Source organism: Acinetobacter ursingii DSM 16037 = CIP 107286, assembly GCF_000368825.1.
GTDB classification, from domain to species: Bacteria; Pseudomonadota; Gammaproteobacteria; order Pseudomonadales; family Moraxellaceae; genus Acinetobacter; species Acinetobacter ursingii.
This window is the reverse complement of the sequence record NZ_KB849717.1, coordinates 1,264,614-1,379,956: the sequence shown is the minus strand read 5'-3', so window position 1 is coordinate 1,379,956 and position 115,343 is coordinate 1,264,614. Positions and strand designations below refer to the sequence as shown.

General features: G+C 41.9%; 96 protein-coding genes, 5 tRNA genes and 1 riboswitch (2 of these 102 cut by a window edge). Of the genes, 59 read left to right on the top strand and 42 right to left on the bottom strand.

The window, feature by feature from the left end:
- Positions 1-811, top strand: partial view of a cation diffusion facilitator family transporter gene (locus tag F944_RS13965; RefSeq protein WP_004991787.1) — the 3' portion only. The gene continues 131 nt to the left of window position 1, outside the view; the window shows 811 of its 942 coding nt (coding positions 132-942); its start codon lies beyond the left edge, outside the window; its stop codon occupies positions 809-811.
- A gap of 33 nt (positions 812-844) precedes the next feature.
- Here the strand turns inward: F944_RS13965 and F944_RS13960 are convergent, their stop codons facing one another.
- From F944_RS13960 to F944_RS13940, 5 genes are all read right to left on the bottom strand, one after another.
- On the bottom strand, positions 845-1,183 hold the full coding sequence (locus F944_RS13960) for a zinc-ribbon domain-containing protein (protein WP_004991784.1): 339 nt from the start codon (positions 1,181-1,183) through the stop codon (positions 845-847).
- Positions 1,184-1,280: 97 nt separating this feature from the next.
- A tRNA-Glu gene (locus F944_RS13955) sits at positions 1,281-1,356 on the bottom strand.
- A gap of 25 nt (positions 1,357-1,381) precedes the next feature.
- Positions 1,382-1,457, bottom strand: a tRNA-Ala gene (locus tag F944_RS13950).
- 57 nt (positions 1,458-1,514) lie between these two features.
- Positions 1,515-3,023, bottom strand: a complete 1,509-nt coding sequence (gltX, locus tag F944_RS13945; RefSeq protein WP_010588592.1) for a glutamate--tRNA ligase — start codon at positions 3,021-3,023, stop codon at positions 1,515-1,517.
- 124 nt (positions 3,024-3,147) lie between these two features.
- Positions 3,148-3,441 carry a hypothetical protein gene (locus F944_RS13940; RefSeq protein ID WP_004991781.1) on the bottom strand — a complete coding sequence of 98 codons (294 nt, stop codon included), beginning with the start codon at positions 3,439-3,441 and terminating at the stop codon, positions 3,148-3,150.
- A gap of 380 nt (positions 3,442-3,821) precedes the next feature.
- Here F944_RS13940 and F944_RS13935 point away from each other — a divergent pair, with 380 nt between their 5' ends.
- From F944_RS13935 to F944_RS13900, 8 genes are all read left to right on the top strand, one after another.
- The gene (locus F944_RS13935) at positions 3,822-4,826 is read left to right on the top strand and encodes a sulfate ABC transporter substrate-binding protein (RefSeq protein ID WP_004991779.1); all 1,005 of its coding nucleotides are present in this window, start codon (positions 3,822-3,824) and stop codon (positions 4,824-4,826) included.
- Positions 4,827-5,163: 337 nt separating this feature from the next.
- On the top strand, positions 5,164-6,075 hold the full coding sequence (gene rsmH / locus F944_RS13930) for a 16S rRNA (cytosine(1402)-N(4))-methyltransferase RsmH (protein ID WP_004991777.1): 912 nt from the start codon (positions 5,164-5,166) through the stop codon (positions 6,073-6,075).
- 11 nt (positions 6,076-6,086) lie between these two features.
- Entirely contained in the window at positions 6,087-6,419 is a 333-nt protein-coding gene (gene ftsL / locus F944_RS13925; protein WP_004991776.1) for a cell division protein FtsL, read from the top strand.
- Positions 6,420-6,429: 10 nt separating this feature from the next.
- Positions 6,430-8,256, top strand: a complete 1,827-nt coding sequence (ftsI, locus tag F944_RS13920) for a penicillin-binding protein PBP3 (RefSeq protein WP_004991774.1) — start codon at positions 6,430-6,432, stop codon at positions 8,254-8,256.
- An 11-nt stretch (positions 8,257-8,267) separates the two neighbouring features.
- Entirely contained in the window at positions 8,268-9,767 is a 1,500-nt protein-coding gene (locus tag F944_RS13915) for a UDP-N-acetylmuramoyl-L-alanyl-D-glutamate--2,6-diaminopimelate ligase (RefSeq protein ID WP_004991771.1), read from the top strand.
- 11 nt (positions 9,768-9,778) lie between these two features.
- Complete coding sequence (locus F944_RS13910; RefSeq protein ID WP_004991770.1) at positions 9,779-11,185, top strand: UDP-N-acetylmuramoyl-tripeptide--D-alanyl-D-alanine ligase; 1,407 nt, start codon at positions 9,779-9,781, stop codon at positions 11,183-11,185.
- Positions 11,186-12,304, top strand: a complete 1,119-nt coding sequence (gene mraY, locus F944_RS13905; RefSeq protein ID WP_004991766.1) for a phospho-N-acetylmuramoyl-pentapeptide-transferase — start codon at positions 11,186-11,188, stop codon at positions 12,302-12,304. It abuts the gene before it with no gap.
- Positions 12,305-12,358: 54 nt separating this feature from the next.
- Positions 12,359-13,162: a putative RNA methyltransferase gene (locus tag F944_RS13900; protein WP_004991763.1), complete on the top strand. Its 804-nt coding sequence runs from the start codon at positions 12,359-12,361 to the stop codon at positions 13,160-13,162.
- 48 nt (positions 13,163-13,210) lie between these two features.
- Here the strand turns inward: F944_RS13900 and ponA are convergent, their stop codons facing one another.
- Positions 13,211-15,775: a penicillin-binding protein PBP1a gene (ponA, locus tag F944_RS13895; RefSeq protein ID WP_004991760.1), complete on the bottom strand. Its 2,565-nt coding sequence runs from the start codon at positions 15,773-15,775 to the stop codon at positions 13,211-13,213.
- Positions 15,776-15,938: 163 nt separating this feature from the next.
- Here ponA and F944_RS13890 point away from each other — a divergent pair, with 163 nt between their 5' ends.
- From F944_RS13890 to F944_RS13845, 10 genes are all read left to right on the top strand, one after another.
- Positions 15,939-16,997 carry a pilus assembly protein PilM gene (locus F944_RS13890; protein ID WP_004991759.1) on the top strand — a complete coding sequence of 353 codons (1,059 nt, stop codon included), beginning with the start codon at positions 15,939-15,941 and terminating at the stop codon, positions 16,995-16,997.
- Complete coding sequence (locus F944_RS13885; RefSeq protein ID WP_004991757.1) at positions 16,997-17,635, top strand: PilN domain-containing protein; 639 nt, start codon at positions 16,997-16,999, stop codon at positions 17,633-17,635. Before F944_RS13890 ends, F944_RS13885 begins: the two co-directional genes overlap by 1 nt.
- The gene (locus F944_RS13880; protein ID WP_004991755.1) at positions 17,632-18,345 is read left to right on the top strand and encodes a type IV pilus inner membrane component PilO; all 714 of its coding nucleotides are present in this window, start codon (positions 17,632-17,634) and stop codon (positions 18,343-18,345) included. The genes F944_RS13885 and F944_RS13880 overlap by 4 nt, the downstream gene beginning before the upstream one ends.
- Positions 18,345-18,869, top strand: a complete 525-nt coding sequence (locus F944_RS13875; protein WP_004991753.1) for a pilus assembly protein PilP — start codon at positions 18,345-18,347, stop codon at positions 18,867-18,869. The genes F944_RS13880 and F944_RS13875 overlap by 1 nt, the downstream gene beginning before the upstream one ends.
- Before the next feature lie 62 nt (positions 18,870-18,931).
- A complete protein-coding gene (pilQ, locus tag F944_RS13870) occupies positions 18,932-21,064 on the top strand; it encodes a type IV pilus secretin PilQ (protein ID WP_010588590.1) in 2,133 nt (710 codons plus the stop codon).
- 36 nt (positions 21,065-21,100) lie between these two features.
- Entirely contained in the window at positions 21,101-21,643 is a 543-nt protein-coding gene (gene aroK, locus F944_RS13865) for a shikimate kinase AroK (RefSeq protein WP_004991750.1), read from the top strand.
- A gap of 32 nt (positions 21,644-21,675) precedes the next feature.
- Positions 21,676-22,758 carry a 3-dehydroquinate synthase gene (aroB, locus tag F944_RS13860; RefSeq protein ID WP_004991748.1) on the top strand — a complete coding sequence of 361 codons (1,083 nt, stop codon included), beginning with the start codon at positions 21,676-21,678 and terminating at the stop codon, positions 22,756-22,758.
- A 13-nt stretch (positions 22,759-22,771) separates the two neighbouring features.
- Positions 22,772-23,632 carry a hypothetical protein gene (locus F944_RS13855; RefSeq protein WP_004991747.1) on the top strand — a complete coding sequence of 287 codons (861 nt, stop codon included), beginning with the start codon at positions 22,772-22,774 and terminating at the stop codon, positions 23,630-23,632.
- Positions 23,633-24,074: 442 nt separating this feature from the next.
- Positions 24,075-28,556: a glutamate synthase large subunit gene (gltB, locus tag F944_RS13850; RefSeq protein WP_004991746.1), complete on the top strand. Its 4,482-nt coding sequence runs from the start codon at positions 24,075-24,077 to the stop codon at positions 28,554-28,556.
- Positions 28,557-28,625: 69 nt separating this feature from the next.
- Positions 28,626-30,047 carry an FAD-dependent oxidoreductase gene (locus F944_RS13845; protein ID WP_004991745.1) on the top strand — a complete coding sequence of 474 codons (1,422 nt, stop codon included), beginning with the start codon at positions 28,626-28,628 and terminating at the stop codon, positions 30,045-30,047.
- A 48-nt stretch (positions 30,048-30,095) separates the two neighbouring features.
- Here the strand turns inward: F944_RS13845 and F944_RS13840 are convergent, their stop codons facing one another.
- Entirely contained in the window at positions 30,096-30,290 is a 195-nt protein-coding gene (locus tag F944_RS13840; RefSeq protein WP_244489477.1) for a LysR substrate-binding domain-containing protein, read from the bottom strand.
- 1 nt (position 30,291) lies between these two features.
- Here F944_RS13840 and F944_RS13835 point away from each other — a divergent pair, with 1 nt between their 5' ends.
- The 9 genes from F944_RS13835 to F944_RS13795 all read left to right on the top strand — a co-directional run bounded on the left by F944_RS13835 (position 30,292) and on the right by F944_RS13795 (position 39,020).
- Positions 30,292-30,630 (top strand): SDR family oxidoreductase, encoded by a 339-nt coding sequence (locus tag F944_RS13835; RefSeq protein WP_080633053.1) that lies wholly within the window; start codon positions 30,292-30,294, stop codon positions 30,628-30,630.
- 172 nt (positions 30,631-30,802) lie between these two features.
- The gene (locus tag F944_RS13830; protein ID WP_004991739.1) at positions 30,803-31,693 is read left to right on the top strand and encodes a metal-dependent hydrolase; all 891 of its coding nucleotides are present in this window, start codon (positions 30,803-30,805) and stop codon (positions 31,691-31,693) included.
- A 148-nt stretch (positions 31,694-31,841) separates the two neighbouring features.
- Entirely contained in the window at positions 31,842-32,432 is a 591-nt protein-coding gene (locus F944_RS13825) for a LemA family protein (protein WP_004991738.1), read from the top strand.
- Positions 32,433-32,458: 26 nt separating this feature from the next.
- On the top strand, positions 32,459-33,553 hold the full coding sequence (locus tag F944_RS13820) for a TPM domain-containing protein (RefSeq protein ID WP_004991735.1): 1,095 nt from the start codon (positions 32,459-32,461) through the stop codon (positions 33,551-33,553).
- Positions 33,547-34,107 (top strand): TPM domain-containing protein, encoded by a 561-nt coding sequence (locus F944_RS13815; RefSeq protein ID WP_004991733.1) that lies wholly within the window; start codon positions 33,547-33,549, stop codon positions 34,105-34,107. Before F944_RS13820 ends, F944_RS13815 begins: the two co-directional genes overlap by 7 nt.
- A 205-nt stretch (positions 34,108-34,312) precedes the next feature.
- Positions 34,313-34,822 carry a pilin gene (locus F944_RS13810; protein ID WP_004991732.1) on the top strand — a complete coding sequence of 170 codons (510 nt, stop codon included), beginning with the start codon at positions 34,313-34,315 and terminating at the stop codon, positions 34,820-34,822.
- A gap of 56 nt (positions 34,823-34,878) precedes the next feature.
- Positions 34,879-36,537: a PglL family O-oligosaccharyltransferase gene (locus tag F944_RS13805; protein WP_004991730.1), complete on the top strand. Its 1,659-nt coding sequence runs from the start codon at positions 34,879-34,881 to the stop codon at positions 36,535-36,537.
- On the top strand, positions 36,534-37,280 hold the full coding sequence (gene tfpZ, locus F944_RS13800) for a TfpX/TfpZ family type IV pilin accessory protein (protein ID WP_004991728.1): 747 nt from the start codon (positions 36,534-36,536) through the stop codon (positions 37,278-37,280). Before F944_RS13805 ends, tfpZ begins: the two co-directional genes overlap by 4 nt.
- 75 nt (positions 37,281-37,355) lie before the next feature.
- Positions 37,356-39,020: a PglL family O-oligosaccharyltransferase gene (locus F944_RS13795; protein ID WP_004991726.1), complete on the top strand. Its 1,665-nt coding sequence runs from the start codon at positions 37,356-37,358 to the stop codon at positions 39,018-39,020.
- 115 nt (positions 39,021-39,135) lie between these two features.
- On the opposite strand, the gene F944_RS13790 is transcribed toward F944_RS13795, so the two are convergent.
- Complete coding sequence (locus F944_RS13790) at positions 39,136-39,861, bottom strand: YidX family protein (protein ID WP_004991723.1); 726 nt, start codon at positions 39,859-39,861, stop codon at positions 39,136-39,138.
- A 252-nt stretch (positions 39,862-40,113) separates the two neighbouring features.
- Between F944_RS13790 and F944_RS13785 the strand changes: the two genes are divergently transcribed.
- Complete coding sequence (locus F944_RS13785) at positions 40,114-40,623, top strand: hypothetical protein (RefSeq protein WP_004991720.1); 510 nt, start codon at positions 40,114-40,116, stop codon at positions 40,621-40,623.
- A 62-nt stretch (positions 40,624-40,685) separates the two neighbouring features.
- On the opposite strand, the gene fadA is transcribed toward F944_RS13785, so the two are convergent.
- Together fadA and fadB are read right to left on the bottom strand one after the other, a co-directional pair.
- Complete coding sequence (gene fadA, locus F944_RS13780; RefSeq protein WP_004991718.1) at positions 40,686-41,858, bottom strand: acetyl-CoA C-acyltransferase FadA; 1,173 nt, start codon at positions 41,856-41,858, stop codon at positions 40,686-40,688.
- 12 nt (positions 41,859-41,870) lie between these two features.
- Entirely contained in the window at positions 41,871-44,024 is a 2,154-nt protein-coding gene (fadB, locus tag F944_RS13775) for a fatty acid oxidation complex subunit alpha FadB (protein ID WP_004991716.1), read from the bottom strand.
- A gap of 494 nt (positions 44,025-44,518) precedes the next feature.
- Between fadB and lpxO the strand changes: the two genes are divergently transcribed.
- From lpxO to F944_RS13740, 7 genes are all read left to right on the top strand, one after another.
- Positions 44,519-45,463, top strand: a complete 945-nt coding sequence (gene lpxO / locus F944_RS13770; protein WP_004991713.1) for a lipid A hydroxylase LpxO — start codon at positions 44,519-44,521, stop codon at positions 45,461-45,463.
- 173 nt (positions 45,464-45,636) lie between these two features.
- Complete coding sequence (locus F944_RS13765) at positions 45,637-46,056, top strand: PH domain-containing protein (RefSeq protein ID WP_004991711.1); 420 nt, start codon at positions 45,637-45,639, stop codon at positions 46,054-46,056.
- Positions 46,057-46,178: 122 nt separating this feature from the next.
- A complete protein-coding gene (uvrC, locus tag F944_RS13760; RefSeq protein ID WP_010588586.1) occupies positions 46,179-47,978 on the top strand; it encodes an excinuclease ABC subunit UvrC in 1,800 nt (599 codons plus the stop codon).
- Positions 47,979-48,113: 135 nt separating this feature from the next.
- The gene (locus tag F944_RS13755) at positions 48,114-48,908 is read left to right on the top strand and encodes a thioesterase family protein (RefSeq protein WP_004991707.1); all 795 of its coding nucleotides are present in this window, start codon (positions 48,114-48,116) and stop codon (positions 48,906-48,908) included.
- Between the two features lie 110 nt (positions 48,909-49,018).
- Positions 49,019-49,606 carry a CDP-diacylglycerol--glycerol-3-phosphate 3-phosphatidyltransferase gene (gene pgsA, locus F944_RS13750; protein ID WP_010588585.1) on the top strand — a complete coding sequence of 196 codons (588 nt, stop codon included), beginning with the start codon at positions 49,019-49,021 and terminating at the stop codon, positions 49,604-49,606.
- A gap of 119 nt (positions 49,607-49,725) precedes the next feature.
- On the top strand, positions 49,726-50,586 hold the full coding sequence (locus tag F944_RS13745; protein WP_004991702.1) for a bifunctional transcriptional activator/DNA repair enzyme AdaA: 861 nt from the start codon (positions 49,726-49,728) through the stop codon (positions 50,584-50,586).
- A complete protein-coding gene (locus tag F944_RS13740) occupies positions 50,583-51,191 on the top strand; it encodes an alpha-ketoglutarate-dependent dioxygenase AlkB family protein (RefSeq protein WP_004991699.1) in 609 nt (202 codons plus the stop codon). Before F944_RS13745 ends, F944_RS13740 begins: the two co-directional genes overlap by 4 nt.
- A gap of 18 nt (positions 51,192-51,209) precedes the next feature.
- On the opposite strand, the gene F944_RS13735 is transcribed toward F944_RS13740, so the two are convergent.
- Together F944_RS13735 and F944_RS13730 are read right to left on the bottom strand one after the other, a co-directional pair.
- Positions 51,210-53,003, bottom strand: coding sequence for an ABC transporter ATP-binding protein (locus F944_RS13735; RefSeq protein ID WP_004991697.1), 1,794 nt, complete (start codon positions 53,001-53,003; stop codon positions 51,210-51,212).
- Positions 53,004-53,274: 271 nt separating this feature from the next.
- Positions 53,275-54,069, bottom strand: a complete 795-nt coding sequence (locus F944_RS13730) for an IclR family transcriptional regulator (RefSeq protein WP_004991694.1) — start codon at positions 54,067-54,069, stop codon at positions 53,275-53,277.
- 513 nt (positions 54,070-54,582) lie between these two features.
- Here F944_RS13730 and F944_RS13725 point away from each other — a divergent pair.
- The 3 genes from F944_RS13725 to F944_RS13715 all read left to right on the top strand — a co-directional run bounded on the left by F944_RS13725 (position 54,583) and on the right by F944_RS13715 (position 57,963).
- Positions 54,583-56,673, top strand: a complete 2,091-nt coding sequence (locus tag F944_RS13725) for an FUSC family protein (protein WP_004991692.1) — start codon at positions 54,583-54,585, stop codon at positions 56,671-56,673.
- Positions 56,666-56,872 (top strand): DUF1656 domain-containing protein, encoded by a 207-nt coding sequence (locus tag F944_RS13720; protein WP_004991690.1) that lies wholly within the window; start codon positions 56,666-56,668, stop codon positions 56,870-56,872. Before F944_RS13725 ends, F944_RS13720 begins: the two co-directional genes overlap by 8 nt.
- A 92-nt stretch (positions 56,873-56,964) precedes the next feature.
- Positions 56,965-57,963, top strand: a complete 999-nt coding sequence (locus tag F944_RS13715) for an HlyD family secretion protein (protein WP_004991688.1) — start codon at positions 56,965-56,967, stop codon at positions 57,961-57,963.
- A 57-nt stretch (positions 57,964-58,020) separates the two neighbouring features.
- Here F944_RS13715 and ruvX read toward each other — a convergent pair whose 3' ends face one another.
- The 3 genes from ruvX to recN all read right to left on the bottom strand — a co-directional run bounded on the left by ruvX (position 58,021) and on the right by recN (position 60,827).
- Positions 58,021-58,464: a Holliday junction resolvase RuvX gene (gene ruvX / locus F944_RS13710; RefSeq protein WP_004991687.1), complete on the bottom strand. Its 444-nt coding sequence runs from the start codon at positions 58,462-58,464 to the stop codon at positions 58,021-58,023.
- On the bottom strand, positions 58,457-59,011 hold the full coding sequence (locus tag F944_RS13705) for a YqgE/AlgH family protein (protein ID WP_004991685.1): 555 nt from the start codon (positions 59,009-59,011) through the stop codon (positions 58,457-58,459). Before F944_RS13705 ends, ruvX begins: the two co-directional genes overlap by 8 nt.
- Before the next feature lie 154 nt (positions 59,012-59,165).
- The gene (recN, locus tag F944_RS13700) at positions 59,166-60,827 is read right to left on the bottom strand and encodes a DNA repair protein RecN (RefSeq protein WP_004991683.1); all 1,662 of its coding nucleotides are present in this window, start codon (positions 60,825-60,827) and stop codon (positions 59,166-59,168) included.
- A gap of 507 nt (positions 60,828-61,334) precedes the next feature.
- On the opposite strand from recN, the gene ppnP reads away from it, so the two are divergent.
- The 3 genes from ppnP to F944_RS13685 all read left to right on the top strand — a co-directional run bounded on the left by ppnP (position 61,335) and on the right by F944_RS13685 (position 63,494).
- On the top strand, positions 61,335-61,661 hold the full coding sequence (gene ppnP / locus F944_RS13695) for a pyrimidine/purine nucleoside phosphorylase (protein ID WP_004991681.1): 327 nt from the start codon (positions 61,335-61,337) through the stop codon (positions 61,659-61,661).
- A 119-nt stretch (positions 61,662-61,780) separates the two neighbouring features.
- Positions 61,781-62,530 carry a 23S rRNA (guanosine(2251)-2'-O)-methyltransferase RlmB gene (rlmB, locus tag F944_RS13690; RefSeq protein WP_004991679.1) on the top strand — a complete coding sequence of 250 codons (750 nt, stop codon included), beginning with the start codon at positions 61,781-61,783 and terminating at the stop codon, positions 62,528-62,530.
- Positions 62,531-62,570: 40 nt separating this feature from the next.
- Positions 62,571-63,494: a DMT family transporter gene (locus tag F944_RS13685; RefSeq protein ID WP_004991678.1), complete on the top strand. Its 924-nt coding sequence runs from the start codon at positions 62,571-62,573 to the stop codon at positions 63,492-63,494.
- On the opposite strand, the gene coaE is transcribed toward F944_RS13685, so the two are convergent.
- Genes coaE through pilB form a run of 4 tightly spaced genes read right to left on the bottom strand, consistent with a single transcriptional unit; the run spans position 63,476 to position 67,910 of the window.
- Positions 63,476-64,069, bottom strand: coding sequence for a dephospho-CoA kinase (coaE, locus tag F944_RS13680; RefSeq protein ID WP_004991677.1), 594 nt, complete (start codon positions 64,067-64,069; stop codon positions 63,476-63,478). The two genes, F944_RS13685 and coaE, sit on opposite strands and share 19 nt — an antisense overlap.
- 2 nt (positions 64,070-64,071) lie before the next feature.
- The gene (locus F944_RS17395) at positions 64,072-64,932 is read right to left on the bottom strand and encodes a prepilin peptidase (protein WP_004991676.1); all 861 of its coding nucleotides are present in this window, start codon (positions 64,930-64,932) and stop codon (positions 64,072-64,074) included.
- The gene (locus tag F944_RS13670; RefSeq protein WP_004991675.1) at positions 64,932-66,158 is read right to left on the bottom strand and encodes a type II secretion system F family protein; all 1,227 of its coding nucleotides are present in this window, start codon (positions 66,156-66,158) and stop codon (positions 64,932-64,934) included. The genes F944_RS17395 and F944_RS13670 overlap by 1 nt, the downstream gene beginning before the upstream one ends.
- A 30-nt stretch (positions 66,159-66,188) precedes the next feature.
- Complete coding sequence (gene pilB, locus F944_RS13665; protein ID WP_004991672.1) at positions 66,189-67,910, bottom strand: type IV-A pilus assembly ATPase PilB; 1,722 nt, start codon at positions 67,908-67,910, stop codon at positions 66,189-66,191.
- Between the two features lie 350 nt (positions 67,911-68,260).
- Here pilB and tpiA point away from each other — a divergent pair, with 350 nt between their 5' ends.
- The 9 genes from tpiA (at position 68,261) to F944_RS13620 (ending at position 75,259) form a co-directional block, all read left to right on the top strand.
- Positions 68,261-69,058: a triose-phosphate isomerase gene (tpiA, locus tag F944_RS13660; RefSeq protein WP_004991671.1), complete on the top strand. Its 798-nt coding sequence runs from the start codon at positions 68,261-68,263 to the stop codon at positions 69,056-69,058.
- 9 nt (positions 69,059-69,067) lie between these two features.
- On the top strand, positions 69,068-69,397 hold the full coding sequence (secG, locus tag F944_RS13655) for a preprotein translocase subunit SecG (protein WP_004991669.1): 330 nt from the start codon (positions 69,068-69,070) through the stop codon (positions 69,395-69,397).
- Positions 69,398-69,453: 56 nt separating this feature from the next.
- Positions 69,454-69,538: transfer RNA gene (locus tag F944_RS13650), tRNA-Leu, on the top strand.
- A gap of 40 nt (positions 69,539-69,578) precedes the next feature.
- Positions 69,579-69,655 (top strand) — tRNA-Met (locus tag F944_RS13645).
- A gap of 131 nt (positions 69,656-69,786) precedes the next feature.
- A tRNA-Met gene (locus tag F944_RS13640) sits at positions 69,787-69,863 on the top strand.
- Positions 69,864-70,082: 219 nt separating this feature from the next.
- Positions 70,083-70,607 (top strand): ribosome maturation factor RimP, encoded by a 525-nt coding sequence (gene rimP / locus F944_RS13635; protein WP_004991666.1) that lies wholly within the window; start codon positions 70,083-70,085, stop codon positions 70,605-70,607.
- 35 nt (positions 70,608-70,642) lie between these two features.
- On the top strand, positions 70,643-72,127 hold the full coding sequence (nusA, locus tag F944_RS13630; RefSeq protein ID WP_004991663.1) for a transcription termination factor NusA: 1,485 nt from the start codon (positions 70,643-70,645) through the stop codon (positions 72,125-72,127).
- 10 nt (positions 72,128-72,137) lie between these two features.
- Entirely contained in the window at positions 72,138-74,852 is a 2,715-nt protein-coding gene (infB, locus tag F944_RS13625) for a translation initiation factor IF-2 (RefSeq protein WP_004991660.1), read from the top strand.
- Positions 74,852-75,259: a ribosome-binding factor A gene (locus F944_RS13620; RefSeq protein ID WP_004991652.1), complete on the top strand. Its 408-nt coding sequence runs from the start codon at positions 74,852-74,854 to the stop codon at positions 75,257-75,259. The genes infB and F944_RS13620 overlap by 1 nt, the downstream gene beginning before the upstream one ends.
- Positions 75,260-75,313: 54 nt before the next feature.
- Here the strand turns inward: F944_RS13620 and F944_RS13615 are convergent, their stop codons facing one another.
- The 14 genes from F944_RS13615 to F944_RS13550 form a co-directional block, all read right to left on the bottom strand.
- A complete protein-coding gene (locus tag F944_RS13615) occupies positions 75,314-75,724 on the bottom strand; it encodes a Na+/H+ antiporter subunit G (protein WP_004991649.1) in 411 nt (136 codons plus the stop codon).
- Positions 75,725-75,734: 10 nt separating this feature from the next.
- The gene (locus F944_RS13610) at positions 75,735-76,010 is read right to left on the bottom strand and encodes a monovalent cation/H+ antiporter subunit F (RefSeq protein ID WP_004991646.1); all 276 of its coding nucleotides are present in this window, start codon (positions 76,008-76,010) and stop codon (positions 75,735-75,737) included.
- Positions 76,007-76,537 carry a Na+/H+ antiporter subunit E gene (locus tag F944_RS13605; protein ID WP_004991643.1) on the bottom strand — a complete coding sequence of 177 codons (531 nt, stop codon included), beginning with the start codon at positions 76,535-76,537 and terminating at the stop codon, positions 76,007-76,009. Before F944_RS13605 ends, F944_RS13610 begins: the two co-directional genes overlap by 4 nt.
- A gap of 3 nt (positions 76,538-76,540) precedes the next feature.
- Complete coding sequence (locus F944_RS13600) at positions 76,541-78,349, bottom strand: monovalent cation/H+ antiporter subunit D (protein ID WP_004991642.1); 1,809 nt, start codon at positions 78,347-78,349, stop codon at positions 76,541-76,543.
- Complete coding sequence (locus F944_RS13595; protein ID WP_004991641.1) at positions 78,349-78,717, bottom strand: Na+/H+ antiporter subunit C; 369 nt, start codon at positions 78,715-78,717, stop codon at positions 78,349-78,351. Before F944_RS13595 ends, F944_RS13600 begins: the two co-directional genes overlap by 1 nt.
- A complete protein-coding gene (locus F944_RS13590; RefSeq protein ID WP_004991638.1) occupies positions 78,714-81,563 on the bottom strand; it encodes a monovalent cation/H+ antiporter subunit A in 2,850 nt (949 codons plus the stop codon). Before F944_RS13590 ends, F944_RS13595 begins: the two co-directional genes overlap by 4 nt.
- A gap of 325 nt (positions 81,564-81,888) precedes the next feature.
- On the bottom strand, positions 81,889-83,259 hold the full coding sequence (locus F944_RS13585; protein WP_004991637.1) for an AAA family ATPase: 1,371 nt from the start codon (positions 83,257-83,259) through the stop codon (positions 81,889-81,891).
- A 28-nt stretch (positions 83,260-83,287) separates the two neighbouring features.
- Positions 83,288-84,793: a UvrD-helicase domain-containing protein gene (locus F944_RS13580; RefSeq protein WP_004991625.1), complete on the bottom strand. Its 1,506-nt coding sequence runs from the start codon at positions 84,791-84,793 to the stop codon at positions 83,288-83,290.
- Positions 84,794-84,802: 9 nt separating this feature from the next.
- Positions 84,803-85,576 (bottom strand): bifunctional phosphoribosyl-AMP cyclohydrolase/phosphoribosyl-ATP diphosphatase HisIE, encoded by a 774-nt coding sequence (gene hisIE, locus F944_RS13575; RefSeq protein WP_004991624.1) that lies wholly within the window; start codon positions 85,574-85,576, stop codon positions 84,803-84,805.
- A gap of 143 nt (positions 85,577-85,719) precedes the next feature.
- On the bottom strand, positions 85,720-87,009 hold the full coding sequence (locus F944_RS13570) for an FAD-dependent oxidoreductase (protein ID WP_004991621.1): 1,290 nt from the start codon (positions 87,007-87,009) through the stop codon (positions 85,720-85,722).
- A 65-nt stretch (positions 87,010-87,074) separates the two neighbouring features.
- Complete coding sequence (locus F944_RS13565; protein ID WP_004991614.1) at positions 87,075-88,694, bottom strand: ABC1 kinase family protein; 1,620 nt, start codon at positions 88,692-88,694, stop codon at positions 87,075-87,077.
- A 13-nt stretch (positions 88,695-88,707) separates the two neighbouring features.
- Complete coding sequence (locus F944_RS13560; protein WP_004991611.1) at positions 88,708-89,376, bottom strand: ubiquinone biosynthesis accessory factor UbiJ; 669 nt, start codon at positions 89,374-89,376, stop codon at positions 88,708-88,710.
- A gap of 12 nt (positions 89,377-89,388) precedes the next feature.
- Entirely contained in the window at positions 89,389-90,333 is a 945-nt protein-coding gene (gene ubiE / locus F944_RS13555; protein ID WP_004991609.1) for a bifunctional demethylmenaquinone methyltransferase/2-methoxy-6-polyprenyl-1,4-benzoquinol methylase UbiE, read from the bottom strand.
- A gap of 171 nt (positions 90,334-90,504) precedes the next feature.
- Entirely contained in the window at positions 90,505-91,209 is a 705-nt protein-coding gene (locus F944_RS13550; protein ID WP_004991607.1) for a DUF8198 family protein, read from the bottom strand.
- A gap of 203 nt (positions 91,210-91,412) precedes the next feature.
- Between F944_RS13550 and pap the strand changes: the two genes are divergently transcribed.
- On the top strand, positions 91,413-92,831 hold the full coding sequence (gene pap, locus F944_RS13545; protein WP_004991605.1) for a polyphosphate:AMP phosphotransferase: 1,419 nt from the start codon (positions 91,413-91,415) through the stop codon (positions 92,829-92,831).
- Positions 92,832-92,897: 66 nt separating this feature from the next.
- Here pap and tcuC read toward each other — a convergent pair whose 3' ends face one another.
- Entirely contained in the window at positions 92,898-94,214 is a 1,317-nt protein-coding gene (gene tcuC, locus F944_RS13540) for an MFS transporter (RefSeq protein ID WP_004991604.1), read from the bottom strand.
- 188 nt (positions 94,215-94,402) lie between these two features.
- On the bottom strand, positions 94,403-94,912 hold the full coding sequence (locus tag F944_RS13535; protein ID WP_004991603.1) for a hypothetical protein: 510 nt from the start codon (positions 94,910-94,912) through the stop codon (positions 94,403-94,405).
- A gap of 169 nt (positions 94,913-95,081) precedes the next feature.
- Here F944_RS13535 and F944_RS13530 point away from each other — a divergent pair, with 169 nt between their 5' ends.
- The 3 genes from F944_RS13530 to recD all read left to right on the top strand — a co-directional run bounded on the left by F944_RS13530 (position 95,082) and on the right by recD (position 104,315).
- Complete coding sequence (locus F944_RS13530; RefSeq protein ID WP_004991601.1) at positions 95,082-98,729, top strand: exodeoxyribonuclease V subunit gamma; 3,648 nt, start codon at positions 95,082-95,084, stop codon at positions 98,727-98,729.
- A 6-nt stretch (positions 98,730-98,735) separates the two neighbouring features.
- Positions 98,736-102,419: a UvrD-helicase domain-containing protein gene (locus F944_RS13525; protein ID WP_026039855.1), complete on the top strand. Its 3,684-nt coding sequence runs from the start codon at positions 98,736-98,738 to the stop codon at positions 102,417-102,419.
- Positions 102,420-102,554: 135 nt separating this feature from the next.
- Positions 102,555-104,315 carry an exodeoxyribonuclease V subunit alpha gene (recD, locus tag F944_RS13520; protein WP_004991595.1) on the top strand — a complete coding sequence of 587 codons (1,761 nt, stop codon included), beginning with the start codon at positions 102,555-102,557 and terminating at the stop codon, positions 104,313-104,315.
- 581 nt (positions 104,316-104,896) lie between these two features.
- On the opposite strand, the gene F944_RS13515 is transcribed toward recD, so the two are convergent.
- Positions 104,897-106,204, bottom strand: a complete 1,308-nt coding sequence (locus F944_RS13515; RefSeq protein ID WP_010588583.1) for an EstA family serine hydrolase — start codon at positions 106,202-106,204, stop codon at positions 104,897-104,899.
- A 271-nt stretch (positions 106,205-106,475) separates the two neighbouring features.
- Between F944_RS13515 and rpsO the strand changes: the two genes are divergently transcribed.
- Complete coding sequence (gene rpsO, locus F944_RS13510) at positions 106,476-106,745, top strand: 30S ribosomal protein S15 (protein WP_004991585.1); 270 nt, start codon at positions 106,476-106,478, stop codon at positions 106,743-106,745.
- Positions 106,746-107,028: 283 nt separating this feature from the next.
- On the top strand, positions 107,029-109,116 hold the full coding sequence (gene pnp, locus F944_RS13505; protein WP_171063297.1) for a polyribonucleotide nucleotidyltransferase: 2,088 nt from the start codon (positions 107,029-107,031) through the stop codon (positions 109,114-109,116).
- A 65-nt stretch (positions 109,117-109,181) separates the two neighbouring features.
- On the opposite strand, the gene F944_RS13500 is transcribed toward pnp, so the two are convergent.
- Complete coding sequence (locus F944_RS13500) at positions 109,182-109,397, bottom strand: HP1242/YdcH family protein (RefSeq protein WP_004991581.1); 216 nt, start codon at positions 109,395-109,397, stop codon at positions 109,182-109,184.
- 343 nt (positions 109,398-109,740) lie between these two features.
- Between F944_RS13500 and F944_RS13495 the strand changes: the two genes are divergently transcribed.
- Together F944_RS13495 and crcB are read left to right on the top strand one after the other, a co-directional pair.
- Positions 109,741-110,964 carry a magnesium transporter CorA family protein gene (locus tag F944_RS13495; RefSeq protein WP_004991577.1) on the top strand — a complete coding sequence of 408 codons (1,224 nt, stop codon included), beginning with the start codon at positions 109,741-109,743 and terminating at the stop codon, positions 110,962-110,964.
- Positions 110,965-111,013: 49 nt separating this feature from the next.
- Positions 111,014-111,082: riboswitch (Fluoride riboswitch) on the top strand.
- Between the two features lie 70 nt (positions 111,083-111,152).
- Positions 111,153-111,533, top strand: a complete 381-nt coding sequence (gene crcB, locus F944_RS13490) for a fluoride efflux transporter CrcB (RefSeq protein ID WP_004991574.1) — start codon at positions 111,153-111,155, stop codon at positions 111,531-111,533.
- Positions 111,534-111,543: 10 nt separating this feature from the next.
- Here crcB and F944_RS13485 read toward each other — a convergent pair whose 3' ends face one another.
- The 5 genes from F944_RS13485 to F944_RS13465 all read right to left on the bottom strand — a co-directional run.
- On the bottom strand, positions 111,544-112,065 hold the full coding sequence (locus F944_RS13485; RefSeq protein ID WP_004991572.1) for a ClbS/DfsB family four-helix bundle protein: 522 nt from the start codon (positions 112,063-112,065) through the stop codon (positions 111,544-111,546).
- Positions 112,066-112,158: 93 nt separating this feature from the next.
- Entirely contained in the window at positions 112,159-112,488 is a 330-nt protein-coding gene (locus F944_RS13480) for a chaperone modulator CbpM (RefSeq protein WP_004991571.1), read from the bottom strand.
- 11 nt (positions 112,489-112,499) lie between these two features.
- Entirely contained in the window at positions 112,500-113,444 is a 945-nt protein-coding gene (locus F944_RS13475; RefSeq protein WP_004991567.1) for a DnaJ C-terminal domain-containing protein, read from the bottom strand.
- Positions 113,445-113,614: 170 nt separating this feature from the next.
- The gene (gene hslO / locus F944_RS13470; protein ID WP_004991565.1) at positions 113,615-114,490 is read right to left on the bottom strand and encodes an Hsp33 family molecular chaperone HslO; all 876 of its coding nucleotides are present in this window, start codon (positions 114,488-114,490) and stop codon (positions 113,615-113,617) included.
- 50 nt (positions 114,491-114,540) lie between these two features.
- On the bottom strand, positions 114,541-115,343 hold the final stretch of the coding sequence (locus F944_RS13465) for a monovalent cation:proton antiporter-2 (CPA2) family protein (RefSeq protein ID WP_004991563.1). The gene runs 1,051 nt beyond the window's last position; 803 of the gene's 1,854 nt are visible here — the last part of the coding sequence; its start codon lies beyond the right edge, outside the window — the gene reads right to left on this strand; the stop codon is at positions 114,541-114,543.

The following is a 115,343-nucleotide window of genomic DNA, read 5'->3' as shown; positions in this document are numbered from 1 at the left end:
AAGTTTGGCATTGTTGTCTGATGCGGCACATATGTTTACCGATGCTGCTGCGCTCGCTATTGCTCTGGCTGCCATCAAAGTGGCTAAACGTCCTGCCGATGATAAACGTACTTTTGGTTATCAACGTTTTGAAATTTTAGCGGCATTGTTCAATGCTTCCATGTTGTTTGTGGTCGCAGTTTATATTTTATTTGAAGCTTATCAGCGCTTTACCCATCCGCCTGAAATCCAGAGCGTTGGCATGATGATTGTTGCCGTGATTGGACTCATCATTAACCTGATTTCCATGAAAATTTTGGTATCCAGTGCGCAAGATAGCTTAAATGTCAAAGGCGCTTATCTGGAAGTATTAAGTGATGCGTTAGGGTCTGTTGGGGTAATCATTGGGGCGGTTATTATTTATTTTACCCAGTGGTATTGGGTCGATACGATTATTGCCGTTTTAATCGGATTTTGGGTGCTGCCAAGAACATGGATACTCCTGAAACAAAGTATCAATATTTTGCTAGAAGGCGTGCCTGAGGAAATTGATATTGAAAAGTTGCGTCAAGATTTATTAGCCTTGGACGGTGTAGAAAGTATTCACCAACTGAAAGTTTGGGCAATTACATCCAAAAATGTACATCTTACGGTACATCTATTTGCACCACACGCAGATCGGAATCAACTCTATCGAAATGCTTATGAAATGCTGTCACATCAGCATGGCATTTCTGAAATTACCCTGCAAATTGAAGAAGATGAATGTGTTGTACATGAGCATGAACACGATACAATACATGATCATGAAACCCAAAGCCATTCACATTGAAATGGCTTTTAATTTCGATCAGTCAAAAAGCAGTTAAATTTGCCATTCGTGATGACATTCACGGCATTTCCAATTCTTTTGGGATTGCATGAATGCCTGCATCGTCAATTTAAAGTTAGGCAGATCACGCCAGAACATTAGACCTGCACCTGCCGCGATCACAAAAACCACCACAGTTGCAATTTGTAGTTTTGGTCCTGCACCATGACCAAAAATCCACATGCCAATACTCATCAGGACCAGAAATAAGAGAATAAAAATAGCAGGCAGCAAGATCACCAAACTTTTCGGAATCACTGGACGAGCAGATGTTCCACCTTGCCCGACAGGCATAATTTTAACACTTTGACATTTTGGGCAACGGTACTGCATAAATGCTCCAGAATTTTATTTTCTCTATTTTAACCAAGCGTAGCTCAAATAAAAACAATAAAAAAGCCGCTGTCTGTGCAGCGGCTTTTTAGAAATTTGGCGTCCCTACGGGGATTCGAACCCCGGTTACCGCCGTGAAAGGGCGATGTCCTAGGCCTCTAGACGATAGGGACTTATGAGGCAACACATTCTAAGATTTGGTGGAGCCAAGCGGGATCGAACCGCTGACCTCTACAATGCCATTGTAGCGCTCTACCAACTGAGCTATGACCCCAGTCTGTGTGAGCGCCATATTAGGGCTATTGTTTGAATGCGTCAATAAAAAAATCAATTAAGCTTCATCAACTGCATCATTTTTCGGCAATTTTAGCGATTCATTGAGTTTTTCCCATACTTTTAGCTCTTTTTTACTCGGTGCACCCACAATTTCGAGCGCACGGCGCAAACGAGCAAAGGTTAAATCAGGGCCAATCGTGACCATCGACTGCATCACAGGTGTAGAACTGGTTGAACCTGCAATCGCAATAAAGAACGCAGGCATAAAGTCACGCAGTTTAATCTCCATTTGATTGGCTAAATCCATCAAAGTCTGGCTCACTGTCTCATTGTTCCACGTGAATTGGCTTTCCAGTCGCCAAATTGCAAACTGTAGGCTTTGGCGAACTTGCTCTTGTGACAGTTTTTTGCTTTCAAACATCTCTGCGGTAATATTGGGCATATGATTGAAATAAAAACCAGCCCAATTGACCGCTTCAGACAACAAATGAATTCGTGGTTGAATGGCCGCCGCAATATCTTCCAATGTGTTGCGATCATTTTTCCATGTCAGTAACCGATCAAGCAGTTGTCCGGGTGTCAGGGCTTTAATCCATTGACCATTGAGCCAGTTGAGTTTTTCTACATCAAAAATTGGCCCGCCCAAAGATACACGTTGAATATCAAAATGCTCGATCATTTCGTCTAAAGTAAACACTTCGCGCTCGTCTGGCATTGACCAACCCATACGACCTAAATAATTCAGCAAGGCTTCTGGCAATACACCAATATCTCGATAATAGTTAATCGAGGTCGGGTTTTTGCGTTTGGATAATTTTGATTTGTCAGGATTACGCAACAGTGGCATATGACACAGCACTGGCATTTCCCAACCAAAATATTGATAAAGCAATTGATGTTTCGGTGCAGATGGTAGCCATTCTTCACCACGTAACACGTGGGTAATTTCCATCAAATGATCATCGACCACATTCGCAAGGTGATAAGTGGGTAAGCCATCCGTTTTCAACAGGACTTGCATGTCTACTTGCGCCCAAGGAATTTCAACCTCACCACGTAATAAGTCATTAAAACGACAAATCCCTTCTTCGGGCACTTTCATTCGAATGACGTGCGGTTCTCCCGCAGCCAAACGCTGTTCAACTTCTTGTTTTGAAAGTTTTAAACCGCGTCCATCATATTTCGGTGTTTCACCACGCGCCATTTGTTCAGCACGCATTTGATCCAGCTCTTCAGCAGTTGCAAAGCAATAAAATGCATGACCTTTTTCAATCAGATCCAACGCATATTGCTTATAAATCCCCATGCGTTCTGATTGACGATAGGGTGCATGTGGACCGCCAATATCTGGACCTTCCGCCCAATTAAGACCTAACCAGCGTAGCGAATCCAAAATCATTTTTTCTGATTCAGGCGTAGAGCGAAGCTGATCGGTATCTTCAATACGAAGAATAAATTCACCACCATGTTGTTTGGCAAAACATAGATTAAACAAGGCAATGTAAGCGGTTCCAACATGCGGGAAACCAGTAGGAGATGGAGCAATACGCGTACGGACTTTCATCATTTAAAAATAAAATCAAAAAAGGAATTGGACTTAGTATAACGGAAAAAGCCTAGCGTCTTGACCATTATTTGAGTCAAAAATCGCGAGGCTTTTTGTGAAATTTAATCAGCTATAACAAAAATTAAGAATTATGCGGCTGAAAAAAAGACTGAACAAAACGAGAAAAACGCTGATGTTGAGTCGCAAAAAAGTTTTGGCTGGGTGCAACACGAATGGTGTTCAACATTTTAATTTCATCATCTGTCGTTGGTAATGACGAGAGATTACGTTTTTGTTGATCCAGTGCCTTTTCAATCAATGAATTTTTTTCATTCGGCTTGATTTGAGTGTCTTTAATGACGGCAGCAGTACTGAACTGGGAAAAAAGTCCCAAACTTAAACTTAAACCAAGTACTTTAATTAACTGCATTTTCATGCAAACATCCCCCAGCATGCATCTATTTTTATTGCTGAACTGCAAGTCTACAACAAATGTAAACTAAAATAATTACGATTCGGCTATAAATATATAATAAAAATGCGACCTATGTCACAATTTTTACAAAAGTATAAAAATATCAATCAAGATATCCCTTTAAGGATACTTAATGCTACAACTATCTTGTAACAAACAAATATGAATAAAGTATGAAAAATTTTAAGCAAAGTCATTTTGCCTAAAATAAAGTGTATCAAATTATATATTTTCTAGTTTAGCATATAATGCGATATATTTCTGAAAATATTGTATAAGTATTTGATTGTAAAAAATTTATATTAAAATATAGTAAATAAAAACAAATTTAAGAGATGACAATGAATAAGATTTTATCCACAGTATTACTGGCATGGTTGGGGACAAGTGCAAGTGTGGTTTATGCAGCCACTTCTTTTTTGAATGTGTCTTATGATCCAACACGCGAGTTTTATCAGGAATACAATAAAAGTTTTGGTGAATATTGGAAAAAGCGTACAGGACAAGATGTCGACTTTAAACAATCACATGGCGGATCAGGTAAACAGGCGCGTGCGGTGATTGATGGTTTACAAGCTGATGTGGTGACGCTAGCACTGGCCAATGATATTGATGAAATTGCCAATGTGGGTTTGATCAAGAAAAATTGGCAGAAAGAGTTTCCTCATAATTCAGCCCCGTATACTTCGACCATCGTTTTTCTGGTTCGCAAGGGCAATCCTAAGCAAATTAAAGACTGGAATGATCTGACCAAACCGGGTGTAGAAATTATTACGCCAAATCCAAAAACAGGTGGAGCACCACGTTGGATTTATTTGGCTGCATGGGGCTATGCCTTAAAGCAGCCGGGTGGCAATGATGCCAAGGCCCGTGAGCTCGTCAAAAAGCTTTATCATAATGTGAAGGTGTTAGACTCAGGTGCGCGAGGTTCCCTGACGACCTTTGCAGAACGTGGCATTGGCGATGTGTTACTGTCTTGGGAAAATGAAGCCTTACTGGCAACTCAGCAGGGTTCAGGTAAGGAGCAGTATGAGATTATTTATCCTTCTATTTCTATTTTGGCAGAGCCTTCTGTGGCGATTGTCGATAAGACCGTCGATAAAGATGGCAATCGTAATTTAGCCAAAGGTTATTTGAATTATTTATATTCTCCACTGGGGCAGGATTTGGCAGCGAAATATAATTTTAGACCACGCGATGCCAAAGCCGCAGCCAAATACGCGGGCAAGTTCCCAAAAATTAAATTGTTTACCATTGGGGATGTATTTGGCGGTTGGGCTAAAGCGCAGAAAACCCATTTTGTAAATGGCGCGATTTATGACCAAATTTCGGCAGAAAAACCTTAAGATTGGATATATAACAGACTTGCTTCATCATTATTTAAACTCGCTTTATTTTTCTTCCATAGAGAAAATAAAAGGGACTCATGAATGAATTCTAAACAACCGATCTGAGCATTCAGGCTGAGATTGGTTTTTGTGTGAAAAAAATAATTTAAAACACATTTTAAAGCGGGTGGGGGGAGTAAAAAAGCACATTTAGGCTTGATTTGTCTGCAATATTCTCCAAAAAACGGTTTTGCCCATGAAAAATAAGAATTCCCAACAAAAAGTCGTTTGGAGCTTTGCCAAAACAAGGTAATAATGTGCAGTTAAATTTTTAGCTTTTTATGATCTTGCCCTTATGTCACATATTTCCGTTTTACTTCATGAAACTGTCGATGCCTTACTGGCTGAACGTGATACGGGAATTTATGTAGATGGCACTTTTGGTCGCGGTGGTCATACGCGGGCTTTACTGGAAAAATTAGATGCCAATGCACGTGTTTATGCGTTTGATAAAGATCCACAAGCCTTGTCTGTTGCACATGAGTTAGCACAGCGTGATTCCCGCTTTCAAATTATTCATGCCAGTTTTGCTGATCTGCAAACTGAGTTGAATCGTATTGGGATTACTCAGGTGGATGGGATCATGGCCGATCTGGGCGTATCTTCACCGCAGTTGGATCAGGCTGAGCGCGGTTTTAGTTTTATGCAAGATGGCCCGCTCGATATGCGTATGGATAATTCGCAGGGACAAACCGCTGCAGAATGGTTGCTGGACATTAAAGAAGAAGACTTGGCCAATATTATTTATCAATATGGTGAAGAGCGCTATAGTCGTCGTTTGGCCAAAGTGATTAAACAGGCAGGGTACATCGAAACCACAGGTCAATTGGCTGAATTGGTCAAAACGGCTCATCCTAAATGGGAAAAACATAAGCATCCCGCGACTCGAACTTTTCAGGCGATTCGAATTGCTATAAATAAAGAGCTGGAAGATATTGAAATCTTTTTGCCTCAAGCGGTAGAGTTGTTAAAACCACAGGGTCGTCTAGCCGTGATCAGTTTTCATTCCTTAGAAGATCGTTTGATTAAACAGTTTATTCAAAAAGAATCAACGCTTGCGGAAGATACGGGCTGGGGTTTACCCCAAAAGCAGGTGGATACACGACGTTTAAAGAAAATTGCACGACTACGTGCCAGTGAAGAAGAAGTAAAATCCAATCCGCGTTCGCGTAGTGCGTGGCTGAGGGTTGCCGAACGATTAGTATGAAAAGGCAAATCATGGAAACAGAAGAACAGTTCCCGTCCGCGCGTAAAACGACTTTTAGAAAGGTTGTGACCTACGCAGTTTTGATCAGTCTGGTGTTTATTAGTGCCATGATGGTGGTGTTTCAGGTGTTTGAATACCGACATGATTATCGTGATTTGAGTACTTATATGCGTGAAAAAGATGATCTAAATGCAGAATGGGGGCGTTTACTGATTGAGCAGCAAACTTTTGGCGCGACCGCACAAATTGGAACCCGTGCAGTTACCCAATTGCGGATGTTTTCTCCTCCTGCTGCACAAACTGTTGTAATTTCATTACCTATGACTCCAGAGCAAAAAAAGTAAGGCATGCTGTATGGTAGATAAGCGCATTAAGCAAACACGAAAAAAACAGCAGTCCATTACTGAAAAGCCCACCCTTGCTTTTGATATGTGGCGTTTTTATTTACTTTGGTTCACGGTATTCCTGTGTTTTGTGGTTTTGGTGACGCGGGCATTCTATGTTCAGGTAGTGAATAAAGACTTTTTACAAAATAAAGCCAATGCCAATATTTTGCGTACTGAACAGTTAAAAGCGATGCGCGGCGTGATTAGCGATCGGCATGGTGTACCTTTGGCGATTAGTACCCCGATTATGAATGTGGTGATTGATCCGCGTGATTATTTTGAAGCTAAAAAACAATATGAAGAGATTTCGGAAAAAATTAAAAAAGAACCCGAAAATGCACGTCGTTTAAGACGAGAACTGCCTGATAAGAATCTAAATCTGGATGAATTAGCAGATATTGTGGGTATGGATCGAGCCAGTTTAAAGAAAATGATGAATGACCGTCCTCGTTCACGTTATCTGGTGTTGAAAAAAGAAGTTCCGCCACAGCAGACAGATATCATTTCAAAGCGTAATTTTGAGGGTGTTTATACTGAAAAAAACTATAAGCGCTACTATCCACAGCCTCAGCCCAATGCACAGATTATTGGCCTGACCAATAATGATGGCAAAGGGATTGAAGGGCTGGAAATGCAGCTCAATAAACAACTCTCGGGAATTGACGGTGAACAGAAAATCATTCGTGATAAACACGGCAATCGTCTCAAAATTTCAGAAGTGATTAAAGAAGTTCAGCCGGGTGAAAACGTTACCTTAAGTATCGACTCACGCTTACAATATATTATGTATCGTGAACTCACCGCTGCGGGTGTAGCAAACAATGCGCGCTCTGCGTCTGCAATTGCAGTCGATGTGAAAACGGGTGAAATTTTGGCGATGAGCAGTTGGCCATCGTATAACCCAAATGACAAAAAGGGTCTGTCCAATAAAGATGCCATGCGTAACCGTGGTGCAATTGATATGTTCGAACCAGGTTCTACCATGAAGCCGTTTACTGTTTCAGCGGCGCTAGAAACAGGACAATACACCCCAAATACCATCGTCAATACTTCGCCGGGTTCGATGAAACTGGGTTGGCATACCATTCGGGATACGCATAACTACGGTGCATTAACCGTGAGTGGCGTAATTATTAAATCTTCGAACGTGGGTTCTGCCAAAATTGCCTTGTCTTTACCAAAAGATACCTTACCGACCTTCTTTCGTCGTGTTGGATTTGGACAACGTTCAGCAGTCAAATTCCCGGGCGAAAGTAGTGGTCTATTATTACCTGCTAACCGTCTAAATCCGTCACAATTGGGGACGATGGCCTATGGTTATGGTTTAAATGCCACCATTTTGCAGGTAGCACAAGGTTATGCCATGCTTGCCAATCACGGCCTGAAAATGCCTTTGAGCTTGCATAAGTTAGATGAAGTCCCTAAAGGCGAGCAGGTATTGTCGCCTAAAATAGCCGATGAAGTATTATTGATGCTTGAGCAGGTCACCATGCCGGGTGGTACGGCACGTCAAGCCAATATTCCAGGGTATCGTGTCGGTGGTAAAACAGGAACGGCGCATAAACTACGCGCAGATGGTAAGGGTTATTCTAACAATGAATATCGGGCTTTATTTGCAGGGGTTGCGCCAGTCAGTGATCCGCGTCTGGCGATTATTGTTGTGGTGGAAAATCCACAAGGTCGTTATTACGGTGGTCTGGTGGCTGCGCCTGTATTCGCCAAGATTATGCAGGAATCCTTGCGGCTGATGAATGTTCCACTAGATAAACCACTCGATACCCCAACCATTCAGTAATCAGGTGAATTATGTCGATTTCTTTTCAAGATATTTATACCAAAGCACTGGATATTGAATGGCTAAAACAGCCATTTTCTGGATTTAATTTAGATAGCCGCAAAGTTCAGACGGGGCAAATTTTTATTGCACTGACGAGTTATTCTCAACCTGAGAAAACCCTGAGCTTTGCGCAAAAAGCACTTGAATCTGGCGCTTTGGGAATTATTAGTGAGCAGCCTCTGGGGCTTGCCAATGAATGGGTGTGTCCAGATGTGCGTTTGCAAATGGGTCGATGGCAGCGTGATTATCTGCAAAAAACCGATCCAGTAAAACCTGCGCGTATCCTTGCTGTGACGGGCACCAATGGTAAAACGACTATTTCACGTTTGATGGCAGAGTTAATCAGCCTGCAACAACAGCGTTGTGCGGTGTTTGGTACGACGGGGAATGGTATTTTGCCGCATTTAAATCCATCGACACATACCACGCTGGATGCTTTGCAACTGCAAACCTTGTTGCATGATTATGCCAAACAGGGCGCGACTTTCGCTTCACTCGAAGCCAGCTCGCATGGCCTTGAACAAGGGCGTTTAAATGGTTGCGACATTGAAATAGCCGTGTATTCAAACTTAAGTCGTGATCATCTGGATTATCATGGAACGCTTCAAGCCTACGCTGAAGCGAAATCTAGATTATTTGCATTTGAACAACTCAAAGTCGCGGTGATTAATTTAGATGATGATTACGCAGATTTAATGCTCAAGGTGGCAAAAAACAATCCATCTCAACCTAAAATTTATACGTATTCCCTGCAAAATCAAAGCTCAGATTATCTGGTGCAGGCGGTCAATTATCAGTTGCATGGTGCAGAGATTCAATTGCGCAGTCCGCGTGGTATTTTCCAGATTCAAAGTCCGTTTTTGGGACAGTTTAATGTGGAAAATCTGATTGCGAGTCTGATTGCGGTTGAAGCTGCGGGATTCGATCTGGCTGAATTGATTGAAACCGTACCTAAGCTTCAAGGTGCGCCGGGACGGATGCAAGTGATTCGCGATGGTGAGCGTTTATTTGTGGTGGATTATGCACATACCCCTGATGCATTAACTCAGGTATTAACTACCTTAAAGCGACATACTCGGCATCAGCTTTGGGCGGTCTTTGGTTGTGGCGGAGACCGTGATCGGGGCAAACGACCATTGATGACGCAAGCAGCATTGGAAGGGGCGGATCCTGTGGTGTTGACTTCTGATAATCCTCGAACCGAAGATCCGAATCAAATCTTTGCAGATATGCGTGAAGCCGTAGATTTTAGCTTACATCATGTCTTTGAAATTCGAGATCGCCGTGAAGCGATTAAATTTGCCGTGAATGAAGCCAAAAATGGCGATATTGTGGTCATTGCGGGCAAGGGACATGAAAATTATCAAGAAATTGATGGGGTGCGACACTGGTTTGATGATGTCGTAGAGGTTCAGGCTGCAATCGATGCGCAGGCGCATTCAGTGCATAGCGCATATCCAGCACAATAGGTTTAAGTTTTATGCATACATCGACGACCAGTACGGTAGAGTTGACTCCATGGACGGCTGAACAGTTGCAACAGGCAACGCATGGTTATTGGTATCAAGATAAGCCGCCTACACAATCCATCAAACGGATTTTAACCGATTCGCGTCATGCCGAATCGGGCGATGCCTTTTTAGCATTGAAAGGTGAGCGCTTTGATGCACATGATTTTGTTGCACAAGTGGCTCAACATGGTTGTCAGGTGGTGATTGTTGAGCGTCCTCTAGATGTTGATATTGCTCAGCTTGTGGTGCCAGATACACGTCTGGCGCTCGGTCATTTAGGTGCTTATCGTCGTGCCCAATATCCAGATTTAAAAGTCATTGCATTGACTGGAAGTAGCGGCAAAACCACGACCAAAGAAATGTTGGGCAGTATTTTCGGACTACTTGCACCGACTTTAGTCACTCGCGGTAATCTCAATAATGATTTGGGTGTGCCGATGATGTTGCTTGAGCTCAAACCTGAACATCAATATGCCGTGATGGAGCTAGGTGCGAGCCATCAGGGTGAAATTGATTATACCTCTGGTCTGGTGCAGCCACAGGTGGCAGGGATTCTGAATATCGGGACTGCGCATCTGGGCGAATTTGGTGGACGTGAAGGCATTTGCCGTGCGAAATCGGAAATTTATGTGCATATTGCGCCAGAGGGTAGCTCGATTATCCCTGCAAATGATGATTTTACTGCGAAAATTCGTCAGGCTGTACAAACTGCGCAGCAACTTTCTTTTGGAGAAGGTGGTGATGTTTTTGCAACTGATATTAAACTTAATGCACAATCCAGTCAGTTTACATTACATACACCGCAAGGTCTCGCACAGATTCATCTGCCTTTTGCAGGTCTGCATAATGTAGAGAATGCGACTGCGGCGGCGGCATTTGCACTTGCCATTGGGGTTCAACTGGATGATATTGTGAAGGGGCTAGAACAGGCCAAAGGTGCAAAAGGTCGTCTGAACTTTATTCAGCGTAAGCAATATCTCTTTATTGATGATACCTATAATGCAAATCCCACCTCTATGCGCGCTGCGGCTGAAGTGTTAAGTCAGCAGATTGGCTTTAAAGTCATGGTCATGGGCGATATTGGTGAGTTAGGTGATGCAAGTGTGCAAGAGCATCATGATTTGGGACGTGATCTGGTCGATTACCCTTTGGATCTAATTGTCGCCGTGGGTGAGTTTGCTCAAGCGGCTTTACAAGGGGCTTCACACAGTGTTCATGCCTCAAAATTAAAAGCATTTGCAACGCAAGCAGACGCGCTGATTTTTTTAACGAATTTAATTCAACAACATCAACCCGAGTCAATGAGTTTCCTGTTTAAGGGCTCTCGTTATACCCACATGGAAACGTTGATGGCAGATTTGATGGAGAAACTCTAAATGCTGTTATGGCTATTTGAACATCTTGCGGGCTATAACAGTTCGTTTCAGGTGGTTCGATATTTAACCCTGCGTTCTTTACTCAGTATATTGACGGCACTGGCGATTGGCTGGTTACTTGGCCCTGTGATGATCCGTAAATTACAGGCACTCAAATATGGTCAGGCGGTGAGTTCTTACGCACCTGAAAACCATGCCAAAAAAATGGGTACACCAACCATGGGAGGCGTACTGATCCTCTTATCGATTGGGATCAGTACTTTGCTTTGGGCGGATTTATCCAATCCTTATGTCTGGATTGTGCTTGGAGTCATGGTGGTCTTTGGTGCCGTGGGCTGGGCGGATGATTGGATTAAAATCCGTTATAAGGACAATGCTGGTTTGCCGGCACGTAAAAAGTTTTTCTGGACATCGCTGGCTTCACTTGGAGCAGGGATTGCATTGTATGTGATCGCGATTCATCAGCCGAATCCGATTCATACTGCGAACATGCTGGATTTGTTGATTCCATTTTTCAAAAATCTATCAATTCCATTATCCGCAGTACCTTTAGGCATTGCGTTTATTATTTTCACCTACCTTGTGATTAACGGTGCATCTAATGCAGTCAATCTAACCGACGGTCTGGATGGTTTGGCGATTATGCCGATTGTGATGGTTGCCGCAGGTTTGGGGGTGTTTGCTTATCTGGCGGGTGATATCCGTTTTGCCAACTATTTGCATATTCCTTATGTCAAATACACTTCTGAACTGGTGGTAATTTGTTCCGCAATGGTCGGCGCGGGCTTAGCTTTTTTATGGTACAACGCACATCCTGCTCAAATCTTCATGGGTGATGTCGGTGCATTGGCACTCGGTGCAATGCTGGGTACGATTGCAGTCATGGTACGTCAGGAAATCGTGTTTGCGATTATGGGTGGCGTATTTGTGATGGAAGCGATTTCTGTCTTCCTGCAAATTGGGTCATTACGCATGCGTAATAAACGCGTGTTTTTGATGGCGCCGTTGCATCACCATTATGAAAAACAGGGTTGGAAAGAAACACAGGTGGTGATTCGCTTCTGGATTATCACCATTATGCTGGTGGTTTTAGGTCTAATGACTTTAAAATTACGTTAAGCTGAAAAACTCAAAAAGCCAGCAAAGCTGGCTTTTTTTATATGAGAGAAAATCATGAGTGTGTTGATGTGTCCAGTGTGTCGTCAGGCTTTAAATTTGATCGGGCGCACATGGCGATGTGAGCAAGGGCATAGTTATGATCTGGCCAAACAAGGTTATGTAAATTTACATGTGGTTCAACACAAACACAGTAAAACACCCGGAGATACACCTGAGTCTGTATTGGCACGTCGTCTTTTTCTATCCGAAGGTTTTTACCAGCCTTTACGGGATGCAGTCGTGGTTCAATTGCAGCAACTGCAATTGCATACATTATTGGACATTGGCTGCGGCGAAGGCTATTACACGTCTGCAATGCAGCAACAAGTTCAGCAATGTATTGGGCTAGATATTGCAAAAACGGCAGTTCAACATGCGGCCAAGCTTAACGCTCAAGTGACTTGGGTGGTGGGGACAGGCGCAACCTTACCTGTACTTGATCAAAGTATTGATATTTGTACCAGCTTATTTAGCCCGATTCCGAAAGATGAAATTTTAAGAGCCTTAAAACCAAAAGGTTATTTATTGGTGGTGACGCCTGCGCCTGAGCATTTATATGCGTTGCGTGAAGCGCTATTTGATGAAGTAAAACCCCATCAGCCCAATAAGTTTGTTGAGCAATTACAGTCCGATTTTGAGTTGGTCTTGCAACAACATGTCGAGAGCCAGTTTGATTTGGATCAGGATCAGTTGAAAAATCTGATTGCAATGACACCCTATGCCTATAAAGCCAAGCCTGAAAAAAGACAGCAATTGGAACAGCAAACCCAGTTTGAACTTACAGCGCATTTTCAAATGTATCTTTTCCAAAAGAAATAAAGCCATCTTGAAAGATGGCTTTAAGACAAGTCTAACGGATGAGTAAATTTAGGTCACCTGATTGATTAAGCCCTCAAGTGCATCACGTTTAGCAGGCTCAGCATGTTTAGGTTGATTTTGATTGAGCGATGGTGGTGTCTGTTCTGAAGGAATCAGAATTTCTTCACCTGGTAAGTCAGCAAAGTCATTATCCGATGTTCGAGCAGGCGCTGCTGGGGCAGGCACATAAAGTGGACGTGCGAGCGGTGGTGAAGTGCGATCTGTACGGCTTTTACTGCTATTTTCCTGAAGACTTGGCTGTTCGCGGGAAATTGGCGCTTTAGCATTTTTATCCAATTGAACCCACGAAGAGGCAGTTCCCTGTAAGGATTTATCCATAAAGTTAATCCAGATTGGCAGTGCTGCGATACCCCCATATTCGCGTCGTCCCAGTGTGGTTGGACGGTCAAATCCGACCCATGCGATAGAAACCAGTTTGCTATTGAAACCTGCAAACCAAGCATCTTTGGCGTCATTGGTCGTACCCGTTTTACCACCTAAATCATCCCGTCCTATTTTCAGTGCTGCACGTCCTGTACCATGTTGGATTACATCGCGCAAAATATTGGCCATATCATAGGCCGAGCTGGATTTTAAAATCCGTTGCGCCTGACGATAATCACTAGAATGACTTGTTGCTTGGGTTTGTGATGCTGTGTTTGTTGCTTCGGTCTGCATACTTTGATTAGTGACTTCAATCACTTCATCATCAGGAGTTTGCGCTTTTTGCTCATCATCCGTAACGGTGTTTTCAGTCTCATTAATGCACGAAATACACGCGTATTCAGGTTTGGCCTCAAAAATTACTTTACCGTAAGCATCTTCGATACGGCTAATAAAATAAGGCTGTACCCGATAACCGCCATTGGCAAAGGTGGCATAACCCGTCGCCATTTGTACAGGAAGTACCTGTGGCGTTCCAAGGGCAATCGTAAAGTTACGTGGAATCTGATTTTCCTGTAAACCGAAGTCCATGAGTAATTGACGCGCACGCTCAACGCCAACACTTTGTAGTAAGCGTACAGAAACCGTATTTCGTGATAAATATAAGGCACGACGTAACGGGATCATGCCTAAATAACGGCCATCGGAGTTTCGAGGTGACCAGCGACCAATCGTAATCGGACTATCATTGACCATCGTATAAGGCGTCATGCCACGTTCTAAAGCCAGTGCATATATAAATGGCTTGATGGTTGAACCAGGTTGACGCCAACCTTGTAACGCACGATTGAACTTGGATTGATAGAAGTTGTAGCCACCGACAATCGCTTCAATCGCACCATCATTTGGGTTTAAAGCAATCAATTGACCTTGTACATTTGGAATCTGTACCAGTGCCCAAGAGGTTTTTTCGGCATTTGGACGTAAACGAACAATATCTTTGACTTTGACAATTTGTGATGCATTACTTGGCGCACCCCCGACACTATTGGCATTTCGATAAGGACGTGCCCAAGACATACCTGACCAAGGAACAGTGATCGTTGATCCATCCTGCATTAAGGCTTCAAAAGTCGAGTTATTGACTTTAGTCACTTGCGCAGGATAGGTATTGGCATAAGCCATAAATGAATTTAAAGGTTTATCGTGTGCTTCAGCACCACGCCAACCATGACGACGATCATAGGCTTCCAGACCATCCTGAACTGCCTGTTCGGCATAAGCCTGGCGTTTGCTATCAATCGTAGTATAAACTTTGTAGCCTGAATCGATTGCTTGTTCACCAAATTTTTCGACCAGTTCAGAACGCACCATTTCACCAACATAAGGAAAACGATTAGCAATTCCACGGTCTGGCATATCAAGTTTAATGGGTTCAGCAACCGCAGTTTGGTACTGGGTCTGAGTGATATAACCTAGTTGTAGCATACGACCCAAAATCCAGTTACGACGTTCTAAAGCTCGTTCAGGATTCGCAACAGGATTGAAACGTGACGGTGCTTTAGGTAAACCTGCTAGCATGGCCATTTCTGCGATACTGAGCTGATCTAAAGTTTTGTTGTAGTAAATTTTGGCTGCGGCGGCAATGCCGTAGGCATTTTTACCTAAAAAGATTTTATTGACATACAACGTCAAAATTTCTTCTTTGCTCAGGTTTTGTTCGATTTTACGTGCTAGAAAGATTTCGGTAAGTTTGCGTTTTAAAGTACGTTCTGGGCTTAAATAATAATTTTTGGCCACCTGCATGGTAATCGTAGAACCACCTGTCTGCACATCAGAACCTGTAATGGTTTCACTGACTGCACGACCTAAACCTTTAAAGCTGATGCCACTATGCTCAAAAAAAGAAGAATCTTCTGCTGCAAGAAAGGCATGAATAAAAGTAGGTGGAATTTGATCGTATTCTACGGGCACAGAAAGTTTGCCGCCATATTCTGAGATTAGCTCATTATCAGCCGTATAAACTTGTAATGGTTTTAGTAAAGGCGCTTTTTTTAAAGAGCTCATTTCAGGTAGGGATGGCGCAATATAGAGATACATGCCATAAAAACCCATTGGAACTGAGACTAAAATAATGATAAGTACCAAAAAAAATGGATGAACATGACCTGAACTGGATAGCTTTTTCATAACAAGTAAGTTTTAATAAGAGCTAATAGCAAACGAATTGATGGTCAGTATATCCTTTAGACATGCGGATTGTTAGATGCCTTATTGTATCCGTATAAAATTAGAGACCGAGATCAGCTTGTTGTTTTGTTTGGGGATAAAAAAATAATAGGATAATGCTATCGTGCGCATGTTATATCGTAAACCAAATAAGGGGTTAGTAGGGGTCGATATTAGTTCGACTTCTGTTAAGTTATTAGAACTCTCTGTAAAAAACGGTCGCTACTGGGTAGAAAGCTATGCCTTGATACCCTTACAAGAAAATAGCGTGGTTGAGAAGAACATTCTCAATCCGGAAGCAGTCGGGGATGCGTTGGAGCGAGTGATTAACTTGGCCAATCCTCAATCGACCAATGCCGCTATTGCGATTCCGACTTCCATGGTGATTCATAAGATCATCGAAATGGATGCGGATATGACGGATGATGAGCGTGAAGTTCAAATCCGTATGGATGCAGAGCAATATATTCCCTTTCCACTGGACGAAGTTAGTCTGGATTTTGAAGTGCTGCCTGATCGTTTGGCAAATCCTACACGAGTCAATGTTTTATTGGTTGCAACCCGTACCGAAAACGTTGAAACACGTGTAGAAGTGCTTGAGCTTGCAGGTTTAACACCGAAAGTTGCTGATGTCGAAAGTTACGCAATGGAACGGGCTTTCGGGGTATTTGCTGATACTTTACCGATGGGTGTTAATACCGTCGGTATTTTAGATATCGGACATACCATGACCACACTTTCGGTCATGCAAAATGGCAAGATTATTTATACCCGCGAACAGGTTTTCGGTGGAAAGCAACTGACGCAGGACGTTCAGACACGTTACGGTTTATCTTTTGAAGAAGCAGGTCGTGCTAAAAAAGAACGCTCATTACCTGATGATTTTGATACTGAAGTGCTGGAACCTTTCTTAGAAGCGTTGGTTCAGCAGGCTGCACGATCTTTACAATTTTTCTTTTCTTCCTCACAGTTTAATGAAATTGACCATATTTTATTGGCTGGTGGTAATGCCAACATCCCTGGTTTGCCAAAACTTCTACAACAAAAATTAGGTTATCGCGTTACCACTGCTAATCCGTTTTTACAAATGGGTTTTTCTCCTCAGGTAGATATCAAAAAAATTGAAAATGATGCCTCTTCTTTAATGGTGGCATGTGGTCTGGCATTGAGGAGTTTTGATTAATGGCAAAGATTAACTTACTCCCTTGGCGTGATGAGCTAAGAGAGCAGCGCAAGAAACAATTTATTGCATTTAGTGCTGCCGTTGCAGTACTTGGGGTAGTTGCTGTGGTCTTAGCTTGGTTGTTTTATGATCATAAGCTTAATGATCAAGAACAAGCCAATCAATTGGTTGTCAGTACTAACCAGAATCTGGATACGCAGTTGAAATCACTGGATGGCTTACAAGAGCGCCGAAATGCGATTGTAGAGCGTATGAAGCTGATTCAAGGTTTGGAAGGTCAACGTCCAGTAACCGTTCGCTTGATTGATGAATTGGTGCGGGTGACACCCAGTAATATGTATCTGACCAAATTCAGTCGTACAGGCGATAAATTTACCATTGAAGGCAAAGCGGAAAGTCCAAATACTGTTGCAGAGTTATTGCGTAACTTAGAGGCTTCACCGTGGTATCGTAATGCCTTTATGAACTCCTTCTTGGCAGCAGATGATAAAAAAGATCAGAATCAAAGCTCTGTGGTGCCGCGTGTCGAAGAAAGCTATGGCACTTTCGTTGTGACCACAGATTTGGGTGAAATTGGGGCATCAGTTACAGAAGATAATAACGATCAATCAGGTTCAAATACGGGGGCAGCACAATGAGTCGTGATGAATTCAATGAACTAGATCCTGAAGTTGCTGCACCAAAGAAAAAGAAATTGACCTTAGATAAATTTCTTCAGCAGTTTAATACGCTGGATATGAATAACTACGGGGGATGGCCACTCTCAGTTAAGATTACCTGCTGGATTTTTATTTTCTTCGCCGTCTGTGCTTTGGGCTATTTTTTAGCCATTAAGCCTAAACTGGATGCGATCTCAACAGCTCAGGCACAAGAGCAGAATTTGCTCAACGAGTTTCGTGAAAAGGATTCAAAATTACGTAACTTGCAGCAATATCAGGTTCAGTTGCAGGAAATGGAATCGAATTTTAACCAGCAATTGGCGCAACTTCCAAAAGAAACAGAAATTCCAAGTCTGGTTGAAGATATCAATATGACAGGGGTAAATTCTGGACTTAAATTTAAAAATATCCGTCTTGAAAATGAAGTTAGACAAGAGTTCTTTATTGAACAGCCGATCTCGATTGATGCGACTGGGGATTATCATGCCTTTGGTGCATTTGTAAGCGCAATTGCGGCATTGCCTCGTATTGTAACTTTGCATGATTTTGTGATTGAAGGTAAACAGGTTAAAGAAAAAGCAGATATTCCTGAAATTAGTTATTCCGTGAAAGCAAAAACCTATCGATATATAGGTGCGGATGATCAGGCGAGTGGTGCTTCTGCTCCAGTTGCAGCGGGGGCAAAATAATGAAAAAACATAGTATTTTCATGGCAATCGTATGTTGTGGTTTGGTTGGTTGTGATTCACGTATTGACGCTGTAAATGAACAAATGGCAGCCATTCGTAATCAGCCACCTTTGCCGATTGAGCCAGCACCTGTTTTCACGCCTGTGCCGAGTTTTACCTATTCAGCCATGCAGTTGAAAAGCCCATTTTTACCTAGCTCTTTGGCAGCTGAACTCAAAATTATGGCAGGTAAACGGGTTTATCCGAACTTTAATCGTCAGCCGCAACCACTTGAAAGCTACGCACTCGAATCTTTAAATATGAAAGGCAGTATGCGTAGCCAAAATGGAAAGATTCTTGCATTAATTCAGACGCCTGATGGGCAAGTTGAGCGGGTTCAGGTTGGAAGCTATATGGGAATGAATCAAGGGCGAATTGTCGGAATCAGTCCGACACAAATTGATTTGGTTGAAATTGTACCAGATGGTCGAGATGGTTATGTTGAGCGTCCGCGTACCTTGGTTCTGATTGGGCCTGAGCCTTAAGTATGAAAGGAATAACAATGAAAAAGGGTTTAAAAAAAATTCTGATTGGGGATGGTGAGTCAATGAATCATACAGTTCGACAGTTTTCAATGGGTGCGGTTGCATTTGCAATCATGCAAGTGGCTAGTGCGCAGGTCAGTATTACCAATATTGTGCCCATGAATATCGCAGGACAGGGGACAGAAATCCGTGTGATGTTCAATGGTTTGCCACCGCAACCACAAGCATATCAAATGGAACAGCCATCCAGACTGATTTTGGATTTTGATAAGGCTCAGCTGGGTCTTAAACAAAATACTATTGCTGTCGCGACCAATGAAGCCAGCAGTGTCGATGTAGTATCTGATGCGAAGCGTTCACGTTTAACCGTAAATTTAAAAGATGCTGGAGCATTTACTACACGTGTTGAAGGCAATACTTTTATTTTAAAGATTAATAGTGCCCAACAAGTAATGACTCCTGCCGCTGTTGCTATGCCAGCGGCAACGAATATTCAGCAAGGGGTTTCTAATATTGGTTTTCAGCGCGGCTCGCAGGGCGAAGGTCAAGTGGTTATCGATTTGCTTGGCAGTAATACGCCTGTCGATGTACAGCAACAAGGCAGTAAAATTGTTGTACGCATGCTTGGCAATAAAATTCCGACCAATTTAGCGCGACGTTTAAATGTCAATGATTTTGCTACGCCAGTTGCGAGTGTGGATGCCTATAATGAAGGCGGCAATGGGGTAATCGTGGTGCAATCTGCTGGTAGCTATGAATATATGGCATATCAGGCAGAAAATAAGCTGACTTTAAGCCTTAAACGTCCAGTGGATCGTAATCAGTTAGGCGCACGTTCTACGCCAAATTATAGTGGTAAAAAAATCTCTCTAGATTTCCAGGATATTGAAGTGCGTCGTGTACTTCAGTTATTGGCAGATTTTACTGATATCAACATGGTGACGGCAGATTCAGTACAGGGCAATATTACTCTACGCTTAAAGGATGTGCCGTGGGATCAGGCGTTAGATATTATTTTAAAAACTAAAAATCTGGATAAACGCCGTAGCGGTAATGTGATCTGGATCGCGCCAGTTACTGAATTAACCAAAGCTGAAGAAGAAGAAGCCAAAGCGATTGCGCAAAGTGTCAAACTTGCGCCTTTACAAACTGAGTATATTCAACTCAGTTATGCGAAAGCCGCCGATATTGAAAAATTGATGACTCAAGGTAAAAACAGCTCAAGTTCAGGTTCATCAAATTCAGGTGGTTCAGAGCCGTTAGGTGATAGTGTTGGTAGTTTGCTGAGTCCAAGAGGAACTGTGTCGATTGATCCACGAACCAATACTTTAATCATTAATGATACTGCACAGAAAATTGATCAGATTCGTAAAATGATTGATTTATTGGATGTGCGTGTTAAGCAGGTGATGGTGGAGGCGCGGATTGTGCGAGCAAGCACTTCATTTACCAAAGAAATGGGGGTGAAGTGGGGTGTTCTTTCACAGGGGATTACCAAAAATAATGATTTGTTGGTCGGTGGTAGTGAAACTACTTTATGGAATCTGCGTGATCCTGATGACGATGGTAAATACACCATCGAACGCCCAGATAACCTGAATGTAGATTTAGGTGTCACTTCAGCGGGTGCGAGTAAAATTGCCTTTGGCTTAATTAGTTTGTCTGACTTTATGCTGGATTTGGAATTATCTGCATTACAAGCAGATGGTTATGGTGAAGTGATTTCAACACCAAAAGTCATGACTGCTGATAAACAAACCGCCAAAGTTGCAACGGGTCAGGAAGTGCCTTATCAGTCCACCACAAACTCTGCTTCGGGTTCAACGGCAACCACTTCATTTAAAGAAGCTTTACTCAGCCTTGAAGTCACACCAAGTATTACACCTGATGGTAAAATCCAGATGCTGTTGGATATTTCCAAAGATTCGATCGCTGGAGAAGCGCCGAATGGTGAGTTGATTCTAAATAAAAACACGATTAATACCAATGTGTTGGTCGATAATGGTGAAACGGTGATTCTGGGTGGGGTATTTGAACAGACTACAACCAATCAACAGACGAAAGTGCCGTTCTTGGGAGACTTACCTTGGGTGGGACGTTTATTTAGAAAAGACTCTAAAAAGGACGATAAACAAGAGTTGTTGATCTTCGTTACCCCGAGAATTGTTAATGACACTCAGGTGAGAAATCAGTAATATAAGTTTAATTCAAGTTATGCAATAGGTGACTCCTTGCTAGGCAAAGAGTTTAGAGCTCTGCCAAATATCTATTTGGTGGGGCCAATGGGAGCAGGAAAAACAACAGTAGGACGGCACTTGGCTGAGCTTTTGGGGCGCGAGTTTCTGGATAGTGATCATGAAATTGAGCGTAAAACTGGAGCCAGTATTCCGTGGATATTTGAAAAAGAAGGTGAGATTGGTTTTCGCTCGAGAGAAAAAACAGTCATTAATGAGTTAACCCAGCGTAGACAATTGGTTGTGGCTACAGGTGGTGGTGCGGTGACTCAAGCCGAAAACCGCGCTTATTTGAAAAACCGCGGTATTGTGATCTATCTTTATACGCCTGTAGAATTACAATTACAGCGTACCTATCGGGATAAAAATCGACCATTATTGCAGGTTGAAAACCCAGAGCAAAAACTCAAAGATCTACTTCAAATTCGTGATCCTCTGTATCGTGAAGTTGCACATTATGTGATAGAAACACATCAAGGGGCTGCACGAGAATTGGCACAGCATATTTTACGTGTGATTTTGGCAGCAGAATCTCACTAGGCTATTTATTTTATTATTGGCATTAAAGTTTCATGCAAACACTTCATGTAGAACTCGGTGATCGTCGTTATCCTATTTTTATTGGTAGTCAGTTAGATCCAAAAACATTGTTAGCACCTTATATCAAAGGTCAGCAAGTGATGATCGTGACCAATACCACATTGGAACAACTGTATTTGTCCCATTATGTTCATGATTTAGAATCTTTGGGTAAAAAAGTGGCGACCTGTGTGCTGCCTGATGGTGAAAAATATAAAAATCTTGAAAATTTAAACCTGATTTTCGATGCATTGTTAGAAGCGGGCTTCAATCGTGATTGTACTGTCTTGGCATTGGGAGGCGGCGTGATTGGCGATATGGCAGGTTTTGCATCAGCCTGTTTCCAGCGAGGTGTTTATTTTATTCAGGTGCCAACTACTTTGCTTTCTCAAGTAGATTCTAGCGTCGGTGGAAAGACAGGGATTAATCATCCCTTAGGCAAAAATATGATTGGCGCATTTAAGCAGCCTGAAGTAGTTATGGCGGATATGGCACAGTTGCGTACTTTGCCAGCACGTGAGTTGTCTGCTGGGCTGGCCGAGGTGATTAAATATGCATTGCTGGGTGATCTTGAGTTTTTAGCTTGGTTAGAACAGCATATGGATGGCTTACTTGCAGGTGATGAAAGTCTATTGGCCCAAGCGGTTTATCGTTCTTGTGCGCATAAGGCTAGAATTGTGGCGAACGATGAAAAAGAGCAGGGTGAGCGCGCGCTTTTAAATCTGGGACATACGTTTGGTCACGCGATTGAATCTTATTTGGGTTATGGTAAATGGCTACATGGTGAAGCTGTAGCAACGGGAATGGTCATGGCGGCTGATTTGTCACAGCGCATGGGTTGGATTTCCGCTGAAGATTTACAGCGTACAAAAAATATCATTCAACGTGCAAAATTGCCGATATCATGTCCGAAAATTCCATTGGATGAGTTTTTGTCTTATATGGCACACGACAAAAAAGTTCTGAATGGACAGTTGAGATTGGTGTTGTTACAACAACTGGGTCAGGCTGTCATTACCAAAGAATTTGATGTTGAGAAAATGAAACAGGTTATTTTGGAAAATCAGGCAGAGTGAGATTGGGTGTAATATGACGGTATCACGTACGCTGTGGCAGAATATTCAGCACTATAGTTGGCTAGTGCTTGGTCTGCTGTGCTTATTGCTGGCGCTGATCTTTTGGGCGATCACCAGTTCAGATAAAGTGGTACAAGTCGAAAAACAAGATATTGTTGAAACACAGTCTCAGATTCAGCCACAGAAAGTGACCGCGACGACCAATTTGGGGACTTTGTCTGATGAAGTCAGACCCTTAGATTTAACTATGCGTGTAATTACCGCAGGAAATCATGAGGCAGAGTTTCGTGGTACCAAGTTTATGCAGGAAAATCAGCGGAACTGGACCATTGAGTTATTTCGTTCGTCTAATGAAAATATTATTAAAAACTATTTAAAGAGTCAGTCTGACCGTAAAAATTTCATTTACTTTCGTTTAAGTGGGGAAAATCAGGAAGAACAATACGTTCTAGCCTATGGGGTATTTAATCGGGAAGCCGATGCAACGCATCAATTATCGCAATTAAATCTGAAATTCCCTGCTTCAGTACACCCGAAGGCAGTGTCTTTGGCTAATTATTTACCGTTGATTAATGATTTAGGCTCTGAAGAAATTAAGGGCAGCGCAGGGCAACTTTATAGCGTTAATCTAAGAAACGCACCGATACCTGTCGCCCCTGTATCACCAACTCCCTCCGTTGAGTCTGCACCTGCTGCTCCAACGACCTCAACAACAGTCACTCAGCGTGATCAAGACGGGAATGTGGTCGGTGTGCAGCGCCAATCAAATAATGTTTCTTCTCTAAATCCAAGTAGTACTGCACCTAATACCCCTAATGTGGAAAATCGTCCTTCGCGGAACAATGAACGCGAAATAAGTGATCCATTTAATTAATACATGCACAAAAATAGTGCATGTATTAATCTCAAATATTATTTTGCACAATGTTGGTTCAAAATTTAAGTTTATTTTAAGGCGTTACAAAAATACAAAATTAATTATCTTTTATAATTAAATCACTTAGTTATTTCTAATTGGTATTGGCATTATTTTTGCATTATCGATGCGCTAATTGATCACTTTGTCCCTATTTTGGAGCTTAATCTTTTAATTAGTATGCGAAATCGTCGTTTTAAACTGCTATAAAACAGTGCGAAATAACTCAAAACGTTTTTGCCAAGAAAGTTGCTGTCTGCTTGCCACAAAGGGCGTATAGTCAGATAGTAATGCAAAAATGGATTGTAAAACATTTAGCTTTACGTGAGTAATAGACAACGTCGCGAAGTAAATTGATCGTTTTATGCTCGAAAGAGCCATGTTGAAAGAAGGGTACGCTATGCACTTGCCATCGCCTCATACTGTAGCTCCCGCTCAAGGTTTATATCAACCAGATGAGTTTAAAGATAACTGCGGTTTTGGTTTGATTGCCCAGATGAAGGGCCAACCAAGTCACCACCTTGTTCAAACCGCAATTCACAGTTTAAGTTGCATGACGCATCGTGGTGGTATTGCCGCTGATGGTAAAACAGGGGATGGGTGCGGTCTATTACTGGCTATGCCAAAAGCTTTTTTCCGTGATGAAGCGAAAAAGCTTAGTGATATCACGTTGAGTGAGATTTTCGCTGCGGGTACGGTTTTTCTTAATGTAGATCCTGCATTGGCACAGCACGCAAAAAATACCCTGAACAAGGAAATTGAATCAGAAGGCTTAAAAGTTTTGGCTTGGCGTGTTGTCCCAACCAATAACGATGTATTGGGTGAAATTGCACTCCAGTCTTTACCTGTCTTTGAACAAATTATTGTAAACTGTCCAATGGGCGTGACTGAGGTTGAATTCAACCGTAAGTTATTCTTGGCGCGTCGCCGTGCTGAACAAAAATTACAAAACGATAGCTCATTCTACGTAACGACTTTGTCTTCAAATGTGATCAGCTATAAAGGTTTGATGATGCCAGCAGCAATTGCTGACTTTTATACAGATCTAGCGGATGAACGTCTGACTTCACATATCGTGGTGTTCCATCAACGTTTCTCAACCAATACATTACCGCGTTGGCCGTTAGCGCAGCCGTTTCGTTATTTGGCGCACAATGGTGAAATCAACACCATTACCGCTAACCGTAACTGGGCATTAGCGCGGACACCGAAATTTGAAAACCCATTATTACCAGGTTTAACTGAGCTTAATCCAATTGTAAACCGTACTGGATCAGACTCTTCAAGCTTAGACAATATGCTTGAAATTCTGGTTGGCGGTGGCATGGATTTATTCCGTGGCTTACGTATGCTGGTTCCACCTGCATGGCAAAATGTTGAAACTCTAGATGCAGACTTACGTGCCTTTTATGAGTTTAACTCTAAACACATGGAAGCATGGGATGGACCTGCGGGTCTGGTGATCCAAGATGGTCGTCATGCGATTTGTATGCTGGATCGTAATGGTTTACGTCCTGCGCGCTGGGTGATTACCAAAAATGATTATATTACCCTTGCTTCTGAAATTGGGGTGTGGGACTACCAACCTGAAGATGTTGTATCTAAAGGTCGTGTCGGCCCAGGTCAAATTTTGGTAGTCGATACCTTTACAGGTAAATTACTCGACACCAATGATGTCAGCACACATCTGAAAAAAATGCGTCCATATCGTGAGTGGTTGCGTGAACACGCGTTGCGCTTACAGGCAGACCCTGAGCTTGAAGAAAAACTATCTGAGCAGGGATTGGCTGGCGATGAGCTAAAGACGGCTCAGAAAATGTTTATGGTGACGTTTGAAGAACGTGACCAGATGCTACGTCCGATTGCTGAAAGTGGTCAGGAAGCAGTAGGCTCAATGGGTGATGATACGCCAATGGCGGTTTTATCACGTCAGGTTCGCCATGTTTCTGATTATTTCCGTCAACAATTTGCACAGGTGACCAATCCTCCGATCGATCCATTACGTGAATCGATTGTGATGTCACTTGAAACCTGTTTAGGTCGTGAACAGAATGTCTTCGAGCAAGGGCCAGAACATGCAGATCGCTTGATTATCTCAAGCCCTGTACTTTCAAATTCGAAAATGCATCAATTACGCAATTTAAACCGCGCAGGTTATGAGATTGCAGAAATTGATCTGAATTATCGTGAAGAAGAAGGCTTACAAGCTGCGGTCAATCGTATTTGTGAGGAATCTGCACAGGCAGTTCGTGATGGTCAAACGTTATTGATCCTTTCTGATAAAAATTTGCGTCAGGGGTATCTACCTGCAAATGCGGCTTTAGCAACAGGTGCAGTACACCATTATTTGATTCAGACGGGTTTGCGTACCGATGCCAACATTATTGTTGAAACGGGTGTTGCACGTGATGCGCATCAATTTGCAGTCTTGCTCGGTTTTGGTGCAACGGCAGTTTATCCATACCTTGCTTATGATGTGATCAATGATTTAATCGCAAAAGGTGAGTTACTTGGTGATCCAGTACATGCCCAAGCCAACTTCCGCAAAGGTATTGATAAAGGTCTATTGAAAGTTCTCTCTAAAATGGGGATTTCAACAGTCGCGTCTTATCGTGGTGGACAGCTTTTTGAAGCAGTGGGTTTATCATCAGAAGTGGTGGATAAATGCTTCCTCGGTGTACCAAGCCGTATTCAGGGTGCAACTTTTGTTGATCTTGAAAATGATCAGAAAAAACTAGCCGATTTAGCGTGGAAAACACGTAAGCCAATTGATCAGGGTGGTTTGCTGAAGTTTGTATTCGGTAAGGAATACCATGCCTTTAACCCAGATGTGATCAATGCATTACACAAAGCGGTACGTTCTGGTAATTACGCTGACTTTAAAGAATATGCGGAACTGGTCAATAGCCGCCCAATCGCGACGATCCGTGATTTATTCAAGCTCAAAACCACGAATTCAATTCCTGTTGAGCAAGTTGAATCGGTTGAGGCAATTTTGCCACGATTTGACTCAGCGGGGATGTCATTAGGGGCATTGTCACCAGAAGCGCATGAAGCGATTGCGATTGCCATGAACACCATTGGCGGTCGTTCGAATTCAGGTGAGGGTGGTGAAGATCCTGCGCGTTATGGCACGATTCGTAACTCGAAAATTAAACAGATCGCATCGGGTCGTTTTGGGGTAACTCCTGCTTATCTGACTTCTGCGGAAGTCCTACAGATCAAAGTCGCTCAAGGCGCAAAACCGGGTGAAGGTGGTCAGCTTCCGGGTGGTAAAGTCAATAGCTTAATTGCACGTTTACGTTATTCTGTTCCGGGCGTTACCTTGATTTCTCCGCCGCCACATCATGATATTTATTCGATTGAAGATTTGTCACAATTGATTTTTGACTTGAAGCAAGTCAATCCTCAGGCGATGGTTTCAGTCAAGCTAGTCTCTGAACCGGGTGTAGGTACGATTGCCGCAGGTGTTGCCAAAGCGTATGCCGACTTCATTACCATTTCTGGTTATGACGGTGGTACAGCGGCTTCTCCACTTTCATCCATTCATCATGCGGGTTCACCGTGGGAGCTTGGTCTGTCTGAAGCGCATCAAGCCCTGCGTGTAAATGACCTACGTGGTAAAGTTCGTGTACAAACAGATGGTGGTTTAAAAACTGGTCTGGATGTCGTAAAAGCCGCGATTTTGGGTGCTGAAAGCTTTGGTTTTGGTTCTACGCCTATGATCGCATTAGGCTGTAAATACTTGCGTATTTGCCACCTGAATAACTGTGCGACGGGTGTTGCAACACAACAAGACAAACTCCGTCAGGATCACTATATTGGTGAACCTGAAATGCTCATCAATTTCTTCCATTTCATTGCTGAAGAAACCCGTGAGTGGTTGGCTGCATTAGGTGTTGCTTCCCTGAAAGACTTGATTGGTCGTGTGGATTTACTTGAAGTATTGCCGGGTGAAACTGATAAACATGCACATCTTGATTTAACACCATTGTTGCAGTCACATCCTGCGGCACAAGGCAAGGCACAATACTGTGAAGTTCAGGGTAATGAGCCATTTGATAAAGGCTTGCTGGCTGAACGTATGGTAGAAGAAATGCTTCCTGCCATTGAAGCGGGTACAGGTGGTGAGTTTAATTTTGAAGTTGGTAACTGTGATCGTTCAATTGGCGCACGTGTTTCTGGTGAGATTGCGCGTCGTTATGGCAATCTGGACATGGAATCACATCCAGTCATTATGAACTTAAAAGGTACAGCAGGTCAGTCACTGGGTGTATGGAATGCGGGTGGTTTGCATATCAAACTTGAAGGTGATGCCAACGATTACGTTGGTAAAGGTATGGCAGGCGGTCGAGTGTCGATCTTCCCACCAAAAGGTTCACCATTCCAGACCCAACATACTGCGATTATTGGTAATACCTGTATGTACGGTGCAACAGGCGGTAAGTTATTTGCAGCAGGTACGGCGGGTGAGCGTTTTGCAGTACGTAACTCTGGCGCGTTTGCCGTGATTGAAGGTGCAGGCGACCACTGTTGTGAATATATGACAGGCGGGATTGTGACTGTGCTCGGTAAAGTCGGTCATAACTTCGGTGCGGGTATGACAGGTGGTTTTGCTTATGTACTCGATCTGGATAATGACTTTGTCGATTATTACAACCATGAGTTGATTGACCTGACTCGTATCTCGACTGAGTCGATGGAAGAGCATCAACAATTCCTGCTTCGTATTCTGGATGAACACATTAAAGAAACAGGTAGTGCTTGGGCGTATAAGATCCGCAATGAGTTCGATTTTTACAGTCGGAAGTTCTGGCTTGTAAAACCAAAAGCTGCTAATTTGCTCACGCTTTTGAAAGCAACTCAAGCTGATCCTCAATAATTCCACTACTGCATATACATAGGCAGGTGCAGGTAACAGCGAACTCTGCACCTACCCACGGAGAGAGACATGGCAGAACGCCTCAATAATGACTTTCAGTTTCTGGATGTAGCACGCCAAGATCCAGAGAAAAAAGATATTACTGTCCGCAAAGCAGAATTTGTGGAAATTTATAAGCCTTTTACTGCTGATGTTGCAGCGAATCAGACACATCGTTGTCTGGCTTGTGGTAACCCGTATTGTGAATGGAAATGCCCAGTGCATAACTACATTCCAAACTGGTTAAAACTGATTGCTGAGGGTCAGATTTTCCAAGCGGCAGAACTTTGCCATCAAACTAATACCTTGCCAGAAGTCTGTGGTCGTGTTTGCCCACAAGACCGTTTATGTGAAGGGGCATGTACCCTGAATGACGGTTTTGGTGCAGTGACGATTGGTAATGCTGAAAAATATATCAATGATACTGCTTTTGCACTGGGCTGGCGTCCAGATATGTCGCATGTCAAATGGACAGATAAAAAAGTGGCGATTATTGGTGCTGGCCCTGCGGGTCTAGGTTGTGCTGATATTCTAGCGCGTAATGGCGTAAAACCAGTCATTTTTGACAAACGTCCTGAAATTGGGGGCTTGCTCACATTCGGTATTCCAGAATTTAAAATGGAAAAAGACGTCATGAAACGCCGCCGTGAAATCTTCACGGGTATGGGGATGGAATTCCGTTTAAATACTGAAATTGGTACAGATATCACGATTGAACAACTGCTACAAAAATATGACGCAGTGTTTATGGGAATGGGAACCTATACCTATATGAAAGGTGGTTTCCCCGGTGAAGATCTGGACGGTGTCTACGATGCACTGGATTTCCTGATTGCAAATGTCAATCGCTGTCAGGGTTGGGAAAAAGATGCTGGTGAATTCATCAGTGTCGAAGGTAAAAAAGTGATTGTGCTGGGCGGTGGTGATACCGCGATGGACTGTAACCGTACTTCGATTCGTCAGGGTGCTGAACAGGTGACCTGTGCCTATCGTCGTGATGAAGCCAACATGCCGGGTTCGCGTCGTGAAGTGAATAATGCGCGTGAAGAAGGGGTGAACTTCCTATTTAACCGTCAACCGATCGAAGTTGTTGGTGAAAATGGCAAAGTGACTGGCGTTAAAGTTGTGACCACTCAATTGGGCGAGCCTGATAGTCGTGGTCGACGTAGTCCTGAGCCAATTCCGGGTTCTGAAGAAGTTTTGGCAGCCGATGCAGTTTTACTGGCATTTGGTTTCCGCCCAAGCCCAGCAGACTGGTTCACTGGTGCGAACATCGGCTTAGATGGTTCAGGTCGTGTGGTTGCACCTGAACAACAACAATATAAATTCCAGACCTCTAACCCGAAAATTTTTGCGGGTGGTGATATGGTGCGTGGCTCTGATCTGGTTGTAACTGCAATCTGGGAAGGTCGTCAGGCAGCAGAAGGCATTTTGGATTATCTTGATGTTTAAAATCTAGAGATTCAAAAGCAATATGAAGCCCGCAGTGATGCGGGCTTTTTATACTGTGCCAAAAGGTAAAAGTTGAAGAAAATGATCGAGTAAAATAGACGAGCTACGTTTATTCCAAATACAGTGTGTTTCAGAAAGAATGTCATTATTTTCAATTTCAACAAATTGCACATGATCCTTTTTTAACGACTGCATTGATTTAGGCACGAGCGCAATCCCTAAACCTAACTCTACGAACTCCACGATGGTGAGCCAGTTCCGAACCTCATGCATAGCCTATGCTTCCAGTAAAGCTGCTTTGATTGGGCTGACTCGGGTTGCAGCTTTGGAATTGGGTGCTTATGGTATTACTGTAAATGCGATTGGGCCTGATCCTATTGAAACAGAGCTGTTTAAGCAAGCCAATCCAAAGGGTGCTCCAGAAACGGAACAGATTTTAAAGAATGTGCCAGTACAACGTTTCGGACAGCCTGAAGATATTGCTCATGCTTGTGATTTTTTTCTCAGTGAAAAATCAGGATTTATTACGGGGCAAATTTTATATGTCTGTGGGGGCATGACCGTAGGCCTAAATCCGATTTAAATTACTTAAATATAGTTCATTTAAAACGGAACGATAAAGTGCTTTCAAATAGAATCAAACGGATTTATTGGTCAAAATGAGCACTTTGGCAAATGGCTGAGTTTTTATGCAATATACAAATATATAGAAATTTCTAATACTGATTTCTTCGTTGTATTGTTGAGGAATTCCCATGAGCTTAGCTCAAGTGACGAAACAAAAATCATATCTTAATCGTCCGAAAGCGCTTGGTATTACCGTACGTCGTCTACAATTTCACCCTGAAAAAATTAAACGACATTACTTTGCCAATTCACCTGTCATGTCACATATGCTCACGGCCTTGTCTTCGACCTTTCCGATTGGCGAACAATTTTTTGTACATAGTGTGCGTAATGTTCGGGATAAAGTAACTGATCCAACATTGCAGGCGCAGATTGCGGCTTTTATTGGGCAAGAAGCCATGCACTCCAAAGCGCATAGTGAATTTAATGATGCATGGCGACGTGATCACTATAATCTGGATCGTTTTCAGGCATGGTTAGCGCGAAAAAATATTCATGTCCACAGCTTACATCCTAAAATTCAGTTGGCTATTACCTGTGCCTTTGAACATTTTACCGCATTATTAGGCGGCTATATTTTGCGTCACCCTGAAGTGCTGAGTACGCTTGATGAAGATGCGATCAAACTTTGGGTCTGGCATGCGATTGAAGAAATCGAACATCGCGCAGTCGCTTTTGAGGTGTATCAGGCAGTGTACGGCGATGACCGTGTTCGTCGTTTGTTGATGCGTAGCGTCACGACAGGCTTTGCGAGCCTAACGCTGTATTCAACTACGCGTTTATTTTGGCAAGATAAATGGCGTAGTTTACCTAAAATTGGAGGCAATCTATTTGGCTTGTATTTGTTAGCTAAGATGCTCATTCAATTATTACCTGAATATTTGTCCTATTACAAAGCGGACTTTCATCCAGCGGAACAGGACTATAGTCAGATTGTGAAATACTGGAAAGATAAAATGGCAACTGAATATCACATGCAAAGCTTTCAGGAAGAAGTCGTGCCAAAGCTCTATAGTTAAATTAATTGACTACAAAGGTAAGTTTCATAAAAACGGATGTAATGTCCGTTTTTTGATGATGTAAAGAAAAGAAACAAACATCACTTTCAATCCTCGCTAAAATGCATTTATGTAAAAAAATTCCAAGAAATACTAAGAGGATATCATCATGAATCTTTTAAAAAAGACTGCGGTTGCAACTTTACTTGCGAGTACTTTGGCTTTTTCAGGCTGTGGTTATAACACTTTACAGGCTAAAGATGAGGCGGTGACTGCTTCATGGTCAGAAGTGCAAAACCAATATCAACGCCGTTCAGACTTGGTGCCCAATCTGGTCAATGTGGTCAAAGGTTATGCAACGCATGAAGAAAAAGTATTAACTGAGGTCACTCAGGCACGCTCTAATGTTGCAGGGCTAAAAGTTGATCAAAGCGTACTTGAAAATCCAGAACTATTTAAAAAATATCAGGAAGCGCAAAGCCAATTAACGGGTTCATTATCACGCTTGATCGCAGTATCAGAAAATTATCCTGACCTCAAAGCCAATGAGCAATTCCGCGATTTACAGGTACAGCTTGAAGGCACAGAAAACCGGATTGCAGTGGCACGTAATCGTTATATCACCACCGTTCAGGATTACAACACTTATGTGCGTCAGTTCCCACAAGTCATGACTGCCAAAGTGATTGGTATGCATGAAAAACCAAACTTTAGCGCAGAAGCTGGCGCAGAAAAGGCACCAACGGTTTCGTTTAACTAAACCTGATTAGATAAATAGGTGCTGTGATGGTCAAAACTGCCATGTTGGAGATGCAAAATCGCTGCAAAAAAGCGGTTTTGATGCTGCTGTGTTGTTGTGGATTTTTACTCTCGACCACGGTCTGGAGCGAAGTCGCCACTGCACAGGATTCGGATGATGCTGATACCATCATTGCAGGCAAGATCATTCAACAGCAACAAAACCCCCAGCAACAAAAGTCAGCAGCATCCACACCGCAAAGCTCGACTACGGTTAGACAACCTGAAATTGCTAATGATATGGCGGATGGTGAATCGATTCGAGGTTTGCCAAGTATGAATGAGCCTGTGATTGATCAGGCAAACTTGCTCACGGCAGAACAAAAACAGGCGATTTCACAGCAAATATTAAAACTTTATCAGGACAATAAAGCGCAAATCGGCATTGTCATTGTTCCGACTACGGGGCAGGAAGATATTTTTGATTATGCCATGCGAGTCGGAGAAAAATGGCAATTAGGTTCAGCCAAGCGTGATAATGGCTTGCTGATGGCGATTGCGGTCAATGATCGACGTATCCAGATTTTGACAGGATATGGTCTGGAAGGCGTCATCCCAGATATTGTCGCCAGTCGGATTATTCGCAATCAAATGACACCGTACTTTCAGCAAGGACAATACGCACAAGGCATACAAGCAGGTTTAAATGAAATTGAACGAGTGCTGAATCTTGATCCTGAAATTGCTCAACAGGCTGCGGCTGACTTAAAAGAACGTCAGGCGCAGGCCATGCATGAACAAGAAGCACGTTCACATATGCTGGTCTATTCTCTGATCATTATCGTCGTTGGGGTATTTGCATCATTTATAGTAGGAAATCGTGTGAGTGCTGCAACTGCCGGTGTGGCGGGTATCGTGGCTGGACTGGTCAGTGGTGTCGGGTTGATTACCAGTATATTGGCGGGTTTTGGGATTTTCTTTTTATTGATTACTTCACTAGCACAATTGATCTTGCAAATCTTTGCTTCTGGCGGAGGTGGTCGTGGAGGCGGAGGTTACGGCGGTGGAGGCTTTGGTGGAGGAGGCGGTTATAGTGGCGGCGGTGGTAGCTTTGGTGGCGGGGGAGCGTCAGGATCATGGTAACGAAAACAGATACAACACAAATCATCACTCAGCCGAAATTGGATGAAAAAGCACAACCGAGTTTAAAGCGTTGGTTGAAACATGCATTTTATTTTTCAGCCAGTAAACGCTTGTTTTCAAAACAGGATCAACTCGAGATAACAAATGCCGTTAAACAGGCAGAACATGGTCATATTGGTGAGATACAGGTGGTGATTGAAGGGCATATTCCTTGTTCTCAGGCTTATTATCAAAATACCCGTCGTCGTGCTGAACAGCTTTTTGCTGAATTAGGCGTTTGGGATACCGAATACAATAGTGGGATATTGTTGTATCTCAATTTGTGTGAACGGCAGGTCGAAATCGTAATTGATCGAGGTATTTGTGCATTGACGCATGAAACTGAATGGCAAGCGATTTGTCAGCATATCGTGACTGAACTTAAAGCAAAAAAATACCGACAAGCGGTGGTCACGGGTGTATTGGAAATTGGAGAAATTTTAGATCAATTTTATGATAAACAGATCACAGATAAAGATGATGAGCTGGATAATTCACCAATTATTTTAAATTAACGAGGAATCTCTGAATTGCTTTAAAGTGACACTATTTGTCACTTTTTTCTTATTTGGATACTTAAAAAAACATAAGCAAAAAAAACTTTTTATAAACTACTGTTTTTTATTTTGAAATGATTATAATCAGAGTTGGCATATTTTATGCTCATATAAATTAGCTTACAAAGCTTTATAAAAAAATACACAATTCGTGGAGAATGTTATGAACGCACAAAAAGGTTTTACCTTAATTGAATTGATGATCGTTGTCGCGATCATTGGTATTTTGGCAGCGGTTGCACTACCTGCTTATCAGGATTATACAGCACGTGCAAAAGTATCAGAAGTTGTTTTGGCTGCTTCAACTTGTCGTACCGCAGTTTCTGAAGCTTCACAAACTGGTTTTGCTGCTACACCTACAGCTAATAATACCTTTGGATGTGGTGAAGGGGGTAGTTCAGCATCCCCTCTTTCTCAATATGTAGAATCAATTACAACAACTAAAGATGGCGTTATTACAGTTAAAGCCCGTCAAATTAGCCAACTTGGCAGTAATGTGAATGTTGATTTTATTCCTTGGACAGTAGCAACAATTCCTGCAAGTGGTACAACTGGTCAAGCCGTTGCAGCAGATTTTAACCGTGCATCTCTTAATGTAATCAAAGCTTGGCAGTGTAAAAGTGGTAGAAGCAATGGTATTGAAGCTAAATATTTACCAGCATCTTGCCGTTAATTCGTCATATTAAAAAAAGGGCTTTAGCCCTTTTTTTTTGAGAAATTTATGTACAAATGAAATTGATATCTTTAGTAGCTACATTTTTTTTAGCTTTAGCTTGGTTATTGCCAAACCACTACAGACCGTGGCTGGCAGCGTATCAGGATGGATGTATATTTTTAGCTTTAATTATTTTAGCTATCTGGTTACTAAATAATAAATGTATTGGCATTCCAAAATTTTCTTTTTTTTTAATTTTTATTGCTTTTATTCCGATTTTACAAAATGTATTTGGATTTATTTCTTTTTCTGGTGATTCAATTATAAGTTCCTTTTATATTTTTGGTTTTTTTATTGCTTTTATAGTTGCATATCATTTACTTAGTAAATCAAAAAGAAATAATGTATTTAAATGGTTATATTGGGTAGTTTTGATCGTAAGTATTATTTCAGTGTGGATACAATTACGTCAATGGCTTTTATTTGAAGGAAATATTTGGACTGTTGATTTACCACCAAATGGTCGTCCCTTTGCAAATTTTGGTCAACCCAATAATTGTGCGACCTTTCTGTGTATGGGACTAATGGCATGCTTATATCTATATGAAAAAAAATATATTCATCGCTTTTGTGGAGTATTGCTTGCGAGTTTTATTCTATTTGGAATTACGCTTACTCAATCTCGTACAGCATGGGTGTTTGCACTGGCTTTTTTAATTTGGTGGTTTTGGAAATCCCGATATTTTCAGACGCGATTGTCTAAATATTCAGTGTTTTATTTTGTCGGTATATTTATCTTTTTTATTTTGATTACTCCTTATGTTTCCGATTATTTAGGGGTTACCAATACAACAGATGCGCTTACACGAGCAAGTTCAGGTTATTTAAGAATTCCAATGTGGCATCAAATGTTATTGGCGATCAAAGAGCAGCCGTTATTGGGTTATGGTTGGAACCAAGTTGGTGTTGCTCAACTTTCGGTTTATCTAGATTATCCAACGACAGAGTGGACTGAGCATAGTCACAATATCCTTTTGGATTTGCTCATCTGGAATGGTATTCCATTGGGACTTGTAATTATTGGATTTTTTACATGGTGGTTGTATCGTTTAAGTCAATTGGCAATATCAATTGAGCCTTTTATTGCGCTTTCAATGGTTGGAGCGGTATTGGTACATGCCATGCTTGAATATCCATTAGATTATGCTTTCTTTCTATTGCCTGTAGGCTTTTTATTGGGCTTGGTACAAGCTCAAGATAAAACCATAAAAGTAATTGAAATTCCAAGAACAGTGGTAGCAAGTTTGTGGACTATTTTCGTTGTTCTCTATATTTGGATATTTGTTGAATATCAAATGATTGAGAAAGATGTGCAATTGGTAAGATTTGAGGCATTCAATATAGGAACATTACATGCTGAACAGGCTGCTCCAGATGTGATTTTACTGACGCAATTAAGAGAGCAAATAAGATTTATTCGTACTCAACCTAAAGAAAATATGTCCCCTGAGCAGTTGGATTGGATGAGAAAAGTAGCTTATCGTTATTCAACTTCAGCCGCTTTGTATCGTTATGCACAGGCTTTAGCACTTAATCATCAACCTGAACTTGCAAGAAAACATCTATTAATTTTAGAAAAACTGCACGGTCAAAAGTATTCTTTTGAGTCGTTATATCAAGTTAATCAATCTTTGGCCTTTGAATGGCAAAATAAAACTGGATCTAAACCATGAACGATCGTTTATCTAAGAGACAAAAGTTCTTTTTGGGGCATTTAGGCTTATCTTTGTCATTAGCTGTCATTATTTTAATGTGGGTATTTTTCTGTTGGTATCCTTCACCATTGGCTAAAGCGGTGGGCGTGACTCACATCTTTTTAATGATGCTGGCAATTGATGTAATTGTGGGACCAGTTCTTGGTTTTATTGTTTATAAAGAAGGGAAAAAGACCCTTAAATTTGATTTAAGTGTCATTATTTTGATTCAACTTTCTGCACTTTGTTATGGAGTTTATAGCATTGGTCAAGGTCGCCCTGCGTGGTTGGTATATAATGTTGATCGTTTTGAACTAGTCCGTAATAATGAAATTATTGACCAGAATATTCAGCACGCTAAACCAGAATATCAGCATCCTTCATGGTTTAAACCGCAATATGTAGCGACTACATTTGCTCAAGACATTAAAACACGCAATGATGATATGTTTGCAGATGTGTTGGGTGGAATTTCTTTAGCGCAAAAACCTGAGCGTTATGTGGCTCTTAGCGAAGTAAAACAACAGATACAACAACGTGCCCAAAGTTTAAATGAACTAAATCAATTTAACGCTAAACAGGATACAGATAAAATCTTAAATCAATATCCTGAAGCAGATAGTTGGGTTCCACTAAAAGCTACCACAGTCGATATGGTCGTTTTAATGAATAAAGAAAAAGGCCAAGTGGTTAAAATTGTCGATTTAAGGCCATGGAAGTAAGAGAGGATTTTCCTCTCATCATCCATCAGAAAAATCCGTGTATAATCCCCACACTCTATTTTTCGCACTATACCTATGCGCGCTTTTTTCCTATTTTTAGCGTCTATCCTCATTAGCCTTGCATGGCTATCTCCTGATCATGCTTTTCCGTGGCTGACATTTTCCAGTGAAATACTGAGTTTTGCAGCAGTGCTTAGTCTGTTGGCAGGACTGTGTGATCAAAATCTACGAGTTCCTAAAATTCAGTGGATGGCTTTACCTATTGTCATTATTCCACTGCTTCAATGGATGTGTGGACTGGTTCTGGATCTAAGTAGTGCTTTGCTATTTAGCTTTTATTTACTGGCTTTCTGGTTTGTTACGATTACAAGTTATAACCTTGCTATACAAAATGATCGAAAAAAGCTTTTTATTCGTATTTGCTATGTTTTACTTATCACCAGTACTATTTCCAGTGTGATAGCGGTATTGCAATGGCTTAATTTGGATCAACATCTTTATGGAGTCATGGAGCTTCGAGCAGGCAATCGACCATTTGCCAATTTTGCCCAGCCGAACAATATGTCAACCTTTCTGGTCATGGGGCTGATGGCATGCTTGTATTTATTTGAACAACAAAAACTCAAAAAATTATTATTAATTTTAGCTTCAGTACTGATTTTATTTGCAATAGCTTTAAGTCAATCACGTACCGCTTGGGTGGTCTGCTTATTCTTTATGGCTTATTGGACATATCAAGCTTATAAACATCCAGTTCGTTTGCGTATCCCTTATATGCTGCTTTGGGTTATTACCTTTGCAGTCATGATTGCAATTCTACCCATCATAAATAATTTTATTAGTGCATTAGGTGCAACACAAATCGTAGAAACCGCATCTGTTGCAGAACGAGCAACTTCAGGCTATTTACGCTTTGATATCTGGACACAAATGTTACTAGCAATTCAACAGCATCCTTTGAGTGGTTATGGCTGGGGTCAAACCAGTCTGGCACAGCTTACTATTTTTAATCTGCATCCATCGCATGAATGGGTGACCAGTGGACATAATATTTTGCTGGATATTATCGTCTGGAATGGTTTGCCGCTTGGTCTATTGATCATTGGTTATATGGCATGTTGGATTTTATGGCTGAATCACAAAGCAAAAAGTCTGGAGTCAGTCGTTGCACTACTTATGGTCGGGGCAATTTTAGTTCATGCTTTGCTTGAGTTTCCGTTGCGTTATGCCTATTTTTTATTCCCTTTGGGCTTCTTACTTGGCTTTGTACAATCACAAGCTCCTGAGCTTAGAGCATCAATTTTATCCAAGTATGTAGTGAGGGGTGTTGTTGTTATCGGTAGTATTTTAATGTTGCTGATTTGGCGCGATTATACGGTGTATAAACTCAATAATGGCTTGGCTTTTCGTGGCGAACAGCCTACACAAACCGTGTGGGGAAGTACCGATATTTATCTACTAACGCAATTTAAAGATCGTATGCTTTGGCTGCAAATGAATCCGACGACACAACTAAGTGAGGATGAACTAACTCAACTCGGTCAAATGGTGAAAAATCGGGCATCACCTTATAACTTGCATAAATATGCACAGCTATTATTAGCGAATGGTAAGGCGCACGAAGCAGGTCAATATTTATATTACTTAAATATGTTGCATCATGAAAGTTATACGCTTCAGGACTTAAGTGCGGAAAATGCCGCTTCAGCCATTTATGGTGAAGATGAGAAAAAGCGCTAAAAATAAGATCCAGTTCACTTAAATATCGTGAGGGCGCTGGATCTTATCAATTTATCAGCAAGAAAAATCATCAGATGCTATGACCAACCTTATTTTAATTTTTTGGAATGAAAATCTAAGGCTGATAGCTAATTCCCATGATTTGTGCTGGTAAAACCAGAGCATCTATGGCTAAAGTAAATGGCACGAGGGGAAGTCGTGTTAATTTTTCTTGAGTAGATAGTGTAACTTTCTCTCTTTTGTCTTGATAATATTGAATCCTAACTTTATACGGTTTGGATAAGGGTTTTAAAGAATCTAAATTTTCTACGATAGGGTAGAGATTTCCTTCCAGTTTAATCTGAAAAATATAATGCTGATTTTGTTCTGTTGATTCCCTGCAATCACAGGGCAAAATACCGTATTGTTTGAATAAAAGTGTTTCTCTTTGGTTTAAACTGCCTGTTGATGGCGTATAAGAAAATTTTAAATATCCTGTGAAGTGATGGCTGTCTTTATCAGGTGAAACAAAGTTTAAATCTTGGCGAAGCTGAATATCATCTGGGTTAAGTTGGCTAATTAAATTGAAAAAATCTGAGCCACCTTTATTAAGCACATAACTATATTGTTTTCCTGCAATGACAATCGCATCTTTGGGTTCATTGACTAAAAATGTTGTTGGCTTACCAAAAGCCACCACTTCATCTTCAACCAACGTTTTCCATCGGTCTCCGTACTCATATTTTGTAAAAAGATCGTGTGTGTTTCCACCGATGGTCTGATTCGACGTACAGCCTGAAAGTAAAAACAAAGATGAAACTACAGTGAATAAGGAGATTATTTTTAAATTTTTCATCAGCATTTTGAATGGGTTAAATTGGTCTTTAAAATAGCATAGCATCCATAAGAAAGGTTATTGAATTGATTATTTGGACGTTAATCAATGGTTTTTATCTTGCTCTTATTTCAAAGCTAGATGTAATTTGAATATTTAAACTTTATGACCATTTATCTAAGTCCTACTGAATAAAAATCTGTTTTGTTGTAGCCTATTAGTATCGCTTATATTTTATTCATCATGTTTTATTGTGATGTGGCATCTCGGGAGCATGTTATGAATCTGGTTAAATATCTGGCGGTCATAAGTTTCATGATGATAAACGTGCCAACTGTGCAAGCTGAAGATGTTGCACTATTGCCCAGTATTCATGCGATGGCGGAATCTGAATTGCGAGAAGAAGCTGGTATTGTTCCATTTCAGGAAGATAAAGCAGTACGTCAGGCGCTTAGACATCATATTGATAAAATTCAAAATGATATACAGAATCCCAAAGTTAATCAGAACCCTTATATCGCAATTGATTATCAACCTACAACTTCACCTGATATGAGTCAACTTTCCCCATTTTTGCAGCAGTATCTTTTATCGATTACCTCAGGATTACAATCATCTGACCCGACCAGTGGCATATTTAATATGCTTGCGCCTTTAAATATCAACCGAAATAATGTCGATGCATTTCGTGATGGTACGATCAAAGTGAATGTAGAGGACATATTAAGACTCCAGCAACAAATTAGAGATGGATTAAATCCTCCGCAAAACCCTTGGTTTCCGCGTTAAAAATTTGATCCTATTAATAAAAAATCCCCGCATTTAGCGGGGATTTTTTATCTCAATGTCGATTAAACACGTTCGATAATGGTCGCGATACCTTGACCTAAACCGATACACATGGTCGCAAGACCAATTTGCGTATCTTGTTGTTCCATCACGTTCAACAATGTGGTGGTAATACGTGCGCCTGAACAGCCCAATGGGTGACCCAATGCAATCGCACCACCATTCAAGTTAATGATGTCTTGTTTATCATAAACGCCTAAGCCTTTCATGACTGATAAGCCTTGAGCAGCGAATGCTTCGTTTAACTCGATGGTTTGGATGTCTGCCATGGTTAAACCAGCACGTTTAAGTGCTTTTTGCGTTGCTGGCACTGGACCATAACCCATGATCGCAGCATCACAACCTGCAATCGCCATTGAACGAATCACGGCACGTGGTTTTAAACCAAATGCTTGAGCGCGTTCAGCAGACATCAATAACATTGCAGAAGCACCATCAGACAGAGCAGAAGACGTTGCTGCTGTCACTGAACCACCTTTAGGATCAAACACTGGTTTCAATGCTTGGAATGCTTCAAGGTTAGCATCAGGACGAATCACTTCGTCGATGTCACACAGGATTTTGAAACCATTAGCATCATGACCTTCAACACCTACGATTTCGTTTTTGAAACGACCTTCTTGTGTTGCAGCCCAAGCACGGCGGTGAGATTCAACACCGAATTTGTCCTGTTCTTCACGGCTAATGCCATTCATACGACCTAACATTTCAGCTGTTAAGCCCATCATGTTAGAGGCTTTGGCATAGTGTTTAGAGGCTTCTGGGTTAAGGTCGATGCCGTGCATCATCCCAACGTGGCCCATGTGTTCAACACCACCGATGATGAAAACATCACCTTGGTTGGTTGCAATTTGTGCAGCAGCCGTGTGGATGGCCTGCATAGAAGAACCGCAAAGACGGTTAACGGTTTGACCGCCCGCAGTCTTTGGAATGTCAGCCAATAAACCAATATTACGAGCAATATTCATCCCTTGCTCTAAAGTCTGGTTGACACAGCCCCAGATGACATCTTCAACTTCATTGGTATCAAACTGGTTACGAGCAACCAGTGCACGTACTAATTCAGCAGATAAACTGTCGGCACGTACATTGCGGAACATACCGTTACGTGATTTGCCCATGGCAGAACGAACGCCATCAACAATCACAACGTCACGTGGATTTAAAGTAGCCATTCACGTCGCTCCTTAACCGTAGAATTTTTTGTTGTTAGCAGCCATGTCACGCAACATTTGTGGCGCTTCATAAGCCTTACCTAAGTGTGCATATTTGTCGCAAAGCGCAACATATTCAGCGACACCAGTCTGATCGATATAACGGCATGGGCCGCCACGGAATGGAGGGAAACCTACACCCATGATCATCGCCATATCCGCTTCTGATGCTGTTGCTACGATATTGTCTTCTAAGCAACGAACGGTTTCGTTACAGAAAGTCAGCATCATGCGGTCAATGATTTCTTGGTTATCAAACTCGCGTTTTTCACCAGTAATGAAAGGGGCAATGATTTCGTAAGCTGTTGGATCAACAGTTTTCGCTTTCTTGCCTTTCTTATCGAGCACGTATTTGTAGAAACCAACGTCATTCTTTTGACCTAGGCGTTTTGCTTCGTACATCGCTTCGATCGAACCTTTGTAGTCTGGCTTCATACGGTCTGGGAAACCTTCAGCCATGACTTCTGCGCCATGTACACCTGTATCGATACCAACAACATCGATTAAGTATGCAGGACCCATTGGCCAGCCAAATTTCTCCATGACTTTATCGATTTGCTGGAAGTCAGCACCATCTTTAAGCAATAGATCAAATGCACCAAAGTAAGGGAACAACACACGGTTTACAAGGAAGCCTGGGCAGTCATTGACCACGATAGGTGTTTTACCCATTTTCTGAGCCAGTACCACAGTAGTAGCAACTGCTTCTTCAGAGGTTTGTTCACCACGAATCACTTCAACCAATGGCATCATGTGAACTGGGTTAAAGAAGTGCATACCCACAAAGTTTTCAGGACGTTTAAGCGCTTTGGCTAAACGTGTGATTGAAATCGTTGAGGTATTCGAGGCAATAATGGTGTTATCACGGACTTTAGACTCTGTATCCGCCAAAACTGCTTCTTTGACTTTTGGATTTTCAGTCACCGCTTCGATCACGATATCGACTTCTTTAAACTCGTCATAGCTTAAAGTTGGACGGATACGCGCTAAAGTTTCACCCATTTTTGCAGGAGTAAGCTTTTTGCGTTCTACTTGTTTGGTGAGTAAGCCATTGGCCTCTTTCATACCGAGTGCAAGTTGAGCATTACCAATATCTTTCATGATAATCGGTGTGCCTTTGCTTGCCGCTTGATAGGCAATACCACCGCCCATGATCCCAGCGCCAAGAACCGCAGCCTGATTGACTGGGTGAGCACCTTTCTCATGTTGTTTAGAGGCTTTTTTTACGATCTGATCATTTAAGAATAGACCGATTAGTGCTTCAGCTTGTGGGGTGATCGCCGCTTTTGCAAAACCTTGCGCTTCTGCTTTTAGTGCGTCATCACGACCTAAGCTTGCGCCTGCTTGTAAGGAATCAAGCATCAGTTTAGGGGCAGGGTATTGTGCAGGATTCGCTTTCGCCAAAACTGCGCCCTTCGCCGTATTAAAGGCCATCATTTGTTCAAGTGGATTTAACTTGATTGGATCAAGTTTTTCCTGACGTTTTGCTTTCCAGTCTAAACGACCCGCAAGTGCTTGTTTTACCAAGTCAATTGCCGCTTCTTGTAGCTTGTCAGCCGCAACCACAGCATCTACCGCGCCATCTTTGAGTGCAGCAGCAGGCTTTTTCGGAGCAGCCATCGCCATCCATTCAACCGCATTGTCGATACCAATCACGCGGCTTAAACGTACTGTACCGCCAAAGCCAGGGAAAATACCGAGCTTGATTTCTGGTAAACCGACTTGCGCTTGTTCTGACATCACGCGATAGTCACAGACCAGACACATTTCAAAACCACCGCCCAATGCCATACCATTAATGGCAGCGACTTTAGGGATGTTTAAATCTTCAAAACTGCTAAAAATTTCATGTACAGGCAATGACCATTCAACAATGGCTTGTTCACCTTGCGCAAAATTTTGTCCAAACTCAGTAATATCTGCACCAACGATAAATGTTGATTTTGCAGAAGTGACGATTAAGCCTTTGATTTCAGCATTGGCTTTAACCGCAGCAATTGCCGCCTGAAAATCTTCAATGGTTGCACGGTTAAATTTGTTGACTGACTCACCTTGTAAGTCAAAGCGGAATTCTGCAATTCCGTCCGAAAGCATTTGGACGGTAATGGCATTGCCAGCGTGGATCATGCCTGATCTCCTTTATTTTGGAGGACTTCTACGTTGATGTGATGAAGCGTGTATGCATTTTCTGCACACAATTATGCTCCGCTAATCTTACGATAACTATATCCAAAAACAGCATAACAAGTTGTATCAAGCCGTGACGCAAGGGTCATCTATTTTTGTTACCTGTTATTGCGCGTTTTTGTAAATAACGTTCCATAAGCATAGCCTGAGATAATGAACTTCCTGTTTCAATTCAAGTTTTTTTAATCAAACCTGTATTTTTATAATGGATTCAGTGTCAAAAAAGTAGCCCTATTTTTGTAACCATTCTGTCAAAAAAGTCAATCAAGTGAATTATTTAATTGCCAATTTCTGGGATAAGCTAGACTAAATTGACAAAAAATAGCTTTTTTGTCATTGCTTTTGTTAAAATCTCTCGCCGTTAGCCACTGATCAGTGGCCGATCTTGTGAGTATGATTGCTCTGAGTTTTCTATCCTTTGAAAGAGTAGCGATATGATTAAATGGATCATATTAGCGATTTTTGTGATTTCAGCTTTATATATCCAAAATCGCGGAAAAGTACGACATTCGTTTTATCGTCAATTTTTTGATCATTCTACGATATTGGCACCGATTAATTTTTTGATGTACATCTTTTCAAAAGTGCCGAATCAACCTTATATCGATACGCAGCATTTTAAAGATTTGAAAGTGTTGGATGAAAACTGGGAAATGATCCGTGATGAGGCAAAAGCCTTATATGCACAGGGTGGAATCAAGGCATCAAGTACTTATAATGACTTGGGGTTCAATTCATTTTTTAAGACAGGCTGGAAACGCTTTTATTTAAAATGGTATGACTCTGCGCATCCCTCAGCAGCTGAGTTATGTCCGAAAACAACGGCTTTATTAAAAACTTTACCCACGATTAAAGCGGCCATGTTTACTGAACTTGCGCCACATAGTCGTCTGGTACGTCATCGTGACCCGTATGCAGGTTCATTACGCTATCATTTGGGTTTGATCACGCCGAATGATGATCGTTGCTTTATTGATGTTGATGGACAAATTTATTCATGGCGTGACGGTGAAAGTGTGGTGTTTGATGAAACCTATATTCACTATGCCGAAAACGGAACCGATGAAAACCGTATTATTTTCTTTGCCGATGTTGAACGTCCGCTGAAAACTCGTTTAATGGAAAAGTTTAATCACTGGTTTGGTAAAAATGTCATGACGGCGGCCAGCTCGCCGAATGAAACAGGCGACCAAACGGGAGGCTTAAATAAAGCTTTTGGTTATGTCTATCAAATTCGTTTAAAAGCCAAAGCTTTAAAAGCAAAAAACCGAAAACTATACTATTTCCTGAAATGGTTTTTGATGCTTGGTATTTTCTTCCTGATTTTTATTCGCCCTTATATGCCGCAGATCATTGAGTTCTTTCAAAAGATACTGTGAGATAAGCGCCCTTAAGGGCGTTTTTTTATATTTGTCATCGATTTTGTCTTGGATGGTGGTTTTGGCCATTTGCAACACTTTGCCCTTACACGAGGTTCATGAGAAGATAAGCCCAGATTTATATATCGCATAAAATTTTAAAGATTGATTTGTTATTTATTGGGGAGTTTCGCATGCAGACCTTTCGTTCAAAAAAAGACTGGTGGATTTTGGGTTTTATCATTGCCGCAACAGGAATTTTATTGCAAATGCTTTGGAGCATGCAGCTTCGCGGAACTCTGCAAGAATATCCTGAACATGGCATTGTATATGCATTGGTGATACTTATTATGTGGTGGCCTGTGGTAAATACTCGTTATATCGTGACTCAGGATCATGTGATTATTCATAGTATGTTTTTAAAATGGATCATTTCACGAAGTGAAATCCATAGCATGACGCCAACCAATAATCCAGTATCTGCACCAGCTTTATCACTGGATCGAATCAAGATTGATTATCAGAAAGATGGGAAAAACAAATCTGTATTGATTTCACCAAAAAATAAGCAGAAATTTATCGAAGCCTTAACGTTGGATCGTTCTCATCATTAAACTGTAAGTCTCTTTTTCTTGGTGAAAATGTTGCTCTAACAGCAAACAATCATATAAATGCTTGAAAAGAGAATGTTTGAGCACAACATACACTGATGTAGCCAAAGGAAAGCCAAGACATAGTGAATTCAATCGCGCGCCCACATATTGAAAAAATTCTTGCTCACATGACCCAATTACCCGGCGTTTATAAAATGCTGGGGAAGGATGGTGAGCTGCTCTATGTGGGCAAAGCCAAGAATTTAAAAAATCGGGTGTCGAGTTATTTTGTCAAAACTATTGAACATCCGAAAACTCAGGCCTTGGTGGCGCGGATCTATAATATTGAAACACTGGTCACTCGTTCAGAAACTGAAGCCTTACTACTCGAACAAAACCTGATCAAGCTGCATCGCCCGCCCTACAATATTATGCTGCGCGATGATAAATCCTATGTGTACATTTTTGTCTCGGCAGATAAACCTTATCCACGTATTGCCAGTGGACGCGGTAAAGGCAAGCATCAAGTCGGCAAATTTTTTGGACCGTATCCGAGTGCCTATAATGCTCGGGATACTTTATTGGTGCTGCAAAAGCTATTTAATGTGCGTCAGTGTGAAAATAGCTTTTTTTCACAACGTAAACGCCCCTGCCTGCAATATCAGATCAAACGCTGTACTGCGCCTTGTGTCGGTTTGATTTCTCCACAGGAGTATAAGGAAGATGTGGATAACTCCATTCGTTTTCTACAGGGTGATACCCGCGAGCTCAATCAGGAATTGATTGCGAAAATGGAACAAGCGGCAGAACAGCTTGAATTTGAAAAAGCAGTCTTTTATCGTGATCGTCTGGCGTTGCTACGTGAAGTTCAGGCACAGCAAGCGGTATTTAAAGTGAAAGGTGAGGCCGATATTCTGGCGATTGCCCATCAAGCGGGTGTGACGTGTGTGCAAATCATGCATGTCCGTAATGGCCGCATGTTAGGGGGTAAAAGTTACTTTCCAGATATGCTTAGTGATGATCTGGGACAAATGCTGAGTGACTTTATGGCTAACTTTTATTTTCAGGTCGCCGATGAAGTTCCGAGTGAGTTAATCATTAATGTCGCATTGCCTGATACTAAAGAGTTGGAACAGGCGCTCCATACCGAATTTGAGAAGAAAGTACAGATTAAACATAAGGTACGTGAAACCCGTGCCGAGTGGTTAGAATTGGCGCAGATGAATGTGCAGCATGCCATTAAAGGGCAACTCAGTAATCATCTGGAACTGAATGAGCGTTTTCACCAATTGGAACAAGTGGTGGGACGACCGATTGACCGGATTGAATGCTTTGACATCAGCCATACCATGGGTGAAGCACCCATTGCATCGTGTGTGGTCTTTGATCAGGGCGGCGCACGTAAGCGTGATTATCGTCAGTTTGCGATTCAGGATATCACGGGCGGTGACGATTACGCAGCCATGCGCCAAGCCTTAACACGCCGATATAAAAAGCATTTATTGCCAGATTTACTCTTGATTGATGGGGGTAAAGGACAACTGCATATGGCGATGGAGGTGATGCAGGATTTACAACTGGATGCCTTTATGGTGGGCGTATCTAAAGGGGAAGGGCGTAAACCCGGACTTGAAACTTTACATTTTACTGATGGCACCAAAATTCAATTACCTGAAGATCATAAAGCATTGCATTTGATTCAACAGGTGCGGGACGAAGCACATCGTTTTGCGATTACCAAACATCGCGCTAAACGTGATAAACGCCGTGCAGGTTCAGTATTAGAAGCGATTCCTGGGCTTGGACCCAAACGTCGCCGTGATTTATTGACACACTTCGGTGGGATTCAGGGCGTACTCAAAGCCTCGGAAAAAGAGCTGACTTTGGTTCCGGGGCTTGGTCCAGCAATGGCGCGAACCATTTATAAAATTTTGCATGAATAATTTTCGATTACTTTTTAGCACTGACGATGCTGTTTAAGAGTGACCAAAATGCTCAATGACTTATGCGTCAATGATCATTTACATCTATAAAAAAGCATCACACTATGTGAAAGATCAATAAACTGGAAAAATAATATGTCACTTACACGGTTATTTCGTGAAATTGAACAACAGGAATGGATTGATTTACCAGAGGGTTGGTTACAGGGTCGCACGATTTTTGGCGGTCTGGCCGCAGGCGTTTTGATGCATAAAGCATTGTGCACCATTGGGGATGAAAGCAAGCGTTTATTGAGCTGTAGTATTACTTTTGTCGGGCCAGTACAAGCGGGGAAAGCACGTATAACCGCCGAAATTTTGCGTCAGGGCAAGTCGGTCACTACACTTGAAGTACGCCTATGGCAGGAAAATGCAGTGCAAAGTATTTTGATCGCAAGTTTTGGTACAGATCGTGATTCGAGTATTCATGTACGTCAGGAACCTATGATCCCTGCTTATCCACTCGCGGATCAGTTAGCACCTTTACCTTTTGCTAAAATGATGCCTGAGTGTTATCAACATTTTGACCTGCGGTGGGCCGAAGGGAAATTTCCAATGATGGGAAGTCCAAGTCCAGATTTTGGCGGATGGGCAAGGTTTTCACCTGAAGAGCAAGCCAATCGTAAAATGACACTGGCAGATTTTGTCACATTGACTGATATCTGGCCACCCGGTGTTTTGAGTATGTTTAAGACACTTGCACCAGCAAGTTCACTGACTTGGCACATCACGTTTATTCATTCTTTAAAAGAGCAATTACACGACTGGTTTAAATATAAAGTGGTGACTGAATATGCTGAGCATGGATATGCGACAGAACATGCTTATGTCTGGAATGAACAAGATCAATTACTGGCGATTTGCCGTCAGACGGTTACTGTATTTGCCTAGTCGACACTGTTGGGTATTTCGTATAAAGTTGGGCGTAGAAAATATTTTGCCTTATCTGAAATGTTGCATCGCCTTGTGGCGGCAATGAGGGGACTAAACTGGCGATGTCTATGACAACAGGACGCATCCTGAATATCCCGAACATTTTAACACTTGCACGTATCGCATTGATTCCAGTTTTTTTATTGATTGCTTATTGGCCCCCTGCGATTGGGATCAATGAACATGAGGGGAGCTTTTTTAGGCATCTTATTTTGACTGCAATCTTTGTGCTCGCTGCAATTACCGACTGGTTTGATGGTTATCTGGCTCGTGCACTCAATCAAAGCTCTGCTTTTGGACGTTTTTTAGATCCCGTTGCAGATAAATTGATGGTGGCAGCAGCCTTGATTGTACTGGTGCAATGGCAACCTACGATCGCAATGGCCTTTGCTGCGATTGTGATTATTTCCCGTGAAATTACCGTGTCTGCTTTGCGTGAGTGGATGGCTGAATTAGGGGCAAGAACCAACGTTGCAGTTTCAACCGTAGGTAAATATAAAACTGCCTTTCAAATGATTGCGATTAGTGTATTTTTACTCAATTGGCAGCCGCTTGAATTACTGGCTTATGCATTGTTATATACAGCGGTGATTTTAACCTTATGGTCGATGTTTATTTATTTAAAGGCAGCTTGGCCGTATCTGAAACAGCCTTAAGCATTTAAAGCCTTTCTGATGAAAGGCTTTTTTAACGAAACATCTAATGTCGTGCAAGAATCGGGTCGTCAGGGTCTATGCTTTGATTTACAGTAAAACTGAATACAGGAGTGTTGATGATGAAAAACGTATCCTCCAGCCAGTTTACTGTGATGGCAAGCATGATTGAATATGCCTATCAGCATTTTGATGACCAACCTAATCTGGAACAAATGGCTGCAAGGGTGGGTTTAAGCCCGAGCTATGCACAGCGCCAGTTTCAGGAATGGGTTGGCATTAGCCCAAAAAAATTTGTGCAATACTTGAGTCTGCAACGCGCCAAAGCCTTGTTGCAACAGCGCCATAGTATTTTGGAAACTGCACTGGAAACTGGGCTGTCAGGTACTGGACGTTTGCATGATTTATTTGTACACATTGAAGGGATGACACCCGGAGAATATAAACAACAAGGGCAATCTCTACGGATTATTTATTCGATAGAAGCGACGCCGTTTGGTGAGATTTTCATTGCAAGTACAAATAAAGCCATTTGTTCAATTCAGTTTTTATCAGATGCATTGACTGATTTGATAGCACTTGATGAATTGCAGCAGCGCTTTGCGTTGGCTGAGTTTCAACAGCAATCCACTGAACTTCATCAGCAGGTTAGTGCATGGTTTCAGCACGATTTTAAGTCTAATTTGCAGCAAAAAATTCCACTACGTTTGCAGGGGACGCCTTTTCAGCTCAAAGTTTGGGAAGCACTGTTAAAGATTCCAGAAGGCCAGTTGAGCAGTTATCAACAGATTGCGGAGCAAATTGGTCATCCCAAAGCGTTTCGTGCAGTGGCTAGTGCCGTCGCGCAAAATCCAATCGCGTATTTAATCCCATGCCATCGTGTAATTCGATCTACAGGTGTGATTGGTGAATATCATTGGACTCATGCACGTAAACTGGCACTGCTGTCATGGGAAATGGTAAAACAGGAGCAAGCGGTATGACGCTGGATTTGTTTGCCCCTGATCCACAAACCAATGTGCTGCCTTATGAGGGGGAGGTGCAGGATTATGGTCTGTTCCTCAACCTTGAACAGGCTGAATTTTATTTTCATTATTTGCTTGAACATTTGCCATGGCGGCATGATGAAGCCAAACTTTATGGAAAACATTTTATTACCCCGCGTAAAGTTGCATGGTATGGCGATGCACATTATCGCTATGCTTATTCAGGGGTAATGCGTGATTCCTTGCCGTGGGATGAGCAGTTATTTTTACTCAAGCAGAGTATTGAGCAATTGCTTGGCGAGCAGTTTAATTCCTGTCTGGCTAATTTATACGAAGAAGGGACACAAGGAATGGCGTGGCATAGTGACGGTGATATGTCTTTGGCCGAGCAAACCACGATCGCCTCTTTGAGTTTAGGCGCCACTCGAAAGTTTTGTTTTCGGCATATCAGTACCAAAGAAAAAATTGAAATGCTGCTGCAATCGGGTCAGCTCATTGTCATGCGGGGTGTCACTCAACAGCACTGGCAGCATGCGATTATGAAGTCACAGAAAATTTTGCAGCCCCGTATCAATTTAACTTTTAGACAGTTTTTGCTTTAAATCATTGTACGAGACGTTTTAACTATGGGTTTCTTCATCTTCTAGTGTTTTGGCAATTTTGTCGATATTTAAACTTTTCGCCATCGCATCAAAAATGTCTTTATACGCTCCCGTCTGTAAATACAACTGTTCGTGTTCACCATGTTCCACAATTTCACCATCCTGCATCACATAGATATAATCGGCATCGATAATTTGCGACAAGCTATGGGAAATCATAATCACAGTACGACCTTGTTTAATTTCATCTAAGCTATGCTTGATTTGCTCGGTGGCAATCGCATCTAGACTCGCCGTGGGTTCATCCAGAAAAATAATCGGTGGGTCTTTTAGAAACATCCGTGCCAGTGCGATACGTTGTTGTTGTCCACCTGAAAGCATCAGTGCATCCGTATCATAACCTTGTGCCAAATGACTGATTTGTTCATGAATAGATGCTTTTTTTGCCGCAACAATCACTTCATCCAGACTGGCATCCATTTTGCCATAGCGGATATTGTCCAGAATGGAACCCTGAAAAATATGATTTTTTTGCAGTACTAAACCAATATGATCACGTAAATAGTGCGTATCGATCTGATTGAGATTGACTCCATCCAGTAAAATTTCGCCTGATTCGGGTTGATAAAATTTATCGAGTAAACTAATTAACGTAGATTTTCCCGCTCCTGATAGTCCGACTAAGGCCGTAATTTTATTTGGCTGTATCACCATATTGATATTTTTTAATGCCTGATGTCCATTTTCATAACTAAAATTGACCTGTTTAAGTTCAAATTGTCCGTGAATGATCGGCTTGAGATGACCGCTATCTTCAATTTCGTCATCGGCATTTAAAATTTGAAAGAAACTTTCTGAATAAATCATGGCATCATTCACTTCATCATAAATGCGATGTAGCGAACGAATCGGGGCAGAAACATTATTGAACAACAAAATATGGTACATGATCATTCCAATACTCATTTGTCCTGCCAGAACAAAATAAGAAGTCAGGATAATAATCAGCACAATGCCAATCTGTTCAAGAAAAGTTTTGACGCCATCAAATATAAAACTGGTCTGACGGGTATGCATTTGATTGTCAGTCAGATCGCGCTGTAGCTTAAGTTGTTTTTCGGCTTCTATTTCTTCACGATTAAACGATTTAATCACGGTAATTGACTGGATAATGCCTAAAATACCCTGACTCTTTTTTTCACGACCATCACGTAAACGACGTCGCCATCCCCCCAGTTTTTGTGCCTGCTTAAAGGTCAACCAGAAATAAATCGGGACAATCATTAATGCGACTAGGCCAATCCAGAAATTGGCGTAGAACATCAGCCCTAAAGCAATAATCGCACTGGTAAATAGTGGTAAAATATCAATAAAGAAAATTTGTACCAGACGCGTCAGCGAGCCAATACCCCGATCGATACGGGTTTGTAATTTACCCGCCTGATTTTTTTCCTGATTAAAAAAAGTCAGGCGATACGTCAGAAACTTCTCAATAATGCCTTGAGCCAAATCCTGTGAAACATAAATACGCAGTTTTTCACCGTAATATTTTTGTCCAAATTGAACTAAGGCATTGAGGATTTCTTTCCCCAGTAAGATCGCTGAAATCGTGGCTAAAATCATCCAGCCTTCATTGAGTCCTTTTCCTGCTTCGACCAGTGCATTAATCCGATCAACTGCATATTGCAGAGTGAGCGCATTGACCTGTGCGGTCAGTGCGCCAATCAACGTTAAAATGAGCGTGGCGATGACCAATAGCCGATAAGGTCGTACAAAAGGGCGTAGTTGTTGAAAAAGATGCCAGAAATTCATGTGGTGTTTATTGTTGTATAGCTTAGAGTCAATCTACATTAGCTTCAGTCTAAAAAGCAAAAATAAGATGTTCAAGAGGGTGTTATGTAACAAGAAAAAAGCTCATGAGATCAACATGAGCTTTTTACTCTGAGGAGGAGTGTCTTCGGATGAAAACGACTTAATTTCATGGAAAATTAAGCTTTAATGAAGAACAATTTCATTATATGAGAATTTGATTGAAATTTCAAACATCGCTGCTATGAAAAATAAATGAAATTTTCATATCGTGTTAAATCGAGCTATTGGTTGGGTTCCGTTCATTTTGTGAAAGCGTCAGAAACTTATGTTCAATTTGAGCAGCATTGCTTTTTAAAATTTCAATCAATTTCTCGATATGAATAAATTCAAAACGATTTTTTGAGGCCACAATGGTGAGTGCCAAAGGCGACTCTTTATTGGTGGACAGTTTAATCGGCACAGATAAACCTGAAACATTAGGATCAAGTTCGCCGTGAGATAAATAAAACCCTTGTTTTTTTATTTTTTTCATACGGGCCAGAAAACTGTCTTCATCCTGCGCAAACCCAACCTCAGTCAACTGTGTTGCAAAACGTTGATAATAATCCTGAATTTGACGTTTTGGGAGCTGGGCAATAATCACTTTAGGTGACGAACCCATATACACAGGTCGTGGACAGCCGCGCCCATAGGACAGCAAGTCTGTATTGCGAAACACTTCATGATGCAAATCAATACAATAATCACGATTGAGATGGGTTAACAAACAACATAATTCAGTACGTTCTGCAATATCCTTCATAAACGGACTGCTGATTTGCACCAGTGGGTCAGTGGTGCGCGAGATATAGTCCAAGACTGCAATTTTTGAACCGAGGGTGTAATCACCTGATGTACCGCTGATGCGCTGTAGAATATCGGCAGAAACCAGTTCTTTTAAATAACGATAGCTGGTCGGTTTGGACAGACCTAGCTCATCGCAAATATGATCGACATTAATCACAGGCCGTGATACCGAAAATAAATCCAGAACCGTTAAAATTTTGCCAAAGCTTGAAAGCGCCATGATTACCTACTTTGCTAAAGAACCATCAGAAACACGTGCGGAATTATCTGTTATAACAAATTGCGACACACCTTGCAGTCTAAATTAGTCAGCGTTAATTAATAATTAATTGATCTCATCAAAAAACAACGCTGAACCAAGCTTAAAATACAATTAATTATCATAATAAGATATTTTGTTGACTATTTTTTGTTTTTTTGCCAAAATTATCCAAATAAAATATCCAATGAAGAAGTTTTCATCAAGTCAAATGCACGCTGTGAAATTTTTTCATCCATCTGTGGTTCATCCTTAACCAATGTTTTGACTGCCTTTTACAACAACAGGTAAAAGCTGTAGTTCTAAACGCTTGTTGAGCGATAATCTGATTATAAAATGATCTTTCTGAACTGAGTGTAAACCAACGTTTACAGCAGATTGTGGCTGTTGTGCGATTGAAAAAAAGCATGACATCGATGGATTATGCGTATAGATCAAGCACTCACTAGGGAATACTGGTTTTGAGATCAATTCATGTTATTTAAACAGATACTGGCGTTTAGACCATCGCGCATGGATTTGATTTTTGCGGTCAAAACCTTTATCGCGATGATGCTTGCTTTGTATACCGCATTTGTACTGGATTTAACTTATCCCATGTGGGCAGCAGGTACGGTGATTATCATTGCCCAGCCTTATGCAGGCATGGTCTCATCCAAAGCCTTGTATCGTCTTACTGGAACCATTCTGGGTGGTATTCTGGCGATTTTCTTTACCCCGCGTCTAATTGATATGCCCATCCTGTTTACCTGTATTTTGTCGATATGGGTAGGCGTATGTTTATATATTTCCTTGCTGGATCGTACCCCGCGAAGTTATGTATTTATGTTGGCGGGTTATACCACGGTCATGATTGCCTGTAGCTCAATTTATAATATTGATAGCCATAGTGTGTTTGATATGGCCTTAAGTCGGGTACTGGAAATTTCTATTGCGGTGATCTGTAGTGCGGTCGTTTCTGCGACCATTTTCCCTGCACACTTGGGTGCACAACTTCAGCAACGTGTTCAGAAAACGCTGGATGATACGCGTGATGTCTTTGCCAGTATTTTAACCGATCAACAGCACAGCCAGAGTTATACTCAACTTTTGGGGCATATTGCCCGCGATACGACCGATATTCATGGCCTTGCGGTGCATCTAGCCTATGAAAGTGGCGAATTGCATGGTATGACCAAGCCGATACAGGAGTTATTGCATCAACTGACTATGGTGGTTGCCAACTTGGTTTCAATGTCAGAACGTATTTTTCAATTGGATCAAATTGATCAACATTATCGTTTAGGCTTAGAGCAACTGCATCATGATGTGGTCAGTTTCTTACGTGCGCAGACCGATATCCATGAATCTGAATTGAATCAATTGCCGCCAGAGTTTGAATCCGATTTTGAACATTTATTGGTACTTAGCCAGCCACAACAAGAAATTATGCTGGATGCCTTAAAAATGGATATCCGTCATTTTATTCAAAATGTGATGGCGGTGAAGTTACTTTGGCAACTGATCAATAAAGGTGAAAAACGTATTCCAGATACGATTGCCACCATTACCACACAATATCCGAGTCTGCATCGTGATCATGGTATTGCAGTGCGTAGTTCGATTGCTGCTGCCGTTGCAACAGCAACGTCTTTTTTACTCTGGATTTATACGGGGTGGCATGCGGGGTATATGATGGCGCAATTAACTGCGGTCAGTGCCTGTATTTTGTCTACAATGGATAATCCGATTCCAGCATTAAAGACGTTTATTCGTGGTTCGGTTTACGCGGCAATCCTGACCATCATTTATGCGTTTACCATCATGCCGCAAGTTCACGCATTTTGGCAGTTAGCGGTGGTCTTGGCTCCGTTGGTGATTTATCTGGCCAGTATGTTTCCTACACCGATGTTGATGATGTTGGCATTGCCGATGCTGATTAACTTTATTATGAGTTTGAATTTGCAAAACCGCTATGCGATGGATGCGGTTATCTTGATGGATACCGCAATGGCGGGCGTGGTTGGGCCGATTATTTCTATTTTGGCGATTTATTTTATTCGTGCTATGTCGCCTGAAACCAGTGCTCGTCGTATTTTGAGTTTACATTATCGCGCCTTAAAGGAAGCGTTGTATATTCCCTATGGTTCAGCGTTTCGCATTCATTTACGCAGTATGCTGGATCGGATCGGGGTGTTAAATACCAAGCTGGTTCAGTCTGATGAGTTAAAGCATGCCATGAATCTGGCACTGATTGAAACCAGTGCGGTGGTTAATCTCAGCCGGATTGCCGAGTTAAGCCAAAATAGTAAAACTTTGCCCGAGCTAAAACAGGCATTAAAGCATTTACAACAGTTTTTGGAAGCCAGTTTTCGTGATCAGGAAAAGCATATTGCGTTGAATACGGTTTTAAAAGATAAAGTATTGGCGCAAATGGACTATATTGAAACACTGGTGCTCAATGAACCAGATATTGAAGTGAAACATCGGATTCAAATGAGTATGAATAATATTCGTAGTAGCATTTTCCATGTACAAAAAAATGACGAAGACCATCAAGCGTTAGATGGAGCTGTACATGGGTGAGTTCAATCTGTATGGCGTTTATGTGCCGACATTGCTGATTCAGGCGATTTTGGCCTATTTATTCTTCAAGCTCGTGACTTTGGTGAGCAATCGATGGATTGCTGCGGGATGGATTGGATTTCCAGGCATTTTTAATTTAAGTCTATATGTGTTGATGTTGATGCTCGTACACTGGATGTTTCTGGCGATTCAGACCTAAGATCTCAACCGTATCTAAAATCAATGTACGCTCTATGACGTGATTCACATCAGTTTTAACGAAAGTTTAAGGCGAAATTTAAGGTAAGCAACATGAATTCTTTTGATGCACGGAAAATTGTCCGTCCGTTGGTCACACTGGTGATCGCAATACTCGCGATTTTTGTGATTGTTCATTTGTGGAATTACTATAACTCCGCACCGTGGACACGTGATGGGCGAGTTCGTGGTGATGTGATTCAGGTTTCGTCTGATGTGTCGGGTTTGGTGACCGAGGTGTTGGTGCAAGATAACCAGACCGTCAAAAAAGGACAGCCCTTATTTCGAATTGATATCGCACGTCAGCAACTCGATGTCGAACAGGCACGTTCTGATCTGGCCAAAGCCAAAGCGGGGCTGGCTCAAGCAGAAGCCAATGCGATTGCAGCCAAAGCCAATCTGGAAAAATCTCGTGCCAATACGCAGTTAGCTGAAAAAAATGCAGAACGTTATTCAAACCTGATGGATGGTGCGATTTCCAAGCAGGAACAAGATCAAATGTATGCGACACGTGATCAATCCAAAGCTGAAGATGCGCAAATGACCGCCTCGATTGAACAGGCACAGGCGACCATTAAACAGCAACATGCGCTAATCGAAGTGTCTCAAAGTGCGCTCAATCTGGCATTGCTGAATTTAAAACGTTCAGAGGTGGTTGCGCCTGCGGATGGTACATTGTCCAACTTCAGCTTGCGTGTTGGTAATTATGTCAAAATTGGTGATGCAGTTGCGGCACTGGTCGATCGTGAGCAGCTTTATGTGGTGGGTTACTTTGAGGAAACCAAACTCAATCACATTCATGTGGGAGATAAAGCCACGATTCAATTGATGGGTGATTCACAAAAAATCCGTGGGCATGTACAAGGGATTGCCAGCGGGATTGAAGACCGCGAACGTTCAAGTAGTTCAACTTTACTCGCCAATGTGAATCCGACTTTTACTTGGGTACGTTTAGCGCAGCGTGTACCCGTTAAGATTGTGTTAGATGAAACACCGAAAAATGCGTTGGCATTTGTAGCGGGTCGTACAGCAACAGTGCGGATCGAAAATTAAAGTCTACATAAAAATATCGTTGACTTGAAAAATGGCTGATGTTGATCAGCCATTTTTTTAGGGTTGAATCCCTTGAGGATGATGATACCAACTCTGAATCAAAAGAGCTGCGGCTAAGCTATCTGCTGAAAGACGCTTACCACGTCCCTGATCATGATAAGCATCTAATTCATCACGTGCTTCACGTGTGGTTAGACGTTCATCCACCATCCAAGTTTCAATATTAGTTTGATGACGTAAGCGCCGTGCAAATTTGCGTGCTCGAGTCGAAAGTTCGGATTCAGAGTCATCCATATTTAATGGTAAGCCGACCAGAAATAGGTTCGGCTGCCATTCTTTGACAATCTTGAGCAATTGATTCCAGTCAGGAATTCCATCTTTCATGGGAAACAAGGCTAATGGATTGGCACTTTCGATCGTAGATTGCCCCACAGCCATTCCCATCTTTTGCGTACCAAAGTCAAAGGCCATAATCATTTGCATGCTTAGCATTTCAGGCATGACCAATCTCGGAAGAAAGCCATGTGCGGTCAACACCTAGCTTTTTATAGGCAGCGTCCCAACGCGCGTCATAAGGCAAATTAAAGATTAAATCCATATCGGAATCACACACGAGCCAGTCTCCCCGTGAAATTTCATCTTCGAGCTGGTTTTTACTCCAACTGGCATAGCCCAGTGCGATCTGGTAACGACCGACACCTTCGTTATGTGCAATCGCATCCAAAATATCTTTACTGGTCGTAATACACAGGTTTTCACCGACCGCAATTGAGGAATGCCACGTTGGCTGTCCAGTATGTAACACAAATCCAGCTTCTGGGCGTAACGGCCCGCCCTGTAATACTTCATGAGGTTGCACATGGTCAGCATCAATATCCAGATCATTGAGTAATTCTTTGACTTGAATCCCAGACGGACGATTGATAATTAAACCCTGTGCGCCTTCTTCATCGTGACGTGCTAAATAAATTACGGTATTCGCAAAAAAATCATCGGCCATTTCTGGAGGAGCAATCAGACAACGGTGTGTCAAATATTGTTTGGTCACCTAAGCGGTTCTCCTTAAAACGTGGTCGCTTTTGTATTGATATAGGATGTTCTTATCAACATACAAGAGTAAATGGATTTCGCCAATCATTTTTCAGTGATTTATTGCAGAAAAATAATTGGCGATCAAGACAGGAAACTGGCTTTGAAAGGATTTAACTGTGTTGGAATTTGAGCTGGCGTAATTGTTTGGCATGTTGCAGGGTCGTCTCATTAATTTCAACCCCGCCTGACATTCGGGCAAGCTCAAGCACCCGTTGAGGTTCATCAAGCTCAATAATGGTACTGCTGGCCGGATCAGTCTGCTGTTTTTTGACCAGTAAATGTTGATCAGACTGCGCCGCAACCTGAGGCTGATGGGTAATACACAGCAATTGCACGTGCTGCGCTAAATCTGCCAGTAAGCGACCCACGACTTCGGCTGTACCGCCACTGATCCCGACATCAATTTCATCAAACACCAGCGTTTCTGCTTCGGTTTTTTCAGCGTTCATCACCTGCATGACCAGCGCGATACGCGATAATTCACCACCCGAAGCAACGCGAGCCAAAGGCTGTGGAGGCATCCCCTTATTCGCAGTAAATAAAAGCTGAATAAAACTTAGACCTTCAGCATTCGGTTGTTCTAAAGGTTCAAACTTAAACTCAAAATGCGCTTCAGGCAGCACCAGTGGTTTAACTTGTTCCGTCAGTTGTTTGGCCAATGGAATGGCGGCGTCGCGACGAATTTGATCCAGATGTTGGGCTTTTTCTAAAAAGTCCTGATGTGCAATTTCGACTTGTTCGGCTAGGGTTTCTGGATCTTCAAGCTGATGCAGCTTTTCTAGCTCAAGTTGCCAGTGTTCATATTCCTGTTTAAGTTCTTCAGGCTGAATACGATATTTGCGAGCCAGTCGATGGAAAACTTCCAGATGCGTATTTAACTCCTCCATTCGTTCAGGATCAAAACTTTGACGATCCATAAATTGACGTAGATTGGCGGTTGCATCGTCCAACTCACTTTGTGCATTGACGATCGAATTATAAATCTCAGAAAGCTGCTCGCTACGACCCGAATGCGTTTCAATGCGTCTTAAAATAGACGCCAGTTCCTGATTAATACTTGGTTCAGCTTCATCTAGCGCATTTAAACTATACGCACAGTCCTGCATGATATGTTCATGATGACTGAGTCGATCGAACTCCTGTTCAATTTCTTGATAATCCGTTTGAACAATCTCTTCGATTTCTTCTAGTTGTAGTTGCAGTGTTTGAATGAGCTGCTGACGAGTTGCCTGAGCATCTAGTGCTGATTGATGTTGGCGAATTGTGGCTTGCCAATTTTGATAAGCCTCTTTGACCTCTTGTGCAGGCTGATAAAAATTACGATAACGATCTAGCCAATGCTTAGGGTAGGGTGGTTCAAGCAACTGTTGCTGGCTATGTTGGCTATATAACTGTACCAGCAAACGGCCAATTTCTTTGAGTTCGGATAAGCTGCTTGGACGACCATTAATCCATGCTTTACTGCGACCTGTGGCAAAAATGACACGGCGCAAGTGAATTTCACCCGTATCCTCATCCATCTCATGTTCTTTGAGCCACTGCGATTCTGGACTTTGTGGTTGATAGCTAAAGCTTGCTGTAATATCGGCTTTTTCCGCGCCATAACGCACATAGTTGGTATCTGTACGTTCGCCTAAGCAGGCAGACAGTGCGTCGAGTAGCAAGGATTTACCCGCACCAGTTTCACCTGTTAAGACATTAAATCCCTGTTCAATATCGAGTACAAGATGATCAGCAAGTGCAAAGTTAATCAGAGTTAAATGAGTCAGCATACACGCGTCCAGAGCGTCAGTCTTTTTTGTTTAAGATAGAGAAGTTTTATCGTTGCCACAAGCTATGAACTGAATAAAAGCCATCAGTAAATCTTATGCTTGATGCAGTGTAGCAAGATTTAGACTGAATAGAAATGCCGTGGAAATTCAGTTCATATATGACAAAATTGTCATGAGAATGTCTTGTTTTCAAAGTAAAATAATCAAAACAAATTTAGATGTCAGCTTTATTAGACCGCTTGCATAAATTCTTTATTTTTCTCTCTATATGATGCAAAAATAGAAAGGATTTAAACAAGTATGAAAGAAGTCTATTGAATGATGAACAGAACACAATAAGCAACTGACTTCATGTATGGATATAGAATAAATAAAAAAATGAGACAGGTATAAAATTTGCTTGGATAGCAGACTGTAGATAAAAGAGATTGATTAGTTATTTGCCCAGAATTAAACTACGTCAGTCATCACCCCTAATACAAATGCGGCGAAATTGGAGAGTTACGCATGAGTTCAGCTCAGTTTGATCATGTAACGGTAGTAAAAAAATCAAATGTTTATTTTGGCGGTTTGTGCATTAGCCATACGGTTCAATTTGAAGATGGAACAAAAAAGACACTTGGCGTAATTTTACCAAGTGAACAGGCGTTGACCTTTGAAACTCATGTGCCTGAACGTATGGAAATTATTTCGGGTGAATGCCGTGTTAAAATTGCTGACAGTACAGAAAGCGAATTATTTCGTGCAGGGCAGTCATTTTATGTCCCAGGCAATAGCTTATTTAAAATTGAGACAGATGATGTGCTCGATTACGTTTGCCATTTAGAAGGTTAACCTGTTTGCCTGAAAATCGGTTAAACTAGCCGCATAGATGAGTAAATCAAGAAATCCTGTGAAGTTGGCTTTACGGGATTTTTATTTTGAGTTAAATAAAGTTGAGATAGAGGTCAGGCATGGCAAAACCAGAATATTATTATGGCGTACATTCGGTTGAGTCATTGCTTGAACTTGAACCTGAGCGTGTTTTGACGTTATTTACCTTAAAAGGGCGGGATGACCAACGCTTACAGAAGATTCTGGAGCTAGCTGAGCCTTTTGGGATTAGTGTGCAAAAAGCCAGTCGTGACAGTTTAGAAAAATTGGCAGGCATGCCGTTTCATCAAGGCGTGGTGGCAGCCGTCCGTCCACATCCCACCTTAAATGAAAAAGATCTGGATCAGCTCTTACAAGCTACGCCTGATGCATTACTTTTAGCATTAGATCAAGTCACAGATCCACATAATTTGGGTGCCTGTATTCGTACTGCCGCAGCGATGGGGGTGCAGGCGGTTATTGTTCCTCGTGATCGTTCCGCAGGTTTGACACCTACTGCGCGTAAAGTTGCAGCAGGTGGTGCAGAAAAGGTCAAATTTATTCAGGTGACCAATCTGGCACGAACATTAGCGCACGTCAAAGAACAGTTTTTCCTGCGCGTCATTGGGACTATGCTGGATGAAAAAGCGCTGCCGATCCAGAAGTGTGATTTAACAGGGGGAGTGGTGATTGTGATGGGTGCTGAAGATACAGGACTGCGTCCAATTACTCAGTCACAATGTGATCAAACCGTTTATATTCCAATGAGCGGCAACCTGCAAAGTTTAAATGTGAGTGTCGCAACAGGTATGGCACTCTATGAAGCAAGTCGCCAACGTCATCCTGCATAAAATCATTTTAAGCTGATCCGATGTTTTAAAGAAGAACGCCATGTCTCCGCGATCCCAAGGCTATGTTTTTATTGCCATTACGATGTGCATCTGGGGCGGTTTTACTATTTTTTCCCGTTTAAATGCACACTGGCATATCAGTGCATGGGATATTACCGCACTGCGTTTTGCCATTGCATTTGTAATTTTAATGCCGATTTTAATTTATAAAAAAGATTTGGCTTTTTTATGCACCAAACAGTCGGTGATTTTGGCTTTAATCGGTGGAGTGGGTTATTGCCTTACGGCTTATAGTGCCTTTCTTTACGCCCCTGCGGCGCATGCAGCAATCTTTTTAAATGGTTGCATTCCTTTGTGTACTGCGCTTGCAGCTTATTTACTATTCAAACAACCTTTTGATCGGCACACATGGTGGAGTGTCGGGATTATGTTAGCTGCAATTGCACTGATGAGCTATTTGATGTCACGGGATCAACAGTCTCATTTTGGTCTAGGCGATATTTTATTTGTGATGAGTGCAATCTGGTGGGGTATTTTTACTGTTTTATTGAAACAGTGGAAGCTTTCTGCATGGCATTCGATGGCGAGCGTCGCGATTTGGTCAGCCATTATTTATTTACCGATTTACCTACTATTTCTTCCTAAACATTATCATGAGGTTGAGCCATTACATTTAGCGATTCAAGGTTTATTCCATGGGGTTTTTGTGGTGATTGTTGCCACCATTACCTATGTCGCGGCAATTGAGCGTTTAGGTGCATTTAAAACAGGCAGCATCGTTACACTCGCACCTTTTATTGCCGCAGTGATTGCTGTGCCATTATTGGGTGAACCTTTAAGTCTTGCGATTGTATGTGGTCTTGTTGGGATGGGAATCGGTGCTTTACAACCGTGGCGTTGGCGTTTTAAAGATACATTGACGGTACAACTGCAACGCCAAAAGGATCAGGAACATTCTAAATAATTCTGATGTAGTTTTTCAAGCTGTTGATATAAATGATCCAGATGCCCATCATTGATCACGATATCATCTGCGATCTTGCGCTTTTGCTCACGTGGCATTTGTGCTGCAATAATTTTTTTAATCTGTTCTGAATCTTGAACATCACGTTGACTGGCTCGTTCGATCTGAATAGCTTCACTGGCATCGATCAGCAAAGTACGATCAGTGAGTTGATGTTGATCTGTTTCAAACAATAATGGTGAAACCAAGATCACATAAGGGCTGGTCGCATTCTGTAATTGCTGAACAATAGATTGGCGAATAGCAGGGTGAGTAATCTGTTCTAATTGATGGCGTGCAGAAGGATTCTGAAAAATATGCTCTCTTAACGCTCGGCGATTTAGACTACCATTAGGACTGAGTACCCAATCACCAAAGCTGTCATGAATTTTCTTTAGTACGGGTTGCCCAATTTCAACCACTTCTCTGGCGACCACATCGGCATCCACCACAGTAATACCTTGAGTTTCAAACCATTGACTGGCAGCGGACTTGCCACTACCAATGCCACCTGTTAAACCAAGTATGAAACTCATCATTAGCCTCCCAGATAAACTTTCATAATTTGCTCACCCCATAAAAAGGCGATCCATCCAGCAATGGCGATATAAGGGCCAAAGGCAAATGGCTGATTTTCTTTACGAATTTTGAGTAAAATAATCCCTATAATCGCACCGACCAGTGAAGAAAGTAGCACAATCAGTGGAAGCATCAAAGGTCCCATCCATGCGCCGAGAGCAGCAAGTAACTTAAAATCGCCATAGCCCATCCCTTCTTTACCTGTAATGATTTTAAATAAATAATAGACAATCCACAGGCATAAAAAACCAATCAGATAGCCCCAAATCGCGGCGGTTGGTGAGACATAAAGACTATAGCTATTAACCCCTAGACCTAATGCTGCTAGCGGCAGAGTAAAACGATCGGGCAACAGTTGAGTATCAAAATCAATAAACGTGAGGGCAATAAGCACCCAAGTTAAAACCAGACCAAACAGCATTTGAAAGCTCGGGCCAAAGACAGCCACGATCATCAGTGAACATAGCATCGTGAGCAGTTCAATCAAAGGATAACGGATGCTAATCGGATTTTGACAATGGCCACATTTACCTTTTAAAAATAGCCAACTGAGCAATGGAATATTTTGATACCAACGAATACGGCTATGGCATTTGGGGCAGGTTGAAGGTGGTGAACTTAATGTCAGTTTATCTTGATCAATGATCGCTTGATCAGGATGTAACAACATCTGGCACTCAGTGTGCCAGTCCTGTTCCATCATTTTTGGCGTGCGATAAATCACAACATTTAAAAAACTACCAATGCACAAGCTAAAAATCCCAACTGCAAGATAAAGCGCAGTTGGGGTTTGGATAAAATAATTAAGAATTTCGGACATTAAACCACTGAACCCATCTGGAAAATTGGAAGATACATGGCGACGACCAGACCGCCGACTAGTACGCCGAGAATTGCCATGATCAAAGGTTCCATCATGGAGGTTAGTCCGTCTACAGCATTGTCGACTTCATTTTCATAATGCGTGGCAACTTTGTCGAGCATGGCATCCAATGCACCAGACTCTTCACCAATAGCCACCATTTGAACAGCCATTGAAGGAAATAAGTTGGATGTTTTCATGGCAAATTGTAGTTGTTGTCCAGTGGCAACATCTTCACGAATCTTCATAACAGCATCTTCATAAATCACATTATTGGTGGCACCCGCAGTTGATTTTAGAGCATCAATTAAAGGTACACCTGCGGCAAAAGTAGTTGCAAGGGTGCGGCTATAACGTGCAATAATTGATTTATAGATTAAATCACCAAAAATTGGCAGTTTTAATGCCATTCTATCTAAGGCGTTACGAAATTTTTTACTTCGTTTCTTTGTTTCTAAAAATACAGCAATGACGACACCAATCCCTATAATCATAATGAACCAGTAGGATTGCATCCATTTTGACATATTCACCACCATCTGGGTAAAAGCAGGAAGTTCTGCGCCAAATGAGCTAAATAAATCCTGAAAGACGGGGACGACTTTTACCATCAAAATAATCGTGACAATCACAGCAACAACAATGACCGTAATCGGGTATTTCATGGCTTTTTTGATTTTTTGTTTTAAAAGCTCACTTTTTTCCTTGTAAATCGCGACACGATCTAGCATGGTTTCAAGCGCACCAGATATTTCACCAGATTCCACTAAGGAACAAAATAATGAATCAAAATATTGGGGATATTTGCGTAAAGCATCTGCAAAAGTACTTCCTCCTTCAACTTCACGTTTTAGGTTAATTACTACTTCTCGCATCGCTGGGTTTTCTAAGCCTTCAGCAACAATTTCAAAACTTAGAATTAAAGGAACACCTGCTTTCATCATGGTCGCAAGTTGTCGCGTGAAAATCGTAATATCTAATGTAGTGACTTTTTTCTTAAATAGCCCTTCTAAAATATTCTTACGTTTTTGGCGAATTGTCTTAATGGTGATACCTTGCTTACGCAAAGTTACTTTTGCGAGGGCTATATTTCTTGCGGATAATTCTCCTACAATTTTTCCTCCCTTTCGATCAACCCCTTCATAAGCAAAAGTTGGCATCATTTGTGTTTTTTGAATTGCCATAGTTTTATCCTTAATTTTTAAAGTCTCATATTATTCACTGGTGACACGATTGACTTCCTGTAAAGAAGTAATCCCTTGCATCACCTTTTTAAGACCTGAGCGACGAAGATTATTAAACCCCAGTTTTTCCGATGCATCTGCAATTTGTATTGCATTTCCATCTTCCATAATAATTCTCGAAATTTCAGGTGTGACTTTCATGACTTCGTAAATCCCGACACGACCTTTGTAGCCTTCACGGCATTCTGAACATCCCACAGGTTGGTAAATACGGAGTTTAGGGTGAGATAGATCCTCCTCTGTAAACCCCATCTCGATCAAACTATTTCTGGGGATCTGAATTGGCTCTTTACATTTACTACAAAGACGTCGGGCCAATCGTTGAGCAATTACTAAGTTCACGGACGTTGCAAGATTAAATGAAGGTACGCCCATATTGCGTAAACGTGTTAATGTTTCTGGCGCACTGTTAGTATGCAGCGTAGACATGACCATGTGACCCGTTTGTGCGGCTTTGATTGCGATTTCTGCTGTTTCCAGATCACGAATCTCACCCACCATGATAATGTCAGGATCCTGACGTAAAAAAGACTTTAGCGCAGCGGCAAAGGTCAAGCCCACCTTGGGGTTAACATTCACCTGATTAACACCTTCAAGGTTAATTTCCACAGGATCTTCTGCTGTGGAAATATTTGAACTCTCAGTATTAAGAATATTGAGGCCTGTGTATAACGAAACTGTTTTACCAGAACCCGTTGGTCCTGTAATTAGCAACATACCTTGTGGCTTGTTCAGTGCTTCTAAAAATAATGCTTTTTGATCTTCCTCGTAGCCAAGCGCATCAATACCCAATGTTGCGCTAGAAGCATCCAGAATACGTAGCACTAATTTTTCACCATATAATGTAGGCAGTGAGCTGACACGAAAATCGATAGATTTAAATTGTGAGACTGGTAATTTTATACGACCATCTTGTGGAGAGCGCCGTTCTGAGATATCCATCTTCGCCATAATTTTTAGGCGAACAGTTAGTCTTGGTGCGAGTACTAATGGTGGGAATGAAATTGCATGTAAAACACCATCGATACGATATCTAACGCGATAGATTTTGGCATAAGGTTCAAAATGAAGGTCGGATGCCCCCATTTTAATTGCATCATAAAGCATTTTATTTAAATATTTAACAACAATAGTGTCGTCTTTCTCATGGTCTGCATTTATATCAAAGCTAAACTCACTTAAGATGTCGTCAGTATTTTCGCTGTCTTCATTATGTAAACTATTCAGAAATTCAAGTTGGGCATTTGTACCATAAACCTCTTCAAGTGCGCGTTCCAATTTGTCATGTTCAACGATCACAAGTTCTAGTTTTTTCTTACTATTAAAGCGAATTGTATCTAAATCTTGAGTAAGAGAGGGGTCTACAACAGCAACATATAAGGTGTGGTCTTTTACGCTTAGAGGTAAAATTTTATGCTTTGTGATTAATTTTTCATCGATAATACCATGAGGAATCAAAGAGAGATTAAATGTATTAAGATCAAATTGAGGTTCTTCATATTCAATAGAAATAGCTTCAGCAATAATTGATGGCTTTATATCAAAGGCTTCTACAAGATACTGAACAATAAATTTGTTATTTTTATTTATTTCATAAAACATCCGATGGATCTGTTCTTTTGTCAGAAATCCAGTCGCAACTAAGCGATCCAGGTAAGTTGGATATTTTGACTTTAGCTCATCATCTGCCATCAGCTGGACCCCAAAAATTACAAATGTATAAGAATTTTTTAAAAACTTTATTGTGAAATTATACGTATACTATCTTGATTAAACAATCTTCAACACTTAAATCGGAGTAGGCTTCATCATTCTTTTATAGGCATCTTTTGTTTAACAATTATCAGAATGGACTGTTTTTTTTAAGTAGTTGGGATTAGTGAAGAAATATTTGAATATTTTTTTAAATATAATTTTTCCAATTGTATTTTAATTATCTTAAACGCTTTATCAAGCAATCTAAAATTCACCAAAAGAAAACATTCTAAGTTTGTCTAAAATACGTGTAGAATATGCAGCATTTTCGATAAAAGGGTAGCAGTATGTCGGGTTCGACAATTATTCCTTGGGTGGTTGGCAATTGGAAAATGAACCCAATACAATCTGATGCCACACAACTCATTCAACAACTTATCAATTTATTGGCACAATCTCCAATAGAGGCAAATGCCTGCCACATTGGAGTTGCGCCTACATCGATCGCATTGGATCGTACCTTTCAAGCTTTAAATGCAGCGCCACGCGCCGTTTATACTGTCGCACAGGATATTTCCCGTTTTGCAAGAATGGGAGCTTATACGGGTGAAGTCAGTGCTGAACTTTTAGTTGATAGCCAGATTCAATATGTCCTGATTGGTCATTCTGAACGTCGTGACCTGTTGGGTGATTCAGTTGAAATTTTAAAAGCCAAACTCCACAATGCACTTCAGGCAGGTATGACTGTCATTTACTGTGTGGGTGAAAGTCTTGAACAGCGTGAACAAGGCTTGGCAGAACAAGTGGTTTTACAGCAAATTTGTGATATCGCCAGTGTTGTAAACACTGAACAATGGTTAAAACAAATCGTGATTGCTTACGAGCCAATTTGGGCAATCGGTACGGGTAAAACTGCTTCACCGCAAGATGCACAAGCGATGCATGCCAAAATTCGTGAAGGTTTATCTCAGATTACCGCACATGGTGCACAGATTGCCTTGTTATATGGTGGTAGTGTTAAACCTGAGAATGCGGTAGAGTTGGCAGCTTGCCCAGATATTAATGGTGCATTGGTTGGCGGTGCATCGCTTAATGCCCAATCGTTTTATCAAATTGCTCAGGCATTTGCCCAATCAAAACAATAGGAGTTCAGCATGCATACGTTTGTGCTGGTGGTACACATTATTCTCGCCATTCTGATTATTGCACTGGTGCTGGTTCAGCATGGTAAAGGTGCAGATGCAGGTGCCTCATTTGGCGGTGGTGGTGCGGCAACAGTATTTGGTGCTTCAGGCTCGGGTAACTTTCTGACGCGTTTAACCGCTATCTGTACAGCTTTGTTTTTTATTACCAGTTTGACTCTTGCGGTTTTTGCCAAGAAACAAACCACAGAAGCCTATAGCTTACAATCTGTACAAACCGCACCAGTTCAGCAACCAACTTCGCCTGAAACTTCACCAACTGCACCTAAAACGAGTCAATAATTCAAATTAACGCTTTCTTTTTACGATTGAAGCGAATAGAATGCCTCCCACAAGCTGCGGTGGTGGTGGAATTGGTAGACACGCTACCTTGAGGTGGTAGTGCCTTCGGGCGTGGGGGTTCAAGTCCCCCCTTCCGCACCAACTTGATCCAGAAAGAAAGTTGGTGTTGCAGTGATGTTGATGCGGGATGGAGCAGTCTGGTAGCTCGTCGGGCTCATAACCCGAAGGTCGTTGGTTCAAATCCAGCTCCCGCTACCACTTTTTTAAAGTGTATTGAAATTTGTTGAATCTAGCTTCACTACATCTTTAAATGACTAAGGGCAACAACTTAGTCAGCAATTATTGAAATTGACTTTTTCTAATAATTGTATATAATGTTTGCACGTTGATGCGGGATGGAGCAGTCTGGTAGCTCGTCGGGCTCATAACCCGAAGGTCGTTGGTTCAAATCCAGCTCCCGCTACCAAGTTTCTAAGAGGGCTCACAAATAGGTGGGCCTTTTTGCACAGTGAGCTATAGTTTTCTGTGTGAAATATAGGGGCGATTTAACGCCCTTTTTTATTGGCTATCGTGTAGCGGTGACACAAGACATAAGATGTCGTAAAGGTGAAATAGTCATGCTTCACTATAGATTAGTCTGAATTGGCTATGTGCCAATTGAACCGCGCGAGAATGACGAGAGTAAATGAAGCTATCAAATAAAACTCAGGCACTGCATGATTTAATTGCACCCGCAGTGCAAGCCTGCAATGTTGATCTATGGGGAATCGAATTTATTCCTCAAGGGAAGCGTTCCTTACTGCGTATCTATATCGATAAAGCGATCGATGATAATGCTGAACCAGTCATCAATGAAGAGGGTGAACTGGAACAGGGTCGTGGAATTGGTGTACAAGACTGTGTGCTGGTCACCCAACAAGTCGGCGCAATGTTAGATGTTCATGATCCAATTTCTGGTGAATATGCACTTGAAGTATCATCTCCAGGTTGGGATCGTCCGTTTTTTCAGCTTGAACAAATGCCTGCATATCTTGGGCAGCAAGTTGCATTACGACTGATTACTGCGGTTGAAAATCGTCGTAAGTTCCAGGCAAAATTGCTCAGCGTTGATCTTGAAAATGAAGTCATTCAAGTGGAAGTTGAAGGCAACCATGTGCTTGAAATTGATAGTCATAATATTGATAAAGCAAATTTGATCTATCAGGACTAAATTCATTTAAATTTATAAGAATCTGTAGGTGACTTATGAGCCGTGAAATTCTTACCGTTGTTGAAACGGTTAGTAATGAAAAAGGTGTTAGTCGTGAAGCGATCTTCGAAGCATTAGAACAGGCACTGGTTGCTGCAACGAAGAAGAAATTTTACGAAGGTACACACTCTGAAGAAGCACAGTTACGTGTTGAAATTGACCGTAAGACTGGCGATTATCGTACTTTCCGTCAATGGGAAGTCGTTGCTGATGAAGATCATGAAATGCCAGCCTGTCAGGATGCGATTTCTGATGTAGATCCTGCACAATGGTCCATTGGCGATATTCGTGAACTTGAGGTTGAATCGATCGAGTTTGGTCGTATCGCAGCGCAGATTGCCAAGCAAGTCATTGTCCAGAAAATTCGTGAAGCTGAACGTGCTTTGGTGGCAGATGCCTATGAAGCCAAAGTCGGTGAATTAATCTATGGTGAAGTGAAAAAGCAAACCAAAGACGGTTTTATCATTGACTTGGGTGATAATGCAGAAGCGTATTTGGCACGTGAAGAAATGATTCCTAAAGAATTACTTCGTCCTAAACAGCGTATGAATGCGATCTTGTATAATGTCAACCGTGAAGGTCGTGGTGCGCAATTATTGTTATCACGCGCTAAGCCTGAAATGCTGATTGCTTTGATGAAAAAAGAAATTCCAGAAATTTCTGAAGAAATCATCGAAATTAAAGCAGCAGCGCGTCAGCCAGGTGTGCGTGCTAAAATTGCTGTAAAAACCAATGATCACCGTATTGATCCAGTCGGTGCTTGTATTGGTATGCGTGGTACGCGTATTCAGGCAGTACAGTCGGAGCTCAATGGTGAGCGCATCGATGTTGTGGTGTGGTCGGATGATCCGGCGCAGTATATTGCTAGTGCTTTAGAGCCTGCTGATGTATCAGGGATTGTACTGGATGAAGATGCGCGTAGTGCTGATATCATTTTTGCAACCAATGATCAATTGGCGCGTGCGATTGGTTCTCAAGGACAAAACGTACGTTTGGCATCTGAATTGACGGGTTATAAACTCGACATGATGCTAGAAGATGAATACCGTGCACGTCAGCAAAATGAAGCACAGCAATATCTGGACATGTTTGTAGAACGTCTGGATATTGAAGAAGATTTGGCAATGGCATTGGTTGAAATGGGCTTTACTTCACTTGAAGAAATTGCCTATGTACCAGCTGAAACTTTTGACGAAATTGAACTTGATGCAGATTTGGTTGAGTTATTACAAAGTCGTGCAAAAGAAGCTGCATTAACAGATGCATTAAAACAGCAAGAAAATATTCAGGAACCAAGTGCAGAACTTCTGGAAATGGAAGGAATGACTCAGGAGCTTGCTTATGCCCTTGCAGCGCGTGGTGTGATTACAGTCGATGATTTGGCCGATCAGGCAACCGACGATATCTCTGATATTGACGGGCTTGGTGATGAAAAAGCGGGTCAGCTCATTATGAAAGCACGCGAATCATGGTTTAACTAAGGAGTAGCGTATGACAGACAAAACGATTCAAGACTTGGCTCAAACAGTTGGTCGTCCTGTCGACAAGCTTCTAGAACAGGTTCGTGAAGCAGGTCTACCACAGCGTAACGCAAATGACACTATTACCACTGAGCAACAAGATACGCTTGTGAACCATTTGAAAAAGGTACACGGTCAGGATGCCGGTGGCGCAGGAAAAATCACGTTGAAACGTAAAACAACCAGTACAGCGAAAGTCGCGAGTACTTCAGGTAAGGCAAAAACGATTAACGTAGAAGTTCGTAAGAAACATACGTTTACCAAGCCAAATCCTGAACAGATTGCAGCAGAAGCGAAAGCGCGTGTTGATGCGGAAGCGAAAGTGCGTACTGATGAAAAAGTAAGCCAGCAAACTGCGCAGCAGCCTCAAGTAAAAGCTGAAAACAAAGCACAAGCCACGTTGGATGCAATGCGCGCTGCTCAGAAGAAAGAAACAGTAAAAGCGGAGACTTCAACTACAGAAGTTGTGGTGAAGCGTCGTTCAACCAATAAGCCGATTAAGCCGATTGTTGTAAAACCAACAGAAACGCCTGAACAGAAAAAAGCGCGTGAAGCTGAATCTGCGAAGTTGAAAGCAACTGAAGAAGCAGTTCGTCGTAAAGCAGCTGAAGAAGCACAACAGCGTACACTTGAGCAAATGCGTCAAATGGCATCGAAATATTCAAATGATGATGCAACGACGACCATTCGTGTGATTGATGATTCACCTTTGGCTGCTGGACTTGTCGGTCAAGCATACGAAGATTCTTTCAATAAAGAAGACCGTGAAATCAAACGTGGTGGTGCTACTGCAAATCCACGTGCGGGTAAAAAAGGCGGTCGTGGTGGTGATGCACAAGCGGAACAAAGCTTTAGCAAAAGCCATCATAAGCGCGGCTTAAAAACCAGTCAGGCGAATAAACACGGTTTTGAAAAACCTGTTAAAAAGCAAATTTATGATGTTGAGATTGGTGAAAAAATCGTTGTTGCTGATTTAGCACAAAAGATGGCGATTAAAGTTCGCGAAGTGATTAAGACGCTCATGAAAATGGGTGAGCTTGTGACTCAAAACCAAGCGATTGATCAAGATACTGCGGTACTCGTGGTCGAGGAAATGGGACATAACCCTGTTTTGGTTTCTGATACACAAGCCGAAGATAACTTACTTGTCGCTGCTGAAGAAGCACGTGGTGAGCAAACTACTCGTCCTCCAGTCGTCACAATCATGGGTCACGTTGACCACGGTAAGACGTCGTTACTGGATCGTATCCGTCGCTCTAAAGTGGTAGCAGGCGAAGCAGGTGGTATTACTCAACATATTGGTGCATATCACGTTGAGACCGATAAAGGAATTATTACTTTCCTTGATACACCAGGACACGCAGCATTTACTGCCATGCGTTCACGTGGTGCGAAAGCAACGGATATCGTGGTATTGGTGGTTGCGGCGGATGATGGTGTGATGCCACAAACAGCAGAAGCCATTGACCATGCACGCGCTGCGGGAACACCGATTATTGTTGCCATCAACAAGATGGATAAAGAATCGGCAGATCCAGATCGCGTATTAAATGAATTAACCACCAAGCAGATCGTGCCTGAACAATGGGGCGGTGATGTTCCAGTCGCGATGGTTTCGGCACACTCGGGTCAAGGCATCGATGAATTACTTGACTTAATCTTGATTCAAGCTGAATTGATGGAATTGAAAGCATCAAGCGAAGGCGCGGCTCAAGGTGTGGTGATTGAAGCACGTGTTGATAAAGGTCGTGGTGCAGTGACTTCGATTCTGGTACAAAACGGTACATTGAATATTGGTGATCTTGTTCTTGCAGGTTCATCTTATGGTCGTGTACGTGCCATGTCGGATGAAAATGGTCAACCAATTAAATCGGCAGGGCCATCGATTCCAGTCGAAATTTTAGGTTTACCCGATGCGCCAATGGCAGGTGACGAAGTTCTTGTTGTCAATGACGAGAAAAAAGCACGTGAAGTGGCAGATGCTCGTGCAGACCGTGAGCGTCAAAAACGGATTGATCGTCAAAGTGCGATGCGTCTTGAAAACATTATGGCCTCTATGGGCAAAAAAGATGTACCAGCAGTCAATGTCATCTTAAAAGCAGATGTTCGCGGTACGTTAGAAGCCTTGACCGTTGCTTTGGATGAGCTTTCAACTGAAGAAGTGAAAGTACGTGTGATTAGTTCAGGTGTCGGTGCAATCACTGAATCTGATGTCACACTGGCTGAATCATCAGAAGCAGTATTACTCGGATTTAACGTCCGTGCTGATACGACTGCGCGTCAAAAGAGCGATCAAGATGGTATCGACATTCGTTACTACAGCATCATTTATGAATTGATTGATGATGTGAAGAATGCGATGAGCGGTAAGCTTGCGCCTGAACATCGTGAAACGATTCTGGGTGTGGCTCAAGTTCGTGAAGTGTTCCGTTCAAGTAAGTTCGGTGCTGCTGCGGGCTGTATGGTGATGGAAGGTGTCATTCACCGTAACAAACCAATCCGTGTCCTTCGTGATGACGTGGTGGTCTTCCAAGGTGAGCTTGAATCGTTACGTCGCTATAAAGATGTAGTAGATGAAGTTCGCGCAGGCATGGAATGTGGTCTTGCGGTTAAGGGTTATAATGACATCAAACCACTCGATAAGATCGAAGTGTATGATGTTCAAATGGTGAAACGGAGTCTTTAATGGCGGGTGGACAACGCTTGAAACGCATGGCGGATTCGGTACAACGTGAGTTGTCAGAGTTAATCCGTCAAGAGTTGAAAGATCCGCGTCTGGGTGGTCTGGTGACCATCTCAGGCGTTAAGGTGAGTCCAGATTTGGGATACGCAGATGTTTATGTCACTGTGATGGGACGTGAACTGGCAGATGACCAAAATGAAATCGCTCATCAGGAAACGCTAGATATTTTAAATAAAGCGTCTGGATTTTTGCGTCAGGAGTTAAGTCGTCGTATTAAAACGCGTATTACACCGCGTTTGCGTTTTCATTATGATAAGACCAATGCCTATGGCAACTATATGTTTGGTCTGATTGAAAAAGCAGTACAGGACTTGCCTGAGCATAAAAAAGAAGATGATTCAGAGCAATAAATCTGAATACATAAAAAATGCCACCTTCGGGTGGCATTTTTATGATATTAAATTTCACTCTTTCGGTGGCTCTGAATGAGAATCCAGCGTGCTATTTCTTCTACGATTTAAAAAAGAATAACGATCCCACGGTAAAGGGCGATTGAGGGCTTCAGGGACTTCACCACTCATGGAACGTAAACGTAAATGCAATGCGGCTTGTGCCATCAAATTTGCCGAAACTGGTGCAGTGATAAACGCCAGCAAGGTAATTAACAATTCTGAAAAACCAAATCGCCCATGAAATGCTGAATAAATAATAGAGGCCAACAAGAAGCTACCCAAACCCAGTGTACTGGATTTTGTCGGCGCATGTAGGCGCATAAATAAGTCTGGAAGTCGAATCATGCCGATGCCACCGACTAACATGAAGAATGCACCGACCAACAGAAAGAATGAAACTAGAATTTCCATAATCAATTGCATGAGCATCTCCTTAATCGATCACATGACCCGTAGTGAAATAACGTGCCAACGCTGCGGTGGATACAAAACCGAGCATGGCAATTAAAAGAGCACCTTCAAACAGATTGGTACTGGTCCAGTAAATCCCCAAAACGACGACCAAACAGGTCGCATTGAGAAATAGAGTATCTAAGGCCAGCAATCGATCTACAATTGATGGACCGATTACAAGCCGAATCAGACAAAGAAACATTGAAATGGTAATGGCGACCATACAAATGCCCAAAGCGTAAGGTAAGATGATCATGCTTCTCCTCCTTTATCAGCTTTTACATCAAAAATAGCCATCAATGGCGCTTCATAACGAGATTTGATGTCCTGAATATCCATTTCTTCATTGTCAGTACTGAGTGAATGAACCAAAATATCGCCACGTTCCTGATCGATGCCCGCAGACACTGTACCGGGTGTGGTGGTAATAATCATCGCCAAGATACTATTGACCTGTTCATGTTGGGTTTCCAAAGGTACACGATACCATTTAGGATGTAACCGATCTGTAGGCCCAAGGACCAATTTGGCAACACGAATATTGGAAACAACAATATCCCAAAGCACCACAAAAAACAGATGAATCGCTTGTCTCCAATGAATGTGCGGGGTACGGGTAATAAAGGGCTGTACCAAACGAGGAATCAGGATTGCCAGAATAACGGCAATCAGAATGTTGTCAGCTGAAACGCTATGTGCCAGCATGATCCAGCTCAAACCCACAATGACTGAAACCAACGGATGAGGAAACCAGCGTTCCAGTAAAGCACTCTTTTTTTTCATTTTTTAAGGCTCCATCGGTTTGAGTTCGCTTTCATTGGGTACGATGTCTTGATCCTGTTGTTCCTGCTCAATTTGACGTTTTTTGTACTCTGAAATGTGTTCACCCTCAAGCGTATCATCCGAAATGACATCAGGGATATAATGCGCGTATGGATCAATCGTTTCACCGCCGTATTTAGTTTCAGGCACATAGCTTGGATCATAAGGTTGCACACTAATCACCTGACCAAAACGATCTTTGCTCAAAATAGAATTTGTATAAAGGGCATGATCCTGAATTTGTGCGGCTGTACTTAAGCTATAAGAATAGATCGAAGGTGCACAAATAACATAAATTATTAAGCCTGTTAGAAGTGCATAAATAGTCAAATCATTACGGGCAGGGGCATGATCAGGTAATTTTTGATAGGCAATAAAAGCAGGTTCTTTCTCATTTTCCTCTGGTGCAGTTGAGCGCCAGAATAAAACAAAACCAACGCGGGTTAAGGCGATAATACTCAGCAAACTGACAATCAGGATAATCGCAATCATCCATGCCTGATAAGATTGATCATGGGTCGCTTGTAAAATAAAAACTTTACCGAGAAAACCACTAAAGGGAGGTAAACCTGCCATCATCATGGCAATAATAAAATAAACCATCGCTACAGTTTTGCCCTGTTTCATTCTTGGCGCAACTTTGAGATGATCCTTGAAACTGCCACGTTGTGACGTAATCCAGCCACAGAGTAGATAAAACGCAGCGGCTATCAGGGTGCTATGGACTAAATAATATAATGCGGCGGCCCATGCTTGCGTATTGAACATGGAAATTGCAATGATGATTGTCCCGATGGATGACAGCACCATAAAACCGACGAAGCGGCGTAAACGGTCTGCCCCAATTGCTCCAATCACACCATATAACGAAGTGACTAAACCAATGATCAACAGCCAATGTTTTAAAATATTCTGCGCCAATACATCATCAAAGACAGTGCCATTTACCCTTAAGATCGCGTAAATACCGACTTTGGTCATGATGGTAAAAATAGCAGCAACAGGTGTTGTGGCAACAGCATAGGTTTTGGGTAACCATAAACCCACAGGCAAGATTGCAGCTTTGATGCCGAAGACGACAAATAACAACATCCCGCCTGCAATCGCGAGTTTGTGTTGGTCAGGCTCAAGTGTCGGCAATAGGCGTGATACATCAGCCATGTTGAGGCTACCCACACTGCCATAAATCATACCCAGACCGATCAAAAAAATCGCTGAAGCCAGTAAATTGATGGTGACGTAATGAATGCCTAACTGAAAACGCGCTTTGCCTTGTGTATGTAGTAGCAACACATAGGAAGCCATCAATAACACTTCAAAGAATACAAACAGGTTAAATAAATCACCAGTTAAAAAGGCACCGCAAATTCCCATGAGTAGAAAATGAAACATGGCATGGAAATAACGGCCGCGGGTATCCCATTCCTTGCTCGCAAACCAGAGTACAGGAACGGCCAGTACATAGGTTAAGAGCAACATAAAAGCAGAAAGTTGATCGAGTACTAATACAATGCCAAATGGCGCAGACCATTCACCCAGTTGATAAACTGTAATTTGACCGGTATGGGCAATCAAAAAATAACTGATTGCGGTGGCAAGACCCAATAAAACAGAAATGAGACTGATGGCTCTGCGCCACGGTTGCCGACGATCAGTTTCTAAAGCACCATAACCGGGATTGCCTAAAATGATAAGAATAAAAGCAGTAAACGCAGGAATCAGAATACTAAAAATAGGTGCGTGCATGTTCCAGAAATTGATAAAGTCAATCATCAAGGTTCATCCTCACGCGGGTCATAGTTTAGGGCTGGGTCTTCTTTGGAATCCACATGATCTGTACCTGATTCATAACGACTACGAATTGCAAGCTGTACGATAAATGCTGTTGTGGCAAAACCAATGACAATCGCTGTTAAGACTAAAGCTTGTGGCAAAGGATCGGTCGTTTTAACCGTTTCGGTCAAAATCGCAGGTGCATTCATCTGAATGCGTCCCATTGCAAATAAAAACAGATTGACTGCATAGCCAATCATGGCAAGCCCCAGTACCACAGGAAAAGTTCTGGCACGTAAAATTAAATAGATCCCCGACGCGACAAGTAGGCCAATCGCGGAAGCAAGTAGGAACTCCAGACTAATCATGACGTATCTCCTTCACGTGGAACAGGGCCAGACATGGACGAATGACGTGAATCACCAAGTACCGAAATTAACAGCATGGTTGCACCTACCACCGTGACATAGACCCCGACATCAAACAGTGCCGCTGAAGCAAGGTGTGCTTTTCCTATCACTGGAATATCGACATAGATGTGTGCACTGGTTAAGAAAGGACGTGACCAATACCATGCAGCCATGCCTGACAGACCAGCAATGAGCAAGCCAATCCCAATCCAGAGCTCATATAAACGTCCTGACTTGGCTTTTAGCATCTGTTCAGCTTGATCTTGACCTTGTGCAATATACTGAATAATCAGCGCCATCGAGGTTACTAGACCTGCAATAAAGCCACCACCTGGATAATTATGTCCGCGCAAGAAAATATACAGACTGACCACTAAAGCAATTGGCAACACCCATGAGGCTGTGGTTCGTAACATCAAGGGTGATGGATTAAAACGATAGGTGAGACCTTGCGTCACACTGGTACCATGAATCCGCATACCATCCATGAGACATAGCGCACCAATAGCCGCAATGCCCAAAACAGTAATTTCCCCAAAGGTATCAAAACCACGAAAATCGACCAGAATCACATTCACTACATTGGAGCCGCCGCCTAAAGGTAGCGATTGCTGCATAAAGAACCATGACAAAGAGTTGTGATCACGAGTCAATATTAACCACGCAATCCAGCCAATACCTAAACCACCGATAATGGCAATCATCGCATCACGCCAACGTCTGGAGCGTCTGGATTCATACGGTGTTAGTTGTGGCAGTAATGATAGACTCATCAGCAATAAAACAGTGGTCACAACATCGACGGTAATTTGCGTCAGCGCCAAATCAGGTGCAGAGAATCCAATAAAGATCATGGTCACGACTAGGCCAATCGCACCGCTAATCAACACGGCTTTAATTCGTTCATGGTGAAACCAGAGCATCATCCAGCAGGCTGAGAATAAAATCAGCCATAACACAATGGCGATCATCGGCGCATGAGTCAGTTCACGTGATCCTGTGCTCAAACCTTGATTAAATAAAGGAATTGAGACTATAGCGATGCTGAACAGTACGATTAAGAATAGATAAAGTTGTAAAGAACCTGTTTCAGTACTGCGTTTAATTTTACGGCTGCCCAACAACAAATATTTTAAAAATTTATCAAATAAAATTCTGCCCTGAAAATTCCCCAAATAAGGGTCAAGATCGATATGTCGAATACGTCCATCTTTCGCGAGAGCGAAATAGAAAACTGTGCCACCGATTAAGGCAATCAGACTCATGATGAGAGGTAAATTGAAACCATGCCAAATCGCCAGATGTACGCCTGCAAACTCAGGCATGGCCAGACTGGCACGGGTTGCCCCATTGACTATATTTTCAACTAGTAAGGCAGGAATAATGCCCACTAAAATACAAAGTATGGCGAGTAAAGTTGCAGGAAGGCGCATTCCCCAAGCGGGCTCGTGCGCATCCTTGTTGGGAACTTTCTCACCGACGGGACCATCGAAAAATACGCCATGCACCATGCGTAATGAATAACTAACTGCAAAAATGCCTGCCAGTGTGGCCACAATCGTCGAGAAAATTAAAGCGCTACCATTCAGGCTTGAAACTAATTCTGTGAAGAACATTTCTTTGGAAATAAAGCCATTGGTCAGCGGAACACCCGCCATCGATGCCGCCGTAATCATGGTCAGGGTGGCAGTAAAAGGCAGTAGTTGCCAAATGCCACTGAGTTTGCGTAAATCTCGGGTTCCTGTTTCATGATCAACAATGCCTGCAATCATAAACAGCGCCGCTTTAAATGTGGCATGATTGATAATATGGAAAATGGCTGCGGCAACAGCAAGGGGAGAGCCAATCCCCAATAGGCATACAATTAAACCAAGATGGCTAATGGTCGAATAGGCCAATAAGCCTTTGAGGTCTTCTTTGAAAATGGCAAAAAAAGCCGCCATACAAAGCGTAAATAAACCGACAAAAGTGACAATATTATGATAAATCGCCGCCCCTATAAAAATCGGAGCAAGACGAGCGAGTAAAAAAATCCCTGCTTTGACCATGGTGGCGGAATGCAAATAAGCCGATACAGGCGTTGGCGCAGCCATGGCATTGGGAAGCCAAAAATGAAAAGGAAACTGTGCACTTTTGGTAAATGCACCCAGTAAAATTAAAAGTAGTGCAGGAACAAATAAGGCATGAGACTGGATCATCTCTTTCATATTGACCAGTTGATCAATCTGATAGGTTCCAGTAATTTGCCCAATCAAAATAAAACCCCCAAGCATGGCTAGACCGCCCATGCCTGTAATGGTCAGTGCCATTCGAGAACCACGTTGTGCGGCCTCGTAATGGCTCCAATAGCCCACCAGTAAAAAAGATGAAATACTGGTTAATTCCCAAAACACCAAGAGCAAGATTAAATTATTGGAGAGTGAAATTCCGAGCATGGCTGTCATGAAAACCATGAGCAGCATATAGAGCTTGGCAAGTGAGTTACGAGGGCTTAAATAATAATAAGCATAAATATAAATGAGGGTGCCAATGCCTGTAATCAGTAGGCTAAACAAGAGTCCAAGTGCATCCAGACGAAAGCTTAAATTCAGTCCAAGCTGTGGTAACCAGTCCCAGCTTTGTAAAATGGCTGCACCAGCAAAAATCTGTTTTGCCTCAGTCAGCAATAACCCAAAACAGGTCAAGCTGACTGCAATTGCCCCTAAAGCCGTTGCTTCCCGCGAAAAACGCTGTAGCAATGCAACAAGGGTGGTGCCTAATATTAACGGTAGCAAGATAATAATCGGTAGCACACTCGTATCCATGTGGTGATTTAGGTCGGAACCTAAGCGTGAATCTTATTTTTCAGGATGTAAAGGAAATCAAGGAGAATTCCAAAAGTTTGACACCTGAAAACCATAAATGTAGGTAAAAAGAAAAAACAAGTTGTATTGCGCGACTTGCAAGAAACAAAAAATACGTGTGAAAAAGTATACAGCGCTAACCCTGCATCTGTTTACTGTTTTTACACTAAAATAACAAAATATCAATCACTTAAAGATGTGTTCGGAACACTTGCTTTCAAGTGTATTGATAGTTATTTTCAATCATAACATGAAAAATGATTTGATGCCTAAATTATGAAATCCTTTATTTTTCGGACAATCTTGATTCATTTAAATGCTTGGTATCTGATTGCAAATATTGCAGAATCTCTTGTTTTTGTGCATCAGTTAAATACGCTAATAATTCAAGCAGCTGATCTACATCGGGTTCATTGGCAAGTATCGGACTTAGATCATTCAAATCAGGTTCTGAAGAATGATTAAATAAATTTTGGTAAACATGGTCATAGAGATCATGGGTATTTTCGAGCACTAAGGGTGAAATTTGCTTATTGGACAAACGCAGACATTGATAATCAAATGCATGTTCAAGCAATTCTTCACGATTTCCAGTCACGATCAGTTGTAAACGTGGAAAAGCCTGATGTAAACGCGGCAGGATCTCACGACATAAAGTTTGATCGAGTTGGGTATCGATCTGATCAATCAGTACAATGCCTTCACCTTCAAGACAGGGATAAAGACTTAAAGGATTCAGCAAGCATAAGCGACGTACAATATCTCCTACCAATGCAATCCATGTTTTCATGGAGTTGGAAAGTTGTTGATAGCTTAGATTTTGTCCTTGATAGCTGAGCATCAGCTGAAGTTTCGGCTGATATTGTAGATAAATATCGGTAATATCAGGGAAAACAGTATTTAGACTGCTTTTTAATGCCTGCAAATTGGGAGAGTTGAGCTGTGCATGCGTCTGAAAAATTTCCTGTTCCAGATGTTGCAAACTCTGCGCATTAAATTTATCTAAAATATGTTGTAGCAACTGTGCACTTTGAGCATTTTCGATATCACTGATTTCGCGGAACCACTCAAAGAAACGGGCAAAGGTGGTAAATGGAATTGCCGCGACATCATAGGCGGAAGAAGCCTGAAATACCGCAGGAATATTTTTACTGAGTAAATTGATTTCATTGATAAATCGGTCAGATGGATAGTAGGCAATACACGGTAGACCTTGTAAAGGATCCTGTTTAATAGCTTTTTGATATAGAGCCGTTAATTCTTCCAGTTGTTGTGTTTCTGCCTGACTGATGCCAATTCCCTGACTATTCAGGGTTTTATAAAGTTTCCATGTACAGATTGAGGCATCACTTTCCTGAGATTGACTGCCTTCTGGAAGTTGTCCGATTTCGGTTGGAATTTTAACACTCAGCTCTATTCTGGATTGGATTCTTGAATTTAAAATATCCTGATCTAGCATGACCACACCCGCCGTACGACTATCTTTTAATCGTGCTGGAAACCAGCTCAAGGCTTGGTAAATGTGTTTAAGGAGTGTGGTTTTACCCGTCGCCTGTTCACCTAAAATGAGGGTGATGGGTTTATGTGGATAAAGAAATTGAACCTGTAAATTACTAAACAAGCCTGTATGTTTAAGACGAATAGATTCAAGTTTCATATGCTCACCAGAGTTGGAACGCGATGTTTTAGACCGCTACGGATTTGCGTAAACTTTGCGGTGCTTGCAGTTTGAGCTGCTGAACAAGGTCATAAATATGATGAATATTTAAACTTACTTTAGCACGTGTACAGGCTACGTAAAGCAGTCTCAGTTCTTCATCACTTATTTTATGTTCCAATCCATTGATTTTAAACTGATAATCATCTTCCAGGTGCACCCGATCCCATTCCAGACCTTTGGCTTTATGCGCAGTGGAAATCACATAATCTGCTTGCTCAATAGGCGTGATTTTTGCCAATGCACGTTTTAAAGGATCCGTACCATGATCATCGACCAGTTTGACCAATGGTTTAATATCACTACCATCGTTGGTTTCACAATATTCATGCACATCATGCCATGAATTAAACCAAGCCAGTTCTGGCACATCGGTTACGCGTTTGCCTTGTTTTAATAGACTTGCAGCATCGACAAAACGATTGAGTTTATTATGATCGGCTTGCAAACTGACTTTATCGCCATGTACCAGACCTGCCAGTAGTAGTTCCATTGCACGGGCATTAGTACGACAAAGAATGGCATCACGTTGTTTGGTATGGGGTTTATTGACGACTTTTGAGTTGAGATTTGGATTGCCTAACAAGGGAACTGTTTCATCCAAACCACTTAATAAATAGTTGGCGACATCGGCGATTTGTTCACCAAAACGAAAGGACGTAGTTAAGCGTGATTCGGGCAGTGGTAGTTGCTGCATGGCATTGACTGCACCGCGCCAAGCATAAATTTGCTGATGTGCATCACCGACATAAATCACTTGTGTGCTACGTTGTCTAAGCAGTATCCCGAGCATGAGTGGATCGGCATCCTGTGCTTCATCAAACAATACATAATCGGCTGGAATATTCGGTTCAGAGAGTGCCCAGAGTTTCAGGTAAATATCATGCCCAATTCCTGCCTGATGATTTTGGTCAATCGATTCTAGCCAACGTCGTTCCACTGCGGGATAGAGGTGTTTTTGCAGGCTTTCAATATCATCAGGATGTAGCCAACTGGGCGCTTGAATATGACGTGGCGCGGGGTATTGCGAACTGGTCGAGCAAAAATAACTGACCGCATTGGCGACCAAACTGGCCAGACGGCTGGGCATCAATACATATTTTTCATATCGTCCGCCCATCATACGGCGCAGGGTCACAGGTTCCAAGCGATAATCTTTCGCCATAAAACTTGGGCTTAAACGGGGTAAGCGTAACTTATCGGTGACACCACGTGGAACACTACGGAAGGCTAAAGAGTGAAAAGTACGACAGTCAACGTTACGATGAAATTTCTGTTGTGCTTCACTGGCAATGGCTTTATTAAATGCCAGATACATACCACGCCGCTGAGGCATGGCATCACTAATCAATTGTAATGTGGTGGTCTTACCTGTGCCTGCATACGCGATAACTTTAAAAGATTCGCCCAGACGCGCATTATCGATAGCTGTTGCCTGTTCATACGTCGCTTTGGGTTTCTCAAAATTAGACACAGTCAATAATTATCCTTGCGTACGATTAGCTTTTTCAACCAGACCTGAGAGTCCCTGACGACGTGCCAATTCCTCCAGTACCAGTTTGGGATCGAGATCAAAATGACCGAGCATGACGATACTATGGAACCATAAATCGGCAGTTTCATAAATCAGATCATTTAAATGTTCCTGTGTCGGTTGAACGGCATAATCTTTGGCAGCAATGATCGTTTCAACGCTTTCTTCGCCGACTTTTTCCAAAATTTTATTCAAGCCCTTTTTATATAGACTTGCAACATAAGAACTATCAGCATCTGCTTGTTTGCGCTGTTGCATCAATTGTCCCAAATGCGCCAAGACATCGACCTGTTCTTGTCGGGTGCCATGATCATGCGCTTCAGTTTTGGCAGAGGCACCATAAATGGCTGTCGGATCTTTCAGTTGCGCATCGACAATTTCCCAACCTTGCGGTGTGAGTTTACGATAAAAACAAGACTCTCGACCTGTATGACAAGCGATTCCACCATGCTGTTCCACTTGCAATACAATCACATCACCATCACAGTCCAGACGAATTTCATACACGGTTTGAAAATGACCTGACTCTTCGCCTTTGTGCCAGAGTTTTTGACGAGAACGTGAGAAATAAACCGCTTGTTGTTTTTCTGCGGTTAGAGCAAATGATTCACGATTCATCCAAGCCACCATCAAAATACGGCCGGTTAGATGATGCTGTGCGATGGCTGGAATAAGACCTTGTTCGTTAAATTTTACTTCATCGAGCCATTGCACGTTGTTCATAAAGATTCACCAGAATTATGGATTAAATAAGTTCATTTGCGGTTATTCATCGCACTCTATAGTGTACGGCATCTGTTGATCATTTCGGAAAAAAACTCATCTTTTTTATGATGGGAAGCGTTGAGCCTTAACCAGTTCTAAATTTAGTTTTGACTTAAAATAGATGATTGAGACTGCGATTGCGCAATTTCCGCATAATTCATATGCTGTAGCGGAGAGGTTTTTAAGCCCGAAATAGTCAGTGCCATTTGTTTACGTAAATAAGGAATTTGGTACATCCAATAAAAACTCACATCTCGGAACGAACCTGCCCAAGTTGAATCAGATTGATAGAAGGGCGTGAGTAGCCGACTTAACATTTGATAAAATTGAGTGGAAGAATAACGTAACTGATGATAATGCTGCCAGAACATGGTCCAATCGACTTGCTGATCTGGAAATTGTTGCATGGCTTGTCCTAGTGCCCACGCATCCAATAAGGCCATATTGGCGCCTTGTCCTAGTTGAGGGCTCATCGCATGCGCGGCATCACCAATGACCCCTATACGACCTTGTCCAAATTTTGTCATCACTACATCGCGATATTGAGCAGATAACCATTGTAAACTGTCTTGTTTCTGCATGACTTGTTCAAGCCAGTCAGCAACAGGTTTCCAGCGAGGAGAAATTTGCTGAAGCAAAAATTCATGTTTATCGGGATTATCTAAAAAGAGTTGTAATTGCTGAGCTGGCAAACTCCAAAATACGCTCGAAAGACGTTGAGTCGGAGCTTGTGGAATTGCGCCTGTAGGCAATATGCCCATCATGATTTGTGAATGGTCATAAAATTGATGCAAAATTTGTGGATCTAAGGTTTGGCATTCAGGAACGATACTCCACACCGCACCCCACGGATAAGGCTTATCGACTTTTACCCAAGACGTAGGGCGTAAATGACTACGTGCACCATTGGCAATGATGACTGCATCGAAGTTACTCTCAAAGGGTAGTCCAAGATGCTGACCGAAAATTGTGACGCCCTGCTGATGTTCTTGTAAGCGATGAATATCATGTGCCATTTTCCAAGTTACAGATGCTGCATAGTCTTGTAATTTTGAACTCAGTAAATGACACAAGGTTGCGCGATGAATCCCGATACCATAATGTTGTGGATCGACTTCATGATAATGACTATTGACCAGTAAGCGTTGATTAGCCAGTCGACCTTCCAGACCTGTGACGATTGCTCCGAGTTTTAAGGTGTCTGGTAAAATTCCCAAATGCTCAAAAACTGCCAATCCAGCAGGTTGCAATAATAGCCCCGCACCTACAGGTTGTAGACGCTCAACTTTTTCAAATAAAGTGACATCAATGTCTTGGCGAGCCAATAGAATCGCGGTGGCCAGACCTGCGGTTCCTGCACCAATAATAGCAATATTCTTGATTTTTTTCATTATTATCGATCTTTTATTTTGAAAATAGATGAGGAAAAATATAGCTTCCCCATCTTTAATACCAGTTATTTAATAATACGCCAAACCGCGAATAGCGCAGTCATCGCAATCAAGACAATGGAAATATACCACGGTGAAATAATGGCGATAGTTAGTAATATCAATATGATACTGCCAAATATCCAACTACGCTGCTGTTGCTGTTGAATCTGCATACGCAATTGTTGAATTTCCCGAACTTGACGATCATGCCATGCAGATTGATTTTTTAAACCGTTTAAACTGTCAATAAGTAGAGTCGGTAAGTCATGCGCACCCAGTATTAAATCTGGAATTTGCTGACCAATTTCTTTCATGTTTTTGACAGGATTCATATTGGATTTGACCCATTCGGTCAAAATCGGCTTTGCCAGGTTCCAAATATCTAATTGAGGGTAAAGATCTGTTCCCAATCCTTCGACATGCACCAGTGTTTTCAGGAGCAACATCAATTGTGGTGGAATTTCCAAACGAAAGCGTCGGGCAATATCCATGACCTGCAATAAAATGCCAGCGAAATCCAGTTGATCCATCGGCTTTGACACCATTGGCCCAACGGTACGACGCATTTCTCGAGCCAATGCATCCTGATCGGTTCCTGGTGGAATCCATCCTGCCTGATGCACAATCTGAATCAGTTGCATGAAATTATTATTCATGACCGCCAGCAACATCCGTGCAACGGTCATCTGATCCTGTTTGGAGAGTTCGCCCATAATCGCACAGTCCAGTGCAATATAACGCGGTGAAACAGGATTGATAGTTTCGACAAAGACATTGCCGGGATGCATATCGGCATGGAAAAAATTATCACGAAAGACTTGGGTAAAAAAGATAATCAAGCCTTTTTCTGCCAGTTCAGCGCGATCCATGCCTAAACGATCAAAAGTGGCAGTATCTGAAATAGGCACACCGGTAATTCGCTCTGCGACCATGACATCTTTACTGTCCATATAGACTTCTGGCACATACATCATGCTAGAACCCGTAAAATAATGGCGCATACGACGGGTATTATCAGCCTCAATGGTTAAATCTAGTTCATTTAAAATGATCTGGCGATAATCCTGAATAATTTCAGTCAAATGTAAGGCACGAGCGGCTTCTAAACGACTTTCTAACCATTGACCTAACCAGGTAATGATTTCAAAGTCTTGTAAAATTTGTACACGAATATCAGGACGTGTGACTTTAACCACCACTTCACGACCATCATGCAAAGCCGCGGTATGGACTTGGGCAATTGAAGCAGCAGCTAAAGGTTGCTCATCAAAACGTGCAAATAAAGTATTTACATCAGCTTTTAACGATTCCTGAATACGTTGTTTGGCGACTTGTGCATCGAAAGGTTTGACCTGATCTTGCAATAAAACCAGTTGCGATAAGACTTCAGGTGGAATCAGGTCACGGCGTGTGGACAATAACTGTCCTAATTTAATCGCCAAGGGCCCCATATCTTCAAGCGCTTGTTTGAGCTTCAACGGATTTTTTCGTTCACGACTCGACCAAGCAGCTGGGTGTAAGCGAATCAAAGCCAAAGCATGCCGAGCTTTTGGGGGTAATTCTTCCGCAGGGAACAGGGTGTCAAGTCGATAATGTGCTGCAATGCGCCAAAGTTCGAATAACCGTGTAACGTGCGGAATCATAATGGGATATTACCTAATCGTTTGTTCTATTAAATTGAGAGTTAAGCTGTTGCAGTCTGGCTTCAAGGCGATCAATTTCCTGATTAAGCTGCCGTGTGGACTGATTCAGATCATCCATTTGCCAACGGGGTGCAAAAAGACCGCTGTCTTCTTTAATGGCATCTTCTGCAAAAAAGAGATGACTTTGCAGACTCCGTTTCATCTGTTTCGGCACCAGACTGATTTTAGCCAATTCATGCGCCAAGGTTGGACCAATCCACGGACTTAAATGGGCTGCCAGATCTGGTTCAGCTTGCTGCATAATGCGTTGAATATCCTGTAACAGATGGTAGTCACCTGTCAGAGGGATATTCCCAATTTGATCAGCATCGCCGACTAAAAGCTTGAGTAATTCCACCACATTTTTAACATGTAGTGTGGCGGTGGCTTCGCTGATCCTGACTTGTTCATCAAAAGGACGCGTTTCAAATATAGATGGTGCTGAGCTATGACCTGTCACAGTAGGCTCAAGGCGAACTTTATTATCATCAAAAAAAACATCAACCGAAAGCTGCGGACTATCGATCACGACTCGCAGCAATTGCCCCTGTAGTTGATTCAACTGGATGCGGGTAATGGCATCCAGATTAATAAAATGATGAATACCGCGTTCGACTGCACCGAGCGCAAGAATCGACCACATAATCATTGACCTTTAAAGTTTAAAACCACGATGTACCGCAACGATACCACCTGTTAAATTATGATAGTCGCAGCTTTGGAAGCCCGCTTTTTCCATCATGCCTTTAAGTGTACGTTGGTCAGGGTGCATACGAATGGACTCAGCCAGATATTTATAGCTTTCCGAATCGTTTGCTACCAGTTTGCCCATGATCGGCAATGCAGTAAATGAATATAAATCGTATAGTTTTGAAAAAGGTTCAAATACAGGTTTTGAAAATTCAAGGATCAGTAATCGACCGCCTGGTTTTAGGACGCGATACATTGCTTCAAGTGCGGCATCTTTATCCGTGACATTGCGTAACCCAAAACTAATCGTCACCAGATCAAAACTTTCATCTGCAAAAGGTTCTAATGTTTCAGCATTTGCCAGTACAAAATCGACATTGGTACAACCTGCATCGAGTAAGCGGTCACGACCCACATTCAGCATCGATTCATTAATATCAGATAATACCACATGCCCCTGTGGCCCAACTTCACGACTAAAGACTTTGGCGAGGTCACCTGTACCGCCTGCAATATCTAATACCTGTTGACCGCGACGAACGCCAGACATATTGATGGCAAAGCGTTTCCAGAGGCGATGGATACCAAATGACATCAGGTCATTCATGATGTCGTATTTGCTGGCAACCGAATGGAACACTTCTGCCACTTTCTGTGCTTTGTCTTCGGAGCTTACGGTTTGATAGCCGAAGTGGGTAGTTTCACCGACGTTACCTGTCCGACCTGCACCACGCGGGAGGTTGTATTTCGGGACATGATGGCTTTGCGAATCAGTAAAACCTTGTTGTAATGATTGTTGCTGACCTTGCGCTGTACCTTGCGGAAGTGGTTCATTTAGGAAAGGATTGTTGTTGTCTGAACGCGATGCCTGCTCAGTTGAAAAAGTGGGCTTTTGATTTTCGTTAGACATCTTGTCGCTCCTAAATTTAAACACATTATAAAGTGATTATGGCTATCTGCATGATGACAGAGTTTAGTATGGTTTTACAGTCATCATCATACAATCGTAATTAATACTATACCGAAAATGATAAAAATAAGGCATTTCATGCCTCTTTTAGCAGCGCATGCAGATCAGAAATTAGCGAAAAGGATCGGGATGATCCGAATGCACTTTCTCGATAATATCACGTTCAACTGCACTAAAGGTTTTAATAAATTGTTCTGCGGATTTAAGCGGTTTCATGGCAACAAAACCTTCCTGAATAAACTCATACATCAAGTCAAACTGATATTTATGTGCTGCGCCTTTACACATTTTAAAAGCAGCATACATCATCAGTGACCGCATATATTTATCGAGGGCCTCACCCAAGTCATCCAGAAGTTGTAGCTGGATCAAACGTTGCTCTTTTTGATCCAGTTTGACCAGCGTCTGGCGCATCATTTCGTCTGTGATTGGTGCATCTGCTGGATAATCTTTAAGTAATTGAATGGCAATTTGCTCATCCAGTTGCATGGCGAGTACAGCTAGACTGACGGATTTAGTTCCCGTTTTTATGGCATTGTCTGGTAACAGTTTTTCTGCTTTGTGGGCATATTTAAGTAGACGTTCAATTTGTAACGCCAGTGGATCAAAATCTGGGCCACCATATAAACAATTAAGAAAATACTGCGCCATCAACTGATTTTTAGGCTGATCAAAATGTGCTTGATGCGTGTGTTTTATCCGCTCTTTAAGCCAGTGCTGGGCATCATTTAAACGCTTTAATAATACGGGGTCGTGATGATATTCAAAGGCATTATACTGTTGAAGTAAGTTGTCAAAAGGAGCAAGTTTGGACATTCAAATAACTCAAAATAATCAGTTTATCAAAAGCATAAAAGGCTTGAATCAAGAGCGCTATGACGTTTCCATATTAAAATAGTGAATTCGAAGTCAGTCCGATTCAATAGATGATCAATTGACATAAATAGTACATGCATTTGCCTCAAGCTGCCCGAACATTTGGTTATACTCAAAAAAATAAGCAAAAAAATGTATAGATCATGAGTGAACAACAAGCACATTGTGAGTTAATTGATGAACATCGTTTATCTATCGATCTGATCGAAGCTCAATACACTTTAAAAAATAGCTGGGGCCAAAAAAATGCTAAAAGTGTGTTGGTACTGGTCAGTGGAATAGAGCTGGCAGGAAAAGGTGAGTCCGTTAAACAACTCAGAGAATGGGTCGATCCAAGATATTTAAAAGTCAAAGCAGATCCGCCGAATATGTTGTCAAATGATCAGGCATTTTGGCAGCCTTATGTCAATTTTATTCCGCGTGAAGGTCAAATTGCGGTGATGTTTGGCAATTGGTATAGTGATTTATTAACCACGGCGATGCATGTCTCTAAACCATTGGATGAAACCCTGTTTGATGCCTACGCAGAAAACATGCGAGCCTTTGAACAAGATCTAAAAAATAATCAGGTTGATGTGATCAAAGTCTGGTTCGATTTGTCGTGGAAATCACTCCAAAAACGTTTAGATCATATCGATGCTTCTGAGCGTCAATGGCATAAATTGCACGGTTTAGATTGGCGTAATAAAAAGCAATATGACAATTTGCAAAAGTTGCGACAACGTTTTACACAAGATTGGATCATCATTGATGGTGAAGAGCCAGAAGTTCGTGATCAAAGCTTTGCACAGTCGATCTTACAGGCAATGAAGGATTTACCGGAGCATCCCACACAGGGGCAGGAACATTGGCCACAGGCCTTAATTCCACATGAACTGCTGCATCCTGATGCAGAACAGATGGAAAAGGCAAAATATAAGAAAAAACTCAAAAAACTGAGCCGCCGTGTCGCTGAAGCAATGCGTTACGATGAGCGTAAGGTCGTGATTGTCTTTGAAGGGATGGATGCTGCAGGGAAGGGTGGCTCGATCAAGCGGATTATTAAACGGCTTGATCCGCGTGAGTACGATATTTTTACCATTAGCGCGCCAGAAAAATACGAGTTGCGTCATCCGTATTTATGGCGTTTTTGGACAAAGCTGGATCATTGTAGTGATATTCGTATTTTTGACCGAAGTTGGTATGGTCGGGTTTTGGTGGAACGTGTAGAAGGTTTTGCCAGTGAGTTAGAATGGCAACGTGCGTATGATGAAATTAATCGTTTTGAGAAAGATTTAATTGATAGTCAAACGGTTATTATTAAATTTTGGTTATCGATCAGTAAAGATGAGCAAGAACAACGTTTTCATGCCCGAGAAAAAACCCCGCATAAACGCTTTAAGATTACCGAAGATGACTGGCGCAATCGCAGTAAGTGGAATGAATACTTAAATGCTGCCGCAGATATGTTTGAGCGAACCAGTACCGAATTTGCACCGTGGACGATTGTGGCAACTGACGATAAATACACGGCACGTATTCAGGTACTGAAAACGATTTTAAAACAACTTCAGGCTGATTAAAGAAATCAGTTTTTGTATCTGGCCTCTGACTTGAATGATATCTTCAAGTCAGAGGTTTTCAGTGAATTAATGTGATGAAGTGGATGCCAGTTGTGCCTTAATTTTTGGCGGTTGAGTCGTTTGTGACTGACGTTGACGGAACACAATCAATGTTGCAATCAGGCTCACAATTGCAGCAAACATCAGCCAAAAAGCAGGCATACTTTTGCTGCCACTTTGTTCCACCAGATACGTCGCAATCATCGGCGTCAAGCCACCAAACACAGACGTTGCCAAACTATAAGCCACCGAAAATCCTGCAATACGTACCGAGCTTGGCATCATTTCAGTCAGTGACACCACCAGCGCACCATTATAGAAACTATACAGTAGCGACAACCACAACAATGCCATCAGCATATGGCTTAGACTAATATTTTGCGTTAACCAACTGAGAAGTGGATAAGCCGTGATAAAAATCAGGGTGGTGGTCGTAATCAACAGCGGTTTACGTCCAAATTTATCAGATAAATAACCGCCAATTGGCAATAAAATAAAATTGCTCGCACCGACCATCACGGTTGCAATCAAACTTTCTGCGGTCGTCAGATGCAAAACTTCTTTACCGTAAGTCGGGGTGTAAACCGTAATAAAATAGAACATGGTCGTGGTGGTTGCGACCATCGACATTCCAATCAACACGATTTTCCAGTTGGCTGCCAATGTAGACAGAATTTGGCGAGTGGTTGGATGTTCCTTGCGTGATGCAAAAGCTTCGGTTTCCTGTAACGATTTTCGTAACCAGAAAATAAAAGGAATAATGGCACAACCTACAAAAAATGGAATGCGCCATGCCCAAGCATCCACTTGCGCTTTGGTAAAGGCGAGACTCACGACATAGCCCAATGTTGCTGCAAAAATAACCGCAACTTGTTGGCTGGCAGATTGCCAACTGGTCATAAAACCACGGTTATGCGGTTCTGCAATTTCAGATAAATACACCGAGACACCGCCAAGTTCGACACCTGCTGAAAAACCTTGTGCTAAACGTCCAATAAAAATCAGCGCAGTTGCAGCGAAGCCAATCGTGGCATAGCCAGGTGTCAGAGCAATAAGCAATGAACCCACCGCCATAATACTTAACGTGACCATCAAACCTTTACGACGACCAATCCGATCGACATAAGGGCCTAAAACTAAAGCACCAATCGGGCGAATCAGAAAACTCACTGCGAAGATCAAGAAAGTCTTCATCAACGCGGCATAGCTACTGTCAGAATGGAAAAAAGTCTCACCAATGGCTTTGGCATATAAACCAAACAAAAAGAAATCGTATTGTTCGAGAAAATTACCGCTGGTTACATTAAAAATGGCACGTAGGCGCGAAGAAGATCCATGTTGCACAACGACTCTCCCTAGTTTTTGTCATCGTTGCAGCAGGATAAAAATGAAATATTTAATAAAACTTAAAAATATGGAATTGTTTGTAGGAAAATTTATATGAATTGTACCTAATTAAAGACAAAATCTAAAAAAGAGAGTTGATCCCAAGCCATGTTGCTCAGGATCAGTTTAGAGATATTTACTTGAATTTAGGCCACAATACTCCCATTTACATTCTTTTGTTGAATGCGTTTCGCCAGTTGATAACAATCTTGCACGTGCGCTTCAGCCACTTTTTTCATCACGATATAGCCCAAACTGGCAGCCACAATGGATCCCCCGAGCGGGATAAATTTGGTGACTTGTTTGGTAATGACTTTACCCACAATGCCATTTAAGGATTTTTTTACCGCAGTTCGTGCCACGACCAAGCCTGAAAATTCAAAGCCACGTTTGCGCAGCTCATTCCAGTGAATTTTTTTAGTTTCTGGATCATAGACACTAATATGATCGGGCGATAAACCAAAACGGGCGCTAATATCTGGAATCAACTGTGACAAGATTCCAATATCGATGACCACATCAAAAAATGGAATTGGAACCACAGCCGCACCTGCGGAAAAGTAAGCGCGTTTTTTGACCATGTCTAAACATTCTTCGCGCACTTGTTCAAGGTCAAGTTTTGGATCAATTGAATCAGGAATATTTTCTATTTTCATTGGGCTTATACTCAAGTCGGTTCCTTTTGTATCATTCAAGCATGTATTTTTAAATGATGTTCACATTTTTATTTCATGCCATCAACGTGACATAGTTGGATTTAGATGTATAGTGACGAATGTTTATGATTTTGTGCATAAAAGCATAGCTTAGTAAGGTAAGGAATACATGGCCATACATGTCATTCAAAGTCAACGTATCGATGTGTTATTGCAAGGACTGGCGCGAACTTCACAATCTCGCCATGAACAACCTTTTCAGGTACTGGCCACTCAACATTTTATTGTTCCCAATGCCGCCGTGCAGCAGTCGTTGACTGAAAAGCTCTCGGAATTACAGGGAATTCATGCCAATTATCAGTTTCATCAACGTATTCGCGGCTTTCAATGGTATGCCTATCAACAAGTATTAAGTGAACATAAGGATCAGGTACGTAAAGCCAATATTCCACGCCTGATTTTAAAATGGCGAATTTATCAGGCCTTGCATTCTTATATTCAATCTGACCAGATGCAAGTGACTATCGAACATCCATTGCATTCGATCATTGCCCGAATTTATGACAGCGCAGATCGACTGAATCACGGTATTGAGAAGCAACTCAAAAAACAAAGCATGTTGTATTGGATTGCTGAACAAGTCTCGCAATTATTTAGCAATTACATGTTGTATCGGGGACATTGTCAAAAAAACTGTGTTGGAAAATGTACCTGCTCAACCAATTGGCTAAGTGCGTGGGGCAATGATCATGCACTCGATATTGAAAAGTTGATCATGAATCAGGATCAAAGCGTTTCAGCATTTCAATTACAACAAGCGCAAGACTTAGAAGCTTGGCAACGTTGGTTATGGAAAGAGCATTTCCATCAGGATTTTTTAGAGATAGAGAAAATTGATGAGCTGTTTTGGCAGCAGCTTGATAATGAGCAAACACGTGTGCAGGCGTTAAAACGGTTACCGCAACAAGTGGTGTTATTTACTTTACTGGATCTGCCACCCAGTCAGTTACAGTTTTTACGTCGTTTAGGGCAATATCTTGAGATTTATATTTTTCATTATAACCCGTCACAGGAATACTGGGCCGATAGCGTCGATCCACTCTGGAAACAGCGTTATGATGTCGGGGTAAAAGAACGTTTTATTGCCAAGAACCCTAAAGCAACAGATATTGAAATTGCAGAATTTTTTCAGCAATTCACTTTGCATTTTAATGCCGAAGCTCGTGAATCACGACATCCTTTATTAACCCGTTTGGGCAAGCAAGCGCGTGATCATTTTTCATTATTATCTAATTTATCGACAGGAGAAGAAGGGCATTGGGTCGATGCTTTTGTCGATGAGTTCCCAGAAACCTTATTGGGACATGTGCAGTCTGATATTTTGCATTTGGCTGAACCCAAAGCAGCGGATTATGCCCTTGATCTAAACGATGAATCGATTCAGATTCATGTCTGTCATTCTGGTTTAAGACAACTGGAAGTATTGCGAGATCAATTAATCTACTGGTTATCTCAGGGAACAACAGAACAGCCACGTCGTCCGAGTGATATTCTGGTGCTTACGCCGAATCTCAAGGAATTAGAACCGCAGATTCGCAGTGTTTTTCCAGCGACACCAAGTGCTGAGGGTGTATTTTTACCTGTAAAAATTGCAGGAGTAGCGCAGCTTGATGTCTTGAATGCATGGCATGCAGTACTAGGTCGTATTCAACTGTTACACGGCCGTTTTAATTATGATGAGTTCGCCGATTGGCTCAGTCTTACTGCAACGCAGTTATGTTATGGACTTGATGACAGCCAAGTCTCACGCTTATTGGCGTTGTTAGCCGCAGCAGGCTTTAAACGTGGCTTTGATGCAACTCATTTACAGCAAAGTCTTGTTCAGGGGGATGAGGATTACCGCTATAGCTTTAAATTTGCACTGGATCGATTGGCGTTGGGGATTGCGATTCCCGATCATGTGCTATTTCAAGGTACGTTAAGTTATGCGCAGGTACAACCTGATGATTTTGAAATTATTGATAAATTGATTCAGATTTATCGGGATTTTGACCAGCGTCGTGATTGGTTAGTAGCACACGAACAGGGTGAGCAACTGGCTGTTGAAATCTGGTTAAAACGGTTAATGGCAGATGTCACTGAGTTTGAACAAGCAGGCGTAACGGCTTTAAAACCTGCACGTGACGCAATCAAAAAACAAGAACGTATGGTGACTCTGGCCAGTTTTTATGGCGAAGCTGATACACAGCATTTGCGTCAGATTGCCTTGCCATTGCCTTATCTACTTGAAGAAATTCAGCGTACTCTGGAAAATCAATCTGCACAGGCAGAACCCACAGGTCAGATTACCTTGAGCCAAATTGGTCAGATTCGTCCATTGCCCTATCGTTTGGTGGTGTTACTCAATCTGGATCAGGGGCAATTTCCAAATCGTGACAATCACACTCCGTTTGATTTGATGGATGTATTACGTCCGCAACTCGGTGATCGCTCACGTCTGGAAGATGATCAGGGTGCATTTTTGGATGCGGTGTTGTTGGCGAAAGATCATCTCTGGTTATTTTATAATGGCTTTGATGTGAATGATGGCGAAGTCCGCGAGCCTTCCAGTATTGTGCAGGAACTCACCACACATTTGGCGAAGATTGTTAAACCTAGTGCCGATCTCTCTGAACGTGCAATTGCACTAGCTTTGCCATTTAAACAACTGGGCATAGCACCACAACTGGCGTCACTTTATCGGATTCATAGTTTACAACCTTTCGATGTGACCGGCTTTACTCAGCAGCCCGCTTTACAGCGCTATCAGGACCACTGGTATCAAGTGGCCAAGCATATTCAGCAGCCACAAGAGACACGTTTGCCGTGGGTGAATATCGATTATCAGCCACCATCGCAAGATCTATTATTACTTGATAGTCAACAGTGGATAGCCGATATCACTTTTCCTGCACGGTTGTATTTAAAAACTTTAGGGGTTGAAAATTGGAATGAACAGGCATTATTAGATCAGGATGAGCCTTTGTTCTTGGATGGTTTAGCTAAGTATGCGATTCGTGATTTTTTACATCAGCATCAAGCCGATGCTGCTTCAGATTTGTTATTAGATCAACTCCCTGTCAGTAAAATTAAATACAGTGCATGGCAGCAAAGTTTATTTGACCAGCAGCGTTTACAATCGCGGTTGCACGGTTATGCGATGCAGGAAACCCCAATCACCTATCGAACTTGGCGTTTATCCTCACCCTTACATCTGAACATTCAAATTCCTGAAGATGACGTTCAGGATTGGGTCAGTGTGCAGGCATCAAGTGCGCGAGCGAAACGGATCGCTAAAGTTTGGTTGGAATATTTGATTTGGCTGAGCTTTTTAAATCAGGGCGAGCATGTACAAGACAAGCGCCGTATCGTGGTGTTTAGTGATCAAACCGTGATTTGTGAAGGGATTTCATCGGGTCAGGCGCGTCAATACCTCGATGAATGGTTGACAGCATGGCACTATGCGCGACAGCAGCCGTTGGTGTTGCCTGCGGCACTAATATTGCAACCTTTGGAAAAGGCTAAACACTATCATTGGGAAGACACTGAGATAGGATTTGTATTGGCTGAAAAAGATCGTGAAAATATTTTAAAAGAATGGAATAAAACAGGGGCGTTTAGCGCATTAGATGTGACACAGGATGAAAGTAGTAAGTGGCATCAGGATTGGATGTTTATTTTACAGCAGCAAGATGCTCAGGCCTTACTCAATGTTGCACTCATACAATTTTCTTATGCTTTATATGCCCCGATTTTTCAATATGTACGCACGGAGTAAGCCTTGATCTCATCTCACTCAGCCGTGTCTTATCAACCGATTACCGATATTGAATTCTCAGGTTTACATCTAATCGAGGCTTCCGCAGGCACAGGAAAAACCTTTACTTTGTCGAGTTTGATGGTACGTATTTTTTTGGAAAAATATTTACCCAATCAGGTCATCGCGACTACATTTACCCGTGCAGCAGCAGCAGAGTTGAAAACTCGAATACGGCTGCGTTTGCAAGACATGTATCGTGATCTACAAGCCTATCGTGGTTTGACGGAACAAGAGGTTTTAGCGCAAGCCACAAAGCAATCTGATCCTTTAATGAAGCATGTATTGTGTCATTTTGCGACACGAATGGACTATGCCTGTGAGCGTTTAAAACTAGTGCTGGATCAACTGGATGAACTCTTTGTCGGGACTCTGGACAGTTTTAGTCAAAAACTATTACGCGAATTTGCATTTGAAAGCGGCAAAATCGAGCGTGCGCAAATTACGGATGATGCCAAACGTTATACCCGCCAACTCATTCATGATGTGCTACGTGAATGGATTCAGGCACAACCGCAAGCATTGATCGATGGTCTATATAATATTGGCGCTTTAAAAAGTGTCGATGCGTTTGTGGATGTGGTTGAAAATTCGTTGAACTTTACTTCAGCACAATTTCAGTCGGCACCAATGCCTGTATTGAATTGGGAGGTGTTGACTCAATTTCAATCTTTTATACAGCATTCGGATTTGAGTGACCTACATGCGTATTACGAGCTTGATGGCGAATACTATACCTGCATCAATGGCACCTCATTTCGAAATGGCGCATTTCATGATTTATTTACCGTGCATTTACCCCAGCTGGCTCAGGTCTTGGCTGGTGAAAATGTATTACAGATTTTTGATGCTCCACTCGCCAGCGCGCGTGAGGCTGCATTTAAATTTCTGGATAAATTTGAACAGGGCAAAATATTTAAAAAATGTCCTGCCGAGGTGAGCGATGGATTCTATCATCATCCACTAATTCAGCAGTGGGTGGAGATCATTCGTCATTTAGGCATCCTTCAAGATCAGCTTGAACAATTACAACAGTATTTAAAAGCCTATCTGTGTCTGGAGGTCAAACAGCGTTTACCCCAACTCCTTCAACAAAAGGGCGAAACCACCTTTTCACAGCAGATTCGTACCCTTGCGGAAGCATTACAAGGCGAGCAGGGACAACGCTTTGCGATTTTTGTGCAGGCTCGTTATCCCTTGATTTTGGTGGATGAGTTTCAGGATACCAATCAAGATCAAGATGATATGTTGGCCAGCATTTGGCGACATCCGCAGCGTTATCAAAAAGGCTGCATGATTATGGTGGGAGACCGTAAACAGGCGATTTATGGCTTTCGCGGCGGTGATATGCTGACTTTTCTCAAGGCGCATCAAGATATTAAAGCCAAGCAAGGACGAGAATATCAGCTCAGTTTTAATCACCGTTCGGTCAAGGAGTTGGTGGAAGTTGTTGATCATCTTTTTCAACAGCAACCTGATTTTGGCGAGCAAGTTATTTATGACCCGATTCAGGCAGGCTCGCGTCCGCATCCAGCCTTGATCGATCAAGGTCAGCCTAATGTTACACCTTTACGTTGGTTGATGCTGAGTGATAAATCTAAAGAGGCTGAACAGGTGGCATGGAAAATCCGTGCGCTGCTCAATCAGTCACAGACGGGTGATTTATATTTGCAAGCCGAGCAAGCACAGCTCTTAATCGAAGATGATATTGCAGTGCTGTCTAGAAATCATGCTGGACTCGATGCAGTACAGTCTGCTTTGGAATATTTAGGCATTCGGGTTCATCGACCGTCACGAAAAAGCGTATTTGATCATCCGATAGCACAAGATGTTGCTGCTTTACTGACCGCAGTTTTGCATCCCTACGATGAAGCCAAAATTAAACGTGCATTATTAAGTCGTCTCATTGGACTGAATTTAAAGCAACTGGTTGAGCAGGAACAGACTACAGAAGGTTTGAGTGCTTATATCGCGGCCTTTGATCATTTGCGTGAGCTGTGGTTGCAACAGGGCTTTCTAAGCGCATGGCAAGCCTGCATGAACCAGTTTAACGTCTGGCAAAATCTGGTGGCGCAGCACAGTAAAGACCATGAACGTGATGTGGTGAATTTACGGCATTTGAGTGAAATTTTAAGTCAGCACAGTGAACATTATCAGGGTGTGCAAAATCTCTATCACTGGTATTTAAAGCAGCTCCAAGCTCCAAGCCAGCGTGATTGGGAAATGGAGCGTAAACTTTCCAGTGATGCAGGCATTCAACTGATGACCATTCATCAGTCCAAAGGTCTGGAGTTTAAGATCGTATTTTTATTGGGGGCAGATAAACCTTTTAAAGATCAAAATACGGCTTTAAATTTTTCAACTATAGATGTTGCCCATCCTGAAAATGGACAAGTGACCACACAGCGCGTGATCGCCATTCAGGATAAACAACGCTTAAGTTCTGAAGCCTTGGCGCAAAATGAACAACGCAGTCGTGCCGAACAAAACCGACTCTGGTATGTGGCGCTGACTCGTGCCAGCCATCGCGTCTATGCCATGATGCAGGATCAGCAGCAAAAATCACTGGATGCATTGGCATTCTGGAAATATCAACACGGGAATTTTCAGCATCCATTTAGTTTTGATGAACAAGAGTTGGCAGAATGTCCACCGCCGTTTAAAGCGAAAATCACCGAGCCAAAACTCAACTTACAAGCACAGCCTTTGCCAACACAGCGTTTTTATGCACGTGGCAAAACCAGTTTTAGCTATCTGGCGCAACACTTAAAACCGCATCAAATCGCCAGCGATCAGTTGGCTGCACAGGATCAAAAACTGGAGCAAGCCGCAGATGAGCAAGATCATTTAATCGTTGAAAGATCCACGCTCACACAGCCCATTCACTGGATTCAGCACAATTTTCCTAAAGGCACATTGGCAGGGAATTTTTTGCATGAGATTTTTGAACATGTCGATTTTCAGGATCAAAGTGAATGGATTGCTGAAATTCGTCGGCGTTTTAAAAACGATTATGGTAGTTTATGGGATCAGCTTTATAGCATCTATCAACAGGATTTCCCTGAAAACGAACAGAATGAGAATCAGCTTTATCAATGGTTAGCAGATTGGTTAAAGCAAGTATTAACCACGCCATTACATCAAGGTTTTCAGTTACATCAACTGCAAGCAGGTCAATTTTTATCTGAATGTCCTTTTTACTTGGCATTGTCGGATCGTGTACTGGCGATGCGTCGTATTCAGCAATTATTTTTGGAATATCAGATCGAAATGCCTGATTTTCTGGAGGCACACGCTGCGCGTTACTTAAATGGTTCGATTGATTTGATGTATTTTGATGGTTCACAGTTTCATATTGCCGATTATAAGAGTAATTATCTGGGCAAAGACTTCAACGATTATCGGGCGGATGCAATTCAGCAGAATATGCGCCAGTCCAGTTATTGGTTACAGGCTGCGTTGTATTTGGTAGCGTTGCATCGTTATTTAAAAGTGAAATTGCAACATTATCAGATTGAGCAGCATTTGGGGGGCGCAACCTATTTGTATTTACGTGGCATGAATGGACAAGCTGATCAGGGATATTATTACTGGCGACCTGACACCGAGTTTATTTTGCGTCTGGATGCAATTTTAGGCTACTTTGATTGAGATGGCTTCGGGTAAATGCTTGAGGATAAAATCCCGTCTAAAATGCGGATAATTGATATAAAATTATATTAATCAAATTGTTATTTTGTGGATAAGTGTGTTAATAAACTTGTGGAAAAGCTTGAGGATAACTGTGTGGAAAAGCAAACTGACGCTGAAAATGCAGAATTGAGATGGTTGAAAAATTGGAGTGAGTATTTGGCTCAGGCACCATTCAATCTCAGGGAGCGCAATTCTGCCGAAATTGCCGAGCTGTTGCAAGCGTTAATTGAAGCAAGTTTACAGGGCGATAGCGGTTTGGCGATTTCTTCGTCAAATGTTCCTGAAGTTGAGGATTTTATCATTGATGAACAGCAGGCGAGAACTCAAGTTGCCCCGATGATCTATGATAGTGAATTATTGGCTTTATATCGTTATTGGTCATTGGAACAACGCCTTGCTCACCAAATTGCCCGTTTAAGTACGCAACAGATTCAACCGATAGCGATTGATGCTTATCTAGATTTATTAACAGATTCACAGCAACGTGCTGCTTTGCACATGGTCGCCAGTCAAGCGCTAAATATCATTACAGGTGGGCCGGGAACGGGAAAAACCTATACGCTGGCGCGAATTATTGCAGTTTTAAACCAATCTATTCCAGATATTCGGATTGCGATGGCGGCTCCAACAGGTAAGGCTGCACAGCGGATGCAAGAAGCCTTACAAGCCTCATTTAATGACGAAAAACTGTTGGCCTCGGGTCTGGTCACTGACACGCTGAAACAGCAAACCACGCAAACCCTGCATCGTTTACTTGGTCTGGGTCATCGGCAGATTCCACGATTTCATGCCAAACAACCTCTACCTTATGATGTGATCGTGATTGATGAAGCATCCATGCTGGATTTAAATCTCGCGACCTTGTTACTCGAAGCGATTCCCCAGAATTGTCGTCTGATTTTATTGGGAGATGCCAAGCAGCTTGCTTCGGTGGATGTTGGCTCAGTATTGGCAGATGTACAACAAGTGCCTGAACTACAGAAACATCTGGTTCATTTGATCAGTAGTCGCCGTTTTAGTGCGGAGGCTAAAATTGGTCAATTGGCGGGTTTTATTCAAAACGTCAAGCGAGATCAATCTGCCGAACAGCTTCTTCAACAATTTGAACAGCAGATTGCCATTCCTGCCACTTTACAAAACATTGAACTCAATGCTGCGATGAATGATGTGGTTCAGCTTGAGTATTTGCCTGATCAAATCACCGATCTGATACATTATTATGAACAATTAATGGCAGGGTTTATTCCGTTTTTGCGACAATTAAAAACCTATCAACAGTCGGACTATGCTCAGGAAAATATAGATTCTGTAATCGAAGCCTTTGATCAATATCGTATTTTGGTGGCAATCCGTTTTGGTGACTTCGGTTTGGAACAAATTAATCTTTATGCTGAACAATGGTTGACTCAGCATTTATCTGTTCTAGCTGTCGGTGGGTGGTATATTGGGCGTCCTGTAATGATGACTTATAACGATTATCAACTGGGTATTTCCAATGGCGATATTGGATTATGTTTTCGTCACCGCACCGATCCTGAACAATTTGAAGTGTATTTTCCAAGTTTGAATCTCTGGATTGCCGCACATCGTTTGCCAAAAAATATTCAGACCGCTTTTGCTTTAACCATCCATAAATCACAAGGCTCAGAATTTGCCCATACGGCGGTGGTATTTGATCACTCCGCAGAAAAATTACTCAGCCAAGAACTGATTTATACCGCGATTACTCGCGCCAAAAAAGTAGTGAGCTTACTGGTGGATCGGACTGCGTGGAGTAAAGCTTTAACCGTAAAAACCACCAGAACAAGTGGATTGCTTAGAAAAATTAATAAAAATTTAGCATTGTTAAGTTAGTCTATGCGGTAGACAGATCTGTACGAAAATGCTTACATGGTTTCAAGAAATTTGCGGATAGAGCCGCTGCCTTTTTTTTGAGATCATAGTTCTGCACAAAAAGCTCAGCAAGGAATGCTGAGAAAATCGCAAAACAATAACCATAAAGTTGAAAAACAGCGAACTTACAGTGAAGTAAGTGATAAGCGAGGAAACTTACAGCCGCTAAGCCTTGTAGTTTTGGGAGAGACTACAGGGCTTTTTTATTGTCTTTTATCTGATTCTTAGATTAGCATTTACAGTGATCAAAATTTAAATAAAAAATACAGAATATTACAAATAGTTAGGATAAATCATGGATGATTAAAAAACATAAAATATTGCGTAAGTTTTCACTTACATATTGATACGTAAAATACTACTTTTCTACATAATGAGTTGTGGCAGAATGACAAGTGTAGGAACTGATGATGTCTAGCTCGTATATACATCATGGAGTAAAAGGTTGTAAGACCTTGAGACAACAATAAAATAAAACAACAACGATTCAAAATAAAAATACAGCGCAAAAGAGCCCAAGTTATGCTTGGGCTTCTTTTTGTCTAAATGGCTTGTAGCCACTCATGTTCAGCTTGACCTGAACCAAAAAGCGAACGACGCGATTGCTTTGGAATTCGTGGACATTGCATCGAGATTTGGTAAAGTACATTTGCTAAAGCAGGTAAATGGGTGCCAATCACCGACTTTCCTGTGGTCAAAAATGACACGCTAATATCGCGCTCAGGATCAGCCCAGCACAAAATATTGGAAAAGCCGATATGCCCAAAGGCTTGTGCTGTTTGCGGGCCAAATAATCCGACAGGATTACTTCCGAGCATTGGGCCAAGTGCATAACGCATCGGGGCGAGTAAAGTGCGATCCAGACTGGTTACTGAGGTGGGTAAGGTCGCTCGAAATACGGTGCGGGGACTCATGATTTGCTTACCTTGATATTGACCGCCACTCAACAACATTTCAAAAAAGCGGCCTGCTTGTTCAGCACTGGTATAGATATTGCCTGCGGGACAAATCGTGTCCATAAAACGCGTGTCATTGGTCACATCGACTGCCAGTTGTAAACCACCACCGAGCACATGATTGAGATAATGATCCGTTCCCAGACGAGGATGTAAACCTGTCGGATAATTCAATGCCACTTGGTCGCGGTATTTAGCGTCTAAACCATAATTGAAAAATGGCATATTCATGGGCTTTTCGATAGTTTCATGTAGAAAACGGCGTAGATCCTGACCAGTTACGCGCTCGATCAATTCACCTAAAATATAGCCCGCAGTGACGGCATGATACGCTAGCCGTGAACCTGATACAGATACTGGCTTGGCCGCATACAATCGTTTTAAAATTTCATCTTTATCGAACAGTAATTCAGGCGTTACCTCGCCTTCAATTTTGGGAATACCGCCACGGTGTGACAGCAAATGAAATATCGTGGTGCGACGTTTACCATGTGCGGCATATTCAGGAATATAATAACTAATCGGGTCAAGTAAATTAATTTCGCCTTGTTCATCCAGCATGTGGATCAGCATTGCTGTAACCATTTTTGAGGCAGAAAACAGACAGACAGGCGTATCTGCTGAACCGATTTTTGCCGTGTTACTTAATCCCCGAGTTGAATTGCCAGAGGCATAACCCAGACTACGATTGAGTAAAATCTGACCTTTGCGGCGTAAGCAAAAACTGATGAAGGGATAATTTCCAGTTTTATAAGCACTTTCTACACTTTTCCATATTTTTTGTCGTTGTTGCTCGGTCATTGCCCCTTGTTCTGGGTGAACTTCATCCTCTTGTCTCATCACAACAGCAAGATCACGGGGTACAAAACAGGTATTGGTTGATAATAATTTCACAGTCATTCCATATCTTTTCTTTTTATATCAGATGAGTGTGCAGCGTTATGAGACAAATGTCAGTGTCTAAAATGACCAGCATGCATGCGTAATGTGCAATGAAATATTGCCAAGCGGATAAGCTGTATGATTTAAGAATTGTCAATTCAACCTGAATCCTTTAAAATACGTCACTGCTGTAGTGATGCACGGCAGTCAATTGGTTTTAGGTTCTCCTTGAATCGATTGATCAGTATCAATTTATTTTATTTAAGCATCTCGGAGAAATCGAATGGCTTTAACTAACACAGATCGCGCAGAAATCATCGCTAAATTTGCTCGTGCTGAAAACGACACTGGTTCACCAGAAGTACAAGTTGCTTTATTGACTGCTCAAATCAATGATTTGCAAGGTCACTTTAAAGAACATAAACACGACCACCATAGCCGTCGCGGTTTGATCCGTATGGTTAACCAACGTCGTAAATTACTTGACTACTTAAATGGTAAAGACCATGGTCGTTATGTAAGTCTAATTAACGAACTAGGTTTACGTCGTTAATTCGATTTCAGGCTTGATTTTCGGTATTTATATGACGTGGTGTTTAAGCGTTAAAAAGAGAGTGCTGAAAAGAAAGTATCATTTGGTGTGTGTCACTAAATGACTTTAGAAGGGGCGATTGTTCGCTCCTTCTTTGTGTTTATTCTCTAGTGAGGTCGGCTTCTAAGCTTTGTCATTGACCATTGTTTGTAATCATCTGATCGCAATGGTTTGAATGCCAAACCTTAGGGGTCTCCACTAGAATAATTGTTCAAAAAGAACTAGGAAAATATAATACATGTCAATGTTTAATATCGTTCGTAAAGAATTTCAATTCGGTCAGCATCAAGTTGTTTTAGAAACAGGTCGTGTGGCACGTCAAGCAAATACTGTATTAATCACCATGGGCGGTGTAACGGTACTTGTTGCTGTAGTTGCTCAACCTAAAGCAAAAGCCGGTCAAGACTTTTTCCCACTGACTGTAAACTATCAAGAAAAACAATATGCTGCTGGTCGTATTCCAGGTGGTTATGGCAAGCGTGAAGGACGTGCATCTGAAGCAGAAACTTTGATTTCTCGTTTGATTGACCGTCCAATTCGCCCATTGTTCCCAGAAGGTTACTTCAACGAAATTCAGGTGACTGCAACTGTTGTATCTTCTGATAAAACTATGGATGCTGATATTGCAGCAATGTTGGGTACATCTGCTGCATTGTCGATTGCGGGTACGCCATTCCGTGGTCCAATCGGTGGTGCGCGTGTTGGTCTGATCAATGGCGAATATGTTTTAAACCCAAACTTTGAGCAATTGGCTCAGTCTGATCTTGACCTTGTGGTTGCAGGTACAGAATCAGCAGTCCTCATGGTTGAATCTGAAGCCAAAGAGCTTTCAGAAGATCAAATGCTGGGTGCAGTTCTGTTTGGTCATGACGAAATGCAAATCGCGATTCAAGCGATTAAAGAGTTTGCCGCAGCAGCCGGTGCGGTTGAGTCAACTTGGGTTGCCCCAAGCAAAAATGAAACGTTACTTGAGCAATTAAAAGCGGCGTTTGAAAGCAAAATTTCTGAAGCTTATACGATTGCGGTGAAACAAGATCGTTACGCAGCACTTGATGCATTATATGCAGAAGCGGTTGCTCAATTTGTTCCTGAAAATGACGAAACAGGCATTGCAGACGAAGTCAACGAGTTGTTTGAAGATCTGAAATACCGTACGGTGCGTGACAATATCCTGTCAGGTAAGCCGCGTATCGATGGTCGTGATACTAAAACCGTTCGTGGAATCGATGTACAAGTGGGTGTACTAGAACGTGCTCATGGTTCAGCATTGTTTACACGTGGTGAAACTCAGGCATTGGTCACCACCACTTTGGGTAATACCCGTGATGCGTTGATGGTTGACACTCTTTCTGGTACTAAAACTGACAACTTCATGTTGCACTATAACTTCCCTGCATATTCTGTGGGTGAAACGGGCCGTGAATCTGGTCCGAAACGCCGTGAAATTGGTCATGGTCGCTTGGCTCGTCGTGGTGTTCAAGCAGTTCTTCCTGCTGCTGACCGCTTCCCGTACGTGATCCGTATTGTATCTGACATTACTGAATCAAATGGTTCATCTTCAATGGCTTCTGTTTGTGGTGCTTCATTATCATTGATGGATGCGGGTGTTCCACTGAAAGCACCAGTTGCGGGTATCGCGATGGGTCTAGTGAAAGAAGGCGAGCGTTTCGCTGTTCTTTCAGACATCTTGGGTGATGAAGATCATTTAGGTGATATGGACTTTAAAGTGGCAGGTTCTGCCAACGGTATTACTGCGCTACAAATGGACATCAAGATCGAAGGGATTACCGAAGAGATCATGGAAGTTGCATTGAATCAGGCTTATGCAGGTCGTATGCACATCCTGAATGAAATGAATAAAGTCATTTCTCGTGCACGTCCAGAAATTTCAATGTTTGCACCAACCTTTGAAGTGATCACAATTAATCCAGACAAGATCCGTGATGTCATTGGTAAAGGTGGCGCGACCATTCGTCAAATTACTGAAGAAACCAAAGCGGCGATTGATATCGAAGACAATGGTACTGTGCGCGTATTTGGTGAATCTAAAGCGGCTGCACGTGCTGCCATTGCCAAAATTCAAGCGTTAACGGCTGAAGTTGAGCCAGGCAAAATCTATGACGGTAAAGTGATTCGTATCGTTGAATTTGGTGCGTTTGTGAACATTATGCCGGGTACGGATGGTTTGCTTCACATTTCTCAAATTTCAAATGAACGTGTTGCCAATGTGACTGATGTATTGAAAGAAGGTCAGGAAGTCAAAGTTCAGGTGGCTGATGTCGATAACCGTGGCCGTATTAAACTGACCATGAAAGACATTGAACAGGCTTAAATAAAGCTACTTAAAATTGATTAAAAAAATCCGCCGCGGCGGATTTTTTAATGCTCATCAATCCACTATTGTTCTGCTTGTTTCAGCATTTTATAGAGTTCATCTTTGAGTTTTAATTTCTGGCGTTTTAAGTTTTCAATTTCATCTAAACCGCTGGTTACAGGGTTTTGCTCTAGACGAATGATTTCGTGATCGAGCGCATTGTGTTCTTCAAAAACTTTGGAAAAATGCGCATCATCTTGTTTGAGTTGACTGATAAGAGCGCGATATTCTGGGAACATAAATTCACCTTTGATACTGTGTTTAAATTCATCTCTCTGATTTGAGTATGCGTGAAACTCACCAAAAATGATCGTAAAAAGCATGGACGAGCCATACAGATTTAATCCTTAATAATAGTAGGGCTTTATGCTATAATATGTCAGTCTTATTGAGTGAATATTTTTTTATTTGTGTAACATTTGATCAATTTGCAATGTTGCATTGTAATTTTTGAGCATCCTCGCTTCGATCCATCTTGATAACTATCTATTGAAATTGAATATTGCCCTCAATTGTTGGGTAGTTAAGTTTTTATTCAAAGATTTATGCTAAAAATAACAGTAGAAATTAAGAGATACTGTTATGCAGATTTATTATTTTTATCGGCACACTACAGAACAATATGTGTTTTTAAGTCATGAACATCAAACCGATCATCCGTTGATTTTTCAATGGGTCGATTGCATACGTGAAGATGTGGTCAATCATGCAGAAGAATGGCAAAAAAAAATTAAAGCGATCACAGATCTTAGCATTAACGAATTTCATATTCGGGATATTTTAAATATTGATCATCCGTGTGATTTTGACACCATGGAAGATTACGATGTTCTGATCTTTAGAAAAATTATCACGCCAGAAGATCATATCGAAAACAATAATAGTGTAGGCGAGCAACATGAAAGTATCTTTGGATTGGCGACCACACCGATTAGCTTTATTGTGAGTCAGCATATTTTGGTGAGTGTCAGAGAGCAGGGTAATCAAGCTGTAGATAATTATGTGCAACGTTTTCAGAGCATTTTACAGCGCAGCATACAGGAGCAAAATAAGCCCAGAAAACTGCCTCAAAGTCCGATTGATTTAAGTTTGAGATTACTTAACACCATTATTGATGGTTATCTGGCATTGCGAACTCCGCTCACTCGTCGTGTTGAACATTGGCAAAGAGAGTTGTTACAGGGGCGAAAGCGTTTTAATCAATGGCCACAGCTTTTTCAGGAAAATATGGCATTTCAGCAAGTTGAAAACTTGTGTGAAGAACAGATTGAAACGTTGCAGGAATTACGTGATGAATTGGTGGAAAATTATCACCATTTGATGGGTGAACATGCCACCGAATCTCCTGATCTGTTATTAGTCCGTATGAATGATTTGGTTAGTCATTTAGAACGCACACAAAAACACACCTCACGTTTACGCATGGCGATTCAGTCTGCAATTGATTTGCACTTCAATGCGATTGCCAATCAAACCAATGAAAATATGCGTATTTTGGCGATTATTACCGCTGTGTTTGCACCGTTAACCTTATTAACAGGGGTTTACGGCATGAACTTTGAATTTATTCCCGGCTTAAAGTCGCCATTGGGTTTTTGGATGATGCTTGGCGTGATGCTATTGTGTACTGTCTTACTACTATATTATTTTTATCGGCAACATCTGGTGGGGCGTGGTGAAAAGAGTGTGATTGAGCTTTTGGCACAGCAAAAGCGACAGCATAACGTCAATTTGTTTTGGTTTCTGGATTATGAGCCTTTAAAGCAAACCCTGAAAGAAGTTGAAAAGATAACCAAGCTTAAGTAAAACCTGCATGAGGGTTCAACTTCACATTTGAATTTGACTCGGTTAGACTAGAGCTACAGGAGATGGCATTCCTCCTGCTACAAACCGCCAGTGATTGGCTAATGATGCCTACGATCCTTTCATTTGACAGAGGAGCGTAGGTGTACGTGCTCTGTTGAATAAACATGATTTTGGAGCATGTGGTTATTATGTATTACTCACTTTTGTCTATCGCGCTGGGTTCTATATTAGGGGCGTGGTCACGCTGGTTTTTGGGTTTAAAATTTAATGCAACTTTTGAAAATGTCCCACTTGGAACATTGCTGGCAAATTTAATTGGTGGTTTTATTATTGGTTTTGCGATCGCATTTTTTGCCAATACCAATCTCAGCCCAAACTATAAATTATTTATCATCACGGGGTTTTGTGGGGCACTCACCACATTTTCGACGTTTTCGGCCGAAGTCGTGGGTTTGTTGCAGCAACAAAAATTTTCCATCGCGATTTTTGTGATTTGTATTCATTTGCTAGGTTCGTTGATCTGTACCATTTTAGGATTATTATCTTATCAATGGATTGCACAACATTAATGCTTATGAATTACACCCTAGGTTGAAAATTTTGAATTTTGAGCCATTTACTGACTCTGTTTTTGGCATTGAGATACGGTGAAGCCGTATTCAATTGAATCATGCGACCCAAAGTCCATTGGTTGTACCAGCTTTTTTCATACAGTTCAGCATTGGTTTTTGTTTCAATCAGTTCAACCATGCGAGTTTTGCTTAAGCTGAGTCGTTTGATGAGCAAAGCGTAGTTAAGATCACTATAATCCTGATAAAATTTCTGAGCAAGTTGACCCAGCTGATTCCATTTATAGCCTGTTTCGGGAAAATCAATGGTTTTTGCTGAAGCATCCATAGACAGCCACTTCAAAACCAACTCGTTCCAGCCAATTAAATAAGCCAGAAGGTTGCATATACTCATCTGGCTGCCTTTAACATGTCCATCTAAGGTTGGTTGCTGCGTTTGTTCAACGGGAACTTTATCGAGTTGTTGGATGAGTTTATTAAAATTGGTTTCAATCGCATTTAATAATTCATTTTTATTTTGGGGTACAGCCATTATGATTCTCTGAAGATAAGTTTCATTCAGTTCTGAATCATTTTATGTCCAGAAAAGTTCGCGATAAGTGGCATTATCGCGAATATAAAATGATCATGCTTGATTTGAACGAATTTGTCGACGTAACTGATGAACTTCATCAATTAAATCCAGCATAACCGACACCGCAGAAAGACTGGCATCAAAATCACGTTGTAAACGATAAGCGCGTCGTGCGCGAATCACATCTGTACCAGAAAAACGGTATTGTTGTGGTTGACCTGAAGTCGATAAAATATCGTACTCGATTAATTGCAAAATCCATTCAGGACTTTGACCACTGACTTGTGCAAAGTGAGTCAAATCAAAAGTACACTGTTCATCAATGACTTCTGCTTCATTCAATCCGCTATATGTGATTTCACGATAATGAATAGTAGGCATCATTCAGCTCCTTATGAACGCGGTGTAAAGGATGAAAAGGCTTGAGCAAAGCTCTCATAAGCTTGCTGTTGCTCTGCGGTTGTGGCGGTAGGTAGCACGATATTTAAGACCAAATAGAGATGACCTGCGGTTTTATTTGGAATCCCTTTATCTTTCAGTCGAAGTTGTTGACCTGTTTTGGCATTTTTCGGCAAATTAACTCCTAACTTACCCGCAGGAGTATTCACTTCAATTTTTTGCCCCAATGCCGCTTCCCATGGAGCAACATCGATTGTTGCATAGACATCTGCGCCTTCTACCCGTAAGCGATCGGTGTCTTTATACTGGATTTCAATATAAAGATCGCCATTTTCACCGCCATTGATGCCACTTTGACCTTGTCCACTTAAGCGAATTTGCTGACCTTCTTTCATGCCTTTTGGAATTTTGACCTGTAAGGTTTTACGTTGAACTTCTGGTTCACCGTAGGCATTGACGGTTGGAATTTGCAGCGTGATATTCTGAGTGGTTCCATGGTAGGCAATTTCGACATCTACTTCGATACTGGCATGTTGGTCTTCACCACGATAACTGCGCTTTTGGCGTTGATATTGGTAATCACCTCCGCCAAAACCTGAGCCAAAGCGACCAAATAGATCTTCAAAGCCCTGAAAGTCAGAGGCATTGCCTTGACGGTAAAATTGTGCGCCATCAAAACCACCAGATGCACCCTGAGCTCCTTGTCCAAATCCTGCAAAGCCTTGAGGATGATCTAGCATTTGATCATATTCAGCCTTTTTAGTGGCATCACCTAAGGTATCGTAGGCGACATTAATCGCCTGCATTTTGGTTTCAGCATCTGCTTCTTTACTAATATCAGGATGATATTTCTTTGCTAATTTACGATAGGCTTTCTTGATTTCGTCTGCTGAGGCGCTTCGTGTAACCCCGAGTTCTTCATAGTAGTTTTTTGCCATAAAAGCTCTTTTAAAATTGGGTTTTATTTCTTTTAATTATGGTGATGAACTGAGCAATTACAAGACTATAAGCATAGTAAAATGTTGAGATTTGGAAAATGAAACGCAGCAAAAAGCCTTCAGAATCTCAGAATTCTGAAGGCTTTTATTGGCTTTATATCCGATGTCTTTTAGCTTAAATGCTCGCCAAACAGGCCCAATGCTTCTTCCGCAGTAAAGCTATATTGAGTATTACAGAATTGGCAGTCCATACGAATCGGGTTTTGCTCGGTCAATGTTTCACGTACCGACTCCACACCAATCTGAATCAGAGCTTCGGCGCAGCGTTCTTTGGAGCAGGTACAGCCAAATTTGAGATGCTCAATTTCAGGCAAACGAACTTGCTCTTCATTATACAAACGATACAAAATTTCATTGGCTGAAAGTTCGGTCAGCTCTTCTGGCTTGAGGGTTTCAGTTAACATGGTCAAACGTGGCCAAATGTCTTCATCGATCAACTGTTGTTCTTCTTCATTGTTACGTGGAAGCAGTTGAATCAATAACCCCCCAGAGCGTTTCGGCGTGGTAGCCAATACAATATGGGTCGGAATCTGGGCAGATAAATCATAATATTGCATTAAACAACCTGCCAGCGTTGGTTGATCCAACGGTACAATACCCTGATAACGATCACCAAATTCGGGTTCAATATTAATAAACAATACTGGATTTTGCAGGCTGCCTAACACTACGCTGCTGTCTGTGCCTTCCTGAAAGTGTGGGTCTTGTTCATAATCTGCCAAAGCACGGATTTCACCCAAATGGTTACATTCCGCCATTGCCCATTTAAATGTCCCCGAAGCCTGAATTTGTAGGCTAATACGACCTTTAATTTTTAAGGTGCTGGCCAGTAATGCTGTTGCACTTAGCATTTCACCCAATAGGGCTTTGACCGCAGGCATATAATCACGTTGCGCTAAAATGGTTTGCAAGGATTCTTCAAGATGAACCACTTCTCCACGAACAGGGCAGTCCTCAATGTAAAAACGTTGGCGTAGATCAGACATATTTTTCTCCATAACCCTGTCTTAATGGTGTCTTTATTGTAAAACACAAGTCAATCGTGATCATCTCGTGTCACATTAATACGGTGCTTTTGTGTATCGTTTTCTAAACCACGTTGTAAATTCACACCTGAACTGACAGGCTGATTTCTTTCATCACTTTCAAACAAATGTTCAAGTTCCGCTAACATATTACGATGCGTTTCAACGATTTTTTGTTCGTCCGTATAAATACTTTGCTGTCTCGCCAACAATTTTTCATCATAATCACGGAAGGTTTCGATATTTTCATAGGCCTGTTCGGCAGAGACGCCCAGATCACAAAGTACCCGATAAGCCATACCCAGTGAGGATAAATAGGTTTCACGCCAGATATGCTCGATTCCGAGATCACGCAGCAAATGCACATGATGTCGATCACGAGCGCGGACAAACAGTTTAATTTCAGGATAATTCAGGCGAATATGTCGCGCGACGTTCATGTTGTCTTCTACATCATCCACCGCCAGAACAAAAATTCGAGCCTTTTCAATACCTGCTGCACGTAAGATCTCAGGCTGTGTGACATCTCCATAATACAGCGTTCCACCGTAACGTCTGACGAAATCAATACGCTGCATGTTATTGTCAATTGCGGTAAAACAAAAATGATGCAGCCGTGCGATGCGCGCAATGATTTGTCCAAAACGACCAAAACCTGCAATGATAATCGGGTGATCATTGGCGGGTATTTCATCATATTCGGGTGCTTTGTCCTTAAATAAAACAGGCACAATTTTCGAGGTCATGAGCCAGTATAAAACGGGAGTCAACATCATCGATAAAGTCACTATTAAGGTCAGCGGCTCTACTAATG

Excerpts from the sequence above, each read along its gene's own strand:
- F944_RS13615 (WP_004991649.1), bottom strand. The coding sequence starts at position 75,724 with ATGCAATTGATTATGGAAATTCTAGTTTCATTCTTTCTGTTGGTCGGT.
- hslO (WP_004991565.1), bottom strand. The coding sequence starts at position 114,490 with ATGTCTGATCTACGCCAACGTTTTTACATTGAGGACTGCCCTGTTCGT.
- F944_RS17395 (WP_004991676.1), bottom strand. The coding sequence starts at position 64,932 with ATGTCCGAAATTCTTAATTATTTTATCCAAACCCCAACTGCGCTTTAT.
- ubiE (WP_004991609.1), bottom strand. The coding sequence starts at position 90,333 with ATGTCTAACGAAAATCAAAAGCCCACTTTTTCAACTGAGCAGGCATCG.
- F944_RS13830 (WP_004991739.1), top strand. The coding sequence starts at position 30,803 with ATGAGCTTAGCTCAAGTGACGAAACAAAAATCATATCTTAATCGTCCG.
- F944_RS13935 (WP_004991779.1), top strand. The coding sequence starts at position 3,822 with ATGAATAAGATTTTATCCACAGTATTACTGGCATGGTTGGGGACAAGT.
- F944_RS13535 (WP_004991603.1), bottom strand. The coding sequence starts at position 94,912 with ATGAAAATAGAAAATATTCCTGATTCAATTGATCCAAAACTTGACCTT.
- F944_RS13875 (WP_004991753.1), top strand. The coding sequence starts at position 18,345 with ATGAAAAAACATAGTATTTTCATGGCAATCGTATGTTGTGGTTTGGTT.
- F944_RS13765 (WP_004991711.1), top strand. The coding sequence starts at position 45,637 with ATGCAGACCTTTCGTTCAAAAAAAGACTGGTGGATTTTGGGTTTTATC.
- F944_RS13900 (WP_004991763.1), top strand. The coding sequence starts at position 12,359 with ATGAGTGTGTTGATGTGTCCAGTGTGTCGTCAGGCTTTAAATTTGATC.
- rpsO (WP_004991585.1), top strand. The coding sequence starts at position 106,476 with ATGGCTTTAACTAACACAGATCGCGCAGAAATCATCGCTAAATTTGCT.
- F944_RS13730 (WP_004991694.1), bottom strand. The coding sequence starts at position 54,069 with ATGGCGCTTTCAAGCTTTGGCAAAATTTTAACGGTTCTGGATTTATTT.
- F944_RS13810 (WP_004991732.1), top strand. The coding sequence starts at position 34,313 with ATGAACGCACAAAAAGGTTTTACCTTAATTGAATTGATGATCGTTGTC.
- F944_RS13685 (WP_004991678.1), top strand. The coding sequence starts at position 62,571 with ATGTCTCCGCGATCCCAAGGCTATGTTTTTATTGCCATTACGATGTGC.
- secG (WP_004991669.1), top strand. The coding sequence starts at position 69,068 with ATGCATACGTTTGTGCTGGTGGTACACATTATTCTCGCCATTCTGATT.
- pgsA (WP_010588585.1), top strand. The coding sequence starts at position 49,019 with ATGACAACAGGACGCATCCTGAATATCCCGAACATTTTAACACTTGCA.
- F944_RS13825 (WP_004991738.1), top strand. The coding sequence starts at position 31,842 with ATGAATCTTTTAAAAAAGACTGCGGTTGCAACTTTACTTGCGAGTACT.
- F944_RS13855 (WP_004991747.1), top strand. The coding sequence starts at position 22,772 with ATGACGGTATCACGTACGCTGTGGCAGAATATTCAGCACTATAGTTGG.
- infB (WP_004991660.1), top strand. The coding sequence starts at position 72,138 with ATGACAGACAAAACGATTCAAGACTTGGCTCAAACAGTTGGTCGTCCT.
- F944_RS13720 (WP_004991690.1), top strand. The coding sequence starts at position 56,666 with ATGGGTGAGTTCAATCTGTATGGCGTTTATGTGCCGACATTGCTGATT.
- F944_RS13785 (WP_004991720.1), top strand. The coding sequence starts at position 40,114 with ATGAATCTGGTTAAATATCTGGCGGTCATAAGTTTCATGATGATAAAC.
- F944_RS13670 (WP_004991675.1), bottom strand. The coding sequence starts at position 66,158 with ATGGCAATTCAAAAAACACAAATGATGCCAACTTTTGCTTATGAAGGG.
- F944_RS13570 (WP_004991621.1), bottom strand. The coding sequence starts at position 87,009 with ATGAAAAAAATCAAGAATATTGCTATTATTGGTGCAGGAACCGCAGGT.
- F944_RS13600 (WP_004991642.1), bottom strand. The coding sequence starts at position 78,349 with ATGATTGACTTTATCAATTTCTGGAACATGCACGCACCTATTTTTAGT.
- recN (WP_004991683.1), bottom strand. The coding sequence starts at position 60,827 with ATGCTGACTCATTTAACTCTGATTAACTTTGCACTTGCTGATCATCTT.
- ponA (WP_004991760.1), bottom strand. The coding sequence starts at position 15,775 with ATGAAAAAGCTATCCAGTTCAGGTCATGTTCATCCATTTTTTTTGGTA.
- ppnP (WP_004991681.1), top strand. The coding sequence starts at position 61,335 with ATGAGTTCAGCTCAGTTTGATCATGTAACGGTAGTAAAAAAATCAAAT.
- F944_RS13585 (WP_004991637.1), bottom strand. The coding sequence starts at position 83,259 with ATGAAACTTGAATCTATTCGTCTTAAACATACAGGCTTGTTTAGTAAT.
- F944_RS13610 (WP_004991646.1), bottom strand. The coding sequence starts at position 76,010 with ATGATCATCTTACCTTACGCTTTGGGCATTTGTATGGTCGCCATTACC.
- rsmH (WP_004991777.1), top strand. The coding sequence starts at position 5,164 with ATGTCACATATTTCCGTTTTACTTCATGAAACTGTCGATGCCTTACTG.
- F944_RS13835 (WP_080633053.1), top strand. The coding sequence starts at position 30,292 with ATGGTGAGCCAGTTCCGAACCTCATGCATAGCCTATGCTTCCAGTAAA.
- F944_RS13530 (WP_004991601.1), top strand. The coding sequence starts at position 95,082 with ATGGCCATACATGTCATTCAAAGTCAACGTATCGATGTGTTATTGCAA.
- F944_RS13885 (WP_004991757.1), top strand. The coding sequence starts at position 16,997 with ATGGCAAAGATTAACTTACTCCCTTGGCGTGATGAGCTAAGAGAGCAG.
- F944_RS13960 (WP_004991784.1), bottom strand. The coding sequence starts at position 1,183 with ATGCAGTACCGTTGCCCAAAATGTCAAAGTGTTAAAATTATGCCTGTC.
- F944_RS13500 (WP_004991581.1), bottom strand. The coding sequence starts at position 109,397 with ATGTTCCCAGAATATCGCGCTCTTATCAGTCAACTCAAACAAGATGAT.
- pilB (WP_004991672.1), bottom strand. The coding sequence starts at position 67,910 with ATGGCAGATGATGAGCTAAAGTCAAAATATCCAACTTACCTGGATCGC.
- F944_RS13880 (WP_004991755.1), top strand. The coding sequence starts at position 17,632 with ATGAGTCGTGATGAATTCAATGAACTAGATCCTGAAGTTGCTGCACCA.
- F944_RS13845 (WP_004991745.1), top strand. The coding sequence starts at position 28,626 with ATGGCAGAACGCCTCAATAATGACTTTCAGTTTCTGGATGTAGCACGC.
- F944_RS13480 (WP_004991571.1), bottom strand. The coding sequence starts at position 112,488 with ATGCCTACTATTCATTATCGTGAAATCACATATAGCGGATTGAATGAA.
- F944_RS13805 (WP_004991730.1), top strand. The coding sequence starts at position 34,879 with ATGAAATTGATATCTTTAGTAGCTACATTTTTTTTAGCTTTAGCTTGG.
- ruvX (WP_004991687.1), bottom strand. The coding sequence starts at position 58,464 with ATGCCTGAAATGCTAAGCATGCAAATGATTATGGCCTTTGACTTTGGT.
- F944_RS13560 (WP_004991611.1), bottom strand. The coding sequence starts at position 89,376 with ATGTGGTCGATTCTTGCGCTCGGTGCAGTCGAACGCGGTATTCATCAT.
- tfpZ (WP_004991728.1), top strand. The coding sequence starts at position 36,534 with ATGAACGATCGTTTATCTAAGAGACAAAAGTTCTTTTTGGGGCATTTA.
- F944_RS13735 (WP_004991697.1), bottom strand. The coding sequence starts at position 53,003 with ATGAATTTCTGGCATCTTTTTCAACAACTACGCCCTTTTGTACGACCT.
- F944_RS13475 (WP_004991567.1), bottom strand. The coding sequence starts at position 113,444 with ATGGCAAAAAACTACTATGAAGAACTCGGGGTTACACGAAGCGCCTCA.
- F944_RS13745 (WP_004991702.1), top strand. The coding sequence starts at position 49,726 with ATGAAAAACGTATCCTCCAGCCAGTTTACTGTGATGGCAAGCATGATT.
- gltX (WP_010588592.1), bottom strand. The coding sequence starts at position 3,023 with ATGAAAGTCCGTACGCGTATTGCTCCATCTCCTACTGGTTTCCCGCAT.
- nusA (WP_004991663.1), top strand. The coding sequence starts at position 70,643 with ATGAGCCGTGAAATTCTTACCGTTGTTGAAACGGTTAGTAATGAAAAA.
- F944_RS13495 (WP_004991577.1), top strand. The coding sequence starts at position 109,741 with ATGCAGATTTATTATTTTTATCGGCACACTACAGAACAATATGTGTTT.
- fadB (WP_004991716.1), bottom strand. The coding sequence starts at position 44,024 with ATGATCCACGCTGGCAATGCCATTACCGTCCAAATGCTTTCGGACGGA.
- tpiA (WP_004991671.1), top strand. The coding sequence starts at position 68,261 with ATGTCGGGTTCGACAATTATTCCTTGGGTGGTTGGCAATTGGAAAATG.
- ftsL (WP_004991776.1), top strand. The coding sequence starts at position 6,087 with ATGGAAACAGAAGAACAGTTCCCGTCCGCGCGTAAAACGACTTTTAGA.
- ftsI (WP_004991774.1), top strand. The coding sequence starts at position 6,430 with ATGGTAGATAAGCGCATTAAGCAAACACGAAAAAAACAGCAGTCCATT.
- F944_RS13485 (WP_004991572.1), bottom strand. The coding sequence starts at position 112,065 with ATGGCTGTACCCCAAAATAAAAATGAATTATTAAATGCGATTGAAACC.
- coaE (WP_004991677.1), bottom strand. The coding sequence starts at position 64,069 with ATGAGTTTCATACTTGGTTTAACAGGTGGCATTGGTAGTGGCAAGTCC.
- aroB (WP_004991748.1), top strand. The coding sequence starts at position 21,676 with ATGCAAACACTTCATGTAGAACTCGGTGATCGTCGTTATCCTATTTTT.
- F944_RS13940 (WP_004991781.1), bottom strand. The coding sequence starts at position 3,441 with ATGAAAATGCAGTTAATTAAAGTACTTGGTTTAAGTTTAAGTTTGGGA.
- F944_RS13740 (WP_004991699.1), top strand. The coding sequence starts at position 50,583 with ATGACGCTGGATTTGTTTGCCCCTGATCCACAAACCAATGTGCTGCCT.
- F944_RS13910 (WP_004991770.1), top strand. The coding sequence starts at position 9,779 with ATGCATACATCGACGACCAGTACGGTAGAGTTGACTCCATGGACGGCT.
- mraY (WP_004991766.1), top strand. The coding sequence starts at position 11,186 with ATGCTGTTATGGCTATTTGAACATCTTGCGGGCTATAACAGTTCGTTT.
- gltB (WP_004991746.1), top strand. The coding sequence starts at position 24,075 with ATGCACTTGCCATCGCCTCATACTGTAGCTCCCGCTCAAGGTTTATAT.
- F944_RS13915 (WP_004991771.1), top strand. The coding sequence starts at position 8,268 with ATGTCGATTTCTTTTCAAGATATTTATACCAAAGCACTGGATATTGAA.
- F944_RS13565 (WP_004991614.1), bottom strand. The coding sequence starts at position 88,694 with ATGATTCCGCACGTTACACGGTTATTCGAACTTTGGCGCATTGCAGCA.
- F944_RS13815 (WP_004991733.1), top strand. The coding sequence starts at position 33,547 with ATGGTAACGAAAACAGATACAACACAAATCATCACTCAGCCGAAATTG.
- F944_RS13820 (WP_004991735.1), top strand. The coding sequence starts at position 32,459 with ATGGTCAAAACTGCCATGTTGGAGATGCAAAATCGCTGCAAAAAAGCG.
- F944_RS13790 (WP_004991723.1), bottom strand. The coding sequence starts at position 39,861 with ATGCTGATGAAAAATTTAAAAATAATCTCCTTATTCACTGTAGTTTCA.
- pnp (WP_171063297.1), top strand. The coding sequence starts at position 107,029 with ATGTTTAATATCGTTCGTAAAGAATTTCAATTCGGTCAGCATCAAGTT.
- F944_RS13715 (WP_004991688.1), top strand. The coding sequence starts at position 56,965 with ATGAATTCTTTTGATGCACGGAAAATTGTCCGTCCGTTGGTCACACTG.
- pap (WP_004991605.1), top strand. The coding sequence starts at position 91,413 with ATGAGTGAACAACAAGCACATTGTGAGTTAATTGATGAACATCGTTTA.
- lpxO (WP_004991713.1), top strand. The coding sequence starts at position 44,519 with ATGATTAAATGGATCATATTAGCGATTTTTGTGATTTCAGCTTTATAT.
- crcB (WP_004991574.1), top strand. The coding sequence starts at position 111,153 with ATGTATTACTCACTTTTGTCTATCGCGCTGGGTTCTATATTAGGGGCG.
- F944_RS13590 (WP_004991638.1), bottom strand. The coding sequence starts at position 81,563 with ATGGATACGAGTGTGCTACCGATTATTATCTTGCTACCGTTAATATTA.
- rimP (WP_004991666.1), top strand. The coding sequence starts at position 70,083 with ATGAAGCTATCAAATAAAACTCAGGCACTGCATGATTTAATTGCACCC.
- fadA (WP_004991718.1), bottom strand. The coding sequence starts at position 41,858 with ATGGCTACTTTAAATCCACGTGACGTTGTGATTGTTGATGGCGTTCGT.
- F944_RS13620 (WP_004991652.1), top strand. The coding sequence starts at position 74,852 with ATGGCGGGTGGACAACGCTTGAAACGCATGGCGGATTCGGTACAACGT.
- F944_RS13725 (WP_004991692.1), top strand. The coding sequence starts at position 54,583 with ATGTTATTTAAACAGATACTGGCGTTTAGACCATCGCGCATGGATTTG.
- pilQ (WP_010588590.1), top strand. The coding sequence starts at position 18,932 with ATGAATCATACAGTTCGACAGTTTTCAATGGGTGCGGTTGCATTTGCA.
- F944_RS13605 (WP_004991643.1), bottom strand. The coding sequence starts at position 76,537 with ATGAAAAAAAAGAGTGCTTTACTGGAACGCTGGTTTCCTCATCCGTTG.
- F944_RS13550 (WP_004991607.1), bottom strand. The coding sequence starts at position 91,209 with ATGTCCAAACTTGCTCCTTTTGACAACTTACTTCAACAGTATAATGCC.
- F944_RS13755 (WP_004991707.1), top strand. The coding sequence starts at position 48,114 with ATGTCACTTACACGGTTATTTCGTGAAATTGAACAACAGGAATGGATT.
- F944_RS13595 (WP_004991641.1), bottom strand. The coding sequence starts at position 78,717 with ATGATTAGTCTGGAGTTCCTACTTGCTTCCGCGATTGGCCTACTTGTC.
- hisIE (WP_004991624.1), bottom strand. The coding sequence starts at position 85,576 with ATGAACAACGTGCAATGGCTCGATGAAGTAAAATTTAACGAACAAGGT.
- F944_RS13795 (WP_004991726.1), top strand. The coding sequence starts at position 37,356 with ATGCGCGCTTTTTTCCTATTTTTAGCGTCTATCCTCATTAGCCTTGCA.
- rlmB (WP_004991679.1), top strand. The coding sequence starts at position 61,781 with ATGGCAAAACCAGAATATTATTATGGCGTACATTCGGTTGAGTCATTG.